General features: G+C 46.0%; 110 protein-coding genes (2 of these 110 running past the window's edge). 10 read left to right on the top strand and 100 right to left on the bottom strand.

Annotation, left to right across the window (positions count from 1 at the left end):
* The 49 genes from frr to ABTV53_RS10360 all read right to left on the bottom strand — a co-directional run.
* Window positions 1-8, bottom strand: partial view of a ribosome recycling factor gene (frr, locus tag ABTV53_RS10600; protein WP_433752796.1) — the start only. 547 nt of this gene lie to the left of the window's left edge; the window shows 8 of its 555 coding nt (coding positions 1-8); its start codon is at window positions 6-8; its stop codon lies off the left edge, out of view.
* The gene (gene pyrH, locus ABTV53_RS10595; RefSeq protein ID WP_433752794.1) at window positions 8-736 is read right to left on the bottom strand and encodes a UMP kinase; all 729 of its coding nucleotides are present in this window, start codon (window positions 734-736) and stop codon (window positions 8-10) included. Before pyrH ends, frr begins: the two co-directional genes overlap by 1 nt.
* Before the next feature lie 232 nt (window positions 737-968).
* Window positions 969-1,619: a translation elongation factor Ts gene (gene tsf, locus ABTV53_RS10590; RefSeq protein ID WP_124114084.1), complete on the bottom strand. Its 651-nt coding sequence runs from the start codon at window positions 1,617-1,619 to the stop codon at window positions 969-971.
* 116 nt (window positions 1,620-1,735) lie between these two features.
* Window positions 1,736-2,434: a 30S ribosomal protein S2 gene (gene rpsB, locus ABTV53_RS10585; RefSeq protein WP_017689155.1), complete on the bottom strand. Its 699-nt coding sequence runs from the start codon at window positions 2,432-2,434 to the stop codon at window positions 1,736-1,738.
* A gap of 295 nt (window positions 2,435-2,729) precedes the next feature.
* The gene (locus tag ABTV53_RS10580) at window positions 2,730-3,356 is read right to left on the bottom strand and encodes a hypothetical protein (protein ID WP_433752793.1); all 627 of its coding nucleotides are present in this window, start codon (window positions 3,354-3,356) and stop codon (window positions 2,730-2,732) included.
* 3 nt (window positions 3,357-3,359) lie between these two features.
* The gene (locus ABTV53_RS10575) at window positions 3,360-3,944 is read right to left on the bottom strand and encodes a hypothetical protein (RefSeq protein WP_433752791.1); all 585 of its coding nucleotides are present in this window, start codon (window positions 3,942-3,944) and stop codon (window positions 3,360-3,362) included.
* Between the two features lie 65 nt (window positions 3,945-4,009).
* Window positions 4,010-4,324, bottom strand: a complete 315-nt coding sequence (locus ABTV53_RS10570) for a hypothetical protein (RefSeq protein WP_433752790.1) — start codon at window positions 4,322-4,324, stop codon at window positions 4,010-4,012.
* A gap of 52 nt (window positions 4,325-4,376) precedes the next feature.
* Window positions 4,377-5,786 (bottom strand): DUF342 domain-containing protein, encoded by a 1,410-nt coding sequence (locus tag ABTV53_RS10565; RefSeq protein ID WP_433752788.1) that lies wholly within the window; start codon window positions 5,784-5,786, stop codon window positions 4,377-4,379.
* 62 nt (window positions 5,787-5,848) lie between these two features.
* Window positions 5,849-6,637, bottom strand: a complete 789-nt coding sequence (locus ABTV53_RS10560; protein ID WP_017689160.1) for a FliA/WhiG family RNA polymerase sigma factor — start codon at window positions 6,635-6,637, stop codon at window positions 5,849-5,851.
* Window positions 6,638-6,652: 15 nt separating this feature from the next.
* Window positions 6,653-7,096, bottom strand: coding sequence for a hypothetical protein (locus ABTV53_RS10555; RefSeq protein WP_017689161.1), 444 nt, complete (start codon window positions 7,094-7,096; stop codon window positions 6,653-6,655).
* A gap of 4 nt (window positions 7,097-7,100) precedes the next feature.
* Complete coding sequence (locus tag ABTV53_RS10550) at window positions 7,101-7,598, bottom strand: chemotaxis protein CheD (protein ID WP_017689162.1); 498 nt, start codon at window positions 7,596-7,598, stop codon at window positions 7,101-7,103.
* Window positions 7,591-8,211 (bottom strand): chemotaxis protein CheC, encoded by a 621-nt coding sequence (locus tag ABTV53_RS10545; RefSeq protein ID WP_091034987.1) that lies wholly within the window; start codon window positions 8,209-8,211, stop codon window positions 7,591-7,593. The genes ABTV53_RS10550 and ABTV53_RS10545 overlap by 8 nt, the downstream gene beginning before the upstream one ends.
* Before the next feature lie 10 nt (window positions 8,212-8,221).
* A complete protein-coding gene (locus ABTV53_RS10540) occupies window positions 8,222-8,683 on the bottom strand; it encodes a chemotaxis protein CheW (RefSeq protein WP_036609340.1) in 462 nt (153 codons plus the stop codon).
* Window positions 8,684-8,724: 41 nt separating this feature from the next.
* Window positions 8,725-10,797: a chemotaxis protein CheW gene (locus tag ABTV53_RS10535; RefSeq protein ID WP_433752785.1), complete on the bottom strand. Its 2,073-nt coding sequence runs from the start codon at window positions 10,795-10,797 to the stop codon at window positions 8,725-8,727.
* Between the two features lie 32 nt (window positions 10,798-10,829).
* The gene (gene cheB / locus ABTV53_RS10530; RefSeq protein WP_433752783.1) at window positions 10,830-12,272 is read right to left on the bottom strand and encodes a chemotaxis-specific protein-glutamate methyltransferase CheB; all 1,443 of its coding nucleotides are present in this window, start codon (window positions 12,270-12,272) and stop codon (window positions 10,830-10,832) included.
* A 32-nt stretch (window positions 12,273-12,304) separates the two neighbouring features.
* Window positions 12,305-13,192 (bottom strand): MinD/ParA family protein, encoded by an 888-nt coding sequence (locus ABTV53_RS10525; RefSeq protein ID WP_237175956.1) that lies wholly within the window; start codon window positions 13,190-13,192, stop codon window positions 12,305-12,307.
* Window positions 13,189-14,541, bottom strand: coding sequence for a flagellar biosynthesis protein FlhF (gene flhF, locus ABTV53_RS10520; protein WP_433752781.1), 1,353 nt, complete (start codon window positions 14,539-14,541; stop codon window positions 13,189-13,191). Before flhF ends, ABTV53_RS10525 begins: the two co-directional genes overlap by 4 nt.
* Window positions 14,538-16,571 carry a flagellar biosynthesis protein FlhA gene (gene flhA / locus ABTV53_RS10515; RefSeq protein WP_433752779.1) on the bottom strand — a complete coding sequence of 678 codons (2,034 nt, stop codon included), beginning with the start codon at window positions 16,569-16,571 and terminating at the stop codon, window positions 14,538-14,540. The genes flhF and flhA overlap by 4 nt, the downstream gene beginning before the upstream one ends.
* 25 nt (window positions 16,572-16,596) lie before the next feature.
* Entirely contained in the window at window positions 16,597-17,679 is a 1,083-nt protein-coding gene (gene flhB, locus ABTV53_RS10510) for a flagellar biosynthesis protein FlhB (protein ID WP_433752777.1), read from the bottom strand.
* A 23-nt stretch (window positions 17,680-17,702) separates the two neighbouring features.
* Entirely contained in the window at window positions 17,703-18,491 is a 789-nt protein-coding gene (gene fliR / locus ABTV53_RS10505) for a flagellar biosynthetic protein FliR (protein ID WP_433752775.1), read from the bottom strand.
* Between the two features lie 10 nt (window positions 18,492-18,501).
* Window positions 18,502-18,771, bottom strand: a complete 270-nt coding sequence (fliQ, locus tag ABTV53_RS10500) for a flagellar biosynthesis protein FliQ (RefSeq protein ID WP_433752774.1) — start codon at window positions 18,769-18,771, stop codon at window positions 18,502-18,504.
* A gap of 25 nt (window positions 18,772-18,796) precedes the next feature.
* Window positions 18,797-19,552, bottom strand: a complete 756-nt coding sequence (gene fliP / locus ABTV53_RS10495; protein ID WP_433752772.1) for a flagellar type III secretion system pore protein FliP — start codon at window positions 19,550-19,552, stop codon at window positions 18,797-18,799.
* Window positions 19,549-20,085, bottom strand: coding sequence for a flagellar biosynthetic protein FliO (locus ABTV53_RS10490; protein ID WP_433754146.1), 537 nt, complete (start codon window positions 20,083-20,085; stop codon window positions 19,549-19,551). Before ABTV53_RS10490 ends, fliP begins: the two co-directional genes overlap by 4 nt.
* A gap of 11 nt (window positions 20,086-20,096) precedes the next feature.
* Window positions 20,097-20,462, bottom strand: a complete 366-nt coding sequence (locus ABTV53_RS10485) for a response regulator (RefSeq protein WP_017689175.1) — start codon at window positions 20,460-20,462, stop codon at window positions 20,097-20,099.
* Window positions 20,463-20,490: 28 nt separating this feature from the next.
* Window positions 20,491-21,765 (bottom strand): flagellar motor switch phosphatase FliY, encoded by a 1,275-nt coding sequence (gene fliY / locus ABTV53_RS10480; RefSeq protein ID WP_433752771.1) that lies wholly within the window; start codon window positions 21,763-21,765, stop codon window positions 20,491-20,493.
* Entirely contained in the window at window positions 21,755-22,753 is a 999-nt protein-coding gene (fliM, locus tag ABTV53_RS10475; RefSeq protein ID WP_433752770.1) for a flagellar motor switch protein FliM, read from the bottom strand. The genes fliY and fliM overlap by 11 nt, the downstream gene beginning before the upstream one ends.
* Window positions 22,754-22,793: 40 nt before the next feature.
* Entirely contained in the window at window positions 22,794-23,255 is a 462-nt protein-coding gene (locus tag ABTV53_RS10470) for a flagellar basal body-associated FliL family protein (protein WP_433752769.1), read from the bottom strand.
* On the bottom strand, window positions 23,255-23,476 hold the full coding sequence (locus ABTV53_RS10465) for a flagellar FlbD family protein (RefSeq protein ID WP_076208897.1): 222 nt from the start codon (window positions 23,474-23,476) through the stop codon (window positions 23,255-23,257). Before ABTV53_RS10465 ends, ABTV53_RS10470 begins: the two co-directional genes overlap by 1 nt.
* Before the next feature lie 68 nt (window positions 23,477-23,544).
* Window positions 23,545-24,360, bottom strand: a complete 816-nt coding sequence (gene flgG / locus ABTV53_RS10460) for a flagellar basal body rod protein FlgG (RefSeq protein WP_433752766.1) — start codon at window positions 24,358-24,360, stop codon at window positions 23,545-23,547.
* Window positions 24,361-24,441: 81 nt separating this feature from the next.
* A complete protein-coding gene (locus ABTV53_RS10455) occupies window positions 24,442-24,771 on the bottom strand; it encodes a TIGR02530 family flagellar biosynthesis protein (protein ID WP_371327926.1) in 330 nt (109 codons plus the stop codon).
* 50 nt (window positions 24,772-24,821) lie between these two features.
* Window positions 24,822-25,379 (bottom strand): flagellar hook capping FlgD N-terminal domain-containing protein, encoded by a 558-nt coding sequence (locus tag ABTV53_RS10450; protein ID WP_127543772.1) that lies wholly within the window; start codon window positions 25,377-25,379, stop codon window positions 24,822-24,824.
* A 19-nt stretch (window positions 25,380-25,398) separates the two neighbouring features.
* A complete protein-coding gene (locus ABTV53_RS10445; RefSeq protein ID WP_433752765.1) occupies window positions 25,399-26,787 on the bottom strand; it encodes a flagellar hook-length control protein FliK in 1,389 nt (462 codons plus the stop codon).
* A 40-nt stretch (window positions 26,788-26,827) separates the two neighbouring features.
* Entirely contained in the window at window positions 26,828-27,769 is a 942-nt protein-coding gene (locus tag ABTV53_RS10440) for a MotE family protein (protein WP_433752763.1), read from the bottom strand.
* A 43-nt stretch (window positions 27,770-27,812) separates the two neighbouring features.
* The gene (gene fliJ / locus ABTV53_RS10435) at window positions 27,813-28,265 is read right to left on the bottom strand and encodes a flagellar export protein FliJ (RefSeq protein ID WP_433752761.1); all 453 of its coding nucleotides are present in this window, start codon (window positions 28,263-28,265) and stop codon (window positions 27,813-27,815) included.
* 11 nt (window positions 28,266-28,276) lie between these two features.
* A complete protein-coding gene (fliI, locus tag ABTV53_RS10430) occupies window positions 28,277-29,596 on the bottom strand; it encodes a flagellar protein export ATPase FliI (RefSeq protein WP_036609365.1) in 1,320 nt (439 codons plus the stop codon).
* Window positions 29,583-30,446, bottom strand: coding sequence for a FliH/SctL family protein (locus ABTV53_RS10425; RefSeq protein WP_433752760.1), 864 nt, complete (start codon window positions 30,444-30,446; stop codon window positions 29,583-29,585). The genes fliI and ABTV53_RS10425 overlap by 14 nt, the downstream gene beginning before the upstream one ends.
* Window positions 30,439-31,455: a flagellar motor switch protein FliG gene (gene fliG / locus ABTV53_RS10420; RefSeq protein ID WP_047842476.1), complete on the bottom strand. Its 1,017-nt coding sequence runs from the start codon at window positions 31,453-31,455 to the stop codon at window positions 30,439-30,441. The genes ABTV53_RS10425 and fliG overlap by 8 nt, the downstream gene beginning before the upstream one ends.
* Window positions 31,456-31,466: 11 nt before the next feature.
* On the bottom strand, window positions 31,467-33,050 hold the full coding sequence (fliF, locus tag ABTV53_RS10415) for a flagellar basal-body MS-ring/collar protein FliF (protein WP_433752758.1): 1,584 nt from the start codon (window positions 33,048-33,050) through the stop codon (window positions 31,467-31,469).
* Window positions 33,051-33,187: 137 nt separating this feature from the next.
* On the bottom strand, window positions 33,188-33,499 hold the full coding sequence (fliE, locus tag ABTV53_RS10410) for a flagellar hook-basal body complex protein FliE (protein ID WP_433752755.1): 312 nt from the start codon (window positions 33,497-33,499) through the stop codon (window positions 33,188-33,190).
* A gap of 58 nt (window positions 33,500-33,557) precedes the next feature.
* Window positions 33,558-34,007 carry a flagellar basal body rod protein FlgC gene (gene flgC, locus ABTV53_RS10405; RefSeq protein ID WP_433752754.1) on the bottom strand — a complete coding sequence of 150 codons (450 nt, stop codon included), beginning with the start codon at window positions 34,005-34,007 and terminating at the stop codon, window positions 33,558-33,560.
* A gap of 6 nt (window positions 34,008-34,013) precedes the next feature.
* The gene (gene flgB, locus ABTV53_RS10400; protein WP_433752753.1) at window positions 34,014-34,421 is read right to left on the bottom strand and encodes a flagellar basal body rod protein FlgB; all 408 of its coding nucleotides are present in this window, start codon (window positions 34,419-34,421) and stop codon (window positions 34,014-34,016) included.
* Between the two features lie 974 nt (window positions 34,422-35,395).
* Window positions 35,396-36,796, bottom strand: a complete 1,401-nt coding sequence (gene hslU / locus ABTV53_RS10395) for an ATP-dependent protease ATPase subunit HslU (RefSeq protein ID WP_076208906.1) — start codon at window positions 36,794-36,796, stop codon at window positions 35,396-35,398.
* Between the two features lie 116 nt (window positions 36,797-36,912).
* Window positions 36,913-37,455, bottom strand: coding sequence for an ATP-dependent protease subunit HslV (hslV, locus tag ABTV53_RS10390; protein ID WP_076208907.1), 543 nt, complete (start codon window positions 37,453-37,455; stop codon window positions 36,913-36,915).
* Window positions 37,456-37,481: 26 nt separating this feature from the next.
* Complete coding sequence (gene trmFO / locus ABTV53_RS10385; protein WP_370511405.1) at window positions 37,482-38,825, bottom strand: FADH(2)-oxidizing methylenetetrahydrofolate--tRNA-(uracil(54)-C(5))-methyltransferase TrmFO; 1,344 nt, start codon at window positions 38,823-38,825, stop codon at window positions 37,482-37,484.
* 51 nt (window positions 38,826-38,876) lie between these two features.
* Window positions 38,877-40,976 carry a type I DNA topoisomerase gene (topA, locus tag ABTV53_RS10380; protein ID WP_433752751.1) on the bottom strand — a complete coding sequence of 700 codons (2,100 nt, stop codon included), beginning with the start codon at window positions 40,974-40,976 and terminating at the stop codon, window positions 38,877-38,879.
* A 116-nt stretch (window positions 40,977-41,092) separates the two neighbouring features.
* Entirely contained in the window at window positions 41,093-42,223 is a 1,131-nt protein-coding gene (gene dprA / locus ABTV53_RS10375) for a DNA-processing protein DprA (RefSeq protein ID WP_433752749.1), read from the bottom strand.
* Between the two features lie 243 nt (window positions 42,224-42,466).
* Window positions 42,467-43,396 (bottom strand): succinate--CoA ligase subunit alpha, encoded by a 930-nt coding sequence (gene sucD / locus ABTV53_RS10370; RefSeq protein ID WP_036609382.1) that lies wholly within the window; start codon window positions 43,394-43,396, stop codon window positions 42,467-42,469.
* Window positions 43,397-43,459: 63 nt separating this feature from the next.
* On the bottom strand, window positions 43,460-44,620 hold the full coding sequence (gene sucC / locus ABTV53_RS10365) for an ADP-forming succinate--CoA ligase subunit beta (RefSeq protein ID WP_433752748.1): 1,161 nt from the start codon (window positions 44,618-44,620) through the stop codon (window positions 43,460-43,462).
* A 243-nt stretch (window positions 44,621-44,863) separates the two neighbouring features.
* A complete protein-coding gene (locus ABTV53_RS10360) occupies window positions 44,864-45,319 on the bottom strand; it encodes a MarR family winged helix-turn-helix transcriptional regulator (RefSeq protein WP_017689201.1) in 456 nt (151 codons plus the stop codon).
* A gap of 354 nt (window positions 45,320-45,673) precedes the next feature.
* Between ABTV53_RS10360 and ABTV53_RS10355 the strand changes: the two genes are divergently transcribed.
* Window positions 45,674-47,287, top strand: coding sequence for a YifB family Mg chelatase-like AAA ATPase (locus tag ABTV53_RS10355; protein WP_433752747.1), 1,614 nt, complete (start codon window positions 45,674-45,676; stop codon window positions 47,285-47,287).
* A 229-nt stretch (window positions 47,288-47,516) separates the two neighbouring features.
* Here the strand turns inward: ABTV53_RS10355 and ABTV53_RS10350 are convergent, their stop codons facing one another.
* From ABTV53_RS10350 to rplS, 10 genes are all read right to left on the bottom strand, one after another.
* Window positions 47,517-48,068, bottom strand: coding sequence for a nitroreductase family protein (locus tag ABTV53_RS10350; RefSeq protein WP_433752745.1), 552 nt, complete (start codon window positions 48,066-48,068; stop codon window positions 47,517-47,519).
* Window positions 48,069-48,363: 295 nt separating this feature from the next.
* Window positions 48,364-49,239: a carboxypeptidase-like regulatory domain-containing protein gene (locus tag ABTV53_RS10345; RefSeq protein WP_433752744.1), complete on the bottom strand. Its 876-nt coding sequence runs from the start codon at window positions 49,237-49,239 to the stop codon at window positions 48,364-48,366.
* Between the two features lie 363 nt (window positions 49,240-49,602).
* The gene (locus tag ABTV53_RS10340; protein ID WP_433752742.1) at window positions 49,603-49,764 is read right to left on the bottom strand and encodes a paeninodin family lasso peptide; all 162 of its coding nucleotides are present in this window, start codon (window positions 49,762-49,764) and stop codon (window positions 49,603-49,605) included.
* Window positions 49,765-50,082: 318 nt separating this feature from the next.
* Entirely contained in the window at window positions 50,083-50,481 is a 399-nt protein-coding gene (locus tag ABTV53_RS10335; protein ID WP_433752741.1) for a YraN family protein, read from the bottom strand.
* Window positions 50,475-50,786, bottom strand: a complete 312-nt coding sequence (locus ABTV53_RS10330; protein WP_036609395.1) for an EscU/YscU/HrcU family type III secretion system export apparatus switch protein — start codon at window positions 50,784-50,786, stop codon at window positions 50,475-50,477. The genes ABTV53_RS10335 and ABTV53_RS10330 overlap by 7 nt, the downstream gene beginning before the upstream one ends.
* Entirely contained in the window at window positions 50,783-52,840 is a 2,058-nt protein-coding gene (locus ABTV53_RS10325; protein ID WP_433752740.1) for a DNA ligase, read from the bottom strand. Before ABTV53_RS10325 ends, ABTV53_RS10330 begins: the two co-directional genes overlap by 4 nt.
* 30 nt (window positions 52,841-52,870) lie before the next feature.
* On the bottom strand, window positions 52,871-53,572 hold the full coding sequence (locus ABTV53_RS10320) for a ribonuclease HII (RefSeq protein ID WP_433752739.1): 702 nt from the start codon (window positions 53,570-53,572) through the stop codon (window positions 52,871-52,873).
* A gap of 464 nt (window positions 53,573-54,036) precedes the next feature.
* Window positions 54,037-54,900 carry a ribosome biogenesis GTPase YlqF gene (gene ylqF, locus ABTV53_RS10315; protein WP_036670353.1) on the bottom strand — a complete coding sequence of 288 codons (864 nt, stop codon included), beginning with the start codon at window positions 54,898-54,900 and terminating at the stop codon, window positions 54,037-54,039.
* A 30-nt stretch (window positions 54,901-54,930) separates the two neighbouring features.
* Window positions 54,931-55,551: a signal peptidase I gene (gene lepB / locus ABTV53_RS10310; RefSeq protein ID WP_433752738.1), complete on the bottom strand. Its 621-nt coding sequence runs from the start codon at window positions 55,549-55,551 to the stop codon at window positions 54,931-54,933.
* A 304-nt stretch (window positions 55,552-55,855) separates the two neighbouring features.
* Entirely contained in the window at window positions 55,856-56,197 is a 342-nt protein-coding gene (gene rplS, locus ABTV53_RS10305; protein ID WP_024630190.1) for a 50S ribosomal protein L19, read from the bottom strand.
* Window positions 56,198-56,511: 314 nt separating this feature from the next.
* Between rplS and ABTV53_RS10300 the strand changes: the two genes are divergently transcribed.
* Window positions 56,512-57,477, top strand: coding sequence for a polysaccharide deacetylase family protein (locus ABTV53_RS10300; protein ID WP_433752736.1), 966 nt, complete (start codon window positions 56,512-56,514; stop codon window positions 57,475-57,477).
* Between the two features lie 3 nt (window positions 57,478-57,480).
* On the opposite strand, the gene ABTV53_RS10295 is transcribed toward ABTV53_RS10300, so the two are convergent.
* The 21 genes from ABTV53_RS10295 to ABTV53_RS10195 form a co-directional block, all read right to left on the bottom strand.
* Window positions 57,481-57,678, bottom strand: coding sequence for a hypothetical protein (locus ABTV53_RS10295; RefSeq protein ID WP_433752734.1), 198 nt, complete (start codon window positions 57,676-57,678; stop codon window positions 57,481-57,483).
* A 52-nt stretch (window positions 57,679-57,730) separates the two neighbouring features.
* Window positions 57,731-58,105, bottom strand: coding sequence for a VOC family protein (locus ABTV53_RS10290; RefSeq protein ID WP_433752733.1), 375 nt, complete (start codon window positions 58,103-58,105; stop codon window positions 57,731-57,733).
* Between the two features lie 180 nt (window positions 58,106-58,285).
* The gene (trmD, locus tag ABTV53_RS10285; protein WP_433752731.1) at window positions 58,286-59,053 is read right to left on the bottom strand and encodes a tRNA (guanosine(37)-N1)-methyltransferase TrmD; all 768 of its coding nucleotides are present in this window, start codon (window positions 59,051-59,053) and stop codon (window positions 58,286-58,288) included.
* A 1-nt stretch (window position 59,054) separates the two neighbouring features.
* Complete coding sequence (rimM, locus tag ABTV53_RS10280; RefSeq protein WP_433752730.1) at window positions 59,055-59,567, bottom strand: ribosome maturation factor RimM; 513 nt, start codon at window positions 59,565-59,567, stop codon at window positions 59,055-59,057.
* Window positions 59,568-59,910: 343 nt separating this feature from the next.
* Window positions 59,911-60,141 carry a KH domain-containing protein gene (locus ABTV53_RS10275; protein WP_024630185.1) on the bottom strand — a complete coding sequence of 77 codons (231 nt, stop codon included), beginning with the start codon at window positions 60,139-60,141 and terminating at the stop codon, window positions 59,911-59,913.
* 23 nt (window positions 60,142-60,164) lie between these two features.
* A complete protein-coding gene (gene rpsP / locus ABTV53_RS10270; protein ID WP_017689219.1) occupies window positions 60,165-60,437 on the bottom strand; it encodes a 30S ribosomal protein S16 in 273 nt (90 codons plus the stop codon).
* 53 nt (window positions 60,438-60,490) lie between these two features.
* On the bottom strand, window positions 60,491-61,867 hold the full coding sequence (gene ffh / locus ABTV53_RS10265; RefSeq protein ID WP_433752728.1) for a signal recognition particle protein: 1,377 nt from the start codon (window positions 61,865-61,867) through the stop codon (window positions 60,491-60,493).
* A 69-nt stretch (window positions 61,868-61,936) separates the two neighbouring features.
* Entirely contained in the window at window positions 61,937-62,287 is a 351-nt protein-coding gene (locus tag ABTV53_RS10260; RefSeq protein WP_278295751.1) for a putative DNA-binding protein, read from the bottom strand.
* Window positions 62,288-62,547: 260 nt separating this feature from the next.
* Window positions 62,548-63,195 carry a PAQR family membrane homeostasis protein TrhA gene (gene trhA / locus ABTV53_RS10255; protein WP_017689222.1) on the bottom strand — a complete coding sequence of 216 codons (648 nt, stop codon included), beginning with the start codon at window positions 63,193-63,195 and terminating at the stop codon, window positions 62,548-62,550.
* 147 nt (window positions 63,196-63,342) lie between these two features.
* Entirely contained in the window at window positions 63,343-64,356 is a 1,014-nt protein-coding gene (ftsY, locus tag ABTV53_RS10250) for a signal recognition particle-docking protein FtsY (protein WP_433752726.1), read from the bottom strand.
* A gap of 109 nt (window positions 64,357-64,465) precedes the next feature.
* Entirely contained in the window at window positions 64,466-68,035 is a 3,570-nt protein-coding gene (gene smc / locus ABTV53_RS10245; protein ID WP_433752725.1) for a chromosome segregation protein SMC, read from the bottom strand.
* A 368-nt stretch (window positions 68,036-68,403) separates the two neighbouring features.
* Window positions 68,404-69,108: a ribonuclease III gene (gene rnc, locus ABTV53_RS10240; protein ID WP_091031948.1), complete on the bottom strand. Its 705-nt coding sequence runs from the start codon at window positions 69,106-69,108 to the stop codon at window positions 68,404-68,406.
* Window positions 69,109-69,121: 13 nt separating this feature from the next.
* Window positions 69,122-70,360 carry a beta-ketoacyl-ACP synthase II gene (gene fabF, locus ABTV53_RS10235; RefSeq protein WP_024630177.1) on the bottom strand — a complete coding sequence of 413 codons (1,239 nt, stop codon included), beginning with the start codon at window positions 70,358-70,360 and terminating at the stop codon, window positions 69,122-69,124.
* A 177-nt stretch (window positions 70,361-70,537) separates the two neighbouring features.
* The gene (gene acpP, locus ABTV53_RS10230) at window positions 70,538-70,771 is read right to left on the bottom strand and encodes an acyl carrier protein (protein WP_024630176.1); all 234 of its coding nucleotides are present in this window, start codon (window positions 70,769-70,771) and stop codon (window positions 70,538-70,540) included.
* A 152-nt stretch (window positions 70,772-70,923) separates the two neighbouring features.
* Window positions 70,924-71,673 (bottom strand): 3-oxoacyl-[acyl-carrier-protein] reductase, encoded by a 750-nt coding sequence (gene fabG / locus ABTV53_RS10225; protein ID WP_017689228.1) that lies wholly within the window; start codon window positions 71,671-71,673, stop codon window positions 70,924-70,926.
* 37 nt (window positions 71,674-71,710) lie between these two features.
* Window positions 71,711-72,643, bottom strand: coding sequence for an ACP S-malonyltransferase (fabD, locus tag ABTV53_RS10220; RefSeq protein ID WP_433752723.1), 933 nt, complete (start codon window positions 72,641-72,643; stop codon window positions 71,711-71,713).
* 25 nt (window positions 72,644-72,668) lie between these two features.
* The gene (locus ABTV53_RS10215; RefSeq protein ID WP_433752721.1) at window positions 72,669-73,658 is read right to left on the bottom strand and encodes a beta-ketoacyl-ACP synthase III; all 990 of its coding nucleotides are present in this window, start codon (window positions 73,656-73,658) and stop codon (window positions 72,669-72,671) included.
* Window positions 73,659-73,666: 8 nt separating this feature from the next.
* On the bottom strand, window positions 73,667-74,662 hold the full coding sequence (gene plsX / locus ABTV53_RS10210; RefSeq protein ID WP_017689231.1) for a phosphate acyltransferase PlsX: 996 nt from the start codon (window positions 74,660-74,662) through the stop codon (window positions 73,667-73,669).
* Window positions 74,659-75,207 (bottom strand): transcription factor FapR, encoded by a 549-nt coding sequence (gene fapR, locus ABTV53_RS10205; protein WP_047842457.1) that lies wholly within the window; start codon window positions 75,205-75,207, stop codon window positions 74,659-74,661. The genes plsX and fapR overlap by 4 nt, the downstream gene beginning before the upstream one ends.
* A 373-nt stretch (window positions 75,208-75,580) precedes the next feature.
* Window positions 75,581-75,754, bottom strand: a complete 174-nt coding sequence (gene rpmF / locus ABTV53_RS10200; RefSeq protein ID WP_017689233.1) for a 50S ribosomal protein L32 — start codon at window positions 75,752-75,754, stop codon at window positions 75,581-75,583.
* Window positions 75,755-75,821: 67 nt separating this feature from the next.
* Window positions 75,822-76,328 (bottom strand): YceD family protein, encoded by a 507-nt coding sequence (locus ABTV53_RS10195; protein WP_091031953.1) that lies wholly within the window; start codon window positions 76,326-76,328, stop codon window positions 75,822-75,824.
* 463 nt (window positions 76,329-76,791) lie between these two features.
* Between ABTV53_RS10195 and hmpA the strand changes: the two genes are divergently transcribed.
* Window positions 76,792-78,027, top strand: a complete 1,236-nt coding sequence (gene hmpA, locus ABTV53_RS10190; RefSeq protein WP_433752720.1) for an NO-inducible flavohemoprotein — start codon at window positions 76,792-76,794, stop codon at window positions 78,025-78,027.
* Between the two features lie 365 nt (window positions 78,028-78,392).
* Window positions 78,393-79,625 (top strand): nucleotidyltransferase, encoded by a 1,233-nt coding sequence (locus ABTV53_RS10185; RefSeq protein ID WP_433752719.1) that lies wholly within the window; start codon window positions 78,393-78,395, stop codon window positions 79,623-79,625.
* Between the two features lie 335 nt (window positions 79,626-79,960).
* On the opposite strand, the gene ABTV53_RS10180 is transcribed toward ABTV53_RS10185, so the two are convergent.
* Complete coding sequence (locus ABTV53_RS10180; RefSeq protein WP_433752718.1) at window positions 79,961-81,001, bottom strand: SepM family pheromone-processing serine protease; 1,041 nt, start codon at window positions 80,999-81,001, stop codon at window positions 79,961-79,963.
* 251 nt (window positions 81,002-81,252) lie between these two features.
* Between ABTV53_RS10180 and ABTV53_RS10175 the strand changes: the two genes are divergently transcribed.
* Entirely contained in the window at window positions 81,253-82,590 is a 1,338-nt protein-coding gene (locus tag ABTV53_RS10175; protein ID WP_433752717.1) for a nucleoside recognition domain-containing protein, read from the top strand.
* Here the strand turns inward: ABTV53_RS10175 and coaD are convergent.
* The 14 genes from coaD to ABTV53_RS10105 form a co-directional block, all read right to left on the bottom strand.
* Complete coding sequence (gene coaD, locus ABTV53_RS10170) at window positions 82,568-83,074, bottom strand: pantetheine-phosphate adenylyltransferase (protein ID WP_085981453.1); 507 nt, start codon at window positions 83,072-83,074, stop codon at window positions 82,568-82,570. The genes ABTV53_RS10175 and coaD overlap by 23 nt on opposite strands.
* Before the next feature lies 1 nt (window position 83,075).
* Window positions 83,076-83,684 carry a 16S rRNA (guanine(966)-N(2))-methyltransferase RsmD gene (gene rsmD, locus ABTV53_RS10165; protein WP_433752715.1) on the bottom strand — a complete coding sequence of 203 codons (609 nt, stop codon included), beginning with the start codon at window positions 83,682-83,684 and terminating at the stop codon, window positions 83,076-83,078.
* A 623-nt stretch (window positions 83,685-84,307) separates the two neighbouring features.
* Window positions 84,308-84,613 (bottom strand): hypothetical protein, encoded by a 306-nt coding sequence (locus tag ABTV53_RS10160; RefSeq protein ID WP_062833752.1) that lies wholly within the window; start codon window positions 84,611-84,613, stop codon window positions 84,308-84,310.
* Window positions 84,614-84,784: 171 nt separating this feature from the next.
* Complete coding sequence (locus ABTV53_RS10155; protein WP_433752713.1) at window positions 84,785-87,832, bottom strand: glycoside hydrolase family 2 TIM barrel-domain containing protein; 3,048 nt, start codon at window positions 87,830-87,832, stop codon at window positions 84,785-84,787.
* A gap of 157 nt (window positions 87,833-87,989) precedes the next feature.
* A complete protein-coding gene (locus tag ABTV53_RS10150) occupies window positions 87,990-88,820 on the bottom strand; it encodes a carbohydrate ABC transporter permease (protein WP_339303018.1) in 831 nt (276 codons plus the stop codon).
* On the bottom strand, window positions 88,813-89,712 hold the full coding sequence (locus ABTV53_RS10145; RefSeq protein ID WP_278295763.1) for a carbohydrate ABC transporter permease: 900 nt from the start codon (window positions 89,710-89,712) through the stop codon (window positions 88,813-88,815). Before ABTV53_RS10145 ends, ABTV53_RS10150 begins: the two co-directional genes overlap by 8 nt.
* A 131-nt stretch (window positions 89,713-89,843) precedes the next feature.
* Window positions 89,844-91,127, bottom strand: coding sequence for an extracellular solute-binding protein (locus ABTV53_RS10140; protein WP_433754144.1), 1,284 nt, complete (start codon window positions 91,125-91,127; stop codon window positions 89,844-89,846).
* A 351-nt stretch (window positions 91,128-91,478) separates the two neighbouring features.
* Window positions 91,479-93,248, bottom strand: coding sequence for a sensor histidine kinase (locus tag ABTV53_RS10135; protein ID WP_433752711.1), 1,770 nt, complete (start codon window positions 93,246-93,248; stop codon window positions 91,479-91,481).
* Window positions 93,249-93,266: 18 nt separating this feature from the next.
* The gene (locus tag ABTV53_RS10130; protein WP_433752709.1) at window positions 93,267-94,814 is read right to left on the bottom strand and encodes a response regulator transcription factor; all 1,548 of its coding nucleotides are present in this window, start codon (window positions 94,812-94,814) and stop codon (window positions 93,267-93,269) included.
* A 271-nt stretch (window positions 94,815-95,085) separates the two neighbouring features.
* Complete coding sequence (locus ABTV53_RS10125; RefSeq protein ID WP_433752707.1) at window positions 95,086-98,166, bottom strand: X2-like carbohydrate binding domain-containing protein; 3,081 nt, start codon at window positions 98,164-98,166, stop codon at window positions 95,086-95,088.
* A gap of 396 nt (window positions 98,167-98,562) precedes the next feature.
* The gene (locus ABTV53_RS10120) at window positions 98,563-99,444 is read right to left on the bottom strand and encodes an SMP-30/gluconolactonase/LRE family protein (protein WP_433752706.1); all 882 of its coding nucleotides are present in this window, start codon (window positions 99,442-99,444) and stop codon (window positions 98,563-98,565) included.
* A 12-nt stretch (window positions 99,445-99,456) separates the two neighbouring features.
* Entirely contained in the window at window positions 99,457-100,122 is a 666-nt protein-coding gene (locus tag ABTV53_RS10115; RefSeq protein WP_433752705.1) for an SGNH/GDSL hydrolase family protein, read from the bottom strand.
* A gap of 36 nt (window positions 100,123-100,158) precedes the next feature.
* Complete coding sequence (locus ABTV53_RS10110; RefSeq protein WP_433752703.1) at window positions 100,159-100,947, bottom strand: alpha/beta hydrolase; 789 nt, start codon at window positions 100,945-100,947, stop codon at window positions 100,159-100,161.
* A gap of 144 nt (window positions 100,948-101,091) precedes the next feature.
* A complete protein-coding gene (locus tag ABTV53_RS10105) occupies window positions 101,092-101,925 on the bottom strand; it encodes a helix-turn-helix domain-containing protein (RefSeq protein ID WP_433752701.1) in 834 nt (277 codons plus the stop codon).
* A 129-nt stretch (window positions 101,926-102,054) separates the two neighbouring features.
* On the opposite strand from ABTV53_RS10105, the gene ABTV53_RS10100 reads away from it, so the two are divergent.
* From ABTV53_RS10100 to ABTV53_RS10090, 3 genes are all read left to right on the top strand, one after another.
* Window positions 102,055-104,082 (top strand): beta-galactosidase, encoded by a 2,028-nt coding sequence (locus tag ABTV53_RS10100; protein ID WP_433752699.1) that lies wholly within the window; start codon window positions 102,055-102,057, stop codon window positions 104,080-104,082.
* Between the two features lie 439 nt (window positions 104,083-104,521).
* Window positions 104,522-105,478 (top strand): helix-turn-helix transcriptional regulator, encoded by a 957-nt coding sequence (locus tag ABTV53_RS10095; RefSeq protein WP_433752698.1) that lies wholly within the window; start codon window positions 104,522-104,524, stop codon window positions 105,476-105,478.
* A gap of 34 nt (window positions 105,479-105,512) precedes the next feature.
* Complete coding sequence (locus tag ABTV53_RS10090; RefSeq protein ID WP_433752696.1) at window positions 105,513-106,199, top strand: AlkZ-related protein; 687 nt, start codon at window positions 105,513-105,515, stop codon at window positions 106,197-106,199.
* A gap of 100 nt (window positions 106,200-106,299) precedes the next feature.
* Here the strand turns inward: ABTV53_RS10090 and ABTV53_RS10085 are convergent, their stop codons facing one another.
* Together ABTV53_RS10085 and ABTV53_RS10080 are read right to left on the bottom strand one after the other, a co-directional pair.
* Window positions 106,300-107,814 (bottom strand): UxaA family hydrolase, encoded by a 1,515-nt coding sequence (locus ABTV53_RS10085; RefSeq protein WP_433752695.1) that lies wholly within the window; start codon window positions 107,812-107,814, stop codon window positions 106,300-106,302.
* Window positions 107,811-109,328, bottom strand: coding sequence for a tagaturonate reductase (locus ABTV53_RS10080; protein ID WP_433752693.1), 1,518 nt, complete (start codon window positions 109,326-109,328; stop codon window positions 107,811-107,813). Before ABTV53_RS10080 ends, ABTV53_RS10085 begins: the two co-directional genes overlap by 4 nt.
* A gap of 191 nt (window positions 109,329-109,519) precedes the next feature.
* On the opposite strand from ABTV53_RS10080, the gene ABTV53_RS10075 reads away from it, so the two are divergent.
* Entirely contained in the window at window positions 109,520-110,395 is an 876-nt protein-coding gene (locus ABTV53_RS10075; RefSeq protein ID WP_433752691.1) for an AraC family transcriptional regulator, read from the top strand.
* Window positions 110,396-110,515: 120 nt separating this feature from the next.
* A complete protein-coding gene (locus ABTV53_RS10070) occupies window positions 110,516-111,193 on the top strand; it encodes a tetratricopeptide repeat protein (RefSeq protein WP_433752690.1) in 678 nt (225 codons plus the stop codon).
* Between the two features lie 95 nt (window positions 111,194-111,288).
* Here the strand turns inward: ABTV53_RS10070 and ABTV53_RS10065 are convergent, their stop codons facing one another.
* The 3 genes from ABTV53_RS10065 to ABTV53_RS10055 form a co-directional block, all read right to left on the bottom strand.
* Window positions 111,289-112,368, bottom strand: coding sequence for a phosphotransferase (locus tag ABTV53_RS10065; RefSeq protein WP_433752688.1), 1,080 nt, complete (start codon window positions 112,366-112,368; stop codon window positions 111,289-111,291).
* Window positions 112,369-112,460: 92 nt separating this feature from the next.
* Window positions 112,461-113,087, bottom strand: coding sequence for a GDSL-type esterase/lipase family protein (locus tag ABTV53_RS10060; RefSeq protein ID WP_433752686.1), 627 nt, complete (start codon window positions 113,085-113,087; stop codon window positions 112,461-112,463).
* 198 nt (window positions 113,088-113,285) lie between these two features.
* Window positions 113,286-115,343 carry the 3' portion of an MMPL family transporter gene (locus ABTV53_RS10055; RefSeq protein ID WP_433752684.1) on the bottom strand. The gene runs 1,110 nt beyond the window's last position, so 2,058 of the gene's 3,168 nt are visible here — the last part of the coding sequence; its start codon lies off the right edge, out of view — the gene reads right to left on this strand; it ends in the stop codon at window positions 113,286-113,288.

Below are 115,343 nucleotides of genomic sequence, written 5' to 3'. Positions count from 1 at the left end.
TGTGGCATTAATCTACACTCCCTTTAACGATTGTTCCGATACGTTCACCCAGAACAACACGTTTGATGTTACCTTGTTCCGTAATGGCAAATACGATCAACGGGATGTTGTTGTCCTTACAAAGCGAGGATGCCGTTGAATCCATTACACCAAGGTCTTTGTTAAGAATATCCATGTAAGTCAACTGATCAAATTTCACAGCTGCACTGTCCTTAAACGGATCTGCTGAGTATACACCATCAACTTTATTTTTGGCCATCAAGATAACTTCTGCTTCAATCTCCGCTGCACGCAGTGCTGCTGTTGTATCCGTGGAAAAGAACGGGTTACCTGTACCTGCTGCAAAAATAACGACCCGGCCTTTCTCCAGATGGCGAATAGCTCTACGACGAATATAAGGCTCTGCGATTTGTTGCATTGCAATAGATGTCTGTACACGCGTAGGTACTTCAATCTGTTCCAAAGCATCCTGCAGTGCCAGCGAGTTCATTACTGTCGCCAGCATACCCATATAATCGGCAGTTGCACGATCGATGCCGTTTTCACTACCGGCAATCCCACGCCAGATGTTTCCGCCGCCACATACAATAGCAACCTGTACACCAAGTGCAACAACCTCTTTTACCTGTTGGGCGATCGACGAAATCGTATCTGCATCAATACCGTAGCCGTTTTGACCGGAAAGAGACTCTCCGCTGACCTTTAAGACAACACGTTTAAATACTGGCTGTTCCAATTATTCACCCTCCACTTTGAATCGAACACGCTTGGTGTTCAACCAACAAAACTTCTCGCGCATGGCCTCCTGCTTAAAAAGAAAGGAACACAGTTGTGTTCCGCTCTTTTAGGAAAAACGCTTAACCGGTAAGGTACTGTTTTCCTGAGATATAAGGGAGTTTACGCTTCGAAGTTTCATCATTCTTATATCTTCGAAAATCAATCCTGCTCGCCGGTTTATAGAAACCGTCTTATTTGTTAACTTGGGACATTACTTCTTCTACGAAGTTGTCTACTTTTTTCTCAAGACCTTCACCCAGTTCGTAACGAACGAAACGACGGATGGAGATGTTTTCACCAATTTGGCTGATTTTTTCGTTCAGCAATTGAGAGATCGTTTTGTCTGGATCTTTAACGAAAGTTTGTTCCATCAGGCAGTACTCTTCGTAGTATTTACCGATACGGCCTTCAACCATTTTTTCAATGATTTTCTCTGGTTTGCCTTCGTTAAGAGCTTGAGCTTTCAGGATTTCTTTTTCTTTTTCCAGCTCATCTGCAGGAACTTCTTCGCGTGTAACGAATTTAGGATTAGCTGCAGCGATTTGCATAGCTACATCTTTAACGAAATCCTTAAATTGATCCGTTTTACCAACGAAGTCTGTTTCACAGTTAACTTCAACCAAGACACCAATACGTCCACCAGCGTGGATGTAAGATTCAACAACACCTTCAGTTGCTGCACGGCCTGCTTTGCTTGCTGCTGCAGAAAGACCTTTCTCACGCAACAATTCAGCTGCTTTTGTTACATCACCGTTTGCTTCTTCCAGTGCTTTTTTGCAATCGAGCATACCAGCGCCCGTTCTTTCGCGAAGTTCTTTTACTGCACTCGCATTAACTGCCATTATAATATTCCCTCCAAAATTAAGTATTGTACGTACACTCTAAAAAAAGGGCAGTGAGAGGTTATCCACCTGCCAACCACCCTTTTCATTTAGTTTATAACATATGTTCGAATCTATTAAGCGGAAGTTTCTTCGCCTTGGTTAGCTTCGATTACAGCGTCAGCCATTTTACCTGTCAGCAATTTAACAGCGCGGATCGCGTCGTCATTACCCGGGATAACATAATCAATCTCGTCCGGATCGCAGTTAGTATCAACGATACCTACAATTGGGATACCCAATTTGCGAGCTTCCGCAACAGCGATACGCTCTTTGCGTGGATCGATGATGAACAGGGCGCTTGGCAGGCCTTTCATATTTTTAATACCGCCCAAGAATTTCTCCAGACGATCTTTTTCTTTGCGAAGCAAGATTACTTCTTTTTTAGGCAATACAGCGAATGTACCATCTTCTTCCCAAGCTTCCAATTGTTTCAAACGATCAATACGTTTTTGAATAGTTTGGAAGTTAGTCAGGGTACCGCCGAGCCAGCGTTGGTTAATGTAGAATTGACCAGCACGTTCAGCTTCTTCTTTAACGGAATCTTGAGCTTGTTTCTTAGTACCCACGAAAAGAATTTTACCATTCTCTCCTGCGATTCCTTTAACGAAGTTGTAAGCTTCTTCAACTTTTTTCACCGTCTTTTGCAAGTCGATGATATAAATTCCGTTTCTTTCAGTGAAGATATAACGATCCATTTTTGGGTTCCAACGACGAGTTTGGTGACCGAAGTGTACCCCAGCTTCGAGAAGCTGCTTCATGGAGATTACTGCCATCTTCACACACCTCCTAATATGGTTTTTATTGTGTCCTCCGCCGGCATCATTTTTCGCCAAGACTCTCCATAAGGAAAGCACCCTCAACAAAATTAGCACATGCGTGTGTTTTAACACCGTTATCTAATATAGCATAACTGACTGTCCGATGCAACAGTCTTTAAAGCTAAAATCTACTTTTCGTTTTTTGCTAGTATCGAATCAAATAAAACTTGATATGTAACTCAATGCTAATTATTATCAAGCTTTGAAAATGTACCGTTTAAAATGCAAAAACCGTCCTGGCCGAGCATGCTCAGTTTGACGGTTCTTTCGTGATTTTTGCGATAATGGATTTGAAACTTTCGCCTTTTTCAAGCGCATAGGTACCCACTTGGATTTTGGTATTGATTCGCTCAGCTTTGCCAGCCTTTATGAATGCTTGAGCATCATCTACGATTCCCGCGGTTTTTAGGTTTGCTGCAACGATCGCCAGACTATTGCCTGAACGTACTTTGAATGATACTGTTGCGCCTTTCGGATTGCTTGGCGTTACAGGTTCTGTTGTCTTCGGCTCAGTTATCTCTTTTTGCCCTTCACCTTCGCTTGTAACAGGCTCTTGTGGCTTCTCAGGCTCTGCAGGTGTTTCCGTAGAGGTTACAGTGTCAGGCGGTGTTGCTGTTTTCCCTTGCAACTCACTGCTTTCCTGCTTTTTCTTCTCTACCCACTCAGCTTCTGTGTATAATTCCTCTTCAGAACCTACCAATTTCATATCCAGGCTTTTGGCGGCTGTTTCAAGCTGTTCTTTGGTCATATTCGCGGTTTGCTCGGGGTCCAGATTGCTATCCGACATTGCATTTTGTCCAACTGTGGCCAGTTGAAGCAAAACCGCACCAATAATCATGCCGCTCCCCAGACCAATCCATAAGGATCGCTTGTCCATGACTTAGCTCTCCTCCCGTTCCGCCAGTTGCAGTATTAACTGTACCTCACCACGCTGAATGCCTGTCTGCTTGGATATGGCATCCATCGACTTACCTTCAGCATGTAGATTAAAGAGTTCTGCATATCGATCTTTAATTGATTCACGTTGTGGCAAAGATTCAACATTGCTGGTCTGTATATCTGCTTCTAACGCCTGCTGAGCTGCCTCTGCTTGTACACTTTTCACAAGCGCTTGTGCTTGCAAACCTTCGGAAGCTTGTACAGGTACATTCGCTGAGTGTGGCACAGGTGATGCGACAGGTTCGTTTTTTTTGCTCTGTTCCAGCTGATCCAATCGTTGCTGTAGTTCCTGAAGTTGCATTTGCATACGTTGATCGGCTGCTGTCGCTTCTCCCTTCATCTCTGCCACACGTTGGATAAGAGCATCATTATCATTTTCGATCTCGGTCATGTAGTGTTCAAGCGTAGATTCCATCTCCTGCACCAGTTGATGCCCAGGCTCTTGCGCCTTGCTTTTTCGAGGCATAATATAAGCGTAGGCGATGGCGCAGGCCCCTAATATGACAATAATGATCCATGGTGACAAATTGGGTTCTCTCCTTCTGATTCAACCATCGGTGCGCAAGACTGCATGTCCATAACAACCATTTATTATAAAGACAGATCTATGTGTTTTCCTTTGTACGGGTGCTCGGCAGGTTTGACAATTTCTTGAGCCTGAGCAGTCTCCTGTCCATCGGAACCACTCTGCTGATCCCCATCATGGGTATGACCATCACGCACCGAAGTCTGTGAAGTTTCATCCATTGCTTCACTTCGTTGCCTTGCTTCATTTGCTTCTTTCGACGTTTGCTCTGCCAAAAGATTCTGATCCGTAATCGGTCGCTGCTGGGCTTCACTTTGATAACGTCCCGCTTCACTTGTTCGTGGTACCGCAATCTGCAACTCCACTGCTTTGAAACTCATACGCTCACCTCACGGTTTCGAATGGATTTCTTCCTGTGCCTGAATGCTGTACTTAAACGTATGGAACCATCGTAATATCGCCATCATGATAATAAAATGAAATTCGACTCACTGGATCTTTAATAAATTTCGTGTATCTGCCGATAACTATTTTAGAGCCTCCATAAATCATCTTCAGAATATCAACACGAGCCTTACTTGTATCCTCAAGTGCCTTCTCGATTTCAAAGATACGCATTTTCGTTTCTTCACTTATACGAAGAGCAGATTTCTGCGTAGCACTTAACTTGATTCGCATCGACATCTTATCCGGACTTAACTGTCCAGCGGCAGCTAACTGGTCCAACAATGTCAAAGCCTTCTTCGTTTTGTCCAAGGAGTCCATCTGTTCTCTGGCTTCCTTACGCAATTCATTCAGTTCGTTACGCAGCTTGGGTAGCACACCCACTTCAATGGAAGTGACTGTGGACATGCTGTTGCCCACAACACGCGCTGAGACGTTTTGACCAGCCTGGATCGAGCCACCAACGATAAGACCCTTGGTTCCCGCACAGATGACACCATGGCCAGCACGAATATTGGAATGCATAATACTTTGGGAAACCAGAACATCTTCACCAGCATCCACGTTGCCTTCTTGAATAAACGTACATTTAACATTATGGCCTGCTTGTACCAGACCTTTGTTATAACCAATAATACCACCGGTAATTTCGATTGAGCCGCCTGCTTCCAGTTCCGCTCCTTCGACACCACCGACGACACGAATGTCACCTGCTGCTTTTACTTTAAATCCGGTAAGTACATTGCCTCGTATGACAACCGTGCCTACAAAGTCGATATTACCGTTATTGTAATCAACGTCACCATTGACTTCATACACCGGAAACACATTAAGTTTGTTACCGTCGGTTTTGGTAACCAGACCATCCAGTGCAGCATACATCGCAGAACCATCCGGGTTAATCACAACGTTTTTTCCAACTTTAAACCGAGCTTCTTTTCCTGGGCGATAAGGAATTTCTTCACCCGTTACTGCTCTGCCTGGTATGCCCTCGTTAGGAGCGATTCGCTCTGCAATGATCTGACCACTACGAACATTGTTTAAGCGGGTCACTTCTTTGTAATCGACGGTTCCATCTTCCGATTCGAGCGGTCGCCGTTCGTCCATATCATCCATTCCAACCAGAATCTTGATGAATCCATCGGTTCCCTGAATAGGAGCAATCCCTTCGGCAATCTTGTATTTATCTTTTGAATAGGTTTCTGGGTTGCTCACAAAAAGCAGTAACGCCTCTCGCAATACACCTTGTTTGATGCCCTTGTTCCCCAAAAATTGTTCAAGTTCATCGATTGTGCAGGCAAAGCCTTCTTCCTCTTTGGAAAATTCAAGGTAGGCTGTGCATTTGTCGTCCGATAAAACAATGTTTAGACATTGTTCCAAAGCAGTCCGCTGTGTCACTGCAGTTCTTCCCCCTTTTAGACTTTCCACTCCCCAAACTCCAATGATATTACTTTTCTCTATTAATCTTTACGCATCAACAAATCTTTCTGTTTGTCCAACGTGCCGCGTAGTCGTAATATTGCCTTGGAATGTAACTGGGATATGCGAGACGGAGAAAGAGACATGACCTCCGCAATTTCACTAAGAGAAAGATCTTCGTAATACAAGAGTGAAACAACCGTTCTCTCTTTTACCGTCAACTTGTCAAGCCCCTGCACCAAAGCTTCCTTCAAATAAAACTCATTTACTTTATAATCCGGATTTTTGGCTTTCTCATCTACCATCAACGAAAGACGAGTCTCAGACTCTTCCTCACGAATGGGGTCCTCCAGCGAGCAAAGTGACATAACTGCCACTTCCTGAAGCATATGTTGAAAATCTTTAGTGGATACGTCCAGGTACTCGCTCATTTCCTCATCACTAACAGACCTGAGATAACTTTGTTCCAGCTGTTGGTAGGCGTCTTCGATTCGTTTGGCCTTCTCCCGCACAGAACGCGGAACCCAATCACCTTGACGCAGACCGTCAAGAATGGCTCCGCGGACCCTCCATGATGCATACGTTTCAAATTGCAGACCACGTTCATAGTCGAACTTCTCCAATGCATCAATTAACCCCATAACGCCATTGCTCTCCAAGTCATCCTTGGGAACATTTTTGGGCAAACCAACAGCCAGTCGACCGGATACATAATTTACAATATGAAGATACTTCTCAATCAAAGTTTTTTTGGCTTCAAGATCTCCATGTTCTTTCCACTTTTCCCATAGATCAGAATGGTTCAAATGTGAAGCTTTACGCTCGTTCAATTGCTTTCACCCTCCTTATTTGTCTGTCAGGTGACGAACGGCCTGCGCCAATTCCTCCGGATCCTTGGTCCGGACAAGTTTAGGCGGATCCAAAGGGGCGAATCCCGTTGGAGCTTTCGTCTCAGATGGCGGAAGATCGTCCCCAGATGAAGCGTTCTGTCCACTCTTGAGCAAATCATTCAGCTCTTGTCCATCGTCTTCGATTTTGATGTCCACCTGTGAACCTCTTTGATCTTGAGCACTTGGTGAATCATAACCATATCCATTTCCCTCGATCTGAGGGTTCAGCAGCAATCCCAATCCCCAGCGTAAACCATATGCAAGGACAAACCAGGCTACGAATCCGATCAATCCGCGAATTAAACTGGTCATCAGCACATTGCTGCTGTATGCTACAAAAAAAGTAAGAATAAACCCAACGATGCCTGCTCCAAGATTAATGCGGTAGTTTCCTATCATAGTCTTATAGTTCCTTTACACCCATTTGTACACTTCGAATAGTCAAAAGTCCAGTTTCACAGTCCATCTCAATCGTTCGTCCATAATTCCCACCCGTATCTTCTGCTAGAAGAGGGATATTGAGTTTTTGAAGCCACTCTCGACAAGAATCTGCATTCCTTGGTCCAATGCGCATTGTATCTCCAGCGCCAGCAAAGGCAAACATCTGAGAGCCTCCGGCCATTTTAGACACAATACGTGAGTGAGAAGCGCCTAATTTTATCATCTTTTCCAAAAGCTCAGGCAACGCCGTATCCGCATATTTCGCAGTGTTCAATTTCCCTTCACGGGCGATCTCTGAAGTAGGAAGCATGACATGCGCCATTCCAGCCAGCTTCAAATGTGGGTCATACATTGTTAATCCCACACACGAACCCAAGCCAGTCGTACGGATTACACCAGGAAGATGAGCGATGTTTAAATCCGCCATACCGACTTTAACGACGCTTTTGTCCTCAATCATGGCTCAGCGGCACCCCTAGCGATTCAAATATCTTTGCAAAGGATGGTGGATCCGGAATGAGGAAAAACTGACCCTCAACTTGATCTTCACCTTCAAAGAAAGATGTGTCAATCAATAATGCAGCGTCACCCATCTCGCCAAATTGCAGCAAGCCATAACTTAGAATGGCACCTGCCATGTCGATCGCAAGTCCAGGAACAGTTGGATACATGGACAACTTCGTGAAATCTGCCAAAGAAGAAAGATATGATCCAGCCAAAATATTTCCAATCTCGGAAAGCGCTGATTGTTCCATATCTGTAAAAGCGAGTCCTTCTTTCAGATCAAACCCGGCAAGTCTATTCAACAACATTTTAGCAGCCTCTGGTGTCATCATAAAGAAAAGATTTCCCGGTGCTTCGCCTTCTACACGAAGAAACACGGTAACCACGATGCGTTCATCTCCGCCCACTTTTTCGGCAACTTCTTCAAAAGGGAGCATTTGTACTGTAGGTACACCCATGTCAATCGGTCTGTTGAGGAGTTGAGACAACGCCGTTGCGGCGTTGCCTGCTCCAATGTTACCGACCTCTTTGAGCACATCCATCTGGAATACCTCAAATCGGTTGAACATCTCCACGGTACTAGCCCTCAACACTTTCCAGCTGTACAATCTCGCTTTTATTTAATACTTCGTTTAGGTTGAGCATAATCAACAAGCGTGAATCCTCCAATTTAGCAACACCTCGCAGGTATCTCGCTTTGACGCCGCCAACCACTTCTGGTGGGCTATCGATCGCACTGCTCTTGATATCAATAACATCATTAGCAGAATCTACGATGAAGCCAACTTGCATGTCGTCTACACCTACGATAACAATACGAGTCTGATCCGTGTATTCCGTTTCCGGAAGGGAGAAACGACCGCGTAGATCTATGACTGGAATTACAACACCGCGTAGATTAATAACTCCTTTTACAAAGGAAAGTGTCTTGGGAACACGGGTAATTGGCATCATGCGCTCAATCGTCTGAACCTTGTCTACCTCAATACCATACTCTTCGGAACCCAATTTAAAGACGATGACTTTCAACTCTTCTTCCATGTAAAAAACCTCCCTATTAAATGTAAGACTTCGCTCTATGCTTATTTAATAAATGCATTAGGATCAAGAATCAGGGCTACTTGTCCATCTCCGAGAATGGTTGCTCCAGAGATTCCTTCAATACCAGGAAGATAGGTTCCCATTGATTTGAGAACAATCTCACTTTGTCCAATAAATTCTTCAACAGCTACAGCTGCAAGACGGTCGCCTTTGCGAATCACGACAATTTCTGTTTCCTGCTCATCAGCGTCATTGAAATCCGGTACGGAGAAAACTTCGCTCAAGGACAAATACGGAATCAGTGACTCACGGAACGTGATCATTTTATTGCCGTGAATATTACGAACTTGCTCACGTTGTACAATGGCCGTCTCTACAATGGAGGATAACGGAACAGCGTATTTCTCCGAACCAAGTCGTACAAGCATTGCAGCAATAATGGATAGTGTCAACGGAAGCTGAACAGAGAAGTTTGTGCCTTTGCCTGGAGTTGAATGAATCGTTACATTACCGCCAAGCGAAGTGATCTTCGATTTTACTACATCCAAGCCAACACCCCGGCCGGAGATATCCGAGATAATATCAGCAGTACTAAAACCAGGTGCGAACAACAGTTGATTCACTTCATCGTCACTCATCTTGGCACCTTGTTCTTCGGTTACAACACCACGTTTGATCGCGGTTTTCAAAAGCTTGTCGCGATAGATACCTTTACCATCATCTTCAATCTCGATAAATACGTGATTTCCACTGTGGAAGGCACGCAGGTTTACTGTACCCATCTCTGGTTTACCTGCAGCTACACGCTCTGCGATGGATTCCACGCCATGGTCAACCGCGTTACGCAGTAAATGCACAAGCGGATCACCAATCTCATCAATTACCGTACGGTCCAGTTCCGTCTCGGCACCTGTAATGACCAGATCAATTTTTTTATCAAGTGTCTTAGCCAGATCACGGATCATACGCGGGAATCTATTAAATACGTTATCTACCGGAACCATCCGCAGTTTCAGTACAATATTTTGCAAATCTGTGCTAACTCGACTTAAATGAGCTACTGTATCGGATAAATCATTGTTGCCTGTCTCACTGGCCAGTTGCTCCAGACGTGAACGGTCAATCAACAATTCACTGAACAGGTTCATCAATACGTCGAGACGTTCAATATCCACACGAATGGTACGTGAAGGTGCAGCAGCTTGCTTCGGTGCAGCTGCTTTCGCTGGCGCTGTCGTGGCTTCTTCTTTGGATACAGAATTCTTATCCGGCGAAAGAACCTCAGCTACAGCTGTTGGTGCGGGTGGCGCTTCAACTGTAGCTGCTACCTGATTGGCCATCTGCTGAAGAGTCTCCTGATCCAATTGAATGAGCTTTGCACTTTCAATTTCAGAGATACTCATGATGCCTTCTTCCAGTTCGTGCGCCTCTTTAGTTGTTATGTAATACAACGAGAAACTGCGCTCAAACTTCTCCTGCTCAATATCCTGAACGGATGGGTAAGCCTTAACGACTTCACCTGAACGTTCCAGCATATCAAAGACCATATAAGCCCGTACACCTTTTAGCTGGCTATGCTCGCTAACAAGCACATCCACGTAGAACACACGATGACCTTCGGCGATCGACTGATCCAGCACTGAATATTGGAATTCATCCAGCTCCACAGCCGAAGAGATTGAAGCGTTAGCCGGCTTGTTTGTTTCCGTAGCAGGTCCATCTCCGCTTGTTATTTCACCATTTTCAATGGCCTGAAGTGAAGCTACGATTGACGACACATCTGCTTTACCTTGTCCACCTTGGGTAATATCCTGAACCATGGTTTCCAAAGCGTCCAGACTCTTGAACATGGTATCAAAAATGTAATCCTGCATTTTCAATTTCTCATTACGAACCAGATCCAACACATTTTCCATTTTATGTGTCAGTGATGCCAAATCTTCAAAGCCCATAGTTGCTGCCATACCCTTCAAGGTATGAGCAGAGCGGAATATAACCTGAACTATGCCCAGGTCTTCCGGATTGCCTTCAAGTTGAAGCATGTTTTCGTTAAGCGATTGCAGATGATCATTAGACTCATCAATAAACATGGATAAATATTGGTTCATGTCCATTGTGAGGCACCTCCTCCGTGAGTTACACTCCGTTATTTCACTGCTTGAACAAGTTTAGACGCAATCTCCTGCAATGGCAGAAGATGACGAACGCATTGCAGCTCTACAGCAGAACGCGGCATACCATATACAACACATGTTTCTTCATTCTCGGCAAAGGTTGATGTAACTCCAGCTTCGTATAATCTCTTCATCATACGTGCTCCATCACTTCCCATTCCCGTCAGCAAAACAAGATGTCTTTGTAAAGATGTAAACGGCAGAAGTGACTCAAACATCGTATCCACTGAAGGTCTATGTCCATTCACTGGTTGATCTTCAGTCAGCTTCACGATAAACTTCCCGTCTGCTGTTTTGTTAACTTTCACATGAAATCCGCCGGGTGCTATATAGGCGGTTCCTTTTTTCAGAACCATGCCCTCTTCAGCTTCAACCACATGCAGTGGACTGAATGTATTCAATCGTTGAGCCAGAGAACGTGTGAAATTGGGCGGCATATGCTGCACAATAATGACCGGTGCAGGCAAATCAGCAGGCAACTGCTCAAGCAATGTCTTGAGAGCCCTCGGTCCACCCGTAGAACAACCTATTGCCACAAGTTTGTTGAATGGTCCTTCCAGCCCCCCTCCACCTTTGGGGACAGGATTAGGCTTGATTACATCCTTGGCTTTTGCAGAGGCAGAAGTTGCCGCTATTTGATCAGCTGCCACTCTAGCTGCATTAGGTAGTCCAACTTCCTTTGGAGTCTGTACTGGATTAGCTGACCTCACTGCTTTTTCTGCCTTCGTCCCCAAATTACGCTCAGCCTTCGGCAAAGTCTCCGGTTTATTCTCTACGCGACCTGGTTTTGAAGGTGACAATAGTTCAATTGGTTTCTTTGACTTGGCCTGAAAGGCTTCAGTCCGTTCTCGAAGAGAGCTTTGACTCGTCTGGACAGGTTCGATCGTTTTTTTCACAGGCTCCGCTCGATCCCTGGCCGGTATTTCTTTCTGAACTGGCTGAGTTGGGGGAGCAACTGCTCCTCGCAACATGTCTCTATTTTTCATCGATAACTCACGATCAGCTTTTCGTTTGATCTCATTCATCGCAGCACGCATGCGCTCAACCAAGGCTTTACCGACTTGAGCAATATCCTGATCATGTGAAATAGATGGTTTGCGAATGAAGTCAAATGCCCCGGCTTCAAGCGCCATAATGGTTTCTTTCATGCCTTGTTCATTGATACCAGAGAGCATAATCACAGGAACGAAGGATTCCTTCATAATTGATTTTAATGCATCCAACCCATTCATTTCGGGCATCTCAACGTCCATTGTAATAATATCGGGTTTCAATTCTACTGATTTTTGAATCGCTTCTCTACCGTTTGATGCCGTTGCCGTGACCTTGAATTCCGGATCCGCCTGGATTAAATCCGTAACGATCTTACGCATAAAAGCGGAATCATCGACAACCAATACTTGATACACCGCCATGTTGTGTCACCCCTGTTTCCTTTATTCAGAAATCATGTTGTCCGTTTAAGCCACTTATTCATAAATCCCCTGATTCCTGTCAAGGTTCCGGATCCCGGAGTTGCAGGTACAGCCAGATAACGAAGAGCAAGTTTCTCTATATCTTTGGAGGCTTTGGCATTGGGATAAGCCAGACTATAGGGCATTTGCCTCTTAACCGCCTTGACTACCTGGGCGTCTTCCGAGATATACCCAAGCAGCGGAATATCCGTCTGCAAAAACCGCCTCGCCACTCCAGCTATTTTATCTGCCACCCGTTCCGCTTCTCGTTCGTCTTCCACCCGATTAACGATCATCCGAAAGGGCGTAGCATTTTCCTGGCCGTGCATAACTTTGACTAAAGCATAAGCATCGGTTATTGAAGTCGGTTCAGGTGTGGTTATAATCAGGCATTCATCGGCAGCACCGATGAACTTCATATTCTCTCTGGAGAGTCCTGCCCCAGTGTCAAAGATGACATAATCCATTTCCTGGGCAATATCCTCGACTTGACTGGCGAAGAACTCCAGATCACGATCAGACAATGAGAACAACTCTTTCATGCCCGATCCTCCAGCAATGTAAGGCAAGCCGCTGGCACCCAGTTGTATGATTTCCCTTATAGATTTTTGTCGGTACAATAGGTGGTAAAGATTATAGGAAGAAGACGTACCCATAAGAACATCAATATTAGCCATTCCAATATCGGCATCAAACACAAGTACCTTTTGCCCCAAAGCCTGCAATGCCAAGGCAAAGTTCAGTGTGAAATTTGATTTACCAACACCTCCCTTACCACTGGCCACAGTAATGATTTTAGAGGATCGAATATCTCGCTCAATGCCTTCCAATTCCAATGGCGCGGAGACCATACTTCGAAGTGCAGCTGCCTGATCCTTCATTGTGACCATTCTCCCAGCAACTGTTTAGACAAAGAATCTGCATCCGGCTTCAACAAATCGTCTGGAACATTTTGTCCATTTGCCACATATGCGAGCTTGAGTGGAAAACGGTGCAACAAGTTAAATAGCGGACCGCAGCTCCCAGTCTCATCCATTTTGGTGAAAATCACCTTATCCAGACCATATTTGCTGAAATGTTCCGTGATCTGAACCATATCAGCACTTTTGGAAGTCATACTCATGACCAGAAAGGTTTCACTATTCTCTACAGGAGCAAGCAAACTTTGCAGTTCTGAAACAAGTAACTCATTTCTGTAGTTTCTACCCGCTGTATCCATAAAGATCAAATCACAATTCTCTAATCGAGAAATGGCACGTTGTGTATCACCGGGCGATTGTACCACCTCAAGTGGAACATTCAGTATAGATGCATATGTTCTAAGCTGTTCTACCGCCGAGATCCGATACGTGTCTGATGTAATGAATCCAACTTTACGCTGTTTTTTGAACATTTGTTCAGCAGCCAATTTTGCAATTGTCGTAGTTTTACCTACACCTGTTGGTCCAGCTACATAGACGATTCGCGTGGTAGGAAGAATGCCTTCTTCAATACGTTGCTCCAAAAAGTGCATGACCTCTAGCTTCACTACTTTTTCTACATCCTGTTCTATCAGTCCATTCTCAGACCATTTTGCTTGAATTGAATCAAACCAGGATTCCCATACTTCAGGCCAAACCTCTTGTTCTGTCAAGCGTTCTCGGATTGTATGCAGTTCCTCTGGCACAGGGTCCACAGAAGTACCTTGCTTTGAAAGCCTGGTCACCATCTGTTTAAGATCCTGCAATTCAGTCATCAACTTATCCTGCTGCAGCTCTGAACCTGTTGGCTTCGAACCAGTTGTTGAACCCGAAAAATCCGCCCCTTGCGGTCGCGGTTTATGATCCGTGCTCGAAGAACCTGAGCCGCTGTCTATGTCTGAACCGATATTACGCGATTCAAACACAGACGGCGCAGCCGCAGATTGGTCCTGTACACTTTGATCAGCTGTATTCGTTGTAGCCGACTCATCAGAAGCCGCAACAAACGAACGAGCTGTTTGCCGATAAGCCTCAGGTACAAATGCACGAGGTACAGGTGTGAATTGATTTTGTACTGGCTTTGTTGTTTGCTTGTTTTCTTCCTTATCCACTGCAGCTACAACTTCGATCCGTTTTTTGCGAAACATTCCCATCACACCGCCCACCTTAATCTCTTTGGTGGACAGAATCACGGCATCACTTCCCAGGTCTTTGCGAATTTGAAGCATAGCTTCGGGCATGGTCTCAACAACGTATTGTTTTACTCTCATAAGTTCACCACCCCGATACTTTGAATTTCAACATTCGGCTCCAACTCGCTGTAGGAAAGCACAGGAATGTCCTGCATAGTACGTTCAATAACTTGACGCAGATACATCCGAATGGTTGGAGAAGTTAATACAACAGGTTGTTGACCTGATTGAATCAAACGGTTCACTTGTTCACTGAGCTTCTGATATACACTTTGTGTAGATACAGGGTCTAGAGCAAGGTAACTGCCTTGATCCGATTGTTGCACACTTTCAGCAATTTTCTTCTCAAGACCGGGTCCAACCGTGATTACTCGCAGTGTCTCACCTTTCTGTGAGAACTGCTGAGTAATCTGACGTGAGAGGGATTGTCTGACGTATTCAGTCAGCACATCAGGATCCTTCGTATACGTACCATAGTCAGCCAGTGTCTCGAAGATGGTAACCATATCCCGAATAGATATTTTCTCACGCAATAACTTGGCAAGCACTTTCTGTACATCACCAATGGAAAGTAGAGAAGGGATCAGTTCATCCACAAGGGCAGAATAGTTCTCTCTGAGATTATCCACAAGTGCTTTTGTCTCTTGTCTTCCAAGTAACTCATGCGCATGCTTCTTAATCAGTTCCGTCAGATGTGTAGCCACAACGGACGGCGGATCAACGACCGTATATCCTGCAAGTTCCGCTCTGTCTTTGGTTACTTCATCAATCCATAGTGCTGGAAGTCCAAAAGCAGGCTCCGTCGTTTCAATACCTGTCACAGACTCCTCATCATAGCCAGGACTCATGGCAAGGTAATGATTCAACAACAGTTCTCCGCCGCCTACCACATTACCCTTGATTTTGATTACATACTCATTGGGTCTGAGCTGGATATTATCTCTAATCCGTATGACCGGAACGACCAACCCCAGTTCAAGAGCACACTGCCTCCGAATCATAATGATCCGATCCAATAAGTCTCCACCTTGCTGATTATCAGCAAGCGGGATTAAACCATAACCAAATTCAAACTCAATAGGGTCCACCTGAAGCAGGTTAATCACACTTTCAGGACTTCTAACCTCTTCAATCTGCTGTTCTTCTTCCAGCTGTTCTTCCGCTTCCTGTTTCAAATTCAAATTATTCTGCATGCGCCATGCGGCAAATGCCAACACACCTGCCAATGGAAGTGTAGTAATAACATGAATCGGCGTGAAGAAACCAAGCATGGCAATGACAAAAGCTACAATGTAAATGAGGATCGGGTATGTAAACAGTTGCCCCGTAATATCATCTGCCAAGTTTCCTTCGGATGACGCTCTGGTAACGATAAGTCCTGCTGCTGTGGAAATAAGCAGAGCAGGGATTTGGCTTACCAATCCATCTCCAATAGTCAATACAGAGTACGTTGACATTGCATCTGCGAAAGCCATCCCATGCACAGTCATACCGATAATAAAACCACCAATGAGATTGATCAGGAGGATAATAATACTAGCAATTGCGTCACCTTTTACGAATTTACTTGCTCCATCCATCGCTCCATAGAAATCGGCTTCACGTTCAATTTTGGAACGACGTTCACGAGCTTGTTGCTCGTTGATCAGACCCGCATTCAGATCCGCATCAATACTCATTTGTTTACCAGGCATCGCATCGAGGGTAAATCGGGCAGCAACTTCAGCTACGCGTTCAGAACCCTTTGTAATAACGATAAACTGAACGACAACGAGGATCAAAAACACGATAAATCCAATCGCAATTTGCCCTCCAGCAATCCAGCTACCAAAGGTAGCAACTACGGCTCCGGCATTTCCATCACCAAGGATTAGCTTGGTTGTCGAAATGTTCAGTGCCAGTCGGAATAGTGTAGTGATCAACAGCAAAGCTGGAAAAATGGAAAACTGCAACGCTTCTTTGCTGTTCATAGCGACAAGGAGTATCATCAGTGCAATTGAAATATTGACGACCAGCAACAAGTCCAACAGCCAGGGCGGGATCGGGAGAATCATCATTAACACAATACCAATGATACCCGCAAGGACAGATATATCTTTAATTTTCAATGAATGTACGGCCTCCGATCCCCTTTTATTTCGTTCTGCCCTTTAGTTTATATACATAAGCCAGCACTTCAGCTACAGCTTGAAACAAATCGGCCGGTATAGCGTCACCAATCTCGGCTCTCTGGAACAATGCCCGTGCCAGCGGCTTGTTTTCCATCGTAATAACACCGTTTTCTTTTGCAATTTCCCTAATACGCAAGGCGACATAATCCTGACCTTTGGCAATAATCTGTGGTGCCTCCATCTCGGAACCTTCATACTTTAATGCAACCGCAAAGTGAGTTGGGTTCGTAATGATTACATCCGCATTCGGTACTTCCTGCATCATACGCTGCATAGCCATACGACGCTGACGTTCCCGGATTTTACCTTTGATCAGCGGGTCACCCTCCATTTTCTTGTACTCATCCTTAATGTCTTGCTTGGACATACGGATCTTCTTCTCATGATCATACTTCTGATACATGTAATCAAATATCGCAAGTATCATTAATGCCACTGCAATCTTGATACCAAGACTTAAAGTGATCGACGCTGCGAAATGTAATATAGCATCCAATGAAAAATGAGAAAGTGAAGCAATATCTGACTGGTAGCCCTTAATTGTACTGTAAACGAGATAACCGATAATCGACATTTTCAAAATGGATTTAGCAAATTCCACTAATGAGCGGAGAGAGAATATATTTTTGAAACCTTTAATCGGGTCCAGTTTCTCAAGTTTTGGCTTCAAACCTTCCCCTACAAGAAGAAAACCAACTTGCATGTAGTTAACGATCAAAGCAACCAGTAACGCACCCAGCAAAACGGGAGCGATCAATAACAAAACTTCAATGCCATAACGCATCATAAGCGCCATAACATTCTCTCCGGTGATTTCCATACTCAATCGATTGATGAAGATATCTGTAAACAGACGAACGATACGTTCTTTATAGAAATTGCTGAATACCATCATGATCAAAAACGCGAACAGGAGAATGGATGCGCCAGATAGTTCAGCGCTTTTTACAACCTGTCCTTTTTTTCGTGTATCCTGTCTCTTTTTCGGGGTAGCTTTCTCCGTCTTCTCCCCTGAAAACAACTGGAGGTCGAGTTGAAGTTTCATCCGTGTCTTTTCCTCCGTTTCACTCAGCCGGGCCTTTGTCCAATGGTTCCAAGCAATTTTTCCATCGATCTGAATATCGCTTCGAACAATTGACTAAATACAAAGGAGAAACTGGGAACCAGCAAAAGCAAAATAGCAAGACCAACGAGTAACTTAAGTGGCAATCCAACTGCAAATACATTAAATTGAGGAGCAGTTTTGGCCAAAAAACCCAATCCGACATCCGTCAAAAACAACGCAACTACAATCGGGGCCGACATCTGAAAAGCCAGCATAAATGATTGACCTAAGGTCTGAATCAAAAATTCAGCAATACTTCCACCTGCCAACCGTAGGAAAAATACATTAGATAATGGTACCCACCGGTAACTGTAAACTATCGCATCCAGCAAATAATGGTGTCCATTCATCGTCAGAAACAAAAGCATAGCAAATGCATACTTCAAGTTACCCGTAAGTGGCGCTGAAGCCCCTGTCATTGGATCGTATACATTGGCCATACCAAAACCGATCTGCAGATCAATAAAGGTCCCTGCAGTCTGAACAGCCGTCATCAACAGATAAGCCACAAAACCTAAAAGCAAGCCTATTAGAATCTCTCTGATGATCAACAAAACGTAGCTCAGGTCTGTGGGTACCGTCTGATTTATTCCATAGATTAGATAAACAGACAATGTGACAAATGCAGAGATACCAATTTTAACTGAAGTCGGCACATTTCGAGCTGAAAAAACCGGCGCAGTTACAAAAAATGATGTGATTCGACAAAACATAAGCAGAGCGACAGGGAAACTTTGCAATAATGTCTCCATCTGCTAAAGCCTACCCTATGTATCTGTATAGATTATCGAGAATGTTAAACGTAAAATCAGCCAGGATATTTAAGATCCAAGGTCCAAACAAAAGTACCGCCAGAAGTACGGCCACAATCTTGGGCACAAAAGCTAATGTTTGTTCCTGAATTTGAGTTGTGGCTTGAAAAATACTGATTGCAAGTCCTACAACCAGAGCTAGTATAAGCATGGGTGCACTGGCCAGCAATGACGTGTATACCGCTTTCCCGGCCAGACCGATAATAAATTCCGAAGTCATGACCGTCCTCCTTTAACTTTCCGGATCAAGTGTTAAAACTCAGTAACAGTGACTTGACAACCAGATACCACCCGTCCACAAGGACAAAGAGCAGTATTTTGAAAGGTAATGAGATCATGACCGGCGGAAGCATCATCATCCCCATTGCCATGAGTGTACTCGCGACAACAATGTCTATAACCAGAAACGGAATAAAAATCATAAATCCCATCTGGAATGCTGTCTTCAACTCACTGATTACATATGCCGGCACCATAACAGTAATTGGGATATCCTGGTATGTTTTTGGTTGTTCAGTCTGATTATATTTCATAAACAGCAATAGATCCTTTTCTCTCGTGTGAGTAAACATAAATTTCTTTATGGGATCCGCTGCTTTTTCTAGCGCCTCCGTTTGTGTAAGTTCTCCCTGAAGGTAGGGCTGAAGCGCTACCTGATTTATGGAAGACAACGTGGGTGACATAATGAAAAGTGTCAGAAATAGCGCTAAACCGACTAGCACCTGATTGGGTGGCATTTGCTGTGTACCCAAAGAGGTACGTACAAAACCTAGCACAATCACAATCCGAGTAAAACTGGTCATCAGCACCAGCATTGCCGGTGCAATACTAAGCACCGTAATTAACAGAATAATGGACAGTGAACTCGTGCTTGGTGTACCACCATCACCATTTCCGATTTGAATATCAATATTCGGAATGGGCTCGGCAAAGGCAACCGTGACCGATGCCAGACTGATAAGTCCCATCAAAAAACACGCTAACCAAATCTTTTTCTTCATGAATCCCTCGACCGATCTGTAGTATTGTCTTTATCCAGGAGCTTCTCCATCTTCTCTTTACGGTTAGGCATCTGCCGAAGTTTGGATTCAAACATTTCGTGAAAAGAAGTTGTGTCCTCCAGTTCCATTTCCCGCGGTGGTTCATCTTTACGGAAGCGTTTTGCGAGCTTGGTAATGAGAGGCGAGAGATTCCCTTGTTGAGCAGCAGCATCTCGTTCGAATGATTCAATGATTCTTTGCGCCTCTTCCAGATCCGAAACCTTATCTATCAACTGGATGTCTTCACCTACACCAATCAGATATACACTTCCACCAATTTCTATAATTTGCAGCGACTTGTTTTGTCCCAGTCCAACCCCGCCCAAAGTACGAATTGTGCCGTGACGGAACATTTGCTGATTCCGTTTGTTTAAGAACCGGATCAGATAAACAATAAGGACCAGGATGACGGCCAGGACAACAATCACCCATACAAGCTGTAAATAATAATTGGCTCCCGCGCCAGCTCCTTCTGGAAAATCACCCTGAGCCATCATCATGCCTCTTAAACGCCCAGTGTCTTGCTAATCGCTTCGATAACCCGATCAGATTGGAAAGGTTTAACAATAAAGTCTTTGGCACCTGCTTGAATAGCGTCGATTACCATCGCTTGTTGACCCATCGCGGAGCACATAATTACTTTAGCGTTAGCATCAATCTTCTTGATTTCTTTCAAAGCTGCAATGCCATCCATCTCAGGCATCGTAATATCCATTGTGATCAGATCTGGACGAAGCTCTTTAAATTTCTCAATTGCTTGTGAGCCATCCTGTGCCTCACCAACAACCTCATATCCATTTTTGGACAAAATGTCCCGGATCATCATTCTCATAAATGCAGCGTCGTCTACGACTAAAATTCGGTTTGCCATCTTGATTCAAGTCCTCCCTAAATTGTGCTTATTGTAATTTCTGAATTCGGTCCCATTGGCTAACGATATCTATAACACGAACACCAAAGTTTTCGTCAATAACTACAACTTCTCCCTTGGCGATCAGTTTGTTATTCACCAAAATATCGACAGGTTCCCCGGCTAACTTATCCAGTTCGACAATCGAACCCTGTGACAGTTCCAAAATATCTTTAATTTGCTTCTGGGTCCTTCCTAATTCTACGGTGACTTTAAGGGGAATGTCCATCAATAAATTCAAATTGTTTTCGTCTACCTGACCATACGCCCCATTTTGTAAATTGGCGAATTGAACTGGTTGTACGTTAACATTCCTATTTGGCATTCCACCGTAATGTTGTGGTGCACCATAAGGTTGCTGCGGGGGCATGCCATACGGCTGCTGTGGCGGCATTCCTTGCGGCATCCCCATCGGGGCCTGTCCATATCCGTTATAGTCCTGAACAGGCTGCTGAGGAGCCTGTGGGGGCTGCTGGTGTTGAACGGGTGGTTGTTCCGCAACCGGTGGTGGCGTTGCTGGTACAGCTGCTGGCGCAGGTTCAGGTGTTGATGCCACTGGTGCGCTGGCAGTTGACTCCTGAGCGCCTCCAATCAACATATCTACCATGTTTTTGGCAAAATGCACTGGAAGCAACTGCATCAGATTAGAATCGATCAGATCCCCGATTAACAAACGAAACGAAACTTGAATAAGGGTCTCATCAGCTGGAAGGTTACTTACACCCTCTCCACTCTCCAGATTGAGAATATCGATTCCCGGAGGGGAAATATTCACAAAACGATTAAAAATCGTGGACATTGAGGTTGCAGAGGAACCCATCATCTGGTTCATCGCTTCCTGTACCGCACTAATATGGATTTCATTCAGTTCTTCATCGACCGGATTTCCTTCGCCACCCAGCATCAAATCAGCGATGACTTGAGCATCTCTCTTCTTAATAACAAGTGAGTTAATGCCTTCGAATCCATCCACGTAATTCACATGAACGGCAACATGTGGCTTAGGAAAAGCTTCTTCAAACTGCGTTCGACTAATGATAGATACTTTAGGTGTTGTAATATCTACTTTGAGGCCTAATAGCGTGGATAAGGCTGTTGCCGCGCTACCAAATGTAATGTTACCAATCTCCCCCAAGGCATCCTGCTCCAGCTCGGTCAAAAAATCATCAACCGTCTTTTCAGCGGGTTCGGAGCTGTTTAGCGATTCCGATTGCCTGAGCAAAGCATCGATTTCTTCTTGGGATAAATAATCCTTACTCGTCAAATTCTTCAACTCCTTCGGTGACAATCTCGTCTATTTGCACAGCCACACGGTCCTTGATTGTCCCCGGACTGCCCATGTATTTCAGTTTGTCACCCACTTTAATGGAAAGTCCCTCACCAACTGGTTTGTTCAACGTAATGACATCACCAACGGACAGACCCAGAAATTCTGCAATTGAAATTCTGGATTCTCCCAATTCCGCAACGATGGGTAACTTGGCTTTGTTCACGCGCTCTCTTAGAGCATCATACTCTTCCGGAGCTCTCGTTTTCTTCTCCGAAACAAACCACTGATGAGTTGACAACCGTGACATAATAGGTTCAAGAACGACATGCGGTATACATAGATTGATCATGCCTGTCGTGTCACCAATTTTGGTACTGAGCGAGATCAGAGCAATGGTCTCATTGGGAGATACAATCTGCATAAATTGCGGATTGGTCTCGAGTGCTTCCATCCTCGGGGAAATATCCAACACGGTCTTCCATGCTTCTTGTAAACTTTCAAAAGCACGGCTGAATATTCGTTCCATAATGGTCGTCTCAATCTCAGTCATCGATGCAATCTTTGTTGGAGCACTCCCGGTTCCACCAAGCAGGCGATCCAACATCGCATATCCCACGTTCGGATGGACTTCCATCACCATTCGTCCCTGTAGTGGCTCCGCTTCAAAAATGTTCAATATCGTCATCTTAGGAATAGAACGGATAAACTCGTCATAAGGCAACTGTTCGACCTGAACGACATTGATTTGAACGAACGTCCGCAGTTGGGCTGAAAAATAAGTGGTGAGAAAGCGTGCAAAATTTTCGTGAATACGAGTCAAGCTTCGAATATGGTCTTTGGAAAAACGTACTGCCCGCTTAAAATCGTACGATCTGATTTTCTTTTGAGTTTCTTCCTTCTTCAATTCTTCTGCGTCCATTTCACCAGAAGAAAGGGCTGCTAATAGGGCGTCAATCTCATTTTGTGATAATACATCCACCATGTTCTCACCCCCTTACAGGTCTACAGCATGTTCTGTTCATTTACATCGTTGCTATCATAATGGATGAAAAGCTCGTACTACTTAAATTACCTTCTGGTAAAGCATCATTAATAAGACCGGTTAATTTCTCGTTAAATAGTATCCGGCCCTTCGCTGTAGCCAGTTCCTCAGACTTTGTATCTGCAAGAGTCTGAATGATGATCGGTTTCACTACAATTTCTTTAATTTTCTCAAAGTCTTCCTTGGCTTTTACGTCAAACAACTTGAATGAGAAGCTGACGATCACAACATGATCTGTATCAGCCAAGTTAGTTTTAATTTCTCCAAGTTCAGAGGAAACTTCTACAATCTCATCCGCAGTCATCTTCTTGGCTTCTGAAGCTGAAGCAGTATGTGTGTCGTTCTTATTCCCGTTCTGTCCTTGCATAAATACAAACACAACCACCACAATGAGTGTTATTGCCAGCAACATCGTTGCAAGCCAGGGCATCATTTTTTTCATCAGGATTCCTCCGTTTGCTGCACTTTAATAGTGGCTGCCTGAACCCCGATTTCACGGTTGTAATCTTTAATCTTGGAAATAACGTCATCGGCTTTTTCAAGCACAATCAGTCTCTTTCCAGTTACCAGAGTAATATACGTATCCGGCGTCTCTTCCACAATTTCAACCATCAGCGCATTTAACCACATGGGAGAACCATTTAACCGCGTAACCGAAATCATGCTAAGCCCCCTTGATCAGAGTGGGAGGAGCAAGCTCCCCCACGTTTTAAAAATTCATGAATCAGCTATTAACGTTTCAGGTTAACAACTTCCTGGAGTATTTCATCCGACGTTGTAATGATTCTGGAGTTTGCCTGGAATCCACGCTGAGCTACGATCATCTCAGTAAATTCACCAGTCAGATCCACGTTTGACATCTCGAGTTGTCCAGTGATAATAGAGCCGGTTCCATTTTCAGCATCATTCGCTGTCAAAATTTCAAGCTCACCATCGGGATTAGCATTTGCTGTCATACGGTACAGATTACCGCCGATCTTCTCTAAACCTTCCGGATTGACCACTTTTCCGATACCAAGTTGTGCTCCCGCTTCGATCGTTCCGTCTGCCATGGTCTGGTTAATCGTTCCATCCTGACCAATCGTAAAGGAAACGACGTCGTCTGGAATAGTAATATTTCCGCCACCGTTATCCAGAACAAACAATCCATCCGATGTCAACAGGTTACGTGCTGCATCCACATGAAAATCCCCCGCACGAGTCAGGTAAGGTACTTCCTGATCTTCACTTAAACGTACCAAGAAGAACCCATCTCCATTAATCCGCATATCTGTTGGATTATTCGTTGTCATTGGGCTACCTGCCAAATGCAGCGTATCAATTGAACCTACGGATACACCAAGACCGATTTGTTTCGCATTGACACCACCAGTTGCATCCCCAGGGGCAGTCACACCTGAAGTGGTTTGGCTCATAATATCTTTGAACATAACCCGACTGCCTTTGAAGCCAACCGTGTTTACGTTCGCAATATTGTTACCAATTACGTCGAGTTTTGTTTGGAAACCCCGCATCCCGGAAACGCCTGAGTACATTGATTTCAACATTTTTAAAAATCCTCCCAGTCTTCATTTGGTTACCGCATCAGTCGGTCAGCGGCATTCCGGCTCCCGAGAAGGGCCAGCCGGTCAAGAAATGATTACGGCACTATCAATCTGAGTGAACACATTATCCTTCATGCTTTCACTATCCATAGCTGTAACCACAGTACGATTTTTGACATTGACGATAAAAGCCATATCCTGCATTAAAATCAATGACTCTTTGGCTCCTTTGGCAGCAGCTTTGTCCAAAGCAGAACCAATCTGTTCCATTTGCTCGGTCTTGAGTTCAATACCACGCTGTTCCAATCGTTTGGCAGCATGATTGCTCAATTTCAGAAGATTATCTTCCAGTACCTTTGCAAAAGGTTTTTCGGGTACAGCTGATGCTTCTCCCGTTTTGGGTCTTTGAAGCATATTCGGTGTAATCGAGCCTGCATATAATTGTCCAACCGTTATGCGATCACTCATATCGTTTTCCCGCTATCTTCCGTATCACCCGTTTCAGCGGAAGATTCAACTTCCTGGCTCTCGTTCGTTTCAGGGGCTACGTCCTGAACGTTCTGTACCGGAGTTTGACTCTCTTCTGCCTGTTTTGGATAATTCACCTGAATGATCTCATCAAGCTTAATTTCGTCGTTGCCCACTTTTGCGTATTGAACACTATCTCTTACAATGATGGAATCCACAATACCCTGACGAAGAGTACCGTTGTCGTCTTTATTAGAAGAAAGCCAACTTACCTCCATGCCAATCATGCCGGATACAGCACCAAGTGACTGGTTCAATGTTTTAAGCTGTGTAGAAATGTTGACCAGTTGTTCCACGGAGCTGAACTGTGCCATTTGAGCGATAAATTCCTTATCCTCCATCGGCTGCATCGGGTCTTGGTTTTGCAATTGGGTAATCAGAATTTTTAGAAACTGATCTTTACCTAATTCTTTTGTTGCAGCACTTGTGGTTGCTTTATTAGCTGCCGAATAGTTCGGCCAAGTATTATTCGTTGAAACAATTTCATTAGCCATTTGTTCACCTCATTTCTGTTTAAGCCTTCGCACTAAACGTATCTCTCTGTAATTCATTTCCTTCGACTTGCTCGCTACGCCAGTTACGCAATTCGTCTTGAATTCCTGCTGTAGCTATAGCATCATCCGATTGTTCCTCTCGCTCACGTGAACGGCGTTGTTGCTGAGAGTTACTTCCCGGCTGACGTCCTCCGTCCTGATACATCTGTGATCCGATTGAACTGTTCTGGGTAACCTCAAGTCGTTCCACTTGAATTCCCTGGGCTTGAAGTGACGAACGCAGCTGCGTCATTTGTTGTTCTAGCATGTCTTTGGCCATCGTATGCTCAGTCATAAACCGTGCCACCAATTGACCATTCTGTAAAGTAATTTGAACGTCCAACTTCCCTAGATGCTCAGGCCGAAGTGAGATGGTCGCCTCGGAAAATCCTTTTTGCTGGACAATATCCAGCTTGTTGACTACAAACTGTGTCATTTCTTTGGCAAACTGTGATGTTTGCATTACAGGTTCAGCCGGTTTTCCTGCTGTTGTACCTGATGAGCGCAAGGACAGCTCTCCCGCAGTAATAATGGTTGAGTGTTCCACTTCTCCACCTGCATTTGAAGCAGATGTGGTCTTAGCCTCATCTTTCACTTGGGTTCCAGAGTTCGCCCCTGCCGCAACAAGAACTTGTGGTACGACAGAATCCTGTTTGGATGTTTGAAGCGAAGTATTTGGAGCGACTTGTACAGTCTGATCCTTAACTGCAGTCAATGTATCCAGTATGGATTTCAGTTCAGTCCATCCCTTGTTACTGGTCGTATCCACTCCAGCCTCATGAAGCTGACTCTGCAGAGATTGTAACAAATGTTTGAATTCAGGAGCGTTCTTCGCAACGTTACTCTCTGGATCATTCATTCCATCTACTAATTGTGTAAGCATATCTTGCAGAACAAAACGTACTGCTGCCGGATGCTGTGACAGTTCAATGGCGGGTACTGTTTTTACACTTTCCGCTCCGTCTGAAGACTCGTCGGAACCTTCTGCATCAGTACCTGAAGGATTACTTAATTGTGTATACATCTGTTGAATAAGAGTTTGCAAACCTGCAAGTAGAGCTGGGTCATTTTCCAAAGCTTCGTCAAGCTCATCCAAGTCCGTGAACAACGAATTCAGTATAGCCGCGATTGATGCCGCTTCTCCTTCTTCACTTGTAGCAAAGGAAAACACCAACGGATTGGCAGTTAAGCTTCCAGTAGCGCTTGAACTATCACCTTCTGTATTTCCTCCAGATAGCGATTGTGCAAGAGTTTGGAGAAATTCACCGCTAGTACCTGCAGCCGAACCTTTCGATTGTGCTCCTGTCGTCTGACCTGTTCCCGTTGCTTTTGCAGATGCTGTGGATGCCATTTGATATACAATCGACATTTATTTTCACCCCCTCTCGATAAGTTCAGTGTAATCCGTTTTACTTGTTGCCCATCAATCTGTTCAAAATTTTTGCAGTTTCAACCGAGTCCTCTGAAGACATGTTCTCAAGCAATTGAGAGCGTGTTGCATCATCTACCGAATTCAGAATGGTCAATGTTTTGTCAGGACTTAACTTGTATGTTTCCAATAATAGCTTGGCACCACTTGAAGCAGACATCGAAGCAAATGTTTGACTAAGCTGATTTTTATCCAGGTTTTTGCTTGTGGTTGTGGATGCAGTTGAAGTTGCTGCGGTTTCTTTCTTCAATCTGGATTGCAGTGCATCCAGTGCCAGATCCCCGGACGGTTTGGCATCCTTCATCATCATGGTGACATCGGCTGCTGTTTTTGGGTCCATCTTTTCAAGCACCTTGGTCCGAGCAGATGACTGCATGGCATTCAACAACAATACCATTTCCTCATTCGTCATATTTTGCAAAATCGGTGCAGCTTTGCTCGGGCTCATGTCAGCATACATTTTAGCCAAATCTTTTATTTGCTTTTGATAATCGGATTCCGTTTCCGGCGTTGCTGCAGCAGCCGTTTCAGCCGCTTTTTCCGCATCATCCAACTTCTTCTGAAGGTCCGTGGCCTTCTTTGCTTCGGTTGTTGTCGCTTCCTGTGCTGCCTTGAGCTCTGTTTCTTTGGCAGTTACCTGGGATTTCAGCTTTTCGATTGTGGCTTCAGCACTTTCAACCTGTTGCTCACTCTTCTCCAGCTTCTCCTTCTCAGGATCCAGTACAGGATCAGGTACCCATTCCTTGACTACCGGTATCTTGTTCGCGAATTCAAACAAATTATTACGAATATCTACATTAAATAGCGTAAGTAGTACGCCTAGCAGCACTACGGTGAATACAATCGGGATTGAAATCATGAGAAATTTTTCCCAACCGCCTCCCGACTCTTTTTCCATGTCGCTATCATCTTTAACAGCCATCGTTCATTCCTCCTTCACGAGACAACTTCGCGTCCGGCTCACATCAATTCGCGCGTCCGGCTTTGGCAGCGAAGCGTACAGTAGCCATCTCGTCCAGATCGTTCTGTTCCCGGAGGAGCATCTCCTGCTGAAATTTGATTTTGGCCTTGTCTCTCGCTCCAAGCCATACTTTTTCATCAATCAACTTACCGTTTAGAAACGTCTGATTCCGCTGCACATTAACCTGAGCATGTTTAACATCACTGTTTTTGCGTGAAATGCACTCGTCTAGGTGATGTACATAACGCTGCATCTCCTGCAGACTGTTTACAGACGCTGTATTTTCCGTAGCAGATTGGATAATGCCGATCAGATTACTTCTATCATTAAGAAGTTGTATCAGATGTTCTTCCTCTGTCTGAAGTTTGCCGATCGCTGTGGATAACATCCACTCTGCCTGTGTTTTTTCATTACTCTTCAGGTCAACAACTTTCTGGAAATGATATCGAAATTTCATCGTTTACCCATTCATCTCCTTGCAAATTCAAGAATCAAACGTTCCTGTACTTCACTTAAAGTGACTTTCTCGTCGACTTTCTGCTTGGTAAAGTTCCATATACTATCAATCTGGTCTATCGATTCATCTATGGCTGCATTTGATCCCCGCTGGTAAGCCCCAATATTGATCAAATCTTCCGATTCTTTGTACACAGCCATCAAACGTTTCATATTATTAACGGCTTCCAACTGCTCTTCCGGAGCAATATCCTTCATAACACGACTTATGCTGGCTAACACATCAATCGCTGGAAAATGACCTTTATTTGCAATGGATCGATTTAACACAATGTGTCCATCCAAAATACCCCTTACCGCATCAGCAATTGGTTCATTCATGTCATCCCCATCGACCAGAACGGTGTAAAAGGCTGTAATCGAGCCCGTAGGTCCTGTACCCGCCCGTTCAAGCAGTTTGGGCAAACTTGCAAATACCGAAGGCGTATACCCTCTCATTGCCGGAGGTTCACCAACAGCCAGACCAACTTCCCTCTGAGCCATCGCATATCGAGTAACTGAGTCCATCATCAGCATCACGTTCATTCCACGATCTCGGAAATACTCTGCAATGGTGGTCGCAATAACTGCTCCCTTGATCCGAATCAGGGCAGGCTGATCTGAAGTTGCAACAATGACCACGGAGCGTTCCAATCCTTCCGGACCCAGATCCCGTTCAATAAAGTCGCGTACCTCACGTCCACGCTCACCCACAAGCGCGATGACATTGACATCTGCTGCTGTATTACGAGCGATCATGCCCATCAATGTACTCTTACCAACACCAGAGCCGGCAAAAATACCTACACGCTGTCCCTTACCTACGGTCAGCAATCCATCGATAGCTCTTACACCAACACCCATCGTTTCAAGTACACGCGGACGATCCATTGGATTAACCGGTGTATTGGAGGTAGAGTACATCGGCATTCTGGATGGGAGAAGGGAGCCGTCTAGCGGCTGCCCAAGTCCGTCCAGCACTTTACCGAGCAATTCGGAACCCACCTGAACTCCAAGTGGTTTACCCGTACCTACTACATCGCAACCAGGGCCGATGGATTGAAGTTCACCCAGTGGCATAAGCAGCACTTTGTTATCTCGAAACCCAACAACTTCGGCTTGAAGAGGCTTAGCTGATTTACCAGGATAGATATAACATACGTCACCGATACTTGCATCCGGCCCTTCTGACTCCACCATAAGACCAATGACCTGAGTAACTTTGCCGTTAATACGAACAGGATCGAATTGCCGCAAATGTTCCATATATCGCTGTGAACTAAGAACCTTCATGTTGATTTCTTCGCTCCTCATCCTCAAGTGCTATGCGGACCAGTTCCTTTTTAATCTCAGCAAGCTGTGTATCAATTCTTGCATCTACACTTCCGAACGAAGAACGAATGACACATCCCTTATCTTTGACCGTCGAATCAGGCAAAATCTGCAATTCTGCCTGAGAGTCAATGGACAGAGACAATTCTTCACGAGCTGCCTGTACAAATGTAAACTGATCAGGTGCCACACAAAGTGTGATCAAACCCTGCTCCCTTTTACGCGACAAACTCTGACGAATGAGTTCCAATGTATGATCGGGTTCAATGGTAAGTTGCTTATCAATAACTTTCTCAGCGATCCCGCAAGCGAGATCCACGAGGAACGGTTCGGCTTCCTGAATGATCTGATCTTTAGCTACATAAGCTTCCTTGAGCACTTCCTGGGCTTCAATCATCATCTTTTCGATCTGCACCTGGAGATCCAGTTCAGCTTGTACTTTGCCTTCTTCAAAACCCTGTTGGAAACCTTGTGAACGAAGCGCTTCAGTCAGATGTTCATCCTGTTGTCGTTGTTCCTGCCACCAGCTGTCGATCTGTTCACGGGCCTCTTGAAGCATGCGCTCTGCCTCTTCTGAAGCTTCACGTACTTGCTTTTCTGCAAACTCCTTGGCATCTTCCAGCATTTCTGCGGTAAGACGTTGTGTTTCTTCGTCCACGCGTGCTTGAAGCGTTTCTGCTTCAGAACCTTCAGCACGATCACCGTATAATTCCGTTTCAGACTCCTCAGCACCACCATAATGATGATGATTTTCAAGTTTTTTACGGTCATCAACGGGTACATACTGGAAAGATTTAATCAAATTAGACAATGATATCATCTCCTCCACCGCGTGCGATAATGATTTCACCGGCTTCTTCCAATCTGCGTATCGTTCCTACAATGCGTGTCTGAGCTTCCTCAACATCACGCAATCGCACAGGCCCCATGAACTCCATCTCTTCTTTGAATGTTTCGGACATCCGCTTCGACATGTTCCGGAACACAGCATCCCGAACCTCTTCGCTTGCCACCTTGAGTGCAAGTTGCAGATCTGCGTTGTCGATATCCCGAATAATACGTTGAATTGAACGATCATCCACATTGACAATATCTTCGAATACAAACATGCGTTTTTTGATTTCCTCTGCAAGCTCCGGATCCTGAATTTCAAGCGAGTCCAAAATGGTACGCTCTGTACCACGATCGACTCCGTTCAGAATTTGAACAATCGATTCGATACCACCCGCATTGGTGTAATCCTGCGTTACGGTAGAAGATAACTTCTGTTCCAGAACCCGCTCCACTTGAGAGATAACTTCTGGCGAAGTACTATCCATAACTGCGACGCGACGAGCGACATCTGCCTGCTTCTCTTGTGGTAAAGATGACAGAATCGCTGCAGCTTGTTCGAACTGGAGATAAGACAGAACCAGCGCGATCGTTTGCGGACTTTCATTCTGAATAAAGTTCAAAATTTGATTTGGATCCGCTTTGCGTGCAAAGTCAAACGGTCTGACTTGCAGCGTAGCTGTCAAACGGTTAATGACTTCAAGTGCTTTGGAAGAACCCAAAGCTTTCTCCAGGATTTCTCTCGCATAATTGATACCGCCTTGAGAGATATATTCCTGCGCCAGACAGATCTGGTGAAACTCGGCCATGATCATGTCCTTTTCGGAAGAATCAACCTTGCGAACGTTGGCAATCTCCAACGTAAGTTGCTCAATTTCCTCATCACGCAGATGTTTGAAGATCTGAGCCGATACTTCCGGACCTAATGTAATCAACAAAATTGCTGCTTTTTGTCTTCCAGTCAAACCTTGACTGCTTGCCTTCGCCAATGCGTTCACCTCTATTCGTCAGCCAGCCATGTACGCAGCAGATTGACGAATTCGTCTGGCTTTTTCTTGGCCAAACTCTCCAATTGTTTGCGCACCTGACTTTCGTTCGTTACACTGTCCAGCGTAATGGACGGGAACTCTGTTGCTATTGGAAGAGGAATCTCTTCTTCTTCGACTTCGTTTTGTTTGCGACGACGGCGTACTAACAAAATAACTACCGCTGCGATCAATGCCGCTATAAGTGCGCCTCCACCCCACATCATCGTTGAGGAAAGCTGGAAACCTGTATTGTCTGCAGAGGCAGTCGGGAATCCTTGTGACATGACTGAAACTTTCTTTGTCAGATCGGCGTCACTTATTACAGTGCCTGAGTCTGCCAGTGAAGCACGAACAATGTTAACCAAAATGTTCTCAATTGCGTCCTGAACCGGTCCCTGTAATTCTGTTTCTCCATTCGGTGGTTCAACTGCAACGTTAATGGTTAAGTCTTTTACAGTATACGGACTGGAAATGATATCCTTGGCGATTCGATTGACATCGTAGTTTATAGTGCTTGATGATTCTTCGGAGGTAGAGTTACCGGTTGCATCAGATGATGGGTAACCCGGAACTTCCTCTTGTCCTGTGCCAGCAACACCACCTGTTGGGTTGCTTGCGCCAGTGTAGCTCTTTTGAATCTCCTGCACACTGATCTCGATACCTTTCATATTATCTACATCAACAGGTGTGACCAGATTTTCCTTACGTGTTTCTTTGTCAAAATTAAGCTTTGAGGCTACCAGAACATTAACTTTGTCTTCGCCTACAATCTGGGAAAGGAATTGCTTTACGTTATTACGGACATCGTTTTCAAACTTTTTCTGTAATGCCATGTTTTCTTGAACTTCAGAAGACAACCCGCCACTGCCACCTCGAGCACTTGGAATCAATTCTGCTTCATCTGTGTTCGTAATTGTGATGTTCTCAACAGGCAGATTAGGAATTGCAGTCTTAACCAAGTTAAAGTAGCCATCTACGGCTGCCTGATTTGGATGATAACCCGGTTTGAATTGGAGAGCTACCGATGCTGATGCTTTGTCTTGTTCTTCTAAACCAGCAAAAATGTTATCTTTCGGCATATTAACGAGTACTTTAGCATCCTGTATCCCTTGCATCCGCTGAAGTAACTGTTCAACTTCTCCGTTTATAGCGTTGTTGTACTTTACATCAAACTCTTTATCCGTCATCCCGATGGGGGATGATGACTCCTCGAATGACTTATACCCTAATGAACCATTCTGAATAATCCCTTGTGATCCAACATTCACCTTTGCAATTGCAACACTTGTACTCGGTACAGATATGGTCTTGCCATCTGAACTTAATTTGTATGGAATGCTAGATGAATCGAGATAACTGATAACGCCCGCTGAATCACTTGCATTCAAATCTGTAAAAGCAACTTCATATTCCGTCTTGGACAATTGCATCGTGAGAACAACTGCAGCCAAAATCAGGAACAGGAAGGTGGATATAAATAATACTTTTTGCTTTTTGCTAAAACTATTCCAATACTGGGATGCCTTATCCCTGTACTGGGCGATTCTCTCATTCACTCTGTCACCCCATCCGAAACTTTGCTTAGTCTGTCCTTACTCAACCCTAGCCGTTTCATAGGTTGACGATCAGGAGCAGCATCGCAGCTGCTTTGTTGTAATGATCAGCGCTATTGTCGAAGCGCAAGTAGGTTATTTTATATTTGCGTTCTCATAACTTCCTGGTATGCTTCGACCACTTTGTTTCGGACTTGAGTTGTGAGTTGCAGGCTTAACAAGGCCTGTTCTGAAGCAATCAACACCTGATCCACGTTCGCTTTGCCGACCAAAAACTGATTCGACATTTCATGCGATTGAGTCTCCTGTGCTGCGACGGATCCTAATGCATTCTGTAAGTATGTACCGAAGCTCTGAATGGTTTCGGCTGGTGTAGAAGGCTTGCTTTCGGTTGCACTCTTCATCTGTAGCGGTTGTATTGCCTGTGTGCTAAACATGTTGTTCTGAATCATTAATGTCCCTCCCCTTCATCCCTGGTTTGTATTTTTCTTATTTTCATTTCAAAGCAGATTATCTTCCAATCTCCATAGCTTTGGAGATCATTGCTTTGGTTGAATTCAGTGCCGTTACGTTTGCTTCATAGGAACGTGAAGCAGAGATCATGTCGACCATTTCTTTCGCAATATCCACATTAGGCATAAATACATATCCTTCTGCGTTGGCATCTGGATGAGAAGGGTCATACACAGGCTTCAGTGGTGATTGATCCTCGCGAATCTCGGTTACTCTCACGCCATCTCCAGTACCGCTGCCTCTCATCTGATTTTGCAGCATCGTACCAAATGACGTTTTATTCGGCTCAAGCACAACCATTTTACGTTTGTAAGGAACCGCTTCACCATTGGATACGCTCGCGCGCGTCGTTTCAGCGTTAGCAATGTTGGAAGATATAACGTCCATCCGCAACCGTTGGGCTGTTAGAGCTGAGCTACTGATGCTAAAACTATTACTAATGTTCAATTTAGGTTATCTCCCTTCCACGCCAACACGCATGATTTTAATTTGTTCGTTCACTTGCTGAATATAAGCGTTATAGCGCAACTGATTCTCCGCCAGAAGACTCATTTCTCTGTCGATATCGACATTATTCTGGTTGTTATTCATGGATGTTGACTGGTCCATATTAACTACTGGCGTTGGTACGGAAGAGGAAGGACCTATGACAAAATGCCTTGCATCAGTTACTTTACCTTTAAGAACAGGCATATCTCCATTCATTTGCCCTTGCAACATTTCTTCAAAAGATACGTTCGAGCGCTTGAAATACGGGGTATCGGCGTTTGCGATGTTGTCAGCAATCGTTCGTTGTCTGATATTGGACGCATCGAGTGCACCTTGCAATCTTTTAAAGCTGATATCGTTTAAAAGATTCACAATCCCCCTCCTCTCTTTAGAAGTTATGGAAAAAGATTGAATCTTTTCCCTTGAAAATTCCTATGTTTTTTCGACAAAAACATTCGTCTTTACACGGTTTTCTAGGACTTAAGTAGAATTAACTCTGATGTTGTCGTATAACATAAGTTTCTTCGAGTTTGGGATATATTACAATAAGAAAAAAGCCCTATCTTTTCTGAAAGACAGGGCTTTTTGTGTATTTTCTGCAAATTATGAATTTTTTCGTAAATGTTCGGTCCCAAAACAAAAGCATGTTAATACTCTCCCATATTGTTCTTAAACATTCTTAAAATAAAAAAAAACTTTCGAGTCTCAACATGAGCTTACAACGCCCGTAATTATGTTTATTTACGAATATTTCATAGTTAATAATGTTAGAATTTTTTGCCGTTACACTAAGGGTTTATGGACAATATGATAGGTATACATATAAAGCTGTATATTAATCAATTGACAAGTTATCTTTCAAGAATGAAGAAAACTCCTCTTTCCTACACAACACTTTCTTAACAATTAAGCGGGGTCTATATATTTTAATTTTAAGAAAACAATTGGCGTATTCACACTTTTCTATAATTCATCATTTTGCGCATTTACGCAACATTTCCCAATCTATCAACTAAACCGATGACCAGACTTGGAATAAGGAAAATTCTTTTAATGGAAATCATTGGATATGGAATCGAGGAATAACTACCACTCCGATAGGTTTTAACTTTGTATTCATGCGGCACAAGTCCTAGGTTTTGTCGATCCGTACAACAACCTCACATCTTTTATCGGTTGTAACATCGAAATCCTTTAGATAGAAACAAAAATAAACGATATGCATCAAGTAAGAGGACCCCTGTGATTCGCTAAAGGATTGCTATCCTTTGTCGCAAATGTTCTCTACTCTCGTGCATACCGTTCATTTATAGCATCATTTTAACAATTCCATTGCTCGCCCCATGTTACAGGATATACTGGCTCAAATCACGATCAAGCGCGATATCATTTAATTTCTCCCGGACATACTCCGGAGTAATCACCATACGTTCCAGTGTTAGCTCAGGTGCCTCAAAGGATAAATCCTCCAAAAGCTTTTCAAGAATCGTATGCAATCGACGTGCACCTATATTTTCTGTATTTTGATTGACGGATTCAGCCAATTTGGCAATCTCGCGAATGGCCTCATCCGAGAACTCAATCTCAATATTCTCTGTGCGCAACAGATCAACATACTGCTTGGTCAGCGCATTTTGGGGTTCAGTCAGAATGGATACAAACTCCTCCAGTGTTAGACTGCTTAGTTCCACACGAATTGGGAAGCGTCCCTGAAGTTCAGGAATCAGATCAGAGGGTTTGGCGACGTGGAATGCGCCTGCTGCCATAAAGAGAATATAATCCGTTTTGACAGGACCATACTTCGTCATTACTGTAGAGCCCTCTACGATAGGCAGAATGTCACGTTGCACACCCTCACGGGATACATCAGGACCACTACCTCGTCCTTGACTGGCAACCTTGTCGATTTCATCAATGAATATGATACCTGTCTGCTCCGCCCGGCGAATGGACTCCTGGGTAACATCATCCATGTCGATCAATTTTCCTGCTTCTTCCTGGATCAGCACTTTACGCGCTTCTTTAATAGCGAGTTTACGTTTTTTCGTACGACGAGGTAAGAGGCTGCCAAACATCTCCTGCATGTTCATGCCCATCTGATCATTACCTTGACCAGCAAACATGTCCATCATGTTAGGCGCAGTGTCTTCGACATCAATTTCAATGATGTCATCCTCCAACTTGCCAGATAACAGATCAAACTTGATCTTACGGCGGCGTTCGGCAACCCCAGTATCCGGTTCGGGCTCATCCTGTTCCTGAACGTTGTTGCCATTATTACCAAAGATCATCTCAAAGGGATTACGCTGATTCTTGGACTTGGACTGTGAAGGAGCCAAAATATGTACAATTCGCTCATTGGCAGCTTCTTCAGCTTTGTCCTTCACTTTTTCAGTCCGCTCCAGCTTCACCATCCGCAGTGATGTCTCAATCAGATCACGCACCATCGATTCAACGTCGCGGCCAACGTAACCTACTTCAGTGAACTTGGTAGCTTCCACTTTCACAAAAGGCGCACCTACCAGTTTAGCAAGGCGGCGGGCGATTTCCGTTTTACCCACACCGGTAGGTCCAATCATCAAGATATTTTTAGGCACAATGTCGTCCTGAGTGTGCTCAGGCAAAAGGCTACGCCGATAACGATTACGTAGGGCTACGGCTACCGATTTTTTGGCTTTCTTTTGACCTACAATATACTTGTCAAGCTCTGCAACAATCTGTCTCGGTGTTAACGCTTGAGTATTCATATTGCTTCCCTCCTACCAGTATGTTGAATTTATTTTACCTAACAAGGACAAAGAATCCCCTAGACGTGCTGGAGCAGATTACATAATCATGCTCCACTACGGGAGATTTCTTTGGCTTATAACTCTTCCACAATAATATTACTATTGGTATATACACATAGCTCTGAGGCAATCTGAAGTGATTCACGCGCAATATCTTTCGCTTCCAGGTTTACTGCATGACGTTTCAACGCACGCGCAGCAGATAAGGCAAAGTTCCCACCTGATCCGATAGCAATAACGTCATCATCCGGTTCAATAATCTCTCCGCCGCCTGAAATGAGCAGCATACCTGATTTGTCCATCACAATCAACAGTGCCTCAAGCTTACGCAAAATCCGATCCTGACGCCAATCCTTGGCAAGCTCTACAGCAGCACGCTGCAAGTTACCATGGTGCTCCTCCAGCTTACCTTCGAATTTCTCAAACAGGGTGATTGCATCCGCCACAGAACCAGCAAAGCCAGCAACAACCTGTCCGCGATACAAACGTCTTACCTTCTTGGCTGTATTCTTCATCACAACACTTTGACCCATGGTCACCTGACCATCTCCTGCGATTGCAGCCTTACCATTATGACGAACAGCACAGATCGTTGTAGCATGAAATGACATATCCATGATATCAGCATCCTCCCACGAATAATTTATACGCGTTCCGGAACAGTTAGACCTTCTGCTGCAGCAAAACTGGTGATGCCATCCAGTGCGCGCTGTGCAAGAGCTTCATTTTTTTCTTTTTTGTTACGGATTTTTGTTTCAAGCTTCGGCAACAAACCAAAGTTTGCGTTCATTGGTTGGAAGTGCTTGAAGTCAGCAGTTGTAATATACTGAGCCATACTGCCAAGGGTTGTTTCTACAGGCAACACCACCAGTTCCTGGCCAAGTGCTGCTTTGGCTGCGTTCATGCCGGCAATAAGCCCCGATGCAGCAGATTCCACATATCCTTCTACACCCGTCATCTGACCTGCAAAGAACAGGTTAGGACGCTCTTTAAACTGATACGTTGGAAGAAGAAGTTTAGGAGAGTTAATAAATGTATTACGGTGCATCACACCATAACGGACAAACTCTGCATTTTCAAGTCCCGGGATAAGGGAGAAAACACGTTTTTGTTCTCCCCATTTCAGATGCGTCTGGAAGCCCACCAAGTTATACAGGGTTCCAGCTGCATTGTCCTGTCTAAGCTGAACAACCGCATGTGGCAACTCTCCTGTATGCGGGTTAACCAGACCTACCGGTTTCATAGGTCCAAACAGAGCCGTCTGTTTTCCGCGTTTCATCATCACTTCGATCGGCATACAGCCTTCAAAGTAGATTTCTTTCTCAAACTCTTTTAATTGAGCGACCTCGGCAGTAATGAGAGCTTCGTAGAAGACATCAAACTCTTCTTCAGTCATCGGACAGTTCAGGTATGCCGCTTCGCCTTTATCATAACGGGAAGCCAGATACACCTTGTTCATATCAATTGAATCTTTTTCGATGATCGGTGCAGCAGCATCATAGAAATAGAAATACTCTTCCCCCATTAGTGCCTTGATTTGCTCAGACAATGCAGGTGAAGTCAGCGGTCCCGTTGCAACAACAACGATGCCATCTTCCGGCAGAGAAGTTAGTTCCTCATTCACCACTTCGATGAGCGGATGCTGGTGCAACGTGGATGTAATCTCACCTGAAAATCCATCCCGGTCCACAGCAAGTGCCCCACCTGCGGGAACTGCATGTTTATCTGCTGCTGACAATACGAGAGAATTGAGCATTCTCATTTCTTCTTTTAACACACCCACTGCATTGGTCAATCCATTCGCACGTAGCGAGTTGCTACATACCAGTTCTGCAAATTTATCTGTATGATGAGCTGGCGTTTTCACAACAGGTCTCATCTCGTATAGTTTTACGCGTACGCCGCGACTTGCAATCTGCCAGGCCGCTTCTGTTCCTGCCAGCCCGGCACCAATAACGGTTACTTGTTGTTCATTTGTCAAAATCATTTACCCCCATAAAGCAATTTCATATTTCACTAAAATTGATTCGGATATATACTAATCTGCTGATTCGTCATCCGGTTCATCCACCGGCTCCTGATGATCACACGAAGTACACTGCAATCGTGCTCCCTTTTTGTTGCGCTTTTCAATCATTAGCGATCCGCAACTTGGACATGGTTTGGCTGAAGGTCTGTCCCATGAGACAAAATCACATTCAGGATATTTGTCACAACCGTAGAAAACACGTCCCTTTTTGCTACGACGCTCAACAACATGACCTTCCTTACATTTCGGACAAGTTACGCCGATGTCCTTGATAATTGGTTTGGTATTCCGGCAATCAGGGAAGCCAGAGCACGCAAGAAACTTGCCAAAACGTCCGAGTTTATAAACCAGCGGTTTGCCGCACTTCTCACAGATCTCATCTGATACTTCGTCTTCAATCTCGATTTCTTTCATTTCTTCTTCCGCAAACTCAAGGCGTTTCTCAAAAGATTCGTAGAATTCTGCGAGTACTTTGACCCAATCCTCCGAACCTTCCTCCACATGGTCAAGATCACCTTCCATGTTTGCGGTAAATTCAACATTCAGAATTTCCGGGAAGAACTCTTCCATCTGTTCGATGACCAGTTCACCAAGCTCCGTTGGCATGAATTTCTTTTCCTCTATCGCAACATATCCGCGCTTCTGAATGGTCTCCAGCGTTGGCGCATATGTACTCGGACGCCCTATACCCAGTTCCTCAAGCGTCTTAACCAACCTTGCCTCCGTATATCGGGGTGGCGGTTGTGTAAAATGCTGTTTTGGCTCAATCTCCTGCTTCTCAAGCACATCTCCACTTTTCAGCGGAGGCAGAAGACGATCTTCATCGGTTGTACCATCGTCGTTTCCTTCAACATATACCTTCATGAAACCTTGGAACCGCACCTTCGAACCTGCCGCACGGAAAATGGTGTCCCCCGCAGCAATATCTACAGAGAGTGTATCGAGGATAGCCGAAGACATCTGGCTCGCTACAAAACGTTCCCACACCAGTTTATACAACCGGAACTGATCACGACTCATAAATGACTTGATTGAGTCAGGATCACGCAGAATTGAAGTTGGACGAATCGCTTCATGCGCTTCCTGAGCATTAGCTGCTTTTTTAGAATAGTTTCGTGGAGTCTCAGGTGCAAATGGTTCCCCATACTTCCCAACGATATATTCTTTGGCTTCTTCTTGTGCAGATGCCGCAATTCGTGTGGAGTCCGTACGCATATACGTGATGAGACCTACTGTGCCTTCTTTTCCAAGATCTACACCTTCATATAGTTGTTGGGCGACCGACATCGTCTTGGAAGCTCTAAAATTCAATTTACGCGCCGCTTCCTGTTGCAAAGAACTCGTTGTAAACGGGGCGGAAGGGTTACGGCTCCGTTCTTTCTCTTTAACTTCCTTGATCGTAAAGTCTGCGCCTTCGATCTGTTTCAGGATCGCTTGCACTTCCGCTTCACTGCCCAGCTCTGTTTTGGCCCCGTTCAGTTTATGAAACTTGGCTTCAAACGGATTGCCGTCTGCTGTCAGTTTGGCGGTAATGCTCCAGTATTCTTCCGGCTCAAAATCATCAATTTCATTTTCACGATCTAAAATGATTTTAACTGCCACGGACTGAACCCGGCCTGCAGACAAACCTTTTTTTACTTTCTTCCATAATAACGGACTAATTTTATATCCAACAAGCCGATCCAGAATACGTCTTGCCTGCTGCGCGTTAACCAAATCCATATTGATTTTCCGCGGCGTTTTGAACGCATCTTTGACCGCCTGTTTTGTAATTTCATTAAATACAACCCGGCAATCTGCCGTATCGTCCAGTTCAAGGGCATGGGCCAAATGCCATGCGATAGCCTCACCTTCGCGATCCGGGTCAGCTGCGAGATACACTTTTTTCACTTTCTTCCGTGCATCCTTCAGTTCTTTCAAGATTGAACCTTTGCCGCGGATCGTAATATATTTCGGATTAAAATCGTTCTCTACCTCAACGCCGATCTGACTCTTTGGCAAATCGCGAACATGGCCCATCGAAGCTTTTACGATGAACTTGCTGCCTAAATATTTGCCTATCGTCTTCGCCTTTGAGGGCGACTCCACGATTACGAGTGCATCCGCCATAGGTTCATCCTCCTCTCAGTCATGAAACTGTCATGAAACTGTTTCTGTAAGCTTATGCATAGTTAATAACTTCTGCTAATTATATATTTCCACGCACTGCGTAGGTTGTAGCTTCGTCATACCCTCGCGTATTTAGTGCCTGGTAATTGGCTAATCTGCTTTTTTATGATTAAAGATAACAGAACTGAATGCAAATGTCCAAAATCCCAACCAAGCAGCTCAACCAGTTGATCCAATGATTGTTCTCCCTGTTCCAACAGATAAATCACGCGTTGTTCATCTGGAGAGAGCTTAACCTCAGCGAATATGCCTCGCCCGGAAGGCTCGGTTGTTTCGGTCGAACGTCCTCTATTGTAAGGAAGTTGTTCTGCATTTGGCAAGCCCAATCGATACTCTTCCAATACATCTGCTGCACAAGTGACCAATTTGGCCCCTTGACGGATAAGATTGTGTGCTCCCCGACTTTTCGGCGATGTAATAGGTCCAGGGACTGCAAATACATCCCGGCCTGCTTCAAGCGCAGCATCTGCTGTAATGAGTGAACCACTGCGAATGTCAGCCTCAACAACCAATGTCCCCAGTGTCAGACCTGCAATGATTCGATTCCGTTCCGGAAACAATCCCTGGCGCGCTCTCGTACCTGGTGGATATTCCGACAAAAGCAGACCCGTCTCCGCGATTCGCTCGGCGAGACTTGTATTTTCGGGTGGGTATATATTATCAATCCCTGTTCCGAATACTGCAATCGTTTTTCCTTTAGCACGCAGTACTGCATCATGACATACGCTATCGATACCGCGGGCAAGCCCGCTTACAATCGTTAGTCCTGCATTGCATAATTGCTCTGCCAGCTTTTCTCCAACTTTGCGCCCATACACGGTCGGCATACGAGTTCCCACCATGGCAATAGACGAGTTGTGTAGCAAACTAACATCCCCTCGAGCGTACACTACCCAGGGAGGCTGAACGGTTTCCTTCATTAATATGGGATAATTCTGATCCAGATAAGTAATAACCTCTATCCCCTGATCGTAAACGTGTTCTCTTTTACTTTCAATCCAGTCGATAGTAAATTGGTTAGTCAAACGTGCAGCCTGATCTTTGCGCAAGCCTGCTGCGACCCAATCCCCTTCCTCATAATTCAAGAGATCGGACAATTCATGTTGTCCCTGAACTAGTTTCGAGATTGTTTTCTTGCCAATGCCCTCCATCTCATGCAACCCAACCAAGATCCATCGTTCTTCCATACCATAAACCTCCCAGAGCGGGAAGAGATCTTCCCTCATATTGTGTGTTAAGTGACCACGGAATGCAAGCGTTTACGCAGATGAGGGACAATTCCTCCTTCTTTACCCGTAAAAAAACGCAAAAAAGCAACCCTTCGCCCTGTTCAAGGACAAAAGGTTGCTTACCTTTTCCGTAACCATAATAGTCGGTCTACCAGAAATAGATCATTTCCGAGCCGTTTCTTCTATTATAACGAAAAAGAATTAATGTGTCGTGCACAAATTCAAAATACCGCGTTCCTCAAGTACACTCACCAAAGTCGAACCCATCTCAGCAGGAGTTGGTGCTACTTTGATTCCACATGATTCCAGCTTCGCAATCTTCTCTTTGGCTGTACCTTTACCGCCAGAGATAATAGCGCCAGCATGGCCCATCCGTTTGCCTGGAGGCGCTGTTACGCCACCGATAAAGCCAACAACCGGTTTGGTCATGTTTTCACGTACCCAGTCTGCAGCATCCTCTTCAGCTGTACCACCAATCTCACCAATCATGATGACCGCATGAGTCTGTGGATCTTCATTGAACCGTTTGAGGATATCAATGAACTCGGAGCCTTTTACAGGGTCTCCCCCGATTCCTACAGCAGAAGATTGTCCAATGCCACGTGTCGTCAGTTGATGAACGGCTTCATAGGTAAGTGTTCCACTACGGGAAACAACACCCACGTGCCCCGCCATATGGATATAACCAGGCATGATACCGATTTTACACTCGCCTGGTGTAATGACACCTGGACAGTTTGGTCCGATCAGGACAGTATTTTTACCTTCCATGAAGCGGTCAACCTTGATCATATCAAGAACCGGAATACCTTCTGTAATACAGATTACGAGGTCCAGCTCAGCATCAACAGCTTCCATAATGGAATCTGCTGCAAATGCAGGAGGAACGTAAATGACGCTCGCTGTTGCGCCTGTAGCTTCCTTCGCTTCCTGCACAGTGTTGAACACCGGCAGACTAGCTACTGTACCGTCTTCCAACGTGATATCCACATTAGTTCCGCCTTTACCCGGTGTAACTCCACCTACCATCTGGGTTCCGTAGTCCAATGCGCCCTTCGTGTGGAACATTCCCGTTGAACCCGTAATGCCTTGCGTAATGACTTTTGTATTTTTATCGATCAAAATACTCACGTTGCTTCACATCCTTACGGTTATTTTTCAATTCCCGGACAGCTCCGGTACTAAGGAATGAACTTATTTTACGAGGGCAACAATTTTCTGTGCACCATCGGCCATGGAATCAGCAGGAACGATATTCAGGCCAGATTCACCCAGAATACGTTTGCCAAGCTCCACGTTAGTTCCTTCAAGACGAACAACCAGCGGTTTGGTCAGGCCAAGCTGCTTCGCGGCTTCAACAACACCGTTGGCGATAACATCACAGCGCATAATACCACCGAAAATGTTAACAAAGATCCCGGCTACTTTGGCATCAGACAAAATGATCTTAAATGCTTCAGTTACCTTCTCCGTTGTTGCACCGCCCCCTACGTCAAGGAAGTTGGCGGGGTCTCCACCGTAGTATTTGATAATATCCATCGTCGCCATCGCAAGTCCCGCACCATTGACCATACAGCCGATGTTGCCATCAAGTGCTATGTAGCTGAGGTCGTATTTGGAAGCTTCGATTTCTTTTTCATCCTCTTCATCCAGGTCACGCAGTTCCAAAATGTCTTTGTGACGGAACAGGGCGTTGGAGTCAAAGTTCAACTTCGCGTCCAGTGCGATAACGTTTCCATCTCCGGTAACAACGAGAGGATTGATCTCGGCAATAGAGCAATCTTTTTCGACAAATGCAGTGTACAGCGCAAGCATGAACTTCACGGCTTTGTTCACCAGTTCGTTAGGAATCTGAATGCTGTAAGCCAGTTTACGCGCCTGGAACACTTGTAACCCAATGGCAGGGTCAATGATTTCTTTGAAAATTTTCTCAGGTGTAGCTTCAGCTACTTCTTCAATCTCAGTACCGCCTTCTTCGGAAGCCATCATAACTACACGGCCTGTGGCACGGTCCACAACAACACCCACATAATACTCTTTGCGGATATCGCATCCTTCTTCAATCAGAAGACGTTTCACTTCTTTGCCTTCTGGTCCAGTCTGGTGTGTTACCAATACTTTGCCCAGAATTTCGGAAGCATAAGCACGAACTTCTTCCGTGCTCTTCGCCACTTTTACGCCGCCGGCTTTACCCCGGCCACCTGCGTGAATTTGAGCTTTAACAACAGTCACCGGACTGCCCAGTGCCTCTGCGGCCGCAACCGCTTCATCGACTGTATAAGCAACCTTTCCGTTAGGAACGGTAACTCCATACTGTTTCAGTACTTCTTTTCCTTGATATTCATGGATATTCATTCTCGAATCCTCCTATCAACATGACTGCAACAAGGCGGGTTGGTAGACTAACAAAAGACAAATGTTGACTATTTTCACTTAAACCCAATTCATTGTAACACGTTTTTAAAACGCTTTCCTTAAAAAATTAATGGTTAATAGACAGTATTTTGATATGAGTATGATCCCATATTGTGAATGCTTGGGTATATATGGAAAAAACCTCAGCTAAAAGCTAAGGTTTCCTTAATATAAAACTGCATTTTATTTTTTGGCTGCGTTAGTGTTGGTTTCGTGAACCTTCTCCAGCAACCCTTTGAACTGACCCAGCAATGCCTCAAACTCTGTACTGTTCAAACACGCATCTCCCTGAATGGATTCAGGTATGGACAATGCCTTGTTCCGCAGCTCACGGCCGGAGTCGGTTAATGTAATTAATACTTTTCGTTCATCCTGAGCCGAGCGTTCGCGATTAATAAGTCCTGCTGACTGCAATCGTTTGAGAAGTGGCGTCAACGTTCCCGAATCGAGGTATAACGCCTCCCCGATCTCCTTAACCGTGCATTCTTCACGTTCCCACAACACCATCAGAACTAGATACTGTGAATACGTTACGCCGAGCACCTCCAGATAGGGCTGGTACATCTTCGTAATCTCACGTGAACAAGCATATATGGCAAAGCATAATTGGTTATCCAGCTTCAAACTGTCAGTCTGCATATGTCTTTCTCACCTGCCTATTGTGCATTCTATTCCTTATATAAAGGAACTATAAATCTATCTTATCACAAATTAGAAAAAAAACAGAATAATTGAGCACAAATGATTTTACTATTCAATTTAATTATGTAAAATTATATTGTGTAAAACTTAAATGAGAATAGATACATTTAATGATTTCCTTCCAGAAATAAAATTCAGGGATCAGGAATGATGACTACAGCTATGATAACGACAGGTTGACTCCATGATTCCTTTTATATAAAATGCTTAATAGAAGCTGAGGAAGCACCTTAATTCGTAGACTGGCCCGTATTATGCGGAGTCAAGAATCGAGTGAGGTGTTTCTTTGTCATGTACGGAAAATTACACAGTGCGTGTTTGTACGGAATTGATGGCGTTCTGATCGAGGTGGAAACCGATTTATCCAATGGTCTGCCACAGACATCCATCATCGGGTTGCCGGATTCAGCCATTCGTGAGGCTGTCGAACGTGTTCGTGCAGCGATCAAGAACTGCGGATATCAGTATCCGTTACAGCGGATCACAATCAATCTGGCGCCCGCTGATCTGCGCAAGGAAGGATCTTCCTTTGATCTAGCCATTGCCATTGGTTTACTTATGACAAGCGGCCAGCTTGTACTGCCTCCCCAGGAACGGACACTAGTGGTTGGCGAACTGGCGTTGGACGGTTCAATCCGGTCCGTGCCCGGCATTTTATCCATGGTGGATCTGGCCAAACGACAAGGCTTTACTTCCGTGCTACTGCCTTTGGATAACGTAGAGGAAGCGTCGTTGATTCGAGGTATTCAGGTATTTGGTATTCGTCATTTACAAGATATCGCGCCGGAAATTTCAGATCAATCTACGAGTTCGGTTCGAATACCAAAAAATACAGTCAATGCTGGGCCGGTTGTATTAAAAAATTATGCTCACCTCGCTACTCCTATAAGAGATAAGACACAGAGGGTGCAGGATAAAAAGACGAGACAGACTTCATTACTTGCAGATAACTATAGTGATGTCTTGGGGCAGCACCATGTAAAACGCGCGCTTATGATTGCTGCAGCAGGCATGCATAATATACTGCTCGTTGGACCGCCAGGCACGGGCAAAACGATGTTAATCAAACGTTTGCCTAGCATCCTTCCGCCTTTGTCAGAAGATGAAGCGTTAGAAGTAACCAAAGTATTAAGTGCCGCAGGCAAATTGAAAGAAGCGCCTCAAGGCCTGATTGCAGACAGACCTTTTCGCTCCCCTCACCACACGATATCCACCTCTGGTCTGATTGGAGGCGGTGGTATCCCAAAACCGGGTGAAGTGAGCCTTGCCCACCGTGGCATATTGTTTCTGGATGAATTACCTGAATTCCAGCGTCAAGTGCTGGAGGTATTAAGGCAGCCGTTAGAGGAGCGCACAGTGACAATTAGTCGGGCACGCGCTGCATTCACCTTTCCGGCCCAGTTCATGCTAGCATGTTCCATGAATCCTTGTCCCTGCGGTTATTTGTCCGCTCATTCGGAGGAGCAACGCTGCATATGCAGTCCAGCCCGTGTTGCCGCATACCGAGCCAAAATTTCAGGACCCCTGCTGGACCGCATTGATCTTCAGGTTGAGGTTCCTCCACCAGGCGAGTGGCGCAAGTCTGTTGCTTCCCCTTCCTCTGAAGAAATGCAGGCAAAAGTGATCCACGCTCATCAAATTCAGGCTACACGTTATGCCAAAGGTTCGGTTCGTTGGAATAGCCAACTTTCCGGCACGCTTTTGCGACAAACGATCCACCTCCCCCAAGAGGCAGAGCAACTGTTAGAGCAAACGCTGCAAACGTTAAATCTGAGCATGCGTGCACATGATCGGATTATCAAGATGGCACAGACAATTGCCGATCTGGACCATGAAGGTGAAATTATGACAGCTCATGTGGCTGAAGCCATACAGTATCGTCAATTGGATCTTAATTTATTTTAGAAGCATATGGAGGAAGAACAGGTTTACCAAACACAACAACGCGAAGTTCAACCTGTAGAAAGAATAACGTGGCCAAGACAACGGATGTTTCATGCAGGTTATAATATATACAGTATGTCAACATGACAAAAAAACGTACAAGTGCCTCTCTGTTGAGGAGAAAGGTACTTGTACGTCAATTTTTCTGAAACAGATAGTGCATGTGTAGCTACCTATTCCAATAATTTTATTATTCAAAAAGAGTAAGTTTGTCCTTAGCTGGTGTGCGTTCTTTCGCAGAAGGAATAACATCAGGGTATCCCATATAAATCATGCCTACAATCTTCTCTCCCGCCTCTATTCCAAGCGGTTTGCGGAATTTGGGAGCGTACAGGAACGGCTTGGTCACCCAGAACGTTCCAATGTCTTCACTCCAGGCTGCAAGCATAAAGTTCTGAACCAACGCACTTACTGCAGCGAAGTCTTCGTCCCAAATATTCTGTCTTGGATCTTCCTCCAAAACAACAAGCATAACGGCTGGGACTTGCATAATATTGGCTGAGAATTTATTGTCTTCTCCCATTTCTGCGTCAATAGCCTCAGCCAGTTTCTTCCGCCCATTCCCGGTAAACAATAAAAATCTCCAAGGTTCACGCAGTTTATGGTTAGGAGCCCAGACTGCGGTGTCCAGCAACTCTATGATTTGCTGTGTAGGAACAGCTTCTTTTTTAAATTTTTTCACTGTGCGACGATTTTGAATCGCCTCTCTGACTTCATTTGTTGTTTTCGTAGCTTTACTCATCGGCCGTACCTCCCTTTTTATAATTATGATTCGGAACCGTAACAATGGCTTACGGTCTTGAACAATTCGTTTATAACAAATTAAAAGATTAAAACGCCAGATTACATCCTTGATTATACACCCTTCTGCTCAGGAGATTCAAAGGGATGGCGCCACAACTACCAAAAATACATGCGCTGAGAATGAGAAAGACGACGCCGAATCCTGATCCACTAATGGGGATCATCAAGTCGGAGCCGTCTTTTAAGCCGTAATCATGCATCATTACGATATTACGATCACATCAATGATTGAATCAGTATGCACCAGCACCTTCAAATGTCCCTTTAACAAAATCCATTTTATTGTACTTCTCCTGATTACCTGCAACATCTGTACTATAGTACTCTACCACCTTGACATCAGGGGCATAAAACTTGACGGGTCCTTCATAGTTCTTCCATTCTCCCCCATTGATTCGATATTGCGTTGTTTTCACGCCCGAACCTTTGACTTCATCCGTTGCCTGAAGTCTGAATGTAAATCCTTTGATGTATACCTTCCCATTCACAGTATCTGTAATAGGAACTAATCTGTATTTGGTTATTGGAGGTGTAATATCTGCATCTTTCTTAAGTACGATATTAAACGTATTATGATCTCCTTGTACGAGGGTAACGATCTGAGTAGATTTTAAGTATCCTGTTGCTTCCCCCGTTATTGTTCTGATGCCTGTTGGCACGCGTTTTATGAAATAATTTCCTTGAGCATCCGTTGTTGTTGCCGATCCTCCGGCATTAACTTTAGCTCCACTTACTGGATTACCCGCCTCATCTACAACTTTCCCCCGCACATGTGCAGCTTCTGTCAAAACAACATCTACGATTAAGGTTTTTCCAGCCTGAACATTCAAACGATCCTGTACATAAAGCATATAATCCGCAGAATCCACCCAGATCGCAATGTTCGGATTGTAGTCAAAATCAAGCCCAGTAACGGCATACCGACCTTGCTGATCTGTTTTAACCGGACGATCCAAGGCTCCTGTTACTTTGACCTGGGCATCTGGAATCGGTTTGCCTGTTTGATCGGTTACAGACCCTACAATCGTAGAAGGTTCATACAACTCGAAATTAACCAGAATTTGTTCCCCTTCTGACAAATAGTAGGTATTACGGTGCCTGTCTGTCACATAGCCCTCTGCTTCAATTATAAAACTAATTTCCGTATAATCCTGGACAGACTCAAGTATGGTATAACTTCCAGTGCCATCTGTCTTTACGCTTTTTTCAGTTTCTTCCCCTTGATATCTAAGGGAATACTTGATTGTTGCATCCTGGATAGGAAACCCTTCAAGATCAGTAACTTTTCCTGATATTTTTGCCTGTGTAGACAGATCGACTGCATAAGAAACTCCGGAATACATAATTCCAAACAAAATGAAACATAAAGATAGTGTACTTAGTCGAATTATCCATTTGATACTTGTCTGCATCTTCCCATTACACCTCACCATTATTTTTATGGATCACACATTGCTCTTTAGCCTCTTAAATTAACTGACTAAAAGCTCAAGCTTCCAGAATTCTCCGTCCCAAACATATTGCCAAATCCCCTGTCCACCGTTCATGGTCTCGCTGATATCCAGTACTTCCATCCGAGGACACTCCCATACTCGTTTTCCTGTGTTGTACGACGTATTCTGATGCTCTTTCATACATCCCACCAACCTCTCTATAAATTTCAACTTTTTTAGTTTATAACAAATGATACATTTTGTATCTAAAATTTTCTGAAATACAATGATTTTATTATTGGCACTTGTCTTCTCTGTTGTATTATTTCATCGTAAAATTAAAAAAGCCGCAGTTCCTGTATGATGAGGAACTGCGGCTTTAGTATAACAACCAACTCCAAGACTTTAACGAATGCAATGATAAGACATAATTAAACTTGTACTTTGAAATAATCGAACTTCATATCAAAACGATACATTTTGTATCTTAATATACAGCAATGATTTTACATGTCATGCTTAAAAAGCATTAACAATATGATTCACAGAGACCGCCTCTCCTGCTTGATCAAGCATTACGGCAATTACATCAAAACGGATCTGATGTTCCGTTTCTTCCGTCATTTGCAAATAAACGGATGCAGTTGAGCGCACCTGCTGCATTTTACGCATATCCACCGATTCCTGAGGTGTACCATACTGAGCGGCTCCACTTCTGCTCCTTACTTCTACAAAAACAATCAGGCCCTCGTAAGAAGCAATGATGTCAATCTCACCGCTACGGCAACGCCAGTTCTGTCTAATGATCCGATAATCGTTCTCTCGCAACCATTGACAGGCAGCCTCTTCACCTAATCGACCTTTCTGCTGTCGTGTAAGCTTCATTCCCCGCTCATGACCCACTCTACGTTCTACCATGACTCATTTTCCTCACGACCTGAGGCCATTCGATCTGCACGGTAGACATACGTTAGCACTTCCGCGACCAGTTGATACAGTTCAGCTGGAATCTGTTCATCCAGATCCAACTTGGAGAGCACCTCCACAAGTGCTGCATCCTCCTGAACAGCCACGCCGTTTTCTCTGGCTTTATCCAGAATGGCTTCTGCCACTTTGCCGCGCCCTTTGGCTACAACCACGGGCGCTTCGCTCTCTCCAGGGACATACTTTAGGGCAACCGCCTTTTTGGAGAGCAGATCCGGTTGTGACGACTCGTCTTTCATACCTTCAAGTCCACCCCTTTGTATCGTTCAGGACTATAGTCCGAGGCTGACATTTTGCGTTCCGCGCCCGGTTCCTGCCCCACAGGCCACGGTTCCGCCTTGAAGGTCAGCAGTTGATAGCCCAGTTTGTCCAATGCCTGATGGATTACCTCTCGTCCGCTCTCCAGGAGCGGCCCCATCCCTTCGCGATCATTTAATACACGCAGACTGACAATGTTATTAACCACATGTACATCTACCAGAGTAGGCCCAAGACTTTTCATGTCCAGATCAAACCATAGACGGCAGTTGGACGCATCCAGTTCTCCACGAGCTCCACGACGTGATTGAATCTGAACGGACGCCGTTTCTTCCCCGTCCGGTCCAGTGATCGGAATAAACCAGTGCATCTGTGCAAACGTAGCACTGCGATCTGTCGTCAGCAATAACTGCTGACCTGTCAGATATTGCACGGCCTGTCCGGCGGCATCCTTAAGTGCGACCGGTGCACCTTCGCTGCTGGCAAGCTGCAGCAGCAAGCCCTTCAGCGTGTCCGCATTCGCCGGACTCGCCGCATCCCCCACGCGCGGCTGCGCTGCCGCGCCGTGAACGGCCTGCTGCTCGTGCTCCGCACCGAGCAGCTTCAGCACGCGCCCCACCCACGGGTCCCCCTCGTGGGTAACAGGCGCGTGCACTGCCGCAGCTCCTGCAGGTGCTGCGGCACTACCGCCAGCCGGCGGCGCATCAGCGCCGGCTGGTAACGGCTGCGGCACGCCTCCGGCAGCCGCATCCGCCTGGCCGCCCTGCGATGCAGGGGCGGCCTGTGCTGCCGCACCAGGCTGTGCCGGTGCGGCAATGGACGCGCTGCGCAGGGCGTCCAGCAGCGCCAGCAGCTTGGGCGCCAGCTGCGCTGCCGTAGGCGCTGCTGGTGCCGCCTGGCCTGCTGCGGACGGCGTCCCCGCAGCAGCAGGCGTTTCAGCGCGGCCGTCAATCCGCACGCCCGCGCCTGCTTCAGGCTGGCCTGCACTTCCACGGCCAGCCACAGATTCTGTGGCCGCCCCTGGTATACCCGGGCGGCTCCCGACTTGGCCCGCGTCAGCCCCGCGCGGGCTCTCGCCAGGTATTCCGGTTCCAGACGGAATACCTGCACCCCCTCTGCCAGCCGTTTCAACGTTGCTGGCAACTGCCTTTGCCCCGGCTTCAGCATTTCCTGTGCCTCCGCCAGTCTGCACGTTTCCTTTCACCACAGTACCGGCATCCTCTGCCCCGCCATCCATCATGGATATAGATCCTGTCAATGCCGCTTGTCCTTGTTGTGTTGACAAAGCAGGTGTCCCCGTTCCAGTCACCTGACGACCATTGCCTGATGCAGCCAAACCTTCGTCCGTCTGCGATGCATTTGGTACTACAGGTGCACCAGCCATGACTGCTGGTTTCAACGTAGCAGATTGTTCTCCAGGCAATACCGGTTTACCTGTTGTTTGAGTAAGCATCGTTTCCAACTGATCAGCCAACCCGCTTAACAACTGGTGCAGAGGGGGGCCAAACACCGTCTGGTGTAATCCTTTTACTGTTTCTGCCGTAACCGGAAGACCACGCTGAAAAGCAATCCCTGTCGCCTGCACCCATTCTTCCACAGGGACCTGTGCGGGTTTGGCAGTCATCATATTTTGAACCATAGCCACATTATCCTTCGTTAGCGGCAATCCGCTACGCTGCATGGCAAGTAACAGTTCACGATTCCCTTTTGTATCCGGCAGCCCTACATCCTTAAGCAGGTTGTTCATCGAAGCTTGTGGCAGCTCAGCAAGTGACCCCGCCATAGGTTTCATTACGGTTATGCCATTTTCACCTGGAGGCTGTACTTGAAGCAACGTGGTCTCACCCGGACGGAGTGGAGTCTCCAACTTGGCGCGCACCTGTACACCTTGAATCTGCAGAACTGCTTCTCCCCCATCATCGGATACACTAACGACGGAGCCACGAACCACCTGACCTTCCTTTAATTCAAGCGGTTTGGCATTGCCGGGCTTACTATCTCCCATTAACCCCTTTATCATGGAACCGATATTCAAATCTCTCCCCCTCCTTCCTTCAAACCTATGCTAAAACAAAGATTGCTGCTCTCCAAGCAGGTTGCCCAGAAAACTGCGCCGATGCATCGGGGTTGCCCCCAGTGCCATAATTTGCTCCCGATGAACTTTTGTTGCATATCCTTTATGTATCGACAAACCATATTCCGGATATAACGTATGCCATTCTTCCTTACATAGTCGATCTCGGGTTACCTTGGCGATAATAGATGCCGCTGCGATCGATTGACTATTAGCGTCACCTTTAATAATGGACAGTTGAGGTACATTCACATCCACCTTCTCAGCGTCCACCAGCATATAATCAGGCGTTTCTCCCAATGCTTCAACAGCCCGTTTCATCGCGAGTCTCGCAGCCTGCTTGATGTTAAGCCGATCAATGGTCTCTGCATCCGCGTACCCGACACCTACCGCGATTGCCTTTTCCATAATGACATCATACAGGGCATCACGTTTTTTCTCCGTCAATTTCTTGGAGTCATTCACACCTTCGAGGATGAGATCCTTCGGTAAAATAACCGCCGCTGCCACAACATCTCCAAACAAACATCCCCGTCCTACCTCATCAATACCAGCAATACGTTCAAATCCACTGTCCCAATACTCCCGCTCGTAGAGCAACAGGTCCCGCGGTTCACTGGCTTCTTTTTTCTTTTTGGGTCCAATCGGGGTATCCAGCAGATTCAACCCGAGTTCTTCATTTTTTTCAATCATAACGCTCATCTCCTCTACCCACGCTTTTTCAGCATGCGTATCACTTACAACTTTTTATAATATAGACGTTTATCCTCTGTCTTTTGTTCTGTACAACCTGTCTCTCTCAACAAAACTTTTCCTTGAGGTTTACAATTATAAAGATAGTGATGTCTTCATTTATCGGTATAAGATGGTTTAAATTGAATATATCAGACCTCGACTAATCTAAATTGCACCACCATTCATCATAGCACGATTTAGATGCACCTGATATATAGGCCAGCCAATTCCATAAAGCGTACTGTTCTTCAATCCTCTTCCATTTTATCGTTTTCGACATATGTTCCAGCTCTACTTCCGCGTTTGTATACACAAAAAACGACCGCTCCCGGTAATCCGGTAACGGCCGCTTCTTTCGGCACTTGTATATATGAAATGAACAGATAAAGATAATGATCTTCATCGTGTAGAGTCCATTTTTTTTAATAGGGAGCTTCCATAGAAAAACGTCCCATTTTACCCGCGCGCAGTTCACGCAGAAATGCTCGTGATGCCTTTTCCAGATCAATGCGTCCACCGCTTACAACACATCCACGGATACGGCCGACTTGTTCCATAATCGCAATAACACTGTCTGAATCATCGGCATCCTTGGAGAACTCCTGAAGTCCGTATCTCTCTTCCAAAGCGTCCCAGTAATAACGCATCAGGTAACTGATTCCAAAAAAGGCGATATCCTCTGCATTCAGAATTTCCTCTTTGATTGCACCAGTTACGGCAAGACGATAACCTACATTTTGATCTTCGAACTTGGGCCAAAGAATACCCGGAGTATCCAGTAGCTCCATTTCTTTGCCTACCTTGATCCACTGTTGCCCCTTCGTCACACCAGGACGATCTCCTGTTAACGCAATACTCCGTCCAGCCAGTCGGTTAATCAGTGTTGATTTACCTACATTGGGAATCCCTACGATCAACCCGCGAACCGCACGAGGATTAATTCCTTTAGCAATTTGACGGTCAATTTTTTCTTTAAGAAGAAGCTTGGCCTGCACGGGAATATCTTTAACATTGGTACCTGTCGAGGCATCCACAGGAAACGCGGTAATTCCTTCTTTTTTGAAATATTCAATCCATTCTTGCGTCACTTTGGCATCTGCCAAATCCGATTTGTTCAACAAAATCATCCGGGGTTTATCCAGCAATATTTCGTCAATCATCGGATTACGGCTGGAGACAGGCAGACGGGCATCCAATAGTTCGATGACCACGTCGATGAGCTTTAACTTGTCCTGAATCTGGCGTCTGGCTCGAGTCATATGACCTGGAAACCATTGTATCGTCACCTTGTCTTCACCTCATTATTTACTTCAATTTCAGTGGTTGATCCACTTAATCTCACCGATCGGCCAGAAAATAACATCTGCACGACCAATAATATCTTTTAACGAAACATAACCGATCATACGGCTGTCTGTACTATTTGGACGGTTGTCTCCCATGACAAACACATGACCTGCAGGCACTTTGCCATCAGGGAACTGCTCATTCGGGAAATCCTTCACGTTATAGGTTCCACCATTTGCTTCAGCTGCATCAATGGCACCTTGAATATACGTTTCATCAACTTTTTTACCGTTAACGATCACGGTATCGTCCTGAACCTCAACTGTATCACCTTCTACAGCAATAACACGTTTAATGAAATCCCGACCTTCGGATGGTACGTGGAAGACGATAACTTCACCGCGCTTCGGTTCTCTGATATCATATAAGATCTCGTTGACGATCACACGTTCACCCGTTTCAAAGTTCGGCTGCATGGACGGACCGTCCACAACAAACGGTTTGAAGAGCAACCACCGAATCAAAATGACGAGAACTAATGCAATAACAATGGCTTTAAGCCATTCAACAATTTCATTTTTGGCTTTTTTGGATCGACTGTTTTTCTCTTCGGCAGGATTGCCCCGGTCATGTTGAACTTCTTGTTCCATTCAAGATCTTCCTCTCTTCACAGTACATGTTTATAGCAGTACACACATCCAGTATTCTGTATCGTTCCAATAACTCAATGGATGGATACAAAACATTCAGTCAGTTATGTAATCTTACACCAAGCATTACAGTACATTTAATCCACAATTCAAATGTTTTTCAATAACTGATTTCACAAGCCTCCCGGACTATTCCCCACATGTGTTGCCATACCATTTTACTCGGAAGTGTACCTCCGGTTCAACTTTTCCCGGACAAAAACGAAAAGGGCTTGTCTCCAAGCCCTTCCCGGTATCCGTTATATTAACGAATTTCTTTAATTCTCGCTGCTTTACCGCGTAGTTCACGAAGATAATAAAGCTTCGCACGACGCACTTTACCACGGCGAGCCACTTCGATTCTATCGATTTTTGGGGAATGAAGCGGGAAAGCTCTTTCCACACCTACACCGTAAGAAATTTTACGAACTGTAAAAGTCTCACTGATTCCACCACCACGGCGTTTAATCACAACACCTTCGAACAATTGGATACGCTCACGAGTTCCCTCGATTACCTTAACGTGCACTTTCAAAGTATCACCAGGACGAAAACTCGGAATATCCTTACGAAGTTGTTCTTGTGTAATCGCTTGAACGATATTCATCTATGACTCCCTCCTTCCGTACAGGCGTTCATACTTCTTCCAGAGATCACCTTGTCTCCTTCATTATCCATAGAGGACCGCCGTATTCCACATAACAGACTTATTGTATCACGCTGCATATCAAAACACAAGAGAAATTATACAACTGCCTATTGCTCAATCCGCAATGCTGAGACTCAATACTAGGCGAATCGTTAATTAACGCTCTCATCTGCATATCAACCTGATACAGGAAAAGATACTGTAACCTCTCGTGTTAAAATATCGTCTATGATATAACTTAATGACCATTTTAAAGGAGAACTCTTAGACTCATGAAATATTGGAAAAAGATCACGCTTTCTGTACTCGCCATGCTCATATGCTCCATTACACTGTATGCCTATGCCGTAACCCATCCTACAAATGCCTTGTCACACAAAGCCTGTACCTCCTGGGACATTGTTAAACGCAAAGCGTTCCAGCTGTCACACACTGACTACACCAGTCAAAATGCACTGGATCGTTCCACCTTCAAGATAGAAACAGGTACGGCTACAGAAGTTCCTGTACTCATGTATCATTACATAGAGCCCAAACTGAACCATCACCAGACAGATAAGAAATCCATCATTAGTCTGGAGGATTTCGAGCAAAACATGAAATATCTGCACGACGAAGGCTACCACACGATTACTTTGGATCAGCTTGAACAGTATGTAAACGGGAAGCTCTCCCTGCCACTGAAGTCCATTGTAATTACTTTTGATGATGGTTACCAGAACAATTATACGTTAGCTTACCCTGTGCTTCAAAAATATAATTTCCACGCTTCATTGTTTGTCATTGGTAATAAAATCCAAGATCAACCTTCAGAATCTGGCCCAGCCATTGACAGTTTCATCTCTAAACCAGAGATGCAGGCGGCAACTGATGTATTTGAATTCAACAGCCATACCTATAACCTGCATCACAAGGGATTTATGCGCTGTGGTAACAGCGTACCCGTCGGTCTGGACACCCGTCTTCTGGATGAGGATATCCAGCAAATGAAGCAAACGGGAATAGATACACCTTATCTGGCTTACCCGTTTGGTTATACCAGCACACAGATGATCTACAAGTTACAGCAACATGGATATCGCATGGCTTTTACCGTAAAGCCCGGGTTTGTTCATCCTGGAGATGATCTTATGAAACTGCCTCGGTTGACGGTCACGACAGGTACTGATTTGGCGACCTTGCTTCAACCCGAATCCAGTCCGCAGAACGAATTACCTGCATCGGAGAATGACCAGTAAAACCTAGAGTTTAACTTCACCGCCCGGATACAGAGTCGAGTTATACAGCCTTTTGAGCTGTGGCTTGGCTCTTTTTGCATCGGTAAGTGATAATGTCATTGGAAAGCTGGAATAAATCACGGCTTCCTCTGCGTCATAGATGATGATCTGTTCTTTCCCCGTCTGAACCAAGTCCGGTCCAGCCATCCAACATTTGTCCATGATACACAATACTTCATTTTCGTGTCCAAAACATACATTTATAACCTATGACTTATAGCCACTCCATAAATTCTAGGCGATTACCGAACGGATCATTTATATAGAAACGTCTTACACCTTCATCTGCCCTTGCGTCGTCATCAACAATATGAATTTGGTTATGAATGAGATGATCACGCAACTGATCCAAATGTTGTACATGAAATGCCGGATGAGCTTTTGTAGCGGGAACGAAATCTTTTTGTACTCCAATATGCACTTGGTGTCTGCCACACTCGAACCATACACCACCCCGTTTTCTCAAAATTTCAGGTTTAGGAATCTCCGTCCAGCCCAGTACTTTATTGAAAAAATGACGTGCCTCCGTTTCACAACCATCTGGTGCTGCAAGCTGAATATGATCAAGACCAATAATATGGTATGTCATTCCTACACCGCCTTTAGTTTCATTTGATGAAACTGAGTTTTAAAATATATCTCCATTTTATAGAATTCACCCTTGGAAATCCAGCATTCTTTACAAGATAAATAAAAAAATGCCACCCCTTAGTATCAAGGTTGGCATTTTGAACTCTCTACTTATTAAATATTTATGGGATAGAGATATTTACTCTGCACTATTTTTACGATCCGAGCGTATCTTTTTCAGCCAAATTCGTTCTTTCTCCGTCAAGTCGGCTGTTTCCAACATCTCCGGTCTGCGTTCCAGCGTACGAAGCAACGACTGTTCTCTGCGCCATGCCTCAATGTTCAGATGATGTCCCGACAACAGCATATCCGGTACTTTCATGCCCCTAAACTCGGGTGGACGTGTGTAGTGTGGATATTCGAGGAGTCCAGTACTGAATGAATCTGTCACAGCACTTGTCTCATTGCCAAGCACACCGGGTATAAGACGTACGATACTGTCGATCGCAACCATAGCAGGTAACTCCCCACCCGTGAGTACGTAATCCCCAATGGATAGTTCATCCGTCACGAGATATTCGCGGATGCGCTCATCGTAACCTTCATAATGTCCACATATAAAAATCAGATGATCTTCCTGTACAAGTTCTTCTGCTTTTTTCTGTGTAAACGTCTCACCTTGCGGACACATTAGAATGATACGTGGAGGTTTCATCGTTGCTGCAGCTTCTCCGCGTTGCTCCAGAACATCTTCTACAGCAGCAAAGATCGGATCTGGTTTCAGCACCATGCCCCCACCCCCACCGTAAGGAGCATCATCCACCGTATTGTGTTTATTGGTTGCATAATTACGGAAGTTGGTTGCACCAAGGGATACGAGACCCTTCGTTTGAGCTTTACCCAGTATGCTTGCTCCGAACACACCGTCAAACATCTCCGGGAATAGCGTTAATACATCCACTTTCATGTTACAGCAGCCCTTCCATCAGGTGAATCTTCACTTGCTTCTGTTCGATGTCCACATCAAGCACTACATCATCAATAACGGGAATCAGCACTTCTTTGCCTGCTGACGTTTTGACAACCCACACATCATTGGCACCCGGAGTCAAAATTTCAGAGATGGTTCCAAGCGTTTCACCCTCTTCGGTGATGACCGAACACCCAACGATTTGATGGAAGTAGTACTCACCCTCGTCCAGTTCAGCCAGGTTCTCTTTTAACACTTTGGCCATGCCGCCTTTAAACTTTTCTACTTCATTAATATTGCCGTACTCTTTCAGACGAAGAATATACATATTTTTATGCAAACGTGAAGATTCCACGTTAACCATGACTGGATGATTATCTGGTGTAAAGAAAAACAACTCTGCATTTTTTGCGAAACGCACTTCCGGGAAATCGGTCAAAGGCATGATTCTCACCTCACCGCGAATTCCATGCGTATTGACGATTTTACCTACATTCATAAATTCTGCCATATTTCCTCCTATAAAATTATATCAAATTAAACAGGTACGTCGACTCTGGTACAACCGTTCCGGCGACGGTTCGTTCTTCCGATCGCTGTTACCCCCTCATTTTTTGAAAATTGCTTTAAAAGGTGAAAATGAGGTGATAGCGTATGCTTCCGATGTAGCTTTCTTTCAGAAAGCTTTAAGGCGAACGCTAACGCTTCTCCAGAATCGATTCCGTCCCCTGCACTGCTCCGAAGTCACTCATACCTAAAAAATTTAATACGATATAATATCTAGTCTAACATATTAGTTTCAGCATGCACGAAAAGGGGCTAGGACATGCATCCTAACCCCCTTTCGTATATCTTTAAGATATGATATCAACGGTAACCCGTTTATCCATCTTAACTGCTGCTGATGTGACGACCGTACGAAGTGATTTCGCGATTCGTCCCTGTTTACCAATTACCTTCCCGACATCGTCAGGATGAACGGTTAACTCATAAACGACAAGCCGGTCTTTCTCAACCGTCCGAACCGCCACATCTTCCGGATGATCGACTAAAGCCTTAGCAATTATGCTTACTAATTCTTCCATAGATGACCCTCCGAATCAGCACTTTATTTAGATAATTTAGACTCGTGGAACTTCTTCATCACGCCCGCTTTGCTAAGCAAGTTGCGGACAGTGTCAGATGCTTGTGCACCGTTTTGAAGCCATGCCAATGCTTTATCTTCATCGATCTTAACAACAGCCGGTTGTTCAACCGGGTTGTAGTAACCGATCTCCTCGATAAAACGACCGTCACGTGGGGAACGGGAATCCGATACCACTACGCGGTAGAAAGGAGCTTTGTGAGCACCCATACGTTTCAGACGAATACGAACTGCCATTTGAAAATTCACCTCCTTCAATGAAATCTGTATATGATCCAGCTTCGCTTAAATCAACGGAAAGGAAACTTCATTCCTTTGCCCATGCCTTTAAGCTGCTTCATCGCTTTATTTTTACCGCCTTTGGGTCCCATCATATCCGAGAACTGTTTCATCATGCGGCGCATCTCATCAAATTGCTTGATCAGACGATTTACTTCAGCCAGAGATGTTCCGCTTCCGGTAGCAATACGCTTCCGACGGCTATGGTTGATCAAGTCCGGGTTGCGTTTCTCTTCGGTCGTCATTGAGTATACGATCGCTTCGATCCGTCCCATCTGTTTATCATCGACCTTCAGGTCCTTGGCTTGTTTCATCTTGCCCATGCCGGGAATCATATCCATGATCTGATCGATGGGTCCCAGCTTTTTCACTTGATCCATCTGCTCCAGGAAATCTTCAAACGTGAATTCTGAATTACGCATCTTCCGTTCCATTTCCTTGGCTTTATCGGTATCAATGTTTAATTGTGCTTTCTCTATCAGAGATAACATATCACCCATACCGAGAATCCGTGAAGCCATACGTTCCGGGTGGAACGGCTCCAAAGCATCAAGTTTCTCTCCAAGGGAAGCAAACTTGATTGGACAACCCGTAACTGCTTTGACAGAAAGCGCAGCACCACCACGAGTATCGCCATCCAGCTTCGTCAGAACAACCCCGGTCAGATTAAGTTGCTGGTTAAAGTGTTCTGCTACGTTAACCGCGTCCTGACCTGTCATGCTGTCTACCACAAGCAGTACTTCATCCGGATTCACTACGCTGTGAATCTGGCGGAGCTCTTCCATCAGCTCTTCATCAACATGCAGACGTCCAGCTGTATCGATAATAACATAGTCATTACCATTATCTTTGGCATGTTGGAGACCTTGACGTGCGATCTCCACAGGGCTTGTCTGATCTCCCAGTGTAAATACCGGCGCTTTGATCTGCTCACCTAGTACTTGCAACTGTTTGATCGCTGCCGGACGATAAATATCTCCTGCAACAAGCAATGGTCTGCTGTTTTGCTTTTGCAGCATCTTAGCCAGTTTACCCGATGTGGTTGTTTTACCAGCACCCTGCAAACCAACCATCATCAGCACCGTAGGCGGTTTGTTTGCTTTAGCCAGTTTCGCTTGGCTTCCACCCATCAAATCCGTTAGTTCCTTGTTAACGATGTCGATGATGACCATTCCTGGCGTGAAGCTCTCCATCACTTCTTTGCCAACAGCCTTCTCTTTCACCTTGGCGATGAATTCCTTGACCACTTTGAAGTTTACATCCGCTTCGAGCAATGCCAGACGTACCTCGCGCATAGCCTCGGCTACATCTTCATCAGACACCTTGCCTTTGCCGCGCAGCTTGCTGAACACATTCTGTAATCGGGTCGTTAATCCTTCAAATGCCATGATCCCACCTCCTTAAGCTTTAATACTGTTTTTAAGACCGACACGTTCCGCTCAGCCGTAATGATTTTCTCATTCGCTGAGCTGAGCAACGATATCGTGTATTTGTTTGTTGTTGTCAACGGAGACGCCTGCGCGTTCCAATGCATTTTGCAAATCTTCAAGATTGCGATTACGCCGTTCATGCTTTTCCAGCAAGCCCAGCTTGCTTTCGTAATTTTCCAGCACTTGTTCGGCACGCTTGATATGCTCGTATACCGCCTGGCGGCTGATCTCAAACTCGGCTGCAATTTCACCCAGTGAAAAATCGTCATGAAAGTAATACTTTAGAAAAGTCTGCTGTTTCTCGGTGAGTAACAATTCATAAAAAGCAAACAGCAAGTTAATCCGGTTTGTCTTCTCAAGCCGGTTTTCTTGACTCACATCGGGGCACTCCCTTCGTCAAGGAAAAACACTTTACACTCTTGCAACGTTCCTAATAATACCTAAAACAAATCAGGTTGTCAAGCAAAAATACTTGTCACAATAAAAACAGCTCTGATGATATGTTATTTCGATGTTTAACAGGTGGTTTATACCCTTTTCACAGCAAGCAAATCGTATCTGTATCTCTGCGATCCACCTCTATGTAAAAGAAAAACGAATGCGTCTCAGTCCATGGAGATGCATCCGTTTATGGTGTTCTAACGAAGTGGTGTCAGGTACAGCAGTACCATAAAGAAATGAAGAATGCTGCCTGCCAGCACAAAGAGATGCCATATCGCATGATGGTAAGGAAAGCCGCGCCACACATAAAAGAGTGTACCCAGTGTATACATCAGGCCTCCAGCAACCAGCAGCACAATGCCGCCTGTAGGAATGGCAGCCATAAGAGGTTGCCAGGCAATAACGATAAGCCAGCCCATCGCAATATAGAAAATCGTGGACATGAATAGAAACTTTTTCGTAAAAAACGCCTTAAAGATCACACCGAATAATGCGATTCCCCAGATTATACCGAACAGGGTCCATCCAAGTGTACCACGAACAGCAATAAACAAAAGCGGAGTGTACGATCCCGCAATAAACAAATAAATGGAAGAATGGTCGAAAATCTCAAATAAATCTTTCACTTTTCCATCTTTCCATGCATGCACGAGTGTAGAGCTTGTATAGAGCAGCAGCATGGTGATCCCGTAGATCGTGAAACTGACCACATGCCAGGCTGTGCCTTTCATACTTGAAAATACAATCAATATCACCAGTGCAGCCACACTGAGTGCAGCACCGATTCCATGTGTCACCGCATTGGCGACTTCTTCACGGCGAGAATAGGTATACGTATTGGCCATTTTCAACCGTCCTTTCTAACCCTTTAACATTGCCTGCTTTATTCCTCTATTATACACGTATTGCCAGTGACATTACACGTGACACTTATCACGTATATCACTGGCAATACGGTTTACATTATTAATTCATCCTAATTATTAATGATTCTAGGAATTAGCTTCCTCTTCTTCAGCACTTTCCGCTGGGTGTTCCTGGATCAATCCGGCGAACAAAGCATGCACAAATTGCTCCGAATCAAACGGCTGCAGATCATCAATTTTCTCACCCAGTCCTACGAGCTTCACAGGCAAGTCCAGCTCCTGACGGATCGCAACAACGATCCCCCCTTTGGCTGTTCCATCCAGTTTCGTCAGTACGAGGCCAGTTACACCGCTTTTCTCACCGAAAAGTTTAGCCTGATTTAGGGCATTTTGACCTGTTGTTGCATCCAGTACCATCAGTACTTCATGCGGAGCATCCGGAATTTCACGCTGAATGACACGATAGATCTTGTTAAGTTCGTCCATCAGGTTCGATTTATTTTGCAGACGACCTGCTGTATCACAGAGCAGAACATCCGCACCCCGTTGTTTCGCTGCCTGTACCGCATCATACATAACTGCTGCCGGATCAGAACCAGATTGCTGTTTGATCACATCGACACCGGCACGTTGTCCCCATACTTCCAGCTGTTCAATGGCTCCGGCACGGAACGTATCTCCAGCTGCCATGATGACTTTTTTACCTTGTTGTTTAAATCGATGTGCCAGCTTGCCAATCGTTGTTGTTTTACCAACACCGTTAACACCAACGAACAAAATAACGGTAATGCCATCCGGATTCATTTTCAATTCATTGTTTTGTTCACCGCGAAGAAGATCCGTCAGTTTCTCGGACAATACAGGCTGCAGCTCAGCCGCGTCCTCGATTTTGCGTTTTTTCACCTCAACGCGCAGGTCTTCGATCAGATTCATGACCGTATTCACGCCAACGTCTGCTCCGATCAAAATCTCTTCCAGTTCTTCATAGAACTCTTCATCGATTTTTTTGCGGCGGATTACGAGATCCGACACTTTTTCCACTAACCCTTTACGTGTCTTTTCCAATCCATCCTTGAACTGTTTGGTGACCGACTCCGTTTTGCTTGCAATGCTGTCTCTCAGCTTTTTAAAAAAACTCATAAAGCCCCTCCATCGTGTTCATAATCTAAGCGCATGTGCAATAAAATCTCAATCTGAATGATTTTTAATGATTACAATGAGTTCATTTGTCTCGCAGGTTTGGATCAGATCAGGCAATTACTGCTTCCTCATCTTCCAGTTTAACCGAAACGAGCTTGGATACTCCGCCCTCTTCCATCGTAACACCGTACAACACATCAGCCTCTTCCATCGTACCTTTACGATGGGTAACAACGATGAACTGTGTCTGTTCGGAGAATTCACGCAAGTACTGGGCAAAACGTACCACGTTAGCTTCGTCCAGCGCTGCCTCTACTTCATCCAGCACGCAGAATGGTACAGGTTTGACATGCAGAATAGCAAATAACAAAGCCATCGCCGTCAAAGCCCGCTCCCCACCGGATAACAGTTGCAGGTTTTGCAGTTTCTTGCCTGGTGGCTGAGCCACAATATCGATTCCCGTTTCAAGCAAACGCTCCGGGTCCATCAGAACAAGGTCAGCACGTCCCCCGCCAAACAGCTTGGTAAACACGGTACCGAACTCACGGCGGATGGCATCAAACGTGATCTTGAATCGCTTCGCCATCTCGTCTTCCATTTCCCGAATAACCTGATACAACGTTGTTTTAGCTTCCACCAGGTCATTCTTCTGTTCACTCAGGAACTCGTATCGCTCATTAACTCGCTGGAACTCCTCAATCGCTCCCAGGTTAACATCACCCAGGGCCGATATACTGCGCTTCAGCTTCTGTACCTGTGCCTGTGTATGCTCCACATCTTCCGGCACAGGATAACGCTCTTTGGCCAGTTCATAGCCCAGTTCATATTCATCCGTCAGTTTCCGCAGTATATTTTCCAGTTCAACGTCCAACCGGTTCACGGAAATTTCCGTCTGTCGCATCTGCTCTTCCACAGCTTTTAACTGCGTGCGCTGTTCCTTCGTTTCGCTCTCGGCAAGCTCAAGCTTTTTCGATAACTCACTTCGGGCAGCACGTTTGAAGTCCAGCTCCTGGGAAGCTTCCGCTTTTTTCAGCTTGTACTGGTTCAGATCTTCGATCTGCTTAACACTCTCGATCTGTGTTTTCTTGAGATCTGCTTCCATCGAAGCCAGCAACGTGCGATTCTGACGCAGATCTTTCACCAGCGACTCCACTTCCCGCTCCAGACGCCGCAATTGTTCTCCATTGGAGAATCGTTCCTGATCAAGCTTGCCTTCGCGTACTTTCAATTCGGTGAGTTGGCTCTGCAATTCTTCCTTCGCGGATTCATTGGCTTTGCGAGCAAACTCAGCTGCATGAATGGCACGATGAGTCGCTTTTTCTTCCTCTTCAAGCTGCTCCAGCTTCTTCACAGCGACGATGCGAGCTGTATCCAGCTCTTTGATCTCTTCGGTAAATCCGCTCTTCTCCTGCCCGGCAACAGCAACCTGTTCCAGCACGTGGCGAAGCTCATGCTCTACCTGCTTCATCTCCATCGAAGCCTGTTGTTCCGCATTTCGGGTATCGTCACCAGACTGACGAAGCTCATCCAGTTTGTCCTGACACTGCTCCAGTTGAACTTTTACATCATCCACACTGCGATGCAGTTTCACGATCTGATTTTCGGTATCCAAAATATCCTGGTCGAGCTGGTCCAGCTGCCGTTTCCGGCTGAGCAGACTCCCGTTTTTCTTGTGCTGGCTACCACCTGTCATGGAACCACCCGCATTGACCACGTCGCCTTCAAGTGTCACAACCCGAAAACGATACTGGCAGCGAGCCGCAATTTTATTGGCGACCTCCAACGTTTCGGCAATAATAACATTACCTAACAGACTGCCAATGATCGCAGCATACTTGGATTCGAATTGTACAAGATCAGCACCGATCCCCACAAAGCCCTCCATACCTTCGATCATGGAACGTTCAGCCGCTCCAATGGCACGAGGACGAATAACATCCAGAGGCAGGAATGTTGCACGCCCCAACTGGCGCTGCTTCAGGAAAGCAATCGCCTGTCTGGATACTGATTCATTTTCCATGACCACATGCTGCAAGGATGCTCCCATTGCTGTCTCTACCGCAAGTTCGATCTTCTCGGGAACTTTGACGAGTTCAGCCACAGCTCCATGAACACCGCTCAGCGTACCTTTACGCGAAGCCTTGAGGACCTCCTTGACACCTAGCATGAATCCGTCAAAATCATCCTGCATCTCTTTCATCGTATCGCGGCGTGAGACCTGAGCTTCACGCTTCTGTTCCCATTTACGGACCGTGCCCCGACTTTCTTCGAGCAGCTTCTGGAGCGACTGAAGTCGTTCACTTTCCGTAATATAACCACTACGTAGATCACTGATTTCTTTGCCCAAACGAACAACTTTTTTCTCAATGTCCGCTTTGCGACTTTCCAGTGTCTCTTTTTGATCTTCCCATTTGCCTGATTCTTCAGCCGCGCGATTCATTCTGCGCTCAAGTGTTTCTTTCTGCTGATCCACATAACGAATTTCATTGCGTGTCTGAGCCATCTGATTCATCAGTTCCAGCAAGTTGCCTTTGAGGCTTTCCTCTTGCTGCTGACTAATGCCGCCTGTGACACCGATGAGTTTGGCTTCTTCCTGAGACAACTGATTTCTCACATCATTCAGTTCATGCTCAAGCTTGCCAAACTTCTCACGCAGTGCAAGCAGCTCGGTTTCCCGTTCGCGATGTCTCTCTTCACTGGCAGCAAGTGTTACTTTGAGCTGCTCCTGATTCGTTTGAAGATGGTGCGAGCGCTCCTTGAGCAGTTCTCCCAGCCCTTCACTTTTCTCCGTCGCTTCACTGAATTGCAATAAGGCGGATTGCAGTTGTTCTGTCTCTGTTTCCAACATACGCAGCGCATTCCGATCATTTTCCAGCTTGGCATCATGCGTAGAGACAATCGCCGCCAGTCCAACCTCTTCCTGTTTTAGCGATTGCAACCTTTCGTTTGCTTTACTCCAAGACGCATGAATCTGTTCGATCTGGTACACATACATGGAAATTTCCTGCGATTTGAGCTGAGAACGAAGTTCCTTATAGTGGATCGCTTTCTCCGATTGTTCCTTTAGCGGACCAATCTGATCTTCCAGTTCAGTCACCAGATCATGAATACGCAACAAGTTCTGCTCTGTCTCATCCAGTTTGCGCGTCGCATCCCGCTTGCGGGATTTATATTTAACGATACCTGAAGCTTCTTCAAAGATGCCTCTGCGATCCTCTGAACGGGTACTCAGAATCTCTTCAATTCGCCCCTGTCCAATAATCGAGTAGGCTTCCTTACCAATGCCCGTATCCATAAACAACTCCGTGATATCCTTCAAGCGACAAGACTGTTTGTTAATAAAATATTCACTATCTCCGCTGCGATGTACACGACGAGTCACCGTCACTTCACCGAAATCCAATGCAAGTGCGTGATCCTCATTATCGAGTGTTAGCGACACTTCACCAAAATTAACAGCCTTCCGTGCATCACTACCTGCAAAAATGATATCTTCCATCTTGCCACCACGCAGCGATTTGGCACTTTGTTCCCCCAGAACCCAACGGATTCCGTCCGATATATTACTCTTGCCACTTCCGTTCGGACCTACAACAGCCGTAATGCCACGAACGAATTCCATCTCCGTTTTGTCGGCGAATGACTTGAATCCACCCAATTCAATCCGTTTTAAAAACATAGGGTTTCTCGTCACCTCCTCTTGCAAATTTCAAGTATTGCATTCCAGCGCCTAAATAAATTGAACGATTGCTATTACACACTACTTCGATTGCAGTACCATCCTCCGATCGCCCTTATCCCCAGATTTTCTTGATTCCCTTATCCAAGGGAAAAATCCGTTGATAAATGCGCACGCGTTGCTTCTTCAGATTGGTTCTGCACTCTTCGTTTTGTGTAAAATAAAGTTCACTTATTTAGTTAACGATCAGGCTAACTCCCCCTGGACCTCTTTACAAAAAAAAGAGCAAAAAGCAGTCCGGCCGATTACTTCCGCCGGGGCGGACCCGCGGGCTGCTCTTTGCTCTTCGTTTGTCTATGCGCTTTCGGTTAAGCTCCGGCTTCCGGAAGCTTCAATCGATCAAGTGCTGCAGATGCAGCCTGTTGTTCCGCTTCCTTTTTGGAACGCCCTGTACCTCTGCCAAGCCGTTCTTGACCCATATGGACCTCCGAGACAAACTCACGTTCATGGGCAGGTCCCCGTTCCTCAACGATACGGTATTCCAAAGCTCCCATATTGTGATGCTGAGTAAGTTCCTGCAGTTCCGTTTTGTAATCACTCATTTGCAGCTTGCTGCCCAATACGATTAATGGGAAGACATGCTGGTCAAGAAATGCCCGGACAGGCGCAAGCCCCTGATCCAGATACAATGCACCAATGAAAGATTCAAACACATCCGCCAGCAGAGCCGGCCGTGTCCGTCCTCCAGTTAGCTCCTCACCTTTACCAAGAAGTACATACTGACCAAAACCCAACGCTTCAGCAAATTTGACGAGGGAAGGCTCACAGACAATGGATGCCCGCAGCTTAGTTAATTCGCCTTCCGGACGGTTAGGATACAAATGATACAAGTATTCCGATACAGTCAGTTCCAGCACGGCGTCGCCCAGAAACTCCAGACGCTCATTGTCCTGATGCTGACTGAACCGGTGTTCGTTTACATAAGAAGCATGGGTAAACGCTTGTTTTAAAAGCTGCCTGTTGTCAAATTTGATTTGAAGTTTATGTTGTAACTGCTTCAGATCTTCACTCAAACGAACTAGCCCCTTATGCTTCAAATTTTTTGAGAATAATGGTGGCATTGTGACCGCCGAATCCAAATGAATTGGACATGGCAATATTAACTTTGGTTTGACGTGGAACATTTGGTACATAATCCAGATCACATTCCGGGTCCTGATTTTCCAGATTGATCGTTGGAGCCAGTGTCTGATGTGTCAGTGACAATCCGCAGATGACAGCTTCCACCCCACCAGCAGCGCCAAGCATGTGGCCCGTCATGGATTTCGTGGAACTCACTGCGAGCTTGTACGCATGATCACCAAACGCTTTTTTGATCGCAAGCGTTTCGGATCTGTCGCCTACAGGAGTCGAAGTTCCGTGTGCATTAATGTAGTCCACTTCTTCAGGCTCAATACCCGCATTACGAAGTGCCATCTTCATGCAACGTGCTGCTCCGTCCGGATCCGGTTCTGTCATGTGATGTGCATCACCTGTCAGACCGTAACCGATCACTTCACCATAAATGCGTGCACCACGTTTTTGAGCATGCTCCAGGGATTCCAGAATCAGAACACCCGCGCCTTCGCCCATAACAAAACCATCACGTTCTGTATCAAAAGGACGGCTTGACTTCGCAGGATCATCATTACGTGTAGACATTGCGCGCATCGCACAGAAGCCTGCAAGACCCGTAGGTCTGATTGTTGCTTCCGCACCACCACAGATCATGGCATCTGCATCACCATTGGCAATCAACTTGAAGGAATCTCCGATGGAGTGTGTACCTGTTGCACAAGCAGTAACAACGTTAATGTTAGGACCTTTGGCACCAAGGGAAATGGACATTTGGCCTGAAGCCATATTGGAGATCATCATGGGAATAAAGAATGGGCTTACCCGTTTTGGACCTTTTTGCAACAATGCATTATGCTGGTCCTCCCACGTACCCAATCCACCAATACCTGATCCGATGGATACACCGAAACGCTCTGCATCAATATTCTCGTCAATTTTCAGACCACTGTCTTCAACGGCTTTGAAGCCGGCTGCCACAGCGAACTGTACAAAACGGTCCATTTTGCGAGCATCCTTGCGATCCATATATTCTTCCGGGTTGAAATCCTTGATCTCGGCTGCAATCTGTGTCGTGTATTCACTAACATCAAACGCCTCAATCTGAGAAATTCCGGACTTTCCTGCCATTAAACTGCCCCAGAACGTTTCCAAATCTTTTCCGAGCGATGTCATTACGCCCATTCCGGTAATTACTACTCTTTGTTTCAAACCGAGTCACCTCTATATCGACTGCATTACGCAAGTATTTTGTGGGAATATCCGCAAACAGACATCTACTCAACCAAGATAGGCCTGCTTAAGTAGGGCTGCTTGCGGAATGAGAAAAACCAATGAATGATGAGAAGTCCCGCCTGTTCGAAAACATGTGCGGGACTAAAAATGACTTTAGGTATGAGATTGTATGTAGTTTACAACTTCACCTACGGTCGTGATTTTTTCTGCATCTTCATCAGAGATTTCCAAATCAAATTCATCTTCCAATTCCATGACCAATTCCACTACATCCAAAGAATCAGCACCCAAATCTTCTTTGAAAGATGCTTCAAGTGTAACTTCAGCTTCGTCTGCGCCCAAGCGGTCGACGACGATGCGTTTTACACGCTCCAATACATCGGACATCCGGTTCACCTCCTTCTTTGGTATTATACGAGAATCGCAGGCAAAATGCCATAGAAGACATATGCGGCTCCCGGCCGGGGAACCCGGCCTTTTTCCGGCATTTCGGATCGTCCAGCGCCTGTTCCCCGACTATTGTTCAAGTCCGGGAAGAATTACATGTACATGCCACCATCGACATGCAGCGTCTGCCCTGTCATATAAGATGAAGCCTGTGAAGCCAGGAAAGTGACTACACCGGCGATTTCATCCGGCTGACCCAAACGGGACAACGGAATACCACTTAGCATACCGTCCACCAGCTCCTGGGACAACTCTTTTGTCATATCTGTCTCAATGAAACCTGGCGCAACACAGTTAACTGTGATTCCACGAGAAGCCAGTTCACGAGCAGATGCCTTTGTCAGGCCAATGACTCCTGCTTTGGCAGCAACATAGTTCGCTTGTCCAGCATTACCGAGCACACCTACAACCGAGGAGATATTGATAATTCTTCCCGACCGTTGTTTCATCATTGGACGTGTAACCGCCTTAAGGCAGTTAAACACACCTTTGAGATTGGTTTCAATAACCTGATCGAATTCTTCCTCTTTCATACGCATGATCAGATTATCACGGGTAATACCAGCATTGTTCACCAGAATATCAACGTTGCCCCATGCTTCGAGTGTAGCTTTGACCATTTGTTCAGCTTCATCCATCAGGCCAACATTGGCTTGAAGTGTAATCGCCTTGACTCCTTTGGCACGAATCGCTTCCGCCACTTCCTCAGCTGCCGCTTGGCTACCCGCATAATTCACGGCTACGTTCGCTCCAGCTTCTGCAAGTGCCAGTGCAATACTTCGCCCAATGCCCCGGGATGCCCCGGTAACGAGTGCATTTTTACCTTCTAATGGTTTAGACATAATCATTCCTCCTTTCCCCAAATCTAATCCATGCTAATCACTTCAACGCACTTGCCGTTGCTTCGAGCGTCTCAAGACTGTTCACATTGTACAGTTTTACGGTTTTATCTGTTTTTTTAATCAAACCGGTCAATACACTGCCGGATCCAATCTCGATGAACGTATCCACGCCTTGCTCAATAAGCCATGTCACACTGTCTTCCCATAATACAGGAGAATAGACCTGAGCTGTCAACAAATCCTGAACCTGTCCATCCTCTGCAGGTCTTGCGGTCACATTGGCGACTACAGGGAACGCTGCCGGTGAGAACGTAACAGTTTTCAGTTTCTCTTCCAGCTTCTCAGCTGCATCCTTCATCAATGAAGAGTGGAACGGACCACTTACTTCAAGTAGAATGGCGCGTTTGCCGCCAGCTTCTTTCACTCGTTCCGCGACAGCAGCTACGCCTTCCTTCACACCAGAAATGACGATTTGTCCCGGACAATTCATGTTGGCAAGTTCAACCGCATGACCACTTTCAGATACGTCACGGCAAAGCACCCCCAGCGCTTCCCGATCCGCACCGAGCACAGCAGCCATCGCTCCTTGTCCACCCGGTACTGCCTGTTCCATATACTGACCACGTGCCCGCACAATGCTCACTGCGTCAGCAAACGAAAGTACGCCCGCTGCCACCAGTGCACTGTATTCTCCCAGACTGTGTCCAGCCGTATAGTCAGGCTGAATTCCTTTTTCTTTGAAAGCTTCAAGCAAGGCAATACTTGCTGTCAACAGAGCCGGTTGTGTATTTGATGTCTGTTTCAACTCGGTCTCCGGTCCTTCAAATACAAGGTTGGTCAGCGAGAAACCCAATGTTTCATCTGCTGTTCGAAAAATCTCGGTTGCCGCAGGCACGGACTCATACGCGTCCTTGGCCATGCCTACAGCCTGTGATCCCTGTCCGGGAAATACAAATGCTATTTTACCCATCTCATTCATCTCCCAGATGTCTATTTTACCATACGAGTACCGATGCACCCCATGTCAAACCGCCACCGAATCCAACCATCAGGACGGTATCTCCGGCTTTCATGCGACCTTCCTCCGCAGCTTCTACCAGAGCAAGCGGGATGGAAGCAGCCGATGTGTTTGCATACTTATCCACGTTGACTACAACCTTTTCTTCAGGAAGTTCAAGTCGTTGCATCGCAGATTGGATAATCCGAATATTCGCTTGGTGAGGAACAAACAGATCCACATCCGTACGCTCCATACCAGCCTTGCGTAATACCTCAATGGTAGCCGTCCCCATGACACGTACCGCAAACTTGAACACTTCACGACCGTTCATGTAGATGTAATGTTTCTTATTTTCAACGGTCTCTGCGGAAGCAGGCAGACGGGAACCGCCGCCTTCCATCTGAAGAAGACTGCCGCCAGCACCTTCGGCGCCGAGATCAAATGCTTTGAATCCGCGACCTTCCGGAACTTCACCAACAACTACTGCGCCTGCTCCATCACCAAAGAGGACACATGTGTTACGGTCTGTATAATCCGTAATACGAGACAAGCAGTCCGCACCAATAACAAGCGCATTGTTGTACATACCGCTTTGGATGAAGCTCGTAGCACTTGCCAAACCGTATACAAATCCGGAACAAGCAGCCGACAGATCAAATGCCGCAGCACCTTTTGCACCCAATTTGTCCTGCAAGATGCAGGCTGTCGATGGGAACGAAGAATCTGGAGTAATGGTTGCAACAATAATCAGATCAAGATCACTGCCTGTCATGCCTGCAGATTCAAGGGCTTTAATAGCCGCTTCGTATGCCAGATCAGAAGTTGCCTGATCAGGTGCAGCGATGTGACGCTCTTTGATTCCTGTACGACTGACGATCCACTCGTCATTGGTATCGACCATTTTCTCCAGATCGCTATTTGTCAAAATTTTCTCAGGCACATATTTCCCTGTACCAATAACCCCTACTGGGCGCAACTTATTCATGTCGTCACTCACTTCCCGCTAATTTCCTTAGATATGCTCTCTACCAACTGATTCTGCACTGCAATCCGAGCTTGGCGCACAGCATTTTTGATGGCATTGCCATCAGCAGATCCATGACTTTTCACAACCAGTCTGCTCAAACCGAGGAGCGGCGCTCCGCCATGCTCCGTATAATCCAGCTTTCGTTTCAACCCACGCAGCTCAGGCATTAATACAGCTGCAGCCAGTTTACTTTTGAGAGAAGATGAGAATTGTTCCTTAAGCAAGGCGAAAATGGCACCTGCTGTGCCTTCCAGCGACTTCAGCAGGATATTTCCTGCAAAACCGTCACATACAAGCACATCACAAGCACCCGTCAGCACATCACGTGCCTCAACATTACCGACAAAACGAATTGGGAGTTGTTCCAGTAAAGGATATGCATGCTTGGTTAACTCATTTCCCTTGCCTGGCTCTGTTCCTACATTGAGCAAGCCCACTCGTGGAGACTCTATGCCCTGTACTTTTTGCCGATACAAGCTGCCCATCAGGCCATATTGTGCAAGGTGCTCCGGTTTGGCATCCATATTCGCTCCAAGATCCAGTGCAAGCACACCTACATCATCAATCGTTGGAATCATAGGCGCAAGCGCCGGACGTTCAATGCCTTCCATGCGACCTACAACAAGCAAACCCGCTGTCATCAACGCTCCGGTATTGCCCGCCGAGATCATCGCGTCCGCTTCGCCCTCTTTCAGCATGCGGCCTGCGACCACCATGGAGGCATCCTTCTTGCGACGCACTGCTTTGACGGGTTCATCATCCGAACCAATAACTTCGGAAGCATGCCGGACCGTAAGATTGGCAGGTCTCACACCTGACTGACTCAAAAGAGGCTCCAGCTTGGCTTCATCGCCGATCAGGACGATCTGTGTATCCGCCCATTCCGTGGCTGCGGCAATCGCACCTTCTACCGTTGATGCAGGTGCATTGTCGCCTCCCATGGCATCAATGACGATTTTCATTCCAAATGACCTCCTTCTCCGCTGTCTTCTCCACCTGAATGGTAGATTACAAAGTTGCCTTGAAACACCATCTCTTCACCTACATAAGTGAATACTTCCACTTTAGCTTTGCCCTTTTGACCCGGAATCGATCTCACATAAGCCTTTGCAATACATTTCTCTCCCAAATGAACCGAACGGACAAAACGAATGTCTGCTGATGCAGTCAACGCGATCTCGTCATTAATAATGGCTACAGCCAAGGAGTTAGCCTGTGCAAAGACATAGTGTCCACGTGCAATGCCTGTTCTGGAAAACACGTGTTCTTCCTTAATCTCAAACAGGGAAATCCCGCTCTTGTCCAGTTGTAGATCCACAATATCACCGATAATCTCATGCAAGGGCAACGAGCGTACCTGATCATACGAGAGCTCTGCCATCAGTTTCATCCGCTCCCGAAGTTCGGGTATTCCAAGTTCCAGCCTGTCAAGACGAATCGTCTGAATACTCACCTTCAATTGGCGTGTAAGTTCCTGATCCGTCACAAACGGGTTCTCTTCTATCATTTTGGTTAACTGCTGTTGCCTCTGTCTCTTCGGTACACGTTCGATGCCTGACACCCCCCGCTGTATCGTTTACGGAACCGTCCCATCCGGCCAGTCCAACCATTCATTCGTGTTACTTCTATAGTTGCAGTCCCTGGTCACCAGGGTCGTTCTCAAACGGATTATGGTTCATATATATGTAACGTCAAATCTTAGAACCTGGTACTAAACTATAGTATATCTCATCCCGTGTCAAAAAGAAAGACTGGCCTAACAAAAACACTTCACCCTTGTGGAGCAAGGATTTCATGATAGTTAGCTCACTCTGCCTACTCCCTCTAATCCAAAAAAAGTAGCACCTCATCGAAATGAAGTGCTACTTAATGTCCAACTATTATTGAGAGATGATCTCTCTTGCTTTGTACGTTCCGCACACTTTGCACACGTGGTGACTAAGTTTAAGTTCGCCACATTGTTCACATTTCACCATGCCCGGTACAGCCAATTTAAAGTGAGTGCGACGTTTGTCGCGACGCGTCTTGGACGTTCTCCGTTGAGGTACTGCCATTATTCCCACCTCCTTATCAAAATCAACCTTTGCAGGTAGTCTTAAAATGTTCGATTTTCAATCATGCTCATTTAAAAAAATCCTTGAGCCCTGCAAGCCGCGGATCGATAACCTGGTTATCACAACCGCAGTCACCTTCGTTCAGCTCATGGCCACACTTGGGGCATAACCCTTTGCATGTATCGCTACATAGCGGTATAAACGGAAGATCCAGCAGAAAAGCTTCCTCGGCATAACCTTTCAGATCAACACTATCTCCATCCACATAGAGCGTATCGTCGTCTTCGTGTAATTCCTCTGGCTGTTTTCCCTGCTTGAATTGCTCATGAAAATCAATATGAAAATGTTCATTAATCGGCTTAAGACAACGGGAGCACAACATGTCCACTCCTATGGTCAGCTTGCCATGAACATCCACAACGTCACCTTCTCTGAATTCTGCAGATAAGTCCGCAGTCAGGGGGGTAACGGCTGTGATATCTTGTCGGTTAGAAACCAGCTCTTTGATATCCCACTGTTCGTTAAACTTCAGGGGACCATCACTGGTAGCCACTTTGCGAAATGGCATTAACATTTCCATCACTCCAAACGAAACCAATTTCATAATTCATGTCAAACGTATCACGACAGTTATACAGGTCAAGCCTGCTTTTGTAAAGCAATAAATCCTGACTGTATGTATTCTGACGCTTCATCGTTAAAAGTATTATGAAATTGACTTAACAAACAAAAATCATTATACCGATTTTTCAAGACGTTTGTCAACACTTTTAACTTTACACCTTATTTTAAAACCAATAGCTCAGAACCGTTTACTCCATCTGGTCTATTATAGACTCACTTCAAGATAAACTACAAGTCGGCATTTTAGTTGTAGCTCCTTGCAAACAGCGGTCACATTTCGTTAACGTTTAGTGTGATCTATATCACACAGACCCGTTTGCCCCCTATCTATACTTGCTATAAACCGAAGCACGATCAGCTCCATGACCGATTTATTATCCAACTATTTCATATCATATCGGGAGGGAAAATGCATGTTAAGTGAGCACACCATTAAAGTCATTAAGTCTACAGTACCCGTACTTGAAGTCCACGGCGAAGCGATCACACGCTATTTCTATGAAACGATGTTCACAGCTCATCCGGAACTGCTGAATATTTTTAATCATGCAAATCAGAAACAGGGACGACAGCAAGCGGCCCTTGCAAATATGGTGTACACTGCCGCCCTTCATATCGATAATCTGTCCTCCATCCTGCCTGCCGTCCGGCAAGTTGCACATAAACATCGCAGTCTGGGTATCGTTCCCGAGCAATATGCGATTGTGGGCACCTATCTGTTACAAGCGATCAAAGATGTCCTTGGAGACGCGGCAACGGATGAGATTATCACGGCGTGGGGCGAAGCCTACAATGTCATTGCAGACGCCTTTATCGGGATCGAACAGGACATGTATACAGAAGCGAAAACCCAAACGGGTGGCTGGGAAGGATTTCGTACCTTCAAGGTTGCCAAGAAAGTGCAGGAAAGCGAAGTCATCACGTCCTTTTACCTCGTTCCAGACGACGGTAAGCCTATTGCCAGCTATGAACCAGGACAATACATCAGTATCAAAATTCAGCCAGAGGCACAGTCATTTACCCAGATTCGTCAGTATAGCCTTTCAGATAGCCCTGGTAAACCCTATTATCGCATTTCCGTTAAGCGTGAGCGAGGTGTGTCAGAACGCCCTGACGGAGTTATCTCGACGTATTTACACGATCACATTAAAGAAGGCAGTCAGGTGGAACTATCCGCTCCTGCTGGCGACTTCACGCTGAATGCAGAGGATAAACGTCCTGTTGTGCTGCTTAGTGGCGGTGTTGGCTTAACTCCGATGATCAGTATGTTAAATACGCTGGTTCGGTTGAACGAAAACCGTGCAATTACATTTTTGCATGCAAGTCCGAATGGTCAATCTCACGCGTTCCGTGGTCATGTGAACAGTCTGGTCGAGCGTAATCAGGGCGTTAAAGCTTATTATTGTTATACTCAACCTGAGGATGCTGATCGTGAAAATGAGTATTTTCATAAGGAAGGTTATATGGATGCGGTCTGGCTTCGCCAAGTGATTGAGGAACTGAATGCCACCTATTATCTGTGCGGACCCGTTTCGTTCATGCGGGCAGTGTATACGGAGCTTCAGGCGCTTGGTGTTGCAGCAGACAACATTCATTATGAATTTTTTGGGCCGAAAGCAAGTCTATCTCCCGCGCCGGAAAGTGTCTGAGGGTTCTGAATATGACATCATTTTACACTGGCCACTTCGATGACAGAACTACCTTCTGATCGCTGTTATCCCCAGATTTTTTGATTCCTTTTATAAAGGGTAAATCCGGGGATAAAGGCGAACGCTTCCGCTTCTTCAGGTTATTTCTGTCCTCTCCGTTTCGTGTAAATGTTTAGTTTTTTAATATCATGGGATGATGTTTGAAGGCACGGTCTGACATCTGCTGATGTTGGATTTGTGCCTTTTTTCATTGGTCGGACAGACTCCGTGATTTGATCTAATAGAGGTCATCGCCTATGATGGAATGAACTATAACAGCAAGCATACATACCCATTCATCTCATTTGAGAGGAGTACGTCTTATCATGAAAGCCGTAGGCATCATTGTTGAATATAACCCCTTGCACAACGGGCATGTCTATCATTTGCAGGAAGCTCGGCGGCTAAGCGGGGCAGACGCCGTTGTTGCAGTCATGAGCGGCCCTTTTCTCCAACGTGGCGAACCCGCCATCGTGGGTAAAAGGGCGCGCACCGAGATGGCGCTGCACGCAGGCGCGGATCTCGTACTTGAACTGCCGGTGGCTTATGCTGTGCAACCGGCGGAGTGGTTTGCCTTTGGTGCGGTGTCCTTGCTGGACCGCACCGGCGTTGTGGACTCGCTCTGCTTCGGCAGCGAGTCCGGTGACCTGGACAGCCTGCAGCGCATTGCGCGCGTGCTGGCTGTGGAGCCCGCAGGGATGCGCGAGGACATCGCGCGCCGCCTGCGGGAAGGCGCCAGCTACCCCGCCGCGTACGCAGGCGCGGCGGCTGCACTGGCGCCCGGCGGCGTCGATGCTCACGACGCCGCTGCACTGCTGGAGCAGCCCAACAATTCGCTTGGGCTGCACTACCTGATCGCGCTGCAACGACTTGGCAGCGCGATCCAGCCCTTTACGGCGGCGCGTACCGGTGCCGCGTATCATGAGGCGACGCCCGGGCCCGGGGCGATCGCCAGTGCCACAGCTGTCCGCCACCTGCTGATGGCGGACGGACCCGATGCCGCCGCGCCATACGTGCCGGCGGCAACTCTTGCCATTCTGCATCGCGAATGGCAAGAGGAGCGCGCTCCCATACACTGGGAGCGCTTTGCACAGCCGCTGTTGCACCTTGCGGCCACCCGCCGTGCCTCCGAGCTGGAACGCATCGCCGAAGTCACGGAAGGTCTGGAACACAGGCTGAGCCGTACACTCGCTCAGCTCCCGGAGCCTTCAGTCGAAACACTCCTGAATGCATTGAAGACCAAACGATACACACGCACCAAACTCCAGCGTATGCTCGCCCACCTGCTCCTGAATCACACCAAAGCTGAGTGTTCACCAGAGCAATTGGCTGCCGGACCCGGATATCTCAGAGTTCTCGGATTTAATACTCAAGGCCAGAGCCTGCTTAAACAAATGAAGAAAACCGCGTCACTGCCTGTTGTGCTGAAACCGTCGACATTCACACACAATCAACTTGAACTGGATATACAAGCTCAGGTTGCGTATGGACTCGCTTGCGAGCATAGGGACACACACAGGATGTTCAGTGACTACTATGAGTCGCCTGTGAGACTGTAATCCGCTTTTGACCAAAAGGCTTCCTCTCTAAGGAGCTTTTTCATTCCATCATCGAACAGATCATAGATTTTCAAATTTCAACACTCAACTATATAAGTAAAGAAATCCCCTTGCTGCGCGCCACTCAGGCACATCGCAACAAGGGGATTTCCTTATTAATTTCCTTATTTATCTTGATTCTCTTGGTTCCCTTACACCCTTTGAATCTGCTGATACGCTCATGTCTCTTGATCACAATTCATTCACTACAATCAATTCATTCCGAGATCATCCATCATCCATACTTTCTCCAACGGTTTCAACTCGACTGTATCTCATCCCGCCCAATCATAATCCTATGATTTCACGGACAACGTTTTCAGATAAGCCAGTGCATCATCCACCGTGCTCACAGGCACAACTTTCATTTTGGTGCCGATCTGTTCAGCCTTGGCTGCTGCTTCCTTATAGTTATCCTTCGGCACAAAGAAGATCTCCGCTTCTTTCCGGTCAGCGGCTACAATCTTGTGCACTACACCACCAATGGCACCCACCACACCGTCCTTGGTAATGGTACCTGTACCCGCAATTCGATGCCCCTTGGTCAGATCTCCAGGTGTTAACTGGTTATAGATCTCCAACGTAAACATCAAGCCGGCAGACGGACCTCCAACCTGAGTATCGGTAAAGGATATCTGTTTGTTTGGGTCTTCGGCTTTCACCTTCTGAACCGCACCAATCATTACGCCGAGTCCCGGGCGGGTTTCACCCGTTTTATTGTCTTTGACCTGAATCAGTTTCACGTCCCGGCTAATAGTCTCTCCACCACGTTCCAGTTGCATTTCGACGGTATCTCCAACCTTTTTATCTTTTAACTGGGCAGAAAGCACCGTATTATCCGGTGTAGCTGTTCCGTTCACTCCCAGAATAATATCGCCCGGAGCAATGTCTCCATCGGGTTTTGGATCTTCGGACAGTCCAAATACAAAGATATGTTCAGGCACAATAGAGTAAGCCACACCAGCCTGTTCATATGCAGCTTCCATTGCAGAGGATTGCGAGTCACTCATGAACCACACCTGTTCGGCAGAGTATTCCGCTTCGCTTTTTCCGCGCAGTCGATCCTCCTTTTTATCCACTTGAGCATTTTGATTGAACAGAGAGGTTCCTAGCAAAAACACATTGGCATATGTTGCCGACACGGTCGTCATCATGAACACACCGCGTTCTTCCTGGTCCCCACCTTTAACCGTTACCATTGGTTTTACTTCATCTGCACTGCCAGGCATATATATGATATACGGCGTTGGCATGTACACGGCAACATAGACGACCAGAGCCACCACGATCACAAAGATCGAAGCTCTGAATCCGCCAGATTTCCGAATCCGATTCATCACATGAGCCTCCGTTCTTTGTATCACTATATAAGCTGTACTCTACACTAATAAGCGATCGTAATTCCATCTTGTTTAATCATTTTTTTTCAAGTCTAACACTCAGGTCCTTGTGCATACAATGGTACAGGCCGGATAGGCCGCTGTGTACAATAGCCTGTCCGGTCAAGGCCGAACCGCCCTTCGGGCGTCATTCGGCCGTCCATTCGATTCAGATGCCAAATCGGCGTTATCTGATATGAGGTGAAACGATGACATTACAGAGCGAGGTAAGAGATTCTGGCCCTTTACGAACGATAATCCTAAGTACCGGCGCTTTAATGTTGGTCATTGCGGTAGTTGCGTCCCCCAAAGAAGCGTTTGACGCCTCTATTCAAGGTCTGGATATATGGTGGAAAATCATCTTCCCTGCCATGCTCCCGTTCCTCATGTTATCCCAAATGCTCACTGCGTTTGGCTTCACCCACGCGATCGGCGCCTTGCTCGGACCGTTGATGCAACGATGGTTCAGACTTCCAGGCAACGCAGGTCTGGCAATTGCTGTTGGCATGTGCGGCGGATTCCCCGCAGGAGCAGATGCAGTATGCCGTTTATTTCAGGATAGACAAATTACCGCCAAGCAGGCGGTTGTCCTTGCGGCGGCATCTCATTTTGCCAATCCAATGCTGATCATTTTGGTCGTCGGTGCTGCTTTTCTTCACCAGCCAGCGACCGGTTATTTTCTACTCGTTGTCCACTGGATCAGTGGCTGGATCGCTGCCATTCTGGCCACGCGTCTCCTGCCTGCACCAGGTAACCAGACAAACAGGGTTGGCTCGACAGCCGTACAAGCAGATAAGAGCTCTCTTGATTCTCAGCCTGCAAGTCCTGCAAGTTCCACAAGTCGCTCATCTGCCCCCCACCACGCAACGTTCAAACGACGCAGTGTATGGTCTGATATGATGATTGCAGCCAGAGAAGCGCATAGTCGTGATGGAAGAGGATTTGGCAAGCTGCTCGGTGACACCGTATCCCAAGCTGTGCAGACCTTAATGATGACCGGAGGATACATGATCGGTTTTGCCGTATTTATCCGGCTGGTCACCCTTTATCTGACTCCCGGGTCCTCTGCTGCGCTGTGGCCAGCTTTCTTTGAACTTCACTTGGGTACCTATCATTTGAGCCAGACTTCACTTACACCCACGCTGCTCATGTCTCTACTTGCAGCCGTTCTGGGATGGGGTGGTTTATCCTCCCATCTGCAAGTCTCTGCTGTCCTGAAAACAACGGGTCCAAACAGCAAATCCATGTTGTACTTTGCCGGAGTTCGTCTGATTCATGGATTAATCGCCTTTTTCATCAGTCTGATCCTATGGATGCCGTTCAGCCGTTATAGCACAGAAGCCTGGACCACATTACATACCAATGCAGCGCAGGACCTCTCGACACCATTCGGTTGGTTATTCATACATAGTCCAGGTAACACATACACGATCAACACCATTTGGAGCATCTTCCCTGCTGCATGCATAGGTCTTGCGTTACTTCTTGCAGTCATGATTAGTCTATCCGGTCTTACCTTCTGGTTTAACCGCCGGTTTTCTCGCTGATTTTCTGACGAAGCGCAGCTTCCACCTCAGGTGAGACAAGATCTGTAACATCTCCATGATAATGAGCGATTTCTTTGACGATACTGGAACTTAAATAGGAATACTTCGGATTCGTCATCATAAATATCGTTTCCGCATCCGGATTCAACTTGCTGTTAGTCGATGCCAATTGCAACTCGTATTCAAAATCAGTTACCGAGCGTATACCACGAACGATGACCTGAGCTTCCTTTTGCCGGACGTAATTGGCTGTCAGATCGCGGAAACTATCCACCTCCACATTGGGTAGATGGCGGGTTACTTCCGTAATCAGTTCTTTGCGTTCCTCCACCGTAAACAGCGGATTTTTGCTCATATTGTTCAACACAGCCACAATGACGCGATCAAATTGCTTCGACGCTCTGGCGATAATATCCAGATGCCCCATCGTTACGGGATCAAAACTTCCAGGATATACGGCGATCCGTTCCTGTCGGTGTATCATTTCAGTCATGAGGAGCCTCCTCTTCCGGTGTAATGGATTCTCCATCTTCAACTGCTTCAGGCGCATAATAATAGATGGATACTGCCGTCTCCCCATACAAAGCCTTGCGCGTTTGTTCAAACGGGCCGAATTGCTCAGGGTAATCATGTTTGGATTCATATTCAAGCACGATGGTTGCTTCGGGTTCCAGCAGTTCCAATTCGTGCAGGGTCAGCATCAACTCGTGCCCGTTCTTCATGCGATATGGCGGGTCAAGAAACACCAGATCAAATGTTGTGCCTCGCTTGGCAAGTGCCTTCAATGCCCGACCTGCATCATTACGATATACGGCCGCCTGGTCTTCCAGCTTGGTAGCCTTCAGATTCATGCGGATAACTTCAATACTTTTTGATTCCAAATCAACAAAAACAGCCTTGTCCATGCCGCGGCTCAGTGCCTCAATACCGAGACCTCCACTGCCTGCAAACAGATCCAATGCTGTGCCGCCCTCAAAATAAGGACCAACCATGCTAAATAACGCTTCCTTCACCTTGTCGGTGGTTGGCCGCGTACCCGTGCCAGGAACAGCCTTCAACGGCCTGCCTTTTGCACTTCCAGATACCACTCTCACTTGACGAGTCACCTTTTCTCTATGTAAGTTTATTGATACAGCTATCGTACCACACTCGGGTTCAGTTTGAAAAATGTGCGGTCTTCATTTCCCTTGGAAATTTGTTGACGAATTGTTGACGCATATGTATAAAAAGGAAACCATCGGGCGATTCTATAATTATCGACATCACAAGTGTCGTAGACAACCGCGGAGAAGACTTACGTTTCCCCATAAGCTCTTCGTCCGGTTTCTCCTCTCCCATGAAAAAGAAGCTCTCGAAAGAGGGCTTCTTTTTGTTGTCTCCTATTTATTCCTGACTAGTTCAACTCTCGATGTTTCCGATTGGAAAGTCGTAAATTGATCAATGGTATGAGGAGTAAAACAACCGGCAAGAGAAGATTCATTGAACGTGTCTTAATCATCATGAAGATAATAAACAGCACCGCAAGCCAAGTCATAATCTCCATCATTTCATATTTGGTTAACGTAAGCTTAAATGCTTTTTTTGAAATGAAACGAACCAAGAAATAAGCGATTAGACTATAGAACAGGATCATTCCCAAAATGGCAACAAGGATTATGAGGTACATATCCACCATAAAAATCTCACCCGACCCTTATATCATTTCCTTAATTTTGCCTTACTTCTCTTCAACAACAATCGTTGCATTATAGATTACAACACGTTTCCCATTAAGATCAAATAATACTTTATTGCCGTATTCCGTATCTTCCACGTCAATTTTGCCATCATAGGTCTGAATCAATTCACCATTATTGCTGTACACTTTAACCACCCTCTCCAGGCCACCCGAGTTATTGGACCTCATCGTTTTGAGTGCACGTTCACCTGAAGCGGTATTGAAATACCATATGAAACATCCAACAATGATGCCCAAGAAGACTAACACCGTCACCCATATACCTGTCTTTGCTTTTCTACTCATCTTGAACCCCCTCTTATGATTCCTATCTCGTACATTACGAGAGCAGAGCGAGAACGGTTTCATACAGTGCGTCCCAAGCAGTTCGTTGACATAACAAAACAGAGGCCGCCGATGAGCGAAGACCTCTGTTCTTTATTTTAATCTATTCTTTATTCTGTACGATTCCTTTGCTTACAGTGCACGAATGACAAATTCAAATGTCAGTTCGCCGTCCGAAGGGATCAGGTATTCCGGATGAACTGGAGCGCCCCAGCTGTCATCACCGCCAACACCCATTTGTTTACCCGCTACAGTCACGACCGTATAGTGCACAGGAGGCAATTCGTACGCATGTTGTGCGTTCTCCAGCTCGAATGCTGTATATGGTGATACATTCAGCTCAACCGGAGTTCCGGATGCCTCAATTTTGAAGCCACGTCCCGCGTTGTCTGTCAATTTGGCCCAACGTACGCCAGTACGGTTGCCTGATTCTTGCGGTACCAGATATGGAGCCATGGTATCCGCAACCTTGCTGCCATGGATACCCAGACGTGCGCCAAATGCGCGGTCTGCATAATTTTCTTCTGGTCCCATCGCGAGCCATTCCACGTTTTCGAAGTCAGGTGATGTTCTGAAGGACAATGCATGAATGGGCAGGTTTGGCAATCCGGCCGTACCTTTGTACGTATTATGCACACGTACGCTTCCATCTCCATGAACGGTATATACCACTCTCACTTGTACATCCTCGGAAATGTTGAGTTTGTACGTGAACTCGATCCGGTATTGATCCGGTTTCTGTTCCGCTTTCCACTCTACAGAACGTGGCATCAAGCTCGCTGCATACCAGGCACCCAGTTCGAAGCCCATCGCCATCCCTTTGTCATTATCCGTCATTGCACGCCAGAAGAGCGGTGCAGGAGGTATGGCAATTGTCTCACGACCGGACAATTTTAGCGAAACCAGTGTCCCGAATTGTTTGGAGAACAGCGCATGTGTCTTGCCAGCACGAACACCGATATTAACATCACCTTCAACTACCTGTATATCACTTACAAGGTTCAGGTCCGTCTGAGCCGTTTCATTCACTTGATCCTGTGTGAAAATAAACTGTCCAAATGCCACTTCTTCGCCTTTGTCAGCCCACAGGGTAGCTTCTTTTAACACAAATGCAGTGTTCACTGCGTACTCGCCGCCCGCCAGAGATTCTGCACCTAGCGGAAGTTTTACTACCGTCTCGCTTTGCGCATCCACGTTCACTTCCAATGTTCCACGCAGCACTTCATGCCCCTCACGATCCAGGCTGTAAACCAGTTCCAGCGCAGATGTATCTGCAAACAGGTTACCGTTCACGATCTTAACGCCTTCACGATCCGGGAACAGCTTGATGTTCTGGTACAGGAATTTGACCTCCTGCATTTTTGCAGTGACTTTACGATCAGCATGAACGATACCGTTGCCACAGAACGAATAGTCTGATGGACGATCACCGAAATCTCCGCCATAGGCAAGGAATTCGTTGCCGTAACGATCTTTTTTATAAATGGATTGGTCGATGTAATCCCAGATGAATCCACCTTGATACATCGGGTATTTGTCTTCCAACTCCGTATATTTGTGCATCCCACCAATAGAGTTACCCATGGCGTGCATGTACTCACAGCTAATATAAGGTTTGGTCGGGTTGGCATTCAGGAATTCCTCAATGTCCGCCGGTTTGGCATACATGCGGGTCTCCATATCACTTGTCTCATTGAAACGGCGATCATGGAATACACCTTCGTAATGCACCAGACGTGTTGGATCAGCTGCTTTGAAGTATTGGGATACTTTGTAGATGACTTCACCACCGTGTGATTCGTTACCACAAGACCAGATCAGAATGGATGGATGGTTTTTGTCACGCTCCACCATGGATACAGCGCGGTCCATAACGATATCATGCCATTCCGGTTTGTCCCCTGGGATAACCCAAGAAGGCTCAACAGCGCCAAGCTTCTGCCAAGATCCGTGTGTCTCCAGATTCATCTCGTCAATAACATAGAGTCCGTATTCATCACACAACTCATACCACAGACTTTGGTTTGGATAGTGTGACGTACGTACGGCATTCATATTGTTTTGTTTGATGGTACGAACATCCCACAGCATGTCTTCCTTCGTAACCGCACGTCCACGACGCGGGTTGAACTCATGACGATTCACACCTTTGAATACAATACGTTTACCGTTGATGTGCATCACTTTATCAATCATTTCAAATGTACGGAAACCTACAGCCTGAGGAACTACCTCAACCAGTGTACCCGCAGCATCATATACACGAATATAGAGACGGTACAAGTATGGAATCTCTGCGCTCCACAGATTCACTGTACCAATATCTTCACGAAGACTTACTTGTCCATCGTTAACCTTGGATTCAAACGTTTTAACGGTATTGCCTTCACGATCACGAAGTTCAGCCTCTACACGTGCTCCAGCAACCGCTTTTCCTTCCAGTTTCAAATCGAGTTGCAATGTACCGTTCGTATAGGACTTGTCCAGATCTGTGCGGACATGAACATCACGAACGTGTGCAGCAGGGACTGTATACAGATACACATCTCTGAAAATACCGGAGAAACGCCAGAAATCCTGATCTTCCAGCCAGCTGCCTGTGCTGCGTTGATACACCTCAACTGCGAGTTTGTTCTCCCCATCCTGAAGGAATGGTGTCAGGTCAAAGTCTGACGGCGTAAAGCTGTCTTCCCCGTATCCTACGAATTGTCCGTTAAGCCATACATAGAATGCAGACTCTACACCCTGGAAAGAAATATATACCGGATTCGACTCCCAACCTGTCGGCAGGTGGAATGTGCGAATGTAACTTCCAACGGGATTTTTGTCCTGTGGCAATGCCGGTGGACGAATGTCATTCAAGCCATCCCAAGGATATTGTGTATTTACATATTGAATCTGTCCGTATCCCTGAAGTTGGATATGCCCCGGAACTTCAATATCATCCCAGCCTTCACTGGAAAAATCGGATGTATAGAAAAACTCAGAACGGCTGTCTGGACGAATTGCATAGTTGAATTTCCACGTACCATTCAGATCATAACGCATGGACATCGCGCCGGAACCAATAGCCTCGTCCATTGTTTGGTAATAACGGTGATCGGAATAGGCATGAAGACGGTTCACCTCAAATACACTTACGTCTCCCAACCAGTTGATATCTGCCTTTGTTGCTTTCATCGGCTCTCTCTCCCTTTAAAACGTTATAGTTTGACTTATTCAAGGTTTACTCTGGATTTCCTTTTTGCTTTACATAAACAAAAAAGACAAGGTACGCCATAACAGCGCCCTCTCTTCTTTTCTGCACCCGTCATTTGCACGGATTATGCTGTTTTCATTACTTCACGGAACCTACCATACCTGCAACAAAATGTTTCTGCATGATGAAGAAAACGATTGCTGTAGGCAGTGTTGCAATTACGATTGCTGTCATGATCACTCCATAATCCGGAGCATAACCAGCACCAAGATTTGAGATCAATAGCGGAATCGTTTGTTGGTCAGGTGTTTGCAATACAATGAGTGGCCACAGATAGTTGTTCCAGCTACTCATGAATGTAATGATTGCTGCCGCTGCATATGTTGTTTTCATTGTTGGCATATAGATCTTCAGGAAGATGCCGAGTTCACTCAAACCATCAATACGTCCAGCTTCCAGTAAGTCTTTCGGGAACATTTTGGTGTTCTGACGGAAGAAAAAGATCAGGAACGCTGTCGCAATAGTCGGAAGGATAACTGCTCCCATTGTGTTGATACCGATTCCTGGTGCAACACCCGATATTGTTGCAAACATCCGATATAGTGGTACCATGATTGCTGCAAACGGGATCATCATGGATAACAACAGGATATTAAACACAATATCACGGGACTTCGTGCGAAATACCTCGAAACCATAACCTGCCATGGAACCAATCAACAGGGCCAGAAGAGTCGAGAGCACCGAGATAATAGCCGAGTTCCCGAGAGCCTGCACGAGATTTGTGGAATCAAGCAGTTTGTTGAAGTTATCAATAAAAGCTGAACCTGGTAACAATCTGCCTTTGGTTACATCGACAGATGCATTCGTTGAACTGACCAGCATCCAGAAGAAAGGGAAAATGGATACAAAGGCGACGATGGATAGGAACACATAAGTGAAAATCCGTTTTGCTTTAGCTTTAGCCATTTTTATTATCACCTGCCACTTTAAACTGGATGATGGACAATACAATAATTAAGATTACGATGGAATACGACACGGTTGCTGCATACCCGAAGTCCGGTGAATATTTGAACGAAAGGTTGTAGATGTACTGTGAGATCGACATGGTCGCATTACCTGGACCACCTTTGGTTATATTCATGATCTCATCGAAGATTTGCAATGTACCAATCGTTGATGTGATCGACGTGAAGAGGATAATCGGTTTGAGCAAAGGTACTGTGATTTTGAAGAATTGTGTAAAAGCATTCGCTCCGTCAATTCTTGCTGCTTCATAGATCGATTGATCAATGTTTTGCAGGGATGACAGATAGAAAATCATGTTATATCCGGTCCAACGCCAAGTAACGGCGATTATGATCGTAATTTTAGCCCAGAACGGGTCTGTGATCCATTGGATTGGGTCGCCAATTATGTGCAGACCCATCAGGAATTGATTCACCATTCCATCTGGTGCGAACAAATATTTGAATACAACAGAGTATGCTACCAATGAAGTTACACAAGGCAAGAAAATCGCTGTACGGAAAAAGCTCCGGAACCGCAGTGTGCTGTCATTCAGCAATACGGAAATAAACAAACCAAGAATAATCATTACAGGCACTTGAATGATCAAGTAGATAAATGTGTTCGATAATGCTGTACGGAACGTAGTATCAACTAACAATCTTTTGTAATTCGCAAGGCCCGAAAATTCAAGATTGGCACCTTTACCAGACTTGAATGATAAGAGCAGCGCTTGAATCATCGGATAGAAGTAAAATGCTACAATTCCGATAACAGCCAGCAAAACAAAAGCCCATCCAGTCAAATTATTTTTCTTTTGGAGACTGTCTCCTGTATTTATGGCTTTCACAGTATGGCTCCTCTCTCTCCACGGAACATGGATAGAACCCACGGAGCCTCTCGCCTTGTCCTGTTCGACTTGCGTCAGACAAGGGAGACGGCTCCGAGTTACCTAGGGTTCTATAAGTTACCTTGGGTGTCCTAGTTTAATTGTGCTTCAGCTTGTTTTTGTGCTTCGGCCAAAACTTCGTCAATTGATTTACCATTCAGGTACGCTTGCATTTCAACAACCAGAATGTCTTCAATTGCATATGTGTTGCTACCATAGTTTACGTTTGGAATTTCTTTGGTCCAATTTGCGAAATCACTGAAGATTTTTTGACCGCTGAAGAATTCATCTGCCTTGTTGTACGCATCACCATCTGTAGCCGGTTTGTACGTACCGATCGCACCAATATTTGTCAACAAGTCTTGGTACAATTGTTTGTCAGAACCAAATGTTTTTGCCATAAAGTCAGCTGCTTGATCTGCACCAGGAACATTGTTCATAACATACCAGGAGCTACCACCCAAGTTGGATGCATGTACAGAGTTAGATTGACCAGCCATTTTCGGCATTGGAGCTACAGCCCATTTACCGGATTGGGAAGCTTCTTGACGTACAGATGGCGAGAACCAGTTACCTGTAGGAATTGTTGCTACGCTACCGTTATTGGCGTTGGCAACGAATTGACTCCAGTCAGAGTGCAATTTAACAATGTTGGCATCCATCATTTTTTTGTACGTTTCGAAAGCTTCTTTCAATGCAGGGTTAGTGCTAATGTCAGGTGTCTTGCCATCTTCTGCAGTGTACCATTTGCCTGCTGTTTGGATCATCATGCGAATGATTCCAAGATCATTCGGGTCAAGAGACAGCAGCTCTTTACCTGTTTTTGCTTTTACGTCTTTACCGATTTGGATGTAATCATCCCAAGTGATGTCTTGCAAGTCAGCAGACTTGTAGCCCGCTTCTTCCAGCAAATCCGTTCTGTAGTACACACCTGCTACGCCGGAGTCAAATGGAACTCCATATTGTTTGCCCTCATAGGATGTTGGTCCAATTTTGTAATCTGCAAAATCGGAAGCTTTAATCGTAGAAGACAAATCTTTGAACGCATCCGGATACGCGCTCAGGAAGCTTTGTGCACGATAGTCTTCAATCAAAACGATATTTGGAAGACCGCTGCTTGTTCCAGAGTTCAACCCTGTGTTCAGCTTCTGGATAATCGCATCTTGAGCATTCTCAATGATGTTGATCTTCAAATCAGGATTTTCTTTTTGATAAATCTCTTTTGCTTGTTCAAGAGCAGCGACGTTAAATGCTTTGTCCCAAGCCCAAATTGTAATTTCGTTTGTTTTTTCTTCTCCACCACTGGCAGAATTACTTCCTCCACCGGATGAACATGCGGACAACAGCAGTACTGTAACGAGCATCAATACCCACATTTTTTTCAAAACATTCAACTCCCCTTCGACCTCTTTGTGTGTAATTTGTTTACGTTTTCTGAAAGCGGTTGCTTTCGATGTATTCATCTTATCATTCCCATATCTCCATTCGTTAGTAATAATTTTGTGCGGATTTGTCATCTTATTGCCACAATGAAAACCTTTACAGAAACCGTTTGCATTAAAATTGTTTTTTTGTAATTTCTTTTGATTTTGTATTATCTTGATCTTGAAATCGTACAAATATGTGTGTTTACTTCAACTCTGACATATAAAAATCCCCCGTTTCTGTAGAAATACAGCGACGAGGGATCTCGATTTTGATAGTATTCAATTGAAATTGGCTGCGATTCAATTCGTGATTAGAGGCAGTGTAACGGTAACTCTTGTTCCTTCTCCGACGGTACTCATGATGGTGACACCATAGGGTGAACCATATAATAACTCAATACGGTCATGTACATTGCGAATACCGATACCACTGAATAGTTGACGATTATTCTTCGGATTGGGTAAGGTTTCTCCCATGACAAGCCCTTCAATTCCATCACCATTGTCCATAATCTCACAGATGAGTGATTCTCCTGCTCTGGAAACCATGACATGAATCGTACCCGTCTCTTTCCTGATAAATCCATGGAAAAAAGCATTTTCAATAAACGGCTGGATCACCAACTTGGGTACATGATAGTGTGTACAATCCGGAGCGACGTAGAAAGCAGCTTTAATCCGGCCACCGTATCTAACGTGATTAATGAAGACATAATTTTTCAAATTCTCGACTTCTTGCTCCACTGTAACCGTCTGACTCACATCACTGATCGTATTTTGCAGCAATCCAATTAATGCATTTATGGTCTCCGCTGCCCGGTCCTTGTTGCCTTGTTGCACCAGAACTTTGACAGATGCAAGAGTATTGTACAAGAAATGAGGGTTAATCTGACTCTGTAATGCCGCCAGCTCTGCGTTACGTTGTTCATGCTGCGTCTGTACTAATTGATCCACATAATCATGCAGTTCATCAAGCATATAGTTGTACGCATGGCCCAGTTGCCGACTCTCGTAACTGCCACTAACCGGTATATAGTTATCCAGATCACTTTTCGTAATATTAGACATCTGCTTCACCAGTCTGCGCAGTGATTTGGTGATTTGGCTGGTAATCAGAAACACCAGAACAAGCGCACCGATAACGATCGCTGTACAGATCAGCGCAACCGTCTTCATGTCAATGAGCTGTCCCATCGCCATATCTTTATCCACGACATTAATCAGGTAAAACCGATAAAAGGGCAAATACTCGGATAAAATAATGCTCTCCTGCCCCATGACACGGGCATTAACACTTTTCGTAACGTCCACACTCAAATCCTTAGCATATGTTAGCAACTCCGGCTGAATTGTACCGATCCAGTCCAGACGGTTCGAAGATATGATTTCGCCCTTTTCGTTCATAATGACCACATCATTACCTCGACTCGTGAAACTGGAATAGAACTGCTGGAATTCCACTTCTCTCATGGTGACATAGAGTGTTCCGTATATGTGATTTCTTGTTCGGTCCGTCAATGCCTTTGTTGCAGAAATCATCTGCAGTTCGCCTTCGCTGGTATCACTGCGGTAATAGTCAAAGATTAGCCGACTCGGCGATTGGATGGCTTCTTTGGTAATAGGCTCCTGCTTCAACTCGTCCCCTGTCTTCTTAATGTAAGCCGGATTAGTCGAGAAACTTCGTCCGTTCACACCCACAATGGTAATGCCTACTTCATAAGACTCAATAATGGTTTGAACACGATTCATTGTTTCACGCATATTATAGAAAGATTTAGCCGTTGAGACTGAGTCTGCATCCCCCTCCGACAGAAACCCCCGAATGGCACCACTTTGAGCTACATTATTGGTAACCGCAGCAATTGATTCATTAAAGGCTTCAAAATTGGTCTTAATCTGATTAAGCACCTTGGAGTTTGTAATACTGAACGTCTCGGTAAACAGATTGGTGGACATGTGAATGGTTGTCCATAAGATGAGTACAGAGACGAGAACAATACTGATGACCATAACCAGAAACAACTTGGGAAATAATCCGAGACGAGATAACCTGTTCATCCATTTCTTCATGATTTTATCCTTCTGACTTTATGCCCAGAATTTGCGCCGGTATCGGCTTGGTGATAGTCCGGTGAATTTTTTGAACACTTTGCAAAAGTAACTATGATCGGAATAACCAACCATACTGCTAATCTCAGAGATGGTTACATCATCGGATCGGAGCAGTTCCTCCGCCTTTTCAATCCGAATTTTATTCAAATATTCATTAAATCCTTCTTTTTTGTGAGATGAGAAATAACTGGATAAATACGATGGATTAAAATGAAAATGCTTGGCTACTTCAGCAAGCCCAAGCGGCTGATCAAAGTGCTCATGTATATAATCCAACAGCATCTTCATGTTGGGATCACTGCGTTTTCCACCCGCACCAATGGTGCACTCCTGAACTTCCGTCATGAAATGATCAAGCACAGTCATGACTTCGTCCAGACTCGAAGCCCCGTCCACATTTTTAAAATACGTATATTTGCTCTCTTCCAGCACCTCAGACTGCACATCCATATCAGCGAGGGTGATGGTCACGTTGAAGATCAGATTACCAAGGAATGACTTGATCTCAAACACATCGGCAATATAATCTCTTCCAAGAGTTGTAGCGTGATCATGTAAATACTCCCTTGCCGCTTCAACCCGGTTACGCTTCACATGCTGCAAAAACATATTCACATTAAACTGGTAACCTGCGGGATGTATTGGAGGCAGTTCACCATACACCAGGATTGAGCGATCCTTATAATAGAAGCGATATTCCATCAGCTTAATCAGGCGTTCACGGTAGACAACACCCATCTGTTCAAATGAAGTAAAGCTGTCACTAAGCACCCAACCAGGACTACCTTCTCCTGCTGCATTTTCACTGGCCAACTGCCTAATCCGTTCAAGCATCCACCCATCTCTCGCAGGATCAACATTAAGAAGCATCACAGGTAATGTCCCCTCTGCGGGAACCATTGCACATTCCACTTCAGGCAGATCACTGCGAAGCTTGGATTCCATCTGTTCCTTATCCAGCTTCAGTGGATTCCCTCCAGCATCCATGGGTTTATACACAAGCAAACGAAAGGATTCGTACGGAAAAGTATCTCGTATAATCGGCATTTCACTATTTTCGTCCAGTGTAAATCCGGATAACATCTTCTCCATCAGTTGTCCAAGTCTCCAGCCATCGTGCGACGGCTCAAACTGTAGCTCCGGAATTTTACCTGCTGTGCGTTGAAGGACCTGCAATAATTCATTCGTATCCAGCTTTGGTTTCAGTATATAATCGGCTGCCCCGTGCTGAAGCGTAGAACGTACATACTCGAACTCACTGAAGCTGCTAAGTACAATAACTTCAATCTGCGGATTACTGGCTTTTAGTGTACGGACAAACGTTTCGCCATCCATGACAGGCATGACAATATCGGTAATCACAATATCCGGTTTTAACAGGTTCACCTGCTGTAATCCTTCTTCACCGTTGGAAGCTTCACCCACAATGATAAATCCTTCCGCTTCCCAGTTCATATGGTGCTTTATGCCCTGCCTTACCAGAAACTCATCGTCAACAATCAGCACCTTGCACAACCGGTTCATGATCGCGACCCCCTTGTCTAATCTTTCCTCTATATCTGTATAGGCTATACCCACTATTATATATCGGTTATAAACACTTTCCAGTGTTAGCGGTTACATTAAATTTAAATTGATTGTACCTCTTTTTATATCCTAAAACGATCGTTTAATCAATGGTAACTATCTATAGTTTACACTATATTTCGACAAAATAAGAGCCCTGAATCGCCTTTCGAACATTTGGCGAATCAGGACCCCTATTTTCAATCCTTTATAACGTTAAATCACTCACTTATGGTTCAATTCCCCACTGGAGACTTCCCACGATATAACCAGTGACTTTGGACCAGTCCGTATAGGAAGTCTGACTACCTGCAAAGGAATAATCATCCGTTTGCGTATAGTTGGTCCAATTGTCCTTGGATATGCGCGTATGGATTTCAGTGCTTTCTCCCGCATTCAGCGCTCCAGCCGAAGCTGTGAATCCAATCTCAAGCACGTGATCAGCACCTGTCCGTACTGGATTGAGTGCACTGAACGTGCCTGTTACATTCGCACTGCCAGCAGTCGCCCAGTCAGCAAAGAAGTTCTGAGGCTGTTCACCGTTTATCGTGTAATAGTATCTGATTTTCACATCAGACAGATTCAATGCTGCAGTGCCTGTATTCGTCAGTTTGAATTTGGGGCTAATCGAGCTGCCCGTTGCCGATGTATTGCTATTATACATCTCAATGCGTATGGTTCCCGCTGGTGCAGCTGTCGTGTCTTTAATGAGCAGATTCAAGGTCGCATGAGCACCTGCGCTGAATTGGAAGGTTAGTGCAGCTGCGCCATTTTGCAGTGAAGCCAGGTAGTTTTTACTTAATACGACCTCATTGCCTGTCAACGTGTAATCTGTACCTGAAACCAGCGTTGCATTCCCGTTGCGAATGGATACAAGTGTATTGCCATTCAGTGTTAACGTGACCGGAATATCAACCTGATTGCCTGCTTTGCGATCAAATTCGGCTGTAACCGGTGTAATCGCAGAGTTGGTTACTGGTGTCCCCCCGCCGTCTCCTCCGCCATTGTTACCTCCAACACGGTCAGCATACAAAATTCCCCGGCCATTTGTTCCGAGATATACTCTTCCATACAAACGCGGATCACCCGTAATTGTAGTTACACGAGCATACTGATGCTGATCATCGTTGATACGAACCCAATGGGCACCACCGTCATCGGAGCGGAACAATCCACGTGTTCCATCGATCTGTGCAACCGTGTATAATGCAACAACGCTCTGCCCAGGGGCCGCTTTACCAAATCCGATACTGTCTGCTTCCTCTACATTGGCAAGCTTCGTGAATGTCGTTCCTGAATCCGTGGAATGCCATAATCCGTAAGGGCCTTCTTCCTCGCTACCACCTGCAAACCAGAGTTCGCCTTCAACACCTGGAACGGCATCCAGATCAGAATTTCCTTCCATCGGAAGTCCAGTCGCAGGTGATGCCGTGAAGGTAGCACCACCGTTCACACTCACATAGATTTTACCCGCTGCAAATCCATAGAATTTGTTTGGATTGACACGATCCGAAATCACTTTCGCCTGTGCAGGTATCCCCGTGCTTGCCGTCCATGAATTGCCGCCAGTCGAATAATATACGCCTTTATCTGACGTGCTCCATACGAGTCGGTTACCATCCGCAGAGATGGCTACAGTCCCCCCTCCAGTTGTACCGGCAGGCTCTGCATTGGCCTTATACCACGTAGTACCTCCGTCACTGGACAAACCAATGGATTTTGCATTTGGATCAGCAGCATAATCTGCTTTACCTACACGAACCATCGTATTTGGACTTAGCTCTGCAAAATCCAGACTTTCTGTGGAAGAATAGTTCGGACTCGTAAATATGGTAGCTGGCGCCTGATCCAGATTGTTATGACGGAATCCTGAGACATCCCCCACTCCGCTTATCAAATGTGCACCACTTGGCGGGCTGATCAGATCCAGCACGGCGATCTCCTCAACCCCTTTCGCCATCACTGAAATATTGATTTTTTCGTCATCATCCCAGTCTGTCAGGTTCTTCGTTCCATAGATCGTAGCACCCGTTCCATACATCATACGATCCGAATCAAATGGATCAATCTCCAAATCACCGATCATCCAGCCCAGTTTTGGAGTTGTTTCGGGCGGGGCAGGATTCGTGCCAAATGTGAGCCATGGTGCTGCGGAAATATCCTGTGTATAACGTAACTTCCGGTTCGGATATCCTTCAAATTCCCATATGCGTGTCCACGTCGCTCCGCCATCTGTACTACGGAACAAGTTGGCATCCGGCCACCAGGAATTTAATGTCGCAACCATCAATGTACCTGGATTCTGTGCATCAACAGCCAATCCGCCATATCCAAAATAATTATCCGTGCTGCTGCTTGGAACAGGGCTGATGTTGGTCCAGACACCTGTCGACGTGTTCAGTTTCCACACGTCACCTTTTTCCCCATCATAGGGTCCAACACCATCGCTGTACGTAATATAGAGGCTGCCGTCTGAATCAAGCACACCATGATGCGGGATATAACCTGTAGGTTGACCAGCAACAGCTGACCAGGTCCGGCCACCATTTGTGCTGCGATATACACTTTGTTCTTTATCCGCAACACCCACATAGATTGTCTGGGTTGCTTGTCCTGCCGAACCTGTTGTTTTGTCAAACGTAATCCATGCCAGACCTACGATGTCACTGGTATATTCATTCGAAGGATCTTGCACATAATTTCCCGGATTCGGGAAACTTGTGACTTCGTTCCAGGTCATACCGTAATCCGTACTTTTCCATAACCCATGACCACTTCGTGCACCGAAGTACAGGATACTGTTATCATTCGGGTCCACGGTCAGGCGTTCTCCCATCGAACGTCCTGGCATATTGCCGCCCACTTTGAACGGAAGTGTTGTGGTCTGCCATGTATCTCCCCGGTCCGCAGAGCGCAAGATGGAACCATTATTTTGGTCCCACGAGTTCGTATACGTCCCAACGGCCATATACACCCGATCAGGATCAACGGGGTCCGTAGCCAGTGCGTCCACACCATTTTTGTTCCAGTCATCCCAGCCGACAAAATCCGTTAGAGGTATCCAGCTCTCGTTGGCCGCATTCCAGCGATAGGCTCCCCCGATATCCGTACGGGCATAGATCAGATCCTTTTCCGACTCATTGAAAATAATGCCCGGTACAAACCCGCCTCCTGCACCAGTCACCACATTTTTCCACTCATAGGCTTCACTCGGCGCCGCTGCTGTCGTTCCAGCAAGTCCTCCCAGCGAAGCAGTTACTACGGCAACCGTGAGGCTCATCATTCGTAATTTCCCCATAAACGTTCTCATATCAACTTATCCTCCTCTTCTACTTCGTTACTGCATTTTGGTCTATCCCCGCTGTCTCATCGTGCTGATGATGGCGTGCCAGACGAATCAATGCATCCCTTGATACAAGAAGCCTCACCTCCCTCCAGTCTTGTTGTTAAGCGCTTACATAGTTATTCTTAATTCACGGTTATATGGATAATACTTTCAATAAATAACATTCGATGGAAATTCCAAAACCCCTCTGTCGAAATCGTTTTTTGTAAAATATTTTTAGTGTTTAAACTTGTCTATACAATAAAAAAGATGCTGTTAGAACAGCACCTTTCAACATGTTATATTTTATATAAGAGTACAAAATGAATCATTTCTTACCTGGCCGACCAGACAGAAGTTTACTACATGATTGGCACCTGTTTATTTCGAGCTACCATAGGCATGAGTCTCCTGACCTTTAACTCCCGGTCTGACGACAAACAGTGAACCCGCATCCGGCGTCTCTTTCAAACGTTCTTCCTTAATCCCTATACGTGCTGTTGTAATGTAAAGTTCTTCGAGATCCGGTCCGCCAAAACAGCAGGAGGTTACCTGATCTGCCGGTATATCAATCTGTTGCAACAGTTCTGACGTATCCGGGTTCCAGCGAGTGATTCTTCCTCCGCCCCAATGTGCAACCCACAGCATGCCCTCACCATCAACCGTCATGCCATCCGGAAAACCGAATTCCTCCGGTATATGAATGACACTTGTCCGATTCTGTATCGTACCTGCTGTGAGATCAAAATCAAACCGGTCAATCGAACGTGTAGGAGTATCAATATAATACATGGTCTTCCGATCCGGACTCCAACCCAGACCGTTGGATGTAGATACACCTTGTACCATCGTGCGAACAGGTTGTCCTTCCTCCAAACAATACAATGATCCGGCTTTGCTCTCATTATTCATGCTCATTGTGCCTGCCCAGAAGCGGCCCTTCGCATCACATTTTCCATCATTAAAACGATTGGTATCCTTGTCTTGTTCAGGGTCTTCAATGGCCTGCAGCTCACCCGTAAGCAAGTGAAACGTATGGAATCCACTGCGTAAAGCAACCACAACTTCGTCACCCCGATAGGGAACAACAGCCCCGACATGTTCACCGACATCATAAGCCTGATCCTGCCCCGTAGCCGGATCATAGACATGCACCTTGAAGCTCTCAATATCTACCCACAATAATCGATTGTTCTCCGCATCCCAGCTTGGGCCTTCCCCCAGTAATGCCGGGGTGTGTACGGCTACAGTTACCTCGCTCATGCCATCACGTCCTTATTCAGATTTGACGCCGCCTGACCATTCGAATCCGATGGCATCCAAGAATGCTTTGGACAGTACCATATGGCCTGTTGCATCCGGATGTACCCGGTCATAAGTCAGCACAGACGTATAGAAATGATCCCAAAATGGAGCAAATGCAGCCTGTGTATCCACATACACCGCATCATACTCGCTGGCAACCCTGCGTACCGCTTCTCCGTAGATATCCATCGTGGCCCGCATCGGGTCTTCCGGATTGGCCTCAAGGTAATACGGCGTCATCAGTACCAGACCTTTCAGGTTGGGACGAACCGAAGCCACCAGTTCACGCAATGTGGATTCGTATTCTTCAAGAAACACATGGGAGTCTGTTGAGAGTGGGTTATCAAACTGACGCCATACATCGTTAATACCGATCATGATTGTGAGCCAATCCGGTTTAAGGTCCAGCACATCACGATCCCAGCGCTGTTTCAGATCACGAATCGTATTCCCACTATTACCCACATTCTGGACACGCAACATCAATTCCGGATAGATGGATCGCAACAGGGCATAGACTTGCGCTACATAACCATGGCCCAGACCTGAACTTCCTTCGCCTACAGGATGTTCCCGACCACAGTCCGTGATCGAATCGCCGATAAACAGAAGCTTATCATTTTTCTGCAATTTCATCGTCATTTTCTCCTTCGCTCTAAAGCGCTAGTATCATTACCAGCCTTGATTTTTAAGCCAAGTCAAGCATAGATCCGACCATACCCGAACCGCGTGGTTGTCCTCAGCCAATCCAAGACCATGTGAACCTTTTTCAAAAACGTGCAAATCATAGGGAATGCCATGCGCACCCAATGCAAGTGCGTAACGCAAGCTATTCTCTACAGGCACTGCCTGGTCATCGCTGGTGTGCCAGATGAACGCTTCAGGAGCATCCGCTCTTACCTGCTGCTCCGCGCTGAAAGCCTTGATCTGTTCGGAAGACGCGTCAGAGCCAAGCAAATTCTCACGGGAACCGGCATGTCCATAGGACTCCATCGTAATGACCGGATAACAGAGAATAACTCGATCGGGGCGTGAACTTTGGCGTTCAATGAGGTCCTCATGGTCCGGTTGTCCTTCGTCATACAGCGTTCCCAGTGTCGCTGTGAGATGTCCACCTGCGGAGAAACCAAGTACTGCAATCTTGGCAGGATTGATGCCGTACTGCTCGGCATGCGCACGAACATAACGTATGGCACGCTGACCATCTGTTATCGGTGCTGGATGCTGGTGAGGTGCCACCCGATATTTCAGGACAAATGCACTGATACCTGCACGGTTCAGCAATTCGGCTATTGGAGCACCTTCATGATCAGCCAAAAATCCATAGCCACCACCAGGGCATACAATGACAGCGCTCTCGGAACCGGGCTGAATAAATGGAATCAAATGTGGCATTTCGTCTTCATGGCCCTGGGCTGCATAAGGTGCAGCATGATCCCATAAGGGTATCGTAGTTGTCATCTTCAATCATCCTCTCCAAGTAGAACGGATACTAAGTGTCCGTTTAAACGTTTTCGAATCTCAGGAATCGATACCATCATAACGGTAATGACCCTAAGGCATCAATACCTTCCTGGCATCACTTTTTGTTCATTTGGATACATGTTAGTACAAATTACGGAACTGTTCAGGAGTCACCCCCTCAATCCTGCGAAAGGTGGCAACAAAATGGCTTGAATCCCGAAAGCCAACCCGAATCGCAGTTTCCCTAATCGTCAGGGCGGTATCCCCGGTCATGATTTCCTTGGCTTTGCGAATACGCAGCAGAATAAAATAACTGTAGGCTGTCATGCCAAAAGATTGTTTAAACAATGTATTTAGATGTCTGGATGAGATCTCCGTTACGGCAGCCATATGTTCGAGCCCAATCTCGGGATTCGCATAATGCTGTTCCATGAATGCAATGAGCGGAGCGAGTCTCTCCACGGCATGTGAGATGGAAGAACGATTGCCCGTCATGCCATGTTTTTTGAGCAAAATCAGAAATCGGTATATATCCGCTGACGCTTCGAGTCCCGACAAATCCTGATCACTTCTGATTGAATCCAGCACTTCCTGGCCGTAATCGTTGAACGAACTGCTCTGCTCCCACTGATGGAACGCCGCTTCACCCAGACTAAGTGACTCCAAGATTGCCGGACACTGGGAACCGCCAAATGTAATATAAAGGGTCTCCCACTCTCCTTGGGCACGCACATATTCATGCGGTTCATTCGGCGGCAGCAAAATACCGGATGCTTCCCCCAGTATGACCGTGGAACCGGCAAACTTGAATTCTCCGGCTCCCTTCACGGTCTGAAGCCAGTGGTAACAGGGATACCCCACAGGTCTGGACACCTTCTCCTGATTGCCGTTATAACCCAGGCTCTCAATATAAAGAGGCAGCGGCTGATCACGTGATGTCATGAAATATCGTTGATGTCGGGGGGAGATAAACATGGGTATGCCTCCTTGGGTATAAGCTGAAATACACTTCCGTATTCTTATATCAATCATTACTTTTATTATATTTTAAAAGTCATATGTATCATATAGTATAGGATTATTCTTATACAAGAGGTGAACACATTGATTAGCAGCAAACTGCCCAAAATGTTCTACGGGGGCGATTACAACCCGGAACAGTGGGATCACGAAACCCACCTTGAAGACCTGCGCATGTTCCAACTGGCAGGCATTGATATTGCCACAATCAACGTATTTTCATGGGCACTGATTCAGCCTGATGAAGTTACTTACCGTTTTGAAGAACTCGACCAACTGATTAATCGTTTATATGAAAATGGTGTCTATATATGCCTTGCAACAAGCACGGCTGCCCATCCGGCCTGGATGGCAAAGAAATATCCAGATGTGCTTCGTGTAGATGCCGATGGACGCAAACGCAAATTCGGTGGGCGACATAATTCCTGTCCCAACAGTCCGACCTATCGCAAATACGTCGAGAAGATTGCGGATAAACTGGCCGAACGATACAAGGATCACCCCGCAGTTCTCGTATGGCACATCTCCAACGAATATGGCGGTGAGTGCTACTGTGACAACTGTGAGAAAGCGTTCCGCGTGTATCTCAAAGAACGCTATCAGACGCTGGAAAAGGTCAACAAAGCATGGAACACAAATTTCTGGGGGCATACCTTCTACGATTGGGACGAAATTGTATTACCGAGCAACCTGAGCGAACACTGGGGCAACAACAATTCAACGTTCCAGGGAATCTCACTGGACTACTCCCGATTTAACTCCGACAGCATGCTGGATTGTTATCTGTTGGAATACGATGCGATCAAAAAACACATCCCGGAATCCGTTGTTACTACCAATCTGATGGGATTCTTCAAGCAATTGGACTATTTCAAATGGGCAAAATATCTGGATATCGTCTCCTGGGACAGTTATCCTGGTCTCGCAACACCCGTTAGCTTCACAGCAATGGCTCATGACCTTATGCGCGGACTGAAAGATGGTCAACCGTTCATGCTGATGGAGCAAACACCAAGTCAGCAGAATTGGCAACCTTATAACTCACTGAAACGTCCAGGTGTCATGCGTCTGTGGAGTTATCAATCTGTTGCGCACGGGGCCGATACGATCATGTTCTTCCAGCTTCGCCGTTCCATCGGTGCCTGTGAGAAGTATCATGGTGCAGTTATTGAGCATGCTGGACACGAGAATACACGTGTATTCCGCGAAGTCGCTGAGCTGGGCAAGGAATTGCAGCTCCTTGGTGATACCACGCTGGATGCATCTGTTGAATCCAAAGTAGCGATTGTGTTCGACTGGGATAACTGGTGGGCCATCGAAAAATCAAGCGGACCTACAGTTGCCCTGAACTATGTGGATCAGATCCATAAATATTACGCAGCCTTCTTCCGCCGCAACATACAAGTAGATATCATCAGTGTGGATACGGATATGAGCAAATACGACATTGTCCTTGCCCCTGTTCTTTACATGGTTAAACCAGGGTTTGCCGCCAAACTGGAGAAGTATGTTGAAGCGGGTGGAACATTCCTGACGACCTTCTTCAGTGGCATTGTGAACGAGAACGATCTCGTGACTACAGGTGGATATCCGGGAGAACTCCGTAAACTGCTCGGAATCTGGGTGGAAGAGATTGATGCCCTGCTGCCTGAGCAAAAGAACCGTATTGTCCTCAAAGAAACCTACGGTGATCTTGAAGGAGAATATGGCTGCGGTATGCTGTGTGACCTGCTGCACAGTGAAGGAGCCGAAGTCATCGCGGAGTATGGAGACGACTTTTATAAAGGCATGCCTGTTGTGACACGCAATACCTTTGGTCAAGGTGAAGCCTGGTACGTTGCATCCGACCCGGATGAACGTTTCCTGGATGGTTTGCTGGGACAGCTTGCAGCAGCCAAGAACGTAGATTCCCTGCTTGAGACACCGGAAGGTGTTGAAGTAAGCGCACGAACCAAAGACGGCAAACCCTACCTGTTTGTCATGAATCATAACGCAACCACGCAATCCTATGATCTCGGTAGAGCCAAGGCATATGATCTGCTCACCAATCGCGAGCTTTCGGGAAATGTTGAGATTGAAGCCCGCGGGGTGCAATTACTCGAAATGAAATAAGCGATTTCGATTAATTGTAATAATTCGGAATAACACCATGCGATAAAAATGCCCGCGATACAAAGTGTCACATATTCATTCCTTTTATACTTGTTATTGTCGTCAGCAAGGATATTGGTATAGATTTCATACCTTTATCGTCTTCTGCAAGTCAAAAGCTGCTACTTCCCGTATCCGTCTACACCGGATGCGGGTTTTTGGCATTATCTGTAGTCTTTTTGATAGAAGGAAATATCAGTATGCAAAGCGAATTGGACGAGACACACATTTTAACAATGCCTGCCGGAACATGCTGTGAACTATGTTGCTGATTAATTAAAAAATTATGAACAGCTGAAATATTGGTGACACTCATGATGTCACTTATTCGTTGTTACAATAGAAATATAACTACGACATCACTTTCCGGCGGCGCAAAGATCGAAACGGAGTGGCTGACATGAACAGAACAAATCGGCTTGCTGCCATCGTAATGGCATTACAGCATGGTCACGAAACGGCACACTCATTAGGCGAGAAATTTGAAGTTTCCCGTCGCACGATTCTCCGGGATATTCAGTCCCTCTCCGAGATGAATGTGCCCATTATTGCCATTTCCGGTCCGGGAGGCGGTTTCAGACTTATGGAAGGTTACGTATTACCCCCCTTACAGCTGGACCCGGTAGAGGCAGCGACGCTCATATTCGCTCTTGAGGGTCTGGGTCGTTACGCGGACACACCCTTTCATGAGAAACGCTGGACCCTGATGAACAAAGTTAAGGCCATCATTCCGGATGATATCATGTCCCGGATTGATCCCATGCTCAAACAGCTGCATCATCATATTCCAGACCGCAATTACATTCTTCCTCATCTGGACGCACTGCTGGCATGCATACCCGAACACGGGTGGATTAGTGTGCTGTATCGCTCAGCATCGCGTCAGCGATGGTTGCATATCTGTCCCACACGGGTATATGCTTCCTCCGGCTTCTGGTACTGTGAAGCATATTCCATCGAACATGGCGAACAGCGTCTGTTCCGGGTTGACCGAATTATCGAAGTCAAGGCGATTGAACCACAGGATGCACAGGTGCTTCACGAACAGGCGGAGCAACAGCAGAGCAAGCCGATCCCTCCAGAACAGCCACCAACCCTGATTAAGGCACAACTGAGTTATCGGGGAATGATTGAAGCTGAACAGGACGAGCATATCGGTGAAAAGATGATTGAAATTGCCCCAGATCTCTGGGAATTATCATTCCTTTGTCCACCAGGAGAATGGGACTGGGCCGTACGATTCTTTTACCGATTGGGACGTGAAGCCGAAGTGATCGAACCCCTCCAACTTCGCAGCGAGATTCATGAGCATGCCGAGGAAGTGAGCCAAAGATACCTTACTTCAACTAAGTCGTAGCCTGAATACACACAAAAAGGAGCCTACTGTTATCATGACATATGAAGCCGTTATAACGTACGAAGAAGCAGTACAGCGTATCCAGTCCATAGGGCTGCTGCCTCTGGCACCACTATTTGCCGAATATCCTTCTCTGTCATCGCTAACCCCCAAAGAACATTGGCACAAGGATGATGAACTCGATCCCTGGTTATGGCGTTCACGCCTGGCTGAAGAGGGCATTGCTGCATATGGAAAGTTCGTCAAAAAGAAAGCGCTTCTTGTCTCATCTGAATACTTCCCTTGGGTACACCGACTGCTTGCCGACTCCAGAACCATCAAGGAACAGTATGAAGCGGGTCTGCTCTCCCGTGAAGCGTTCAAACTCCATGCGTTAGTTGCAGAACAGGAAGGCATCGATGGACGTGCCTTACGATCACAAGCCGGTTTCGGGGCAAAAGAGGACAAAAAAACATTTGACCGTGGACTTCTGGACCTTCAAGGGTGTGCAGCCATTGTGATTAGTGGAACCAAAGAAAAAGAGGGACTTGCAGAAGGCAAGGTCGCATGGAACAGCTCCGCATATGAGACTGCAGATCACTGGATGCAACGCCATGGCATTAAACCTTTTGAAGGCAGCGTAGAAGAAACACGTGAACTGCTGGTTACGCAACTACAGCAACATACTTCACCCGCCGCATTATCAAGCATCGCCAAAGCACTTGGCATCCGTGGAATCTAAATAAAGCCAATCCCGGTTGTAGTGCAAATTTCAACCGGAATTGGCTGTGGTTCATCATATAATGCAACCCAGACGATTAAAAGCTCCATCGACAATGGATTTAGAGAATTACGCCATCCTTGAATATGGCAATCTCCCGGAATCCATGCTGCTCACTGAGTGTATGTGACCGCCCAGAAGCAATGTCAATCAGCTGGCTGAACAGCTGTACTTTGACCTCATCCATCGTCTGCCCCTCCAACAGCTGGCCTGCGTTGAAGTCAATCCAGTGTTTTTTGCGATTCGCCAGATCGGATTGGGTCGCAATCTTGACGGTAGGTACCGGACCTCCGAAAGGTGTCCCCCGCCCTGTTGTGAAGAGTACAATATGTGCGCCGGCCGCAGACAGTGCCGTTACAGATACCAGGTCATTACCCGGTGCTTCTACAATGTTCAGACCGGTTTGAGTTACACGTTTACCATAACGCAGAACGTCGACTACGGAAGAACGTCCTCCCTTTTGCGTACATCCAAGTGACTTTTCCTCCAGCGTTGTAATGCCGCCAGCTTTATTACCAGGTGAAGGATTCTCATAGATGTTCTGGCCATGGTTCACAAAATATTGCTTGAAGCCGTTCACGAGGTCCACCAAATCGTGAAACACCTGCTCATTGGCAGCCCGGTTCATTAAGATCGTCTCCGCACCAAACATCTCCGGAACTTCCGTCAGAATAGCCGTCCCCCCGGCAGCAACCAGCATATCAGCAACTGCACCGACCAGCGGATTGGCTGTAATGCCAGATAAACCATCGGAACCGCCACACTTCAAACCAATTTTGAGTTTACTGAGCGGAAGCGGCTGCCGTGTTTCATGTTCAACGATCTCCACAAGTTCTTCCATCAGTCGAAGCCCTTCCTCAAGCTCGTCATCCGTTTCCTGTGCTTTGAGGAACCGTACTTTGCCGCGGTATTCCGGAGCAATACACTCACGGAATTCATCGACCTGATTGTTCTCACAGCCCAGACCGATGACGAGCACGCCTCCTGCATTCGGATGCTCCACCAAGGAGGCCAGCAACTGTTGTGTATACTTCAGATCATCGCCAAGCTGTGAACACCCGAATGGATGCGGAAAGTGAAATACACCATCTACCCGGCTTTCAAACTGGGACTGACCCATACGTGCCAAAGCTTCACACACTTTATTGATACATCCAACCGTATTCACAATCCAGATCTCATTACGAATACCTGCTTCACCGTTGGGGCGCAAATATCCATCGAATGAGCGCAGATGTTCCGGAGGCATGTCCGTCTGAACCTGAGCTCCCGGTTGATACTCATATTCAAGCAATCCGTGCAGCCCCGTCTTCAGATTGTGACTATGAATCCAGCTTCCCTGCTCGATCTGCTCTTGGGCAATGCCGATGGAGAAACCGTACTTCATCACATCATCACCTGGCGCCAGGGTATGCACAGCAATCTTATGCCCCTTTGGTACGTCATCCAGCAGTGTTAAGGAAACACCGTCCGGCAGTGTAATGCGTTCTCCTTTGACATAGTCCCGAAGCGCTATAATGACATCATCCTGCGGTTGAATGGCAATCCAGTCATTGATTGTACTTGTTGTGTTCATTTCCCTTCACCTTCCAACAATCCGATTTCACGAACAAGTGCTGCACGCAGCCCTTCTCTTGCATCCAGATTTTCGCCCCAGATCAGGGTATTCGACAACACAGCCGCTACCCGGTTATCCAGTTGCTTCTGATTCCTGTCAAGCGTGTCATAACCTTCCCAGTGTGCAGCCATAGCAGCCAGGACATCCGGGTCATCCCGCAGCAGAATGTCATCCCCATTCAGTCGTTGTGTCTTGTAACCTTCTGGCGTATTTACCGGACGATAGAGACACAATAATCCAGCAAACCCTTGAATTAAACGTTCTGGCCAGCTTCCCCGATTTTGCTCATAAGACAAAAGTGTCGGCAGCACACGAACCTTGAATTTTCCGATTGTATTCAAAGCAATATCTTGCAATTTGTGATCAATATACGGGTTAAGGAACCGTTCGAACACTTCTTCCGCATACTGATCCAGCTGATGATCGGGCATATCCAGAGCAGGCACGATCTCCTGATGCACAGCTTCCCTGATCCATGAGCCAAAATGCGCATCTTCCATCGTTTCTCTCACATGCTGCTTACCTTGCAGAATGCCGAGGGATGACATTAAGGTATGTGCCCCATTTAAAATACGAACCTTGCGTATCTGAAAAGGCTTCAGATCTTTAACCCAATGTACATTCAGACCTGCCTGCTTGAGAGGAAGTTTTTTGTCCAATGATTCATCACCCTGAATGGCCCAAAAATGATATGGCTCTGCCGTATTAATCAGCTGGTCTTCATACCCCCAGCGATTCGTCAGGGAATCCGCTTCCTCCTGGGTCGGCGCACCTGTTACGATTCGGTCTACCAGATTGTTCAGGAAGTGATTATGGTTCTCGATCCATGAGCGGAAGCCATCGGAATACCCATAATCCTCACTGTACCGGAGGACACAACTGCGCAGCACATCACCATTTCCTTCAAGCAGCTCGCATGGCAGATGAATCAAACCTCTGGATGGATCACCATCAAATTTCAAATATCGCTGATGCAGGAAAACCGTTAATTTCCCCGGAAATGATTGAATGGGTTCACCCTCGATATAGTCCGCATACGTATATTTCAATCCTGATTCGGTTGTATTGGAAATAACGAACTCAAGTGAAGGCAGTTCCGCCAAGTTCAGAAATTCATCCCATTCCTCATACGGATTAATACACTGTGAGAAAATGGAGATCAACTCTGTCCGCTCAACCGGCTTCCCTTGAGACAGACCACGCGTAATCATCGTATATAATCCGTCCTGATCACGAATCTGCTCCAGCTTGGCTTTGCCTCCCGGTCGTGGTTGGGTAACAGCTACACTTCCATGGAATTTGCCTTGTCTGGCACTCTCATGAAGCATCCAGTCTGCAAATCCCCGCAAGAAATTACCTTCTCCGATCTGCAAAACCTTCACGGGACGCTCCATAATCTCCTTGCACTTGCGCTGACCATCGCTCCCCAGTAAATTCAGCTTCAACCTTGGCCGTTTCGTGCTTGCCGACATGGACACTCACCTCATCGATTATTTGTACTCTCGGAATGCAGCTCAAAGGCTCTGCACCCTTTTATTGTAAACGCTTTAAATTCATTGTATCATCAATAAAAGGAAATTAAATTGCTTATAATGTGGTAAATATACTCTCTCATGACCAGGTATAACATCTCGTTGAAGACAATCGTCTGGAAAGGAGTCTTATGGAACGTTCACCTGTTCGTACGACTATTCAAGCAGAATCCGGTATTCCGTTCCGCCTGGTGTACAGCGACACCAAATCCCCTCAGAACGAATTGCCAGATCACCTTCATGATTGGCATGAGATCATCTATGTATATCGTGGTCAGGGCAGCATCTTTATTGATACGGGACTTGAGAATATGCAGGAAGGAGACCTGTTCATTATACCGGGCAGTACGGTTCATCGAGCCTTGCCTGATGCAGGAAACCCGGTCACATCTTCCGCATTGTTTTTCAGCCCGGGCTTGCTGGCATCCACCGCCGGAGGCGCTGCTTCTTCCTTGCTAAGCCTGTTTGAACGTTGTCGTAGACAACGCGTGTATAAGAGACATCTGAACACAGAGGAGCAATCACAGGTGGCCGCCCTTATTGATGATATTCAGACCGAATTCCAGCTCGGTCATCATCTAAGCGCACATGCGGCCCTGTTAAGGCTGCAACTGTTACTCATTTTTCTGGAACGTCTGGAAGCTGCGGGACCTGCGAATCCGGGCAAATCCGCTCCGGGTCCCTCATGGCTCTCTTCGACGATCTCTCATATTGACGATAACCTTCGGAATGGTCTTTCCCTCCATGAACTGGCGCAGTACGCCTCTGTATCCCCTGCCCATTTCAGTCGTGCCTTCAAACGATACACGGGAATGACTCTGACGGATTACGCTTTAGCTCGAAGGGTTATTATGGCGAAAGAGTATCTAGTGCAAGGTGATGAGACGATGGCAGCCGTTGCCGATGCTTGCGGGTTCGACAGCCTGCCCCACTTTTACCGTCAATTCAAAAAATTAACCGGCACAACGCCCGCAGCTTACCGCAGAACCATGAACAGTTCACGTTAAAATAGAACCAGCCGTGGCTTAGGTCCCATGCTTTAATCATATATATCCACATATTCTTCCATATGGAAGATGTGGTATGATAATCTCGGTTTGTATTACATCATAAATGGAGTTGAACCCGTGCTTATTAAATTTCTTATCTTTGGCCTTTTATGGCGGATTGTAGGTAATCCGTTCATTGCCATCCTCATTTTGCTCGTTATACTGTATTTCCTGGATCGTCGTTACGTCGGGGTGTTCCCAAGCTTCACGAAACCTCTCAAGCGTATGCGTAACATCTCCCGGCTTCGGCAACAGCTTGCCATGAGTCCCAATGAAGTTTCTTCCAAGCTGGAACTGGCTCGCCTGTTAATTGAGCGCAAGCGTTACAATGAGGCACATGCGTTATTGCTTGAACTGGAACGCCCATACGAACAATCGGCTGAGTACTGGGAGGCATTAGGGACGACTGAGCTTCATCTGGGTAACATCGAAAAAGGCGAACGTCATATATTACAAGCCCTCAAGATCAACCCCAGAGTCAAGTACGGACGTCCGTACCTAACCCTTGCTGGAGCCTTCAAAGATACACATGAAGACAAGGCGCTGGATTATGTGCATCAGTTCCAGGAGATTCATTCCTCTTCCAGTGAAGCATATTATCTGCTCGGCTCGGTTCACCGTTCCCTTGGGCGTAATGCAGATGCGAAGCAGGCCTACGAGCAATCGTTGAACGTTTATCGTTCCTTGCCCAAGTACAAGAAACGTCAGGAGCGCCGCTGGGCTGTCCGCAGTTGGTTCCGCAAACGTGGATTGTAATGTCATCCGCCATACGCTGTAATTTTCATATATTACTTTTCTAACCAATAAAAGTGCACTGATCTCTGCCCTCATATGAGCAGAAACAGTGCACTTTATTCGTAACAACGATAGTTAAACACCAATATCTCACGTAGTCGTTCTTCATGAAGACGCATCCAGTCCATCCGCTGTTTGAGTTTCACAATCTGCTCCACAGCCACTTCCGGCTCATCTGTACCCTCGAACATGCGACTGATGAAATGCATGACCACATCCAGACTGCGCAGCAAAATCAATCGAGGTATGGCCAGCAACTCTTCCGGTTCCAGGCTGACCTGTTCCCGAAATCCCCTGATCAGTCCCTCCTGTGCCTGCCACATCCAATCTTCACTCTTGTCCATGGTAAGGAGGTCAGACATCGGAACAGCCAGCTCCATTACCCGCAAATCCCATGTCGCAAATTCAAAATCCAAAATGGCACAGATCTCACCATCCTGCTGATCTATCAATACATTCGAGGCATTCACGTCCCCATGAACCAATTGATGCGGCAGATGTTCCATACCACGCAGAGCTTCAAAAAAATCTGGCAGCTCATCTCTCAGTTGCTTCAGCTCATTCGCACATGCGGCCAATTGCTCCGGCGGTGATGTGCATAGCTGTAATAATCGTTCTGGTGAACAGAGCGGATACGCATCCTGAATTCGATAGTATGGTGGATACACAGGTTCAAGTGGTATATCCAGCGTAGCCATAACAGAAGACAGGGACCCCGCCGCTTCACCGAGCCCTATCAATTGATCTGGTGTATGCCAGATGGGATTGACGCCTTCCCTATAATGAAACAGAGTCACAATTTTGGTATGACCAGTGAGGATATCTTTTACAGAAAGGAATGTACCTCCCTCACCAGATAACCGCCTTACAGGTGAAGGTGTATCAAGCTTAAAGTTCGAACGTTGGAGGGCTTCCAACACCTCGTGTTCAAAGGCGATTTTCATCGGATCATTATGTGTTTCATATTGTCTCATGACGTAATTAGTCCCGTCTACGTGCAGCATGTAAGTAGAATTATTCATTCCACCCTTTCCACGCTCGCCTTTCCAACCCGATGTGAAACCAATTAAGGCCAGCACTTCGGATATACGTTGCTGTTCTGAAGGATGGAGGGAACCGGAATCGATGTTTTGCACCAAAAATTAACCCCTTTATCTCACAAAATGGAACTGTCTTCTATTTATCTTAAAGGAAGTCCAACGCTCGGTCTAGTTCTGTTCCAAAGTGATCAAGAGAATGGATAGTATCCAGTTCGATTAAGCTGCTCTGCAATGACACGATATCCTCTTGCATTGGGATGTACTCTGTCCCAGAACAACAGTTCACGCTCACGACCTTCAAATCTGTCATACACCTGGGCACACGCATAGTTGCCTGATCCCGCTCCATTCAAAAACGAATTATATTGGCGCACCCAGTACGCAGCTTCCGTCACTTGTGGGTACGGGTTGTACAATCCGATGGATCGGACCATATACTCATTGCTGCCCTTTAACTGCCGAATGTGCCGCATGATCTGGGATACATTACTGCGGGTTTCTCCTAGCACCTGTGTCATTTTACTGGCATTTGGAATGCCATTACTTGCTTTAAACGTACGAATCAGATCATTCCCGCCAATAGATATGGTAATGATATCCGATTCACGGAGCGATTGCCGCACTCGGGGATGCGAAGAGATCATCTGCAACATCTCCCCCGACGTCAGTCCATTTACGCCCATATTTTCCATGGATACAAACGTACGAACATTCATTTCTGCCATTCGCCGATATAAAGGAACAAAGCCGGTGCCCAGCAACGCTCCTGTACCTACCGTTAATGAATCGCCTATAGCCACGTATCGATATACCATCCCGTCGCCCCTCTCTGCTGTGATTTCTCTGAACAATAATGAACTGCTCTATATCTTATGATGAGTGGCAAGACAAGGCGCGGGATGGTGTCCTTAGGCATGCACCTCTCTTTTGCACAAGATGTGGTTCTTCTATGGAGATAAAAAAAGAAAAAGCCCTGCCGCATAACGCGGCAGAGCCTGATTCATTGCAATACATTACATGCCTATGGTCCGATCCGAATCAACGGAATCTGATTGTTCCTTGTTCGGGAACGGCCACCAGTTGGCCCGGCCAAACATCTTCACCATCACTGGCACGAAGAATGGCAGGAACAGCAGAGAGTACAAGATCAGCCCGCTAAGGACTACTGTAGCAATCTGCATCATCGAGAGAACACCGGATGGATACATGGCAGCAAATGTTCCGCTCAAAATGACCGCTGCAGAGAGGATAACGGTCCCCATGTTCTTCATCGCGTACAACATGGCATCCTGTACTTTCATACCCTTGTTCTCATTGAAACGGTCCATCAGGAAGATGCTATAATCCACACCGAGTGCAATCAGCATAACAAATCCGAAGAACGGAGTAACCCAGCTGATGCCTGCGAATCCGAGGATATTAACAAAGATCACTTCGGTTAATGCCATCGATGTGAAATAAGCCAGTAATAAGGAAACGATCAGATACAATGGCATAATGACCGAGCGAAGCAACACGACCAGAATAATGAATGTACCTGCCAGCATCAGCATTACAGTACGTGTATAGTCGTTATTCGAGATCTCTTGCAGATCTGCAAACGTACTGGTAACTCCGCCAATGGCGATGTCTGCTTTTTCAAGCGTACTGCCTTGTACTGCACGATGTACAGCCGCTTCAATGTCAGGAACACGATCAATGGCTTCTGTGCCGTATGGATTCTCGGCAAAAATAACATCAATCGTCATCGTTTTTCGATCTTTGGACAGATACGTATCAAATACCTGTTTGAAGTCTTTGTTACTCAGTGCTTCTTCCGGAACGTACCAGCCTGCCAGATCGGAATCTGGTGAATTTTGCAATTGTGTCAGATAGTCCTGTGCGGAATCCAGTCCCCCGGATACCTGTTTAATACCATCTACACTTTGATTCAATCCATCCGTCAGTTGTGTCAGCTGTCCACTCAGATCCGAGAAGCCTTGCTGAATTTTCTCCTGACCACCCTGAAGCTGGCCAAGTCCGTTCTGTATGGAAGGTATCTCTTTAATCACTTTACCTTGACCATCAGCAGCCTGTTTAAGACCTGTCTCAAGCTGACTGATTCCCGTTACAATCTGTCCTAGACCATCGGCAAGAGCCTTCTGTCCGGCGGCTGCGGAGGCAAAACCTTCATTGGCCTGATTAATTCCAGCAGCGGCTTCTCCCAACTTGGTCTGAATCTGACCCAAACCTTGCGCGAGCTGCGCTGTACCAGAACCTGTTTCACCGATCGTACCTTTGATACGCTGGTAATCAGCATCTTGCTGTAACTCAGGATATCGCTCTTCAAGTGCTGTGAAAGATTCGGAAAGACTGGTCAAGGCCGTTGAGACCCCACTTAGTTGTTGCTCCAGTTCACGAGTTCCTTCTCCCAGAGCAGCGACACCCGCTCCCGCCTGACGATAGGCTTCAAGTAACTGATTGTTCGCCTGCGCAAGTTGATCTGCACTCGTTTTGGCTTGCTGAAGTCCGGCTTTCAGATCCCCCGCACCTGCGGAACCATCTCGAATCCCTTTTTCGATCTGCCCAAGCCCCTCACTAAGTTGCCTGATACCCGATTGCAACTGGGAAGTTCCTTTGGTAAGTTCCCCTGCTCCATCGGCAGCTTCTTTTAATTGTGGTTCATTTTTACTTAGCTGACTGCTGGCTTCACTCAGGCCATCACGGATTTTGTCCAGACCCGTCTTGCCTTCACCCAGTCCATCCGATAATGTTCCCACTTGCTGTGTAACTTCAAAATCTTTAATCTCATCACCCGTAGGTCGTGTCATACTGCGGACACCAGAGACTCCGGCTACTTTCTCTACTTCCCGGCTAATTTTCTCGGCAACGGCCATATACTTCGCATTATCCATCGCTTCATCGTTCTGAATGACGATCTGACCTGGCAGCGATTCACCCGGACCGAAGCTGTCGGAGATAATGTTGAATGCTTTTACGGAGTCATATTTCTCACCAATCTCATCGAGACTGTTGAACGATAGTTTACCATCGTAGGTTGCCAGTAGAGGCACACAGACTGCTGCAACGAT

Origin of the sequence: Paenibacillus amylolyticus, from assembly GCF_050990605.1 — a bacterium.
GTDB classification, from domain to species: domain Bacteria; phylum Bacillota; class Bacilli; order Paenibacillales; family Paenibacillaceae; genus Paenibacillus; species Paenibacillus amylolyticus_H.
The sequence above is the reverse complement of the archived record's forward strand: the minus strand, read 5'-3'. Positions and strand labels throughout refer to the sequence as shown.

Coding starts and splice junctions, on each gene's coding strand:
- ABTV53_RS10440 (WP_433752763.1), bottom strand. CDS start 27,769: ATGGCTGTTAAAGATGATAGCGACATGGAAAAAGAGTCGGGAGGCGGT.
- hmpA (WP_433752720.1), top strand. CDS start 76,792: ATGTTAAGTGAGCACACCATTAAAGTCATTAAGTCTACAGTACCCGTA.
- ABTV53_RS10485 (WP_017689175.1), bottom strand. CDS start 20,462: ATGGCAAACCGAATTTTAGTCGTAGACGACGCTGCATTTATGAGAATG.
- ABTV53_RS10110 (WP_433752703.1), bottom strand. CDS start 100,947: ATGACAACTACGATACCCTTATGGGATCATGCTGCACCTTATGCAGCC.
- ABTV53_RS10525 (WP_237175956.1), bottom strand. CDS start 13,192: ATGAAGGATCAGGCAGCTGCACTTCGAAGTATGGTCTCCGCGCCATTG.
- ABTV53_RS10360 (WP_017689201.1), bottom strand. CDS start 45,319: ATGCAGACTGACAGTTTGAAGCTGGATAACCAATTATGCTTTGCCATA.
- rpsB (WP_017689155.1), bottom strand. CDS start 2,434: ATGGCAGTAATCTCCATGAAGCAGCTTCTCGAAGCTGGGGTACACTTC.
- ABTV53_RS10180 (WP_433752718.1), bottom strand. CDS start 81,001: ATGAATCGGATTCGGAAATCTGGCGGATTCAGAGCTTCGATCTTTGTG.
- trhA (WP_017689222.1), bottom strand. CDS start 63,195: ATGGCCAATACGTATACCTATTCTCGCCGTGAAGAAGTCGCCAATGCG.
- fliE (WP_433752755.1), bottom strand. CDS start 33,499: ATGATTCAGAACAACATGTTTAGCACACAGGCAATACAACCGCTACAG.
- ABTV53_RS10095 (WP_433752698.1), top strand. CDS start 104,522: ATGAACAGAACAAATCGGCTTGCTGCCATCGTAATGGCATTACAGCAT.
- ABTV53_RS10335 (WP_433752741.1), bottom strand. CDS start 50,481: ATGGTAGAACGTAGAGTGGGTCATGAGCGGGGAATGAAGCTTACACGA.
- ABTV53_RS10450 (WP_127543772.1), bottom strand. CDS start 25,379: ATGGCTAATGAAATTGTTTCAACGAATAATACTTGGCCGAACTATTCG.
- ABTV53_RS10120 (WP_433752706.1), bottom strand. CDS start 99,444: ATGAGCGAGGTAACTGTAGCCGTACACACCCCGGCATTACTGGGGGAA.
- fabG (WP_017689228.1), bottom strand. CDS start 71,673: ATGTCTAAACCATTAGAAGGTAAAAATGCACTCGTTACCGGGGCATCC.
- dprA (WP_433752749.1), bottom strand. CDS start 42,223: ATGGAAGAACGATGGATCTTGGTTGGGTTGCATGAGATGGAGGGCATT.
- plsX (WP_017689231.1), bottom strand. CDS start 74,662: ATGAAAATCGTCATTGATGCCATGGGAGGCGACAATGCACCTGCATCA.
- ABTV53_RS10535 (WP_433752785.1), bottom strand. CDS start 10,797: ATGGACATGAACCAATATTTATCCATGTTTATTGATGAGTCTAATGAT.
- ABTV53_RS10115 (WP_433752705.1), bottom strand. CDS start 100,122: ATGAAATTGCAGAAAAATGATAAGCTTCTGTTTATCGGCGATTCGATC.
- ABTV53_RS10445 (WP_433752765.1), bottom strand. CDS start 26,787: ATGTCGATTGTATATCAAATGGCATCCACAGCATCTGCAAAAGCAACG.
- ABTV53_RS10550 (WP_017689162.1), bottom strand. CDS start 7,598: ATGATTGAGGACAAAAGCGTCGTTAAAGTCGGTATGGCGGATTTAAAC.
- ABTV53_RS10340 (WP_433752742.1), bottom strand. CDS start 49,764: ATGAAAGAGCATCAGAATACGTCGTACAACACAGGAAAACGAGTATGG.
- ABTV53_RS10545 (WP_091034987.1), bottom strand. CDS start 8,211: ATGTTCAACCGATTTGAGGTATTCCAGATGGATGTGCTCAAAGAGGTC.
- ABTV53_RS10320 (WP_433752739.1), bottom strand. CDS start 53,572: ATGATTGAAAAAAATGAAGAACTCGGGTTGAATCTGCTGGATACCCCG.
- ABTV53_RS10300 (WP_433752736.1), top strand. CDS start 56,512: ATGAAATATTGGAAAAAGATCACGCTTTCTGTACTCGCCATGCTCATA.
- ABTV53_RS10160 (WP_062833752.1), bottom strand. CDS start 84,613: ATGAGTAGAAAAGCAAAGACAGGTATATGGGTGACGGTGTTAGTCTTC.
- flhB (WP_433752777.1), bottom strand. CDS start 17,679: ATGAAACTTCAACTCGACCTCCAGTTGTTTTCAGGGGAGAAGACGGAG.
- ABTV53_RS10135 (WP_433752711.1), bottom strand. CDS start 93,248: ATGAAGAAATGGATGAACAGGTTATCTCGTCTCGGATTATTTCCCAAG.
- ABTV53_RS10355 (WP_433752747.1), top strand. CDS start 45,674: ATGTACGGAAAATTACACAGTGCGTGTTTGTACGGAATTGATGGCGTT.
- ABTV53_RS10295 (WP_433752734.1), bottom strand. CDS start 57,678: ATGGACAAATGTTGGATGGCTGGACCGGACTTGGTTCAGACGGGGAAA.
- ABTV53_RS10155 (WP_433752713.1), bottom strand. CDS start 87,832: ATGAAAGCAACAAAGGCAGATATCAACTGGTTGGGAGACGTAAGTGTA.
- ABTV53_RS10105 (WP_433752701.1), bottom strand. CDS start 101,925: ATGTTTATCTCCCCCCGACATCAACGATATTTCATGACATCACGTGAT.
- lepB (WP_433752738.1), bottom strand. CDS start 55,551: ATGGAACAAGAAGTTCAACATGACCGGGGCAATCCTGCCGAAGAGAAA.
- ABTV53_RS10075 (WP_433752691.1), top strand. CDS start 109,520: ATGGAACGTTCACCTGTTCGTACGACTATTCAAGCAGAATCCGGTATT.
- acpP (WP_024630176.1), bottom strand. CDS start 70,771: ATGTCCGATGTATTGGAGCGTGTAAAACGCATCGTCGTCGACCGCTTG.
- sucC (WP_433752748.1), bottom strand. CDS start 44,620: ATGAATATCCATGAATATCAAGGAAAAGAAGTACTGAAACAGTATGGA.
- ffh (WP_433752728.1), bottom strand. CDS start 61,867: ATGGCATTTGAAGGATTAACGACCCGATTACAGAATGTGTTCAGCAAG.
- ABTV53_RS10130 (WP_433752709.1), bottom strand. CDS start 94,814: ATGAACCGGTTGTGCAAGGTGCTGATTGTTGACGATGAGTTTCTGGTA.
- ABTV53_RS10570 (WP_433752790.1), bottom strand. CDS start 4,324: ATGAGTTTCAAAGCAGTGGAGTTGCAGATTGCGGTACCACGAACAAGT.
- fliJ (WP_433752761.1), bottom strand. CDS start 28,265: ATGAAATTTCGATATCATTTCCAGAAAGTTGTTGACCTGAAGAGTAAT.
- ABTV53_RS10555 (WP_017689161.1), bottom strand. CDS start 7,096: ATGATAGGAAACTACCGCATTAATCTTGGAGCAGGCATCGTTGGGTTT.
- trmD (WP_433752731.1), bottom strand. CDS start 59,053: ATGAAAGTGGATGTATTAACGCTATTCCCGGAGATGTTTGACGGTGTG.
- coaD (WP_085981453.1), bottom strand. CDS start 83,074: ATGATACACCGACAGGAACGGATCGCCGTATATCCTGGAAGTTTTGAT.
- ftsY (WP_433752726.1), bottom strand. CDS start 64,356: ATGAGTTTTTTTAAAAAGCTGAGAGACAGCATTGCAAGCAAAACGGAG.
- ABTV53_RS10090 (WP_433752696.1), top strand. CDS start 105,513: ATGACATATGAAGCCGTTATAACGTACGAAGAAGCAGTACAGCGTATC.
- ABTV53_RS10185 (WP_433752719.1), top strand. CDS start 78,393: ATGAAAGCCGTAGGCATCATTGTTGAATATAACCCCTTGCACAACGGG.
- fliM (WP_433752770.1), bottom strand. CDS start 22,753: ATGGTGGATGTATTATCACAAAATGAGATTGACGCCCTATTAGCAGCC.
- tsf (WP_124114084.1), bottom strand. CDS start 1,619: ATGGCAGTTAATGCGAGTGCAGTAAAAGAACTTCGCGAAAGAACGGGC.
- ABTV53_RS10330 (WP_036609395.1), bottom strand. CDS start 50,786: ATGAAAGACGAGTCGTCACAACCGGATCTGCTCTCCAAAAAGGCGGTT.
- hslV (WP_076208907.1), bottom strand. CDS start 37,455: ATGGATATGTCATTTCATGCTACAACGATCTGTGCTGTTCGTCATAAT.
- smc (WP_433752725.1), bottom strand. CDS start 68,035: ATGTTTTTAAAACGGATTGAATTGGGTGGATTCAAGTCATTCGCCGAC.
- fliR (WP_433752775.1), bottom strand. CDS start 18,491: ATGGAGACATTATTGCAAAGTTTCCCTGTCGCTCTGCTTATGTTTTGT.
- ABTV53_RS10060 (WP_433752686.1), bottom strand. CDS start 113,087: ATGGTATATCGATACGTGGCTATAGGCGATTCATTAACGGTAGGTACA.
- ABTV53_RS10455 (WP_371327926.1), bottom strand. CDS start 24,771: ATGCTTCAAAGACCCAAAACGGGAGAAGCATCAGCTGTACCCGAAAAA.
- topA (WP_433752751.1), bottom strand. CDS start 40,976: ATGGCGGATGCACTCGTAATCGTGGAGTCGCCCTCAAAGGCGAAGACG.
- fliQ (WP_433752774.1), bottom strand. CDS start 18,771: ATGACTTCGGAATTTATTATCGGTCTGGCCGGGAAAGCGGTATACACG.
- ABTV53_RS10125 (WP_433752707.1), bottom strand. CDS start 98,166: ATGAGAACGTTTATGGGGAAATTACGAATGATGAGCCTCACGGTTGCC.
- ABTV53_RS10150 (WP_339303018.1), bottom strand. CDS start 88,820: ATGGCTAAAGCTAAAGCAAAACGGATTTTCACTTATGTGTTCCTATCC.
- flhF (WP_433752781.1), bottom strand. CDS start 14,541: ATGAGAGTAAAACAATACGTTGTTGAGACCATGCCCGAAGCTATGCTT.
- ABTV53_RS10470 (WP_433752769.1), bottom strand. CDS start 23,255: ATGAAAAAAATGATGCCCTGGCTTGCAACGATGTTGCTGGCAATAACA.
- ABTV53_RS10490 (WP_433754146.1), bottom strand. CDS start 20,085: ATGGCTCAGGGTGATTTTCCAGAAGGAGCTGGCGCGGGAGCCAATTAT.
- ABTV53_RS10465 (WP_076208897.1), bottom strand. CDS start 23,476: ATGATTTCGGTTACGCGGTTAAATGGTTCTCCCATGTGGTTAAATGCG.
- ABTV53_RS10290 (WP_433752733.1), bottom strand. CDS start 58,105: ATGACATACCATATTATTGGTCTTGATCATATTCAGCTTGCAGCACCA.
- ABTV53_RS10350 (WP_433752745.1), bottom strand. CDS start 48,068: ATGAGTAAAGCTACGAAAACAACAAATGAAGTCAGAGAGGCGATTCAA.
- ABTV53_RS10175 (WP_433752717.1), top strand. CDS start 81,253: ATGACATTACAGAGCGAGGTAAGAGATTCTGGCCCTTTACGAACGATA.
- fliP (WP_433752772.1), bottom strand. CDS start 19,552: ATGAAGAAAAAGATTTGGTTAGCGTGTTTTTTGATGGGACTTATCAGT.
- ABTV53_RS10215 (WP_433752721.1), bottom strand. CDS start 73,658: ATGAATAAGTTGCGCCCAGTAGGGGTTATTGGTACAGGGAAATATGTG.
- fabD (WP_433752723.1), bottom strand. CDS start 72,643: ATGGGTAAAATAGCATTTGTATTTCCCGGACAGGGATCACAGGCTGTA.
- rimM (WP_433752730.1), bottom strand. CDS start 59,567: ATGGCAGAATTTATGAATGTAGGTAAAATCGTCAATACGCATGGAATT.
- hslU (WP_076208906.1), bottom strand. CDS start 36,796: ATGAATACTCAAGCGTTAACACCGAGACAGATTGTTGCAGAGCTTGAC.
- cheB (WP_433752783.1), bottom strand. CDS start 12,272: ATGGCGGTGTATCAAGTATTGGTTGTCGATGATTCCGCTTTTATGCGT.
- fliI (WP_036609365.1), bottom strand. CDS start 29,596: ATGAAGGTTCTTAGTTCACAGCGATATATGGAACATTTGCGGCAATTC.
- ABTV53_RS10080 (WP_433752693.1), bottom strand. CDS start 109,328: ATGTCGGCAAGCACGAAACGGCCAAGGTTGAAGCTGAATTTACTGGGG.
- rplS (WP_024630190.1), bottom strand. CDS start 56,197: ATGAATATCGTTCAAGCGATTACACAAGAACAACTTCGTAAGGATATT.
- ABTV53_RS10275 (WP_024630185.1), bottom strand. CDS start 60,141: ATGGAAGAATTAGTAAGCATAATTGCTAAGGCTTTAGTCGATCATCCG.
- trmFO (WP_370511405.1), bottom strand. CDS start 38,825: ATGATTTTGACAAATGAACAACAAGTAACCGTTATTGGTGCCGGGCTG.
- ABTV53_RS10540 (WP_036609340.1), bottom strand. CDS start 8,683: ATGGAAGAAGAGTTGAAAGTCATCGTCTTTAAATTGGGTTCCGAAGAG.
- ABTV53_RS10140 (WP_433754144.1), bottom strand. CDS start 91,127: ATGTGGGTATTGATGCTCGTTACAGTACTGCTGTTGTCCGCATGTTCA.
- flgG (WP_433752766.1), bottom strand. CDS start 24,360: ATGTTGAAATCAATGTACTCAGGCGTTTCCGGGATGCGGGGTTTCCAA.
- rpsP (WP_017689219.1), bottom strand. CDS start 60,437: ATGGCAGTTCGTATTCGTCTGAAACGTATGGGTGCTCACAAAGCTCCT.
- ABTV53_RS10580 (WP_433752793.1), bottom strand. CDS start 3,356: ATGGACAAGCGATCCTTATGGATTGGTCTGGGGAGCGGCATGATTATT.
- ABTV53_RS10085 (WP_433752695.1), bottom strand. CDS start 107,814: ATGAACACAACAAGTACAATCAATGACTGGATTGCCATTCAACCGCAG.
- fapR (WP_047842457.1), bottom strand. CDS start 75,207: ATGATAGAAGAGAACCCGTTTGTGACGGATCAGGAACTTACACGCCAA.
- rpmF (WP_017689233.1), bottom strand. CDS start 75,754: ATGGCAGTACCTCAACGGAGAACGTCCAAGACGCGTCGCGACAAACGT.
- ABTV53_RS10195 (WP_091031953.1), bottom strand. CDS start 76,328: ATGTTAATGCCATTTCGCAAAGTGGCTACCAGTGATGGTCCCCTGAAG.